General features: G+C 73.9%; 106 protein-coding genes (2 of these 106 cut by a window edge). 47 read left to right on the top strand and 59 right to left on the bottom strand.

Annotated elements, in window-relative coordinates:
• The 4 genes from ACP7CD_RS14645 to ACP7CD_RS14630 form a co-directional block, all read left to right on the top strand.
• Positions 1-968: the 3' portion of an ABC transporter substrate-binding protein gene (locus ACP7CD_RS14645; protein ID WP_426120518.1), read on the top strand. 724 nt of this gene lie to the left of the window's left edge; 968 of the gene's 1692 nt are visible here — the last part of the coding sequence; the start codon falls outside the window, past its left edge; the stop codon is at positions 966-968.
• A gap of 99 nt (positions 969-1067) precedes the next feature.
• On the top strand, positions 1068-2072 hold the full coding sequence (locus ACP7CD_RS14640; protein WP_426120517.1) for an ABC transporter permease: 1005 nt from the start codon (positions 1068-1070) through the stop codon (positions 2070-2072).
• The gene (locus ACP7CD_RS14635) at positions 2069-3031 is read left to right on the top strand and encodes an ABC transporter permease (RefSeq protein ID WP_017834715.1); all 963 of its coding nucleotides are present in this window, start codon (positions 2069-2071) and stop codon (positions 3029-3031) included. The genes ACP7CD_RS14640 and ACP7CD_RS14635 overlap by 4 nt, the downstream gene beginning before the upstream one ends.
• Before the next feature lie 13 nt (positions 3032-3044).
• Positions 3045-4808 (top strand): ABC transporter ATP-binding protein, encoded by a 1764-nt coding sequence (locus ACP7CD_RS14630; protein ID WP_426120516.1) that lies wholly within the window; start codon positions 3045-3047, stop codon positions 4806-4808.
• 20 nt (positions 4809-4828) lie between these two features.
• On the opposite strand, the gene ACP7CD_RS14625 is transcribed toward ACP7CD_RS14630, so the two are convergent.
• Complete coding sequence (locus ACP7CD_RS14625) at positions 4829-5200, bottom strand: fluoride efflux transporter FluC (protein ID WP_426120515.1); 372 nt, start codon at positions 5198-5200, stop codon at positions 4829-4831.
• Positions 5197-5607: a fluoride efflux transporter FluC gene (locus tag ACP7CD_RS14620; RefSeq protein WP_426120514.1), complete on the bottom strand. Its 411-nt coding sequence runs from the start codon at positions 5605-5607 to the stop codon at positions 5197-5199. The genes ACP7CD_RS14625 and ACP7CD_RS14620 overlap by 4 nt, the downstream gene beginning before the upstream one ends.
• A gap of 79 nt (positions 5608-5686) precedes the next feature.
• Between ACP7CD_RS14620 and ACP7CD_RS14615 the strand changes: the two genes are divergently transcribed.
• Positions 5687-6769: an FUSC family protein gene (locus tag ACP7CD_RS14615; RefSeq protein WP_336650525.1), complete on the top strand. Its 1083-nt coding sequence runs from the start codon at positions 5687-5689 to the stop codon at positions 6767-6769.
• A 49-nt stretch (positions 6770-6818) separates the two neighbouring features.
• On the opposite strand, the gene ACP7CD_RS14610 is transcribed toward ACP7CD_RS14615, so the two are convergent.
• The 5 genes from ACP7CD_RS14610 to ACP7CD_RS14590 form a co-directional block, all read right to left on the bottom strand.
• The gene (locus ACP7CD_RS14610; RefSeq protein ID WP_426120513.1) at positions 6819-7646 is read right to left on the bottom strand and encodes a hypothetical protein; all 828 of its coding nucleotides are present in this window, start codon (positions 7644-7646) and stop codon (positions 6819-6821) included.
• 416 nt (positions 7647-8062) lie between these two features.
• Complete coding sequence (locus tag ACP7CD_RS14605; RefSeq protein ID WP_426120512.1) at positions 8063-9472, bottom strand: rhodanese-like domain-containing protein; 1410 nt, start codon at positions 9470-9472, stop codon at positions 8063-8065.
• Positions 9473-9585: 113 nt separating this feature from the next.
• Positions 9586-10743: a glycosyltransferase gene (locus ACP7CD_RS14600; protein ID WP_426120511.1), complete on the bottom strand. Its 1158-nt coding sequence runs from the start codon at positions 10741-10743 to the stop codon at positions 9586-9588.
• Between the two features lie 8 nt (positions 10744-10751).
• A complete protein-coding gene (locus ACP7CD_RS14595) occupies positions 10752-11990 on the bottom strand; it encodes an NAD-dependent epimerase/dehydratase family protein (protein ID WP_017834722.1) in 1239 nt (412 codons plus the stop codon).
• A gap of 50 nt (positions 11991-12040) precedes the next feature.
• Positions 12041-12808 carry a methyltransferase domain-containing protein gene (locus ACP7CD_RS14590; protein ID WP_017834723.1) on the bottom strand — a complete coding sequence of 256 codons (768 nt, stop codon included), beginning with the start codon at positions 12806-12808 and terminating at the stop codon, positions 12041-12043.
• Between the two features lie 129 nt (positions 12809-12937).
• Between ACP7CD_RS14590 and ACP7CD_RS14585 the strand changes: the two genes are divergently transcribed.
• The 5 genes from ACP7CD_RS14585 (at position 12938) to ACP7CD_RS14565 (ending at position 16434) form a co-directional block, all read left to right on the top strand.
• A complete protein-coding gene (locus ACP7CD_RS14585; RefSeq protein ID WP_260987087.1) occupies positions 12938-13324 on the top strand; it encodes a hypothetical protein in 387 nt (128 codons plus the stop codon).
• Positions 13325-13349: 25 nt separating this feature from the next.
• Positions 13350-14141 carry a nitroreductase family protein gene (locus ACP7CD_RS14580; RefSeq protein ID WP_133411044.1) on the top strand — a complete coding sequence of 264 codons (792 nt, stop codon included), beginning with the start codon at positions 13350-13352 and terminating at the stop codon, positions 14139-14141.
• A gap of 81 nt (positions 14142-14222) precedes the next feature.
• Positions 14223-14579, top strand: a complete 357-nt coding sequence (locus tag ACP7CD_RS14575) for a PadR family transcriptional regulator (RefSeq protein WP_426120510.1) — start codon at positions 14223-14225, stop codon at positions 14577-14579.
• A 5-nt stretch (positions 14580-14584) separates the two neighbouring features.
• Positions 14585-15604, top strand: a complete 1020-nt coding sequence (locus ACP7CD_RS14570) for a permease prefix domain 1-containing protein (RefSeq protein ID WP_426120509.1) — start codon at positions 14585-14587, stop codon at positions 15602-15604.
• Positions 15605-15906: 302 nt separating this feature from the next.
• Positions 15907-16434: an Lrp/AsnC family transcriptional regulator gene (locus ACP7CD_RS14565; RefSeq protein ID WP_136341739.1), complete on the top strand. Its 528-nt coding sequence runs from the start codon at positions 15907-15909 to the stop codon at positions 16432-16434.
• Here the strand turns inward: ACP7CD_RS14565 and ACP7CD_RS14560 are convergent.
• The 5 genes from ACP7CD_RS14560 to ACP7CD_RS14540 all read right to left on the bottom strand — a co-directional run bounded on the left by ACP7CD_RS14560 (position 16409) and on the right by ACP7CD_RS14540 (position 20051).
• Positions 16409-16732 (bottom strand): hypothetical protein, encoded by a 324-nt coding sequence (locus ACP7CD_RS14560; protein ID WP_017834729.1) that lies wholly within the window; start codon positions 16730-16732, stop codon positions 16409-16411. The genes ACP7CD_RS14565 and ACP7CD_RS14560 overlap by 26 nt on opposite strands.
• Before the next feature lie 126 nt (positions 16733-16858).
• Positions 16859-17395 (bottom strand): hypothetical protein, encoded by a 537-nt coding sequence (locus ACP7CD_RS14555; RefSeq protein ID WP_426120508.1) that lies wholly within the window; start codon positions 17393-17395, stop codon positions 16859-16861.
• 178 nt (positions 17396-17573) lie between these two features.
• Positions 17574-18278: a response regulator gene (locus ACP7CD_RS14550; protein WP_017834731.1), complete on the bottom strand. Its 705-nt coding sequence runs from the start codon at positions 18276-18278 to the stop codon at positions 17574-17576.
• Positions 18275-19516 carry a sensor histidine kinase gene (locus ACP7CD_RS14545; RefSeq protein WP_426120507.1) on the bottom strand — a complete coding sequence of 414 codons (1242 nt, stop codon included), beginning with the start codon at positions 19514-19516 and terminating at the stop codon, positions 18275-18277. Before ACP7CD_RS14545 ends, ACP7CD_RS14550 begins: the two co-directional genes overlap by 4 nt.
• 10 nt (positions 19517-19526) lie before the next feature.
• The gene (locus tag ACP7CD_RS14540) at positions 19527-20051 is read right to left on the bottom strand and encodes a hypothetical protein (protein ID WP_147284824.1); all 525 of its coding nucleotides are present in this window, start codon (positions 20049-20051) and stop codon (positions 19527-19529) included.
• 234 nt (positions 20052-20285) lie between these two features.
• Here ACP7CD_RS14540 and ACP7CD_RS14535 point away from each other — a divergent pair, with 234 nt between their 5' ends.
• On the top strand, positions 20286-21122 hold the full coding sequence (locus ACP7CD_RS14535; protein ID WP_426120506.1) for an SRPBCC family protein: 837 nt from the start codon (positions 20286-20288) through the stop codon (positions 21120-21122).
• A 96-nt stretch (positions 21123-21218) separates the two neighbouring features.
• Here ACP7CD_RS14535 and ilvD read toward each other — a convergent pair whose 3' ends face one another.
• Entirely contained in the window at positions 21219-22910 is a 1692-nt protein-coding gene (ilvD, locus tag ACP7CD_RS14530) for a dihydroxy-acid dehydratase (protein WP_426120504.1), read from the bottom strand.
• A gap of 190 nt (positions 22911-23100) precedes the next feature.
• Between ilvD and ACP7CD_RS14525 the strand changes: the two genes are divergently transcribed.
• Positions 23101-24003 (top strand): SDR family oxidoreductase, encoded by a 903-nt coding sequence (locus tag ACP7CD_RS14525; protein ID WP_017834736.1) that lies wholly within the window; start codon positions 23101-23103, stop codon positions 24001-24003.
• Positions 24004-24038: 35 nt separating this feature from the next.
• Entirely contained in the window at positions 24039-24461 is a 423-nt protein-coding gene (locus ACP7CD_RS14520) for a ChaB family protein (protein ID WP_336650371.1), read from the top strand.
• Positions 24462-24474: 13 nt separating this feature from the next.
• On the opposite strand, the gene ACP7CD_RS14515 is transcribed toward ACP7CD_RS14520, so the two are convergent.
• The gene (locus ACP7CD_RS14515; RefSeq protein ID WP_426120503.1) at positions 24475-25227 is read right to left on the bottom strand and encodes a TSUP family transporter; all 753 of its coding nucleotides are present in this window, start codon (positions 25225-25227) and stop codon (positions 24475-24477) included.
• 211 nt (positions 25228-25438) lie between these two features.
• Here ACP7CD_RS14515 and ACP7CD_RS14510 point away from each other — a divergent pair, with 211 nt between their 5' ends.
• Complete coding sequence (locus ACP7CD_RS14510) at positions 25439-27136, top strand: RecQ family ATP-dependent DNA helicase (protein WP_426120502.1); 1698 nt, start codon at positions 25439-25441, stop codon at positions 27134-27136.
• A gap of 21 nt (positions 27137-27157) precedes the next feature.
• Here the strand turns inward: ACP7CD_RS14510 and ACP7CD_RS14505 are convergent, their stop codons facing one another.
• Positions 27158-27715 carry a dihydrofolate reductase family protein gene (locus tag ACP7CD_RS14505; RefSeq protein ID WP_336650373.1) on the bottom strand — a complete coding sequence of 186 codons (558 nt, stop codon included), beginning with the start codon at positions 27713-27715 and terminating at the stop codon, positions 27158-27160.
• Between the two features lie 194 nt (positions 27716-27909).
• On the opposite strand from ACP7CD_RS14505, the gene ACP7CD_RS14500 reads away from it, so the two are divergent.
• A complete protein-coding gene (locus ACP7CD_RS14500) occupies positions 27910-29136 on the top strand; it encodes an FAD-dependent oxidoreductase (protein ID WP_426120501.1) in 1227 nt (408 codons plus the stop codon).
• Between the two features lie 34 nt (positions 29137-29170).
• Here ACP7CD_RS14500 and ACP7CD_RS14495 read toward each other — a convergent pair whose 3' ends face one another.
• Positions 29171-29716 (bottom strand): TetR family transcriptional regulator, encoded by a 546-nt coding sequence (locus ACP7CD_RS14495; protein ID WP_031283706.1) that lies wholly within the window; start codon positions 29714-29716, stop codon positions 29171-29173.
• A 122-nt stretch (positions 29717-29838) separates the two neighbouring features.
• Between ACP7CD_RS14495 and ACP7CD_RS14490 the strand changes: the two genes are divergently transcribed.
• The 6 genes from ACP7CD_RS14490 (at position 29839) to fmdA (ending at position 37213) form a co-directional block, all read left to right on the top strand.
• Entirely contained in the window at positions 29839-31356 is a 1518-nt protein-coding gene (locus ACP7CD_RS14490) for an MFS transporter (protein ID WP_109221358.1), read from the top strand.
• 112 nt (positions 31357-31468) lie between these two features.
• On the top strand, positions 31469-31993 hold the full coding sequence (locus ACP7CD_RS14485; RefSeq protein WP_109221357.1) for a mycothiol transferase: 525 nt from the start codon (positions 31469-31471) through the stop codon (positions 31991-31993).
• Positions 31994-32177: 184 nt separating this feature from the next.
• Complete coding sequence (locus ACP7CD_RS14480) at positions 32178-33932, top strand: peptidoglycan DD-metalloendopeptidase family protein (RefSeq protein ID WP_426120500.1); 1755 nt, start codon at positions 32178-32180, stop codon at positions 33930-33932.
• Between the two features lie 112 nt (positions 33933-34044).
• On the top strand, positions 34045-35472 hold the full coding sequence (locus ACP7CD_RS14475; protein ID WP_426120499.1) for an FAD-binding oxidoreductase: 1428 nt from the start codon (positions 34045-34047) through the stop codon (positions 35470-35472).
• A 162-nt stretch (positions 35473-35634) separates the two neighbouring features.
• Entirely contained in the window at positions 35635-35919 is a 285-nt protein-coding gene (locus tag ACP7CD_RS14470; RefSeq protein WP_109221354.1) for an FmdB family zinc ribbon protein, read from the top strand.
• 40 nt (positions 35920-35959) lie between these two features.
• Positions 35960-37213: a formamidase gene (fmdA, locus tag ACP7CD_RS14465; RefSeq protein ID WP_035923336.1), complete on the top strand. Its 1254-nt coding sequence runs from the start codon at positions 35960-35962 to the stop codon at positions 37211-37213.
• Between the two features lie 2 nt (positions 37214-37215).
• Here fmdA and ACP7CD_RS14460 read toward each other — a convergent pair whose 3' ends face one another.
• The 3 genes from ACP7CD_RS14460 to ACP7CD_RS14450 form a co-directional block, all read right to left on the bottom strand.
• Complete coding sequence (locus tag ACP7CD_RS14460) at positions 37216-38157, bottom strand: serine hydrolase (RefSeq protein WP_138976487.1); 942 nt, start codon at positions 38155-38157, stop codon at positions 37216-37218.
• A 52-nt stretch (positions 38158-38209) separates the two neighbouring features.
• Positions 38210-38743 carry an alpha/beta fold hydrolase gene (locus tag ACP7CD_RS14455; protein WP_017834750.1) on the bottom strand — a complete coding sequence of 178 codons (534 nt, stop codon included), beginning with the start codon at positions 38741-38743 and terminating at the stop codon, positions 38210-38212.
• A 73-nt stretch (positions 38744-38816) separates the two neighbouring features.
• The gene (locus tag ACP7CD_RS14450) at positions 38817-39464 is read right to left on the bottom strand and encodes a maleylpyruvate isomerase family mycothiol-dependent enzyme (protein ID WP_017834751.1); all 648 of its coding nucleotides are present in this window, start codon (positions 39462-39464) and stop codon (positions 38817-38819) included.
• A gap of 75 nt (positions 39465-39539) precedes the next feature.
• On the opposite strand from ACP7CD_RS14450, the gene ACP7CD_RS14445 reads away from it, so the two are divergent.
• The 5 genes from ACP7CD_RS14445 (at position 39540) to ACP7CD_RS14425 (ending at position 43621) form a co-directional block, all read left to right on the top strand.
• A complete protein-coding gene (locus ACP7CD_RS14445) occupies positions 39540-40010 on the top strand; it encodes a MarR family winged helix-turn-helix transcriptional regulator (RefSeq protein WP_017834752.1) in 471 nt (156 codons plus the stop codon).
• Positions 40011-40125: 115 nt separating this feature from the next.
• The gene (locus ACP7CD_RS14440) at positions 40126-41133 is read left to right on the top strand and encodes a zinc-dependent alcohol dehydrogenase (protein WP_095650311.1); all 1008 of its coding nucleotides are present in this window, start codon (positions 40126-40128) and stop codon (positions 41131-41133) included.
• A gap of 30 nt (positions 41134-41163) precedes the next feature.
• Complete coding sequence (locus ACP7CD_RS14435; RefSeq protein WP_426120498.1) at positions 41164-41583, top strand: 6-pyruvoyl trahydropterin synthase family protein; 420 nt, start codon at positions 41164-41166, stop codon at positions 41581-41583.
• Positions 41580-42758, top strand: a complete 1179-nt coding sequence (locus ACP7CD_RS14430; RefSeq protein WP_426120497.1) for a glycosyltransferase family 4 protein — start codon at positions 41580-41582, stop codon at positions 42756-42758. The genes ACP7CD_RS14435 and ACP7CD_RS14430 overlap by 4 nt, the downstream gene beginning before the upstream one ends.
• On the top strand, positions 42755-43621 hold the full coding sequence (locus ACP7CD_RS14425; RefSeq protein WP_426120496.1) for a class I SAM-dependent methyltransferase: 867 nt from the start codon (positions 42755-42757) through the stop codon (positions 43619-43621). Before ACP7CD_RS14430 ends, ACP7CD_RS14425 begins: the two co-directional genes overlap by 4 nt.
• Here the strand turns inward: ACP7CD_RS14425 and ACP7CD_RS14420 are convergent.
• Entirely contained in the window at positions 43614-44381 is a 768-nt protein-coding gene (locus ACP7CD_RS14420) for a CDP-alcohol phosphatidyltransferase family protein (protein ID WP_426120495.1), read from the bottom strand. The two genes, ACP7CD_RS14425 and ACP7CD_RS14420, sit on opposite strands and share 8 nt — an antisense overlap.
• Before the next feature lie 93 nt (positions 44382-44474).
• On the opposite strand from ACP7CD_RS14420, the gene ACP7CD_RS14415 reads away from it, so the two are divergent.
• Positions 44475-45380, top strand: coding sequence for a lysylphosphatidylglycerol synthase domain-containing protein (locus ACP7CD_RS14415; RefSeq protein ID WP_109243109.1), 906 nt, complete (start codon positions 44475-44477; stop codon positions 45378-45380).
• Positions 45381-45419: 39 nt separating this feature from the next.
• Here the strand turns inward: ACP7CD_RS14415 and moaA are convergent, their stop codons facing one another.
• The 4 genes from moaA to ACP7CD_RS14395 are packed head-to-tail and all read right to left on the bottom strand — an operon-like array spanning position 45420 to position 51295.
• Complete coding sequence (moaA, locus tag ACP7CD_RS14410) at positions 45420-46550, bottom strand: GTP 3',8-cyclase MoaA (protein ID WP_368828448.1); 1131 nt, start codon at positions 46548-46550, stop codon at positions 45420-45422.
• A complete protein-coding gene (gene xdhC, locus ACP7CD_RS14405) occupies positions 46547-47401 on the bottom strand; it encodes a xanthine dehydrogenase accessory protein XdhC (protein ID WP_368828449.1) in 855 nt (284 codons plus the stop codon). Before xdhC ends, moaA begins: the two co-directional genes overlap by 4 nt.
• A 1-nt stretch (position 47402) precedes the next feature.
• Positions 47403-49787 (bottom strand): xanthine dehydrogenase molybdopterin binding subunit, encoded by a 2385-nt coding sequence (gene xdhB, locus ACP7CD_RS14400; protein ID WP_426120494.1) that lies wholly within the window; start codon positions 49785-49787, stop codon positions 47403-47405.
• Positions 49784-51295: a xanthine dehydrogenase small subunit gene (locus ACP7CD_RS14395; RefSeq protein ID WP_426120493.1), complete on the bottom strand. Its 1512-nt coding sequence runs from the start codon at positions 51293-51295 to the stop codon at positions 49784-49786. Before ACP7CD_RS14395 ends, xdhB begins: the two co-directional genes overlap by 4 nt.
• 397 nt (positions 51296-51692) lie before the next feature.
• Here ACP7CD_RS14395 and ACP7CD_RS14390 point away from each other — a divergent pair, with 397 nt between their 5' ends.
• A complete protein-coding gene (locus tag ACP7CD_RS14390; protein WP_017834761.1) occupies positions 51693-52190 on the top strand; it encodes a nucleoside deaminase in 498 nt (165 codons plus the stop codon).
• A gap of 156 nt (positions 52191-52346) precedes the next feature.
• Positions 52347-53978 (top strand): nucleobase:cation symporter-2 family protein, encoded by a 1632-nt coding sequence (locus ACP7CD_RS14385; protein WP_426120492.1) that lies wholly within the window; start codon positions 52347-52349, stop codon positions 53976-53978.
• A 195-nt stretch (positions 53979-54173) separates the two neighbouring features.
• On the opposite strand, the gene ACP7CD_RS14380 is transcribed toward ACP7CD_RS14385, so the two are convergent.
• The 10 genes from ACP7CD_RS14380 to ACP7CD_RS14335 form a co-directional block, all read right to left on the bottom strand.
• Positions 54174-55559, bottom strand: coding sequence for an 8-oxoguanine deaminase (locus ACP7CD_RS14380; protein ID WP_426120491.1), 1386 nt, complete (start codon positions 55557-55559; stop codon positions 54174-54176).
• A 204-nt stretch (positions 55560-55763) separates the two neighbouring features.
• Positions 55764-57167 carry an allantoinase AllB gene (allB, locus tag ACP7CD_RS14375; RefSeq protein ID WP_426120545.1) on the bottom strand — a complete coding sequence of 468 codons (1404 nt, stop codon included), beginning with the start codon at positions 57165-57167 and terminating at the stop codon, positions 55764-55766.
• 380 nt (positions 57168-57547) lie between these two features.
• Positions 57548-58714 (bottom strand): glycerate kinase, encoded by a 1167-nt coding sequence (locus tag ACP7CD_RS14370; RefSeq protein ID WP_126349779.1) that lies wholly within the window; start codon positions 58712-58714, stop codon positions 57548-57550.
• 32 nt (positions 58715-58746) lie between these two features.
• The gene (gcl, locus tag ACP7CD_RS14365) at positions 58747-60522 is read right to left on the bottom strand and encodes a glyoxylate carboligase (protein WP_031283718.1); all 1776 of its coding nucleotides are present in this window, start codon (positions 60520-60522) and stop codon (positions 58747-58749) included.
• Between the two features lie 59 nt (positions 60523-60581).
• Complete coding sequence (locus tag ACP7CD_RS14360) at positions 60582-61466, bottom strand: 2-hydroxy-3-oxopropionate reductase (protein ID WP_426120490.1); 885 nt, start codon at positions 61464-61466, stop codon at positions 60582-60584.
• 76 nt (positions 61467-61542) lie between these two features.
• Positions 61543-62349, bottom strand: a complete 807-nt coding sequence (locus ACP7CD_RS14355; protein WP_426120489.1) for a hydroxypyruvate isomerase family protein — start codon at positions 62347-62349, stop codon at positions 61543-61545.
• A gap of 232 nt (positions 62350-62581) precedes the next feature.
• Positions 62582-63403: a bifunctional allantoicase/(S)-ureidoglycine aminohydrolase gene (locus ACP7CD_RS14350; protein WP_426120488.1), complete on the bottom strand. Its 822-nt coding sequence runs from the start codon at positions 63401-63403 to the stop codon at positions 62582-62584.
• The gene (locus ACP7CD_RS14345) at positions 63400-64746 is read right to left on the bottom strand and encodes a DUF6986 family protein (RefSeq protein WP_426120487.1); all 1347 of its coding nucleotides are present in this window, start codon (positions 64744-64746) and stop codon (positions 63400-63402) included. The genes ACP7CD_RS14350 and ACP7CD_RS14345 overlap by 4 nt, the downstream gene beginning before the upstream one ends.
• A complete protein-coding gene (gene aceB / locus ACP7CD_RS14340) occupies positions 64743-66371 on the bottom strand; it encodes a malate synthase A (RefSeq protein ID WP_368828451.1) in 1629 nt (542 codons plus the stop codon). Before aceB ends, ACP7CD_RS14345 begins: the two co-directional genes overlap by 4 nt.
• Positions 66372-66462: 91 nt before the next feature.
• Positions 66463-67878 carry an NAD-dependent malic enzyme gene (locus ACP7CD_RS14335; protein ID WP_272026696.1) on the bottom strand — a complete coding sequence of 472 codons (1416 nt, stop codon included), beginning with the start codon at positions 67876-67878 and terminating at the stop codon, positions 66463-66465.
• A gap of 183 nt (positions 67879-68061) precedes the next feature.
• On the opposite strand from ACP7CD_RS14335, the gene ACP7CD_RS14330 reads away from it, so the two are divergent.
• Positions 68062-68835 carry an IclR family transcriptional regulator gene (locus tag ACP7CD_RS14330; RefSeq protein ID WP_272026697.1) on the top strand — a complete coding sequence of 258 codons (774 nt, stop codon included), beginning with the start codon at positions 68062-68064 and terminating at the stop codon, positions 68833-68835.
• Positions 68836-68909: 74 nt separating this feature from the next.
• Here the strand turns inward: ACP7CD_RS14330 and aceE are convergent, their stop codons facing one another.
• The 5 genes from aceE to uraD all read right to left on the bottom strand — a co-directional run bounded on the left by aceE (position 68910) and on the right by uraD (position 75372).
• Positions 68910-71630: a pyruvate dehydrogenase (acetyl-transferring), homodimeric type gene (gene aceE, locus ACP7CD_RS14325; RefSeq protein ID WP_426120544.1), complete on the bottom strand. Its 2721-nt coding sequence runs from the start codon at positions 71628-71630 to the stop codon at positions 68910-68912.
• A gap of 140 nt (positions 71631-71770) precedes the next feature.
• Entirely contained in the window at positions 71771-73330 is a 1560-nt protein-coding gene (locus ACP7CD_RS14320) for a nucleobase:cation symporter-2 family protein (RefSeq protein WP_115163485.1), read from the bottom strand.
• A 236-nt stretch (positions 73331-73566) separates the two neighbouring features.
• Positions 73567-74478, bottom strand: a complete 912-nt coding sequence (gene pucL, locus ACP7CD_RS14315; RefSeq protein WP_426120486.1) for a factor-independent urate hydroxylase — start codon at positions 74476-74478, stop codon at positions 73567-73569.
• Between the two features lie 73 nt (positions 74479-74551).
• Entirely contained in the window at positions 74552-74878 is a 327-nt protein-coding gene (gene uraH / locus ACP7CD_RS14310) for a hydroxyisourate hydrolase (RefSeq protein ID WP_017834776.1), read from the bottom strand.
• A complete protein-coding gene (gene uraD / locus ACP7CD_RS14305) occupies positions 74875-75372 on the bottom strand; it encodes a 2-oxo-4-hydroxy-4-carboxy-5-ureidoimidazoline decarboxylase (RefSeq protein WP_017834777.1) in 498 nt (165 codons plus the stop codon). The genes uraH and uraD overlap by 4 nt, the downstream gene beginning before the upstream one ends.
• Before the next feature lie 202 nt (positions 75373-75574).
• On the opposite strand from uraD, the gene ACP7CD_RS14300 reads away from it, so the two are divergent.
• The 3 genes from ACP7CD_RS14300 (at position 75575) to bcp (ending at position 77247) form a co-directional block, all read left to right on the top strand.
• A complete protein-coding gene (locus ACP7CD_RS14300) occupies positions 75575-76357 on the top strand; it encodes an SDR family oxidoreductase (protein WP_272026700.1) in 783 nt (260 codons plus the stop codon).
• Positions 76358-76521: 164 nt separating this feature from the next.
• Positions 76522-76707 (top strand): hypothetical protein, encoded by a 186-nt coding sequence (locus ACP7CD_RS14295; protein ID WP_095651226.1) that lies wholly within the window; start codon positions 76522-76524, stop codon positions 76705-76707.
• Positions 76708-76779: 72 nt separating this feature from the next.
• Positions 76780-77247, top strand: a complete 468-nt coding sequence (bcp, locus tag ACP7CD_RS14290) for a thioredoxin-dependent thiol peroxidase (RefSeq protein WP_426120485.1) — start codon at positions 76780-76782, stop codon at positions 77245-77247.
• Between the two features lie 29 nt (positions 77248-77276).
• Here the strand turns inward: bcp and ACP7CD_RS14285 are convergent, their stop codons facing one another.
• Positions 77277-78116, bottom strand: a complete 840-nt coding sequence (locus tag ACP7CD_RS14285) for a RibD family protein (protein WP_017834781.1) — start codon at positions 78114-78116, stop codon at positions 77277-77279.
• A 4-nt stretch (positions 78117-78120) separates the two neighbouring features.
• On the bottom strand, positions 78121-78657 hold the full coding sequence (locus ACP7CD_RS14280) for a hypothetical protein (protein ID WP_017834782.1): 537 nt from the start codon (positions 78655-78657) through the stop codon (positions 78121-78123).
• 170 nt (positions 78658-78827) lie between these two features.
• Between ACP7CD_RS14280 and ACP7CD_RS14275 the strand changes: the two genes are divergently transcribed.
• Positions 78828-79091 carry a DUF3072 domain-containing protein gene (locus tag ACP7CD_RS14275; RefSeq protein WP_426120484.1) on the top strand — a complete coding sequence of 88 codons (264 nt, stop codon included), beginning with the start codon at positions 78828-78830 and terminating at the stop codon, positions 79089-79091.
• Positions 79092-79118: 27 nt separating this feature from the next.
• Entirely contained in the window at positions 79119-80150 is a 1032-nt protein-coding gene (locus tag ACP7CD_RS14270; protein WP_426120483.1) for an NAD-dependent epimerase/dehydratase family protein, read from the top strand.
• 47 nt (positions 80151-80197) lie between these two features.
• On the opposite strand, the gene ACP7CD_RS14265 is transcribed toward ACP7CD_RS14270, so the two are convergent.
• From ACP7CD_RS14265 to ACP7CD_RS14205, 13 genes are all read right to left on the bottom strand, one after another.
• Positions 80198-81538 (bottom strand): MFS transporter, encoded by a 1341-nt coding sequence (locus tag ACP7CD_RS14265; protein ID WP_426120482.1) that lies wholly within the window; start codon positions 81536-81538, stop codon positions 80198-80200.
• A 69-nt stretch (positions 81539-81607) separates the two neighbouring features.
• Positions 81608-82510, bottom strand: a complete 903-nt coding sequence (locus ACP7CD_RS14260; protein ID WP_426120481.1) for a hypothetical protein — start codon at positions 82508-82510, stop codon at positions 81608-81610.
• Positions 82507-83211: a response regulator transcription factor gene (locus ACP7CD_RS14255; RefSeq protein WP_017834787.1), complete on the bottom strand. Its 705-nt coding sequence runs from the start codon at positions 83209-83211 to the stop codon at positions 82507-82509. Before ACP7CD_RS14255 ends, ACP7CD_RS14260 begins: the two co-directional genes overlap by 4 nt.
• On the bottom strand, positions 83211-84626 hold the full coding sequence (locus ACP7CD_RS14250) for a sensor histidine kinase (RefSeq protein WP_081615856.1): 1416 nt from the start codon (positions 84624-84626) through the stop codon (positions 83211-83213). The genes ACP7CD_RS14255 and ACP7CD_RS14250 overlap by 1 nt, the downstream gene beginning before the upstream one ends.
• A gap of 105 nt (positions 84627-84731) precedes the next feature.
• A complete protein-coding gene (locus tag ACP7CD_RS14245; RefSeq protein WP_017834789.1) occupies positions 84732-85205 on the bottom strand; it encodes a hypothetical protein in 474 nt (157 codons plus the stop codon).
• A 136-nt stretch (positions 85206-85341) separates the two neighbouring features.
• Positions 85342-86289 (bottom strand): alpha/beta hydrolase, encoded by a 948-nt coding sequence (locus ACP7CD_RS14240; protein WP_426120480.1) that lies wholly within the window; start codon positions 86287-86289, stop codon positions 85342-85344.
• A 209-nt stretch (positions 86290-86498) separates the two neighbouring features.
• A complete protein-coding gene (locus tag ACP7CD_RS14235) occupies positions 86499-87395 on the bottom strand; it encodes an urease accessory protein UreD (RefSeq protein WP_426120478.1) in 897 nt (298 codons plus the stop codon).
• The gene (ureG, locus tag ACP7CD_RS14230; protein ID WP_426120477.1) at positions 87392-88045 is read right to left on the bottom strand and encodes an urease accessory protein UreG; all 654 of its coding nucleotides are present in this window, start codon (positions 88043-88045) and stop codon (positions 87392-87394) included. The genes ACP7CD_RS14235 and ureG overlap by 4 nt, the downstream gene beginning before the upstream one ends.
• Positions 88046-88120: 75 nt before the next feature.
• Complete coding sequence (locus ACP7CD_RS14225) at positions 88121-88843, bottom strand: urease accessory protein UreF (protein WP_426120476.1); 723 nt, start codon at positions 88841-88843, stop codon at positions 88121-88123.
• Positions 88824-89312: an urease accessory protein UreE gene (ureE, locus tag ACP7CD_RS14220; protein WP_426120475.1), complete on the bottom strand. Its 489-nt coding sequence runs from the start codon at positions 89310-89312 to the stop codon at positions 88824-88826. Before ureE ends, ACP7CD_RS14225 begins: the two co-directional genes overlap by 20 nt.
• A 66-nt stretch (positions 89313-89378) precedes the next feature.
• Entirely contained in the window at positions 89379-91091 is a 1713-nt protein-coding gene (gene ureC / locus ACP7CD_RS14215; RefSeq protein ID WP_426120474.1) for an urease subunit alpha, read from the bottom strand.
• Entirely contained in the window at positions 91088-91417 is a 330-nt protein-coding gene (locus ACP7CD_RS14210) for an urease subunit beta (protein ID WP_426120473.1), read from the bottom strand. Before ACP7CD_RS14210 ends, ureC begins: the two co-directional genes overlap by 4 nt.
• 31 nt (positions 91418-91448) lie before the next feature.
• Positions 91449-91751 (bottom strand): urease subunit gamma, encoded by a 303-nt coding sequence (locus ACP7CD_RS14205; RefSeq protein ID WP_017834798.1) that lies wholly within the window; start codon positions 91749-91751, stop codon positions 91449-91451.
• A 250-nt stretch (positions 91752-92001) separates the two neighbouring features.
• Between ACP7CD_RS14205 and ACP7CD_RS14200 the strand changes: the two genes are divergently transcribed.
• Positions 92002-92481, top strand: coding sequence for a substrate-binding periplasmic protein (locus ACP7CD_RS14200; protein WP_017834804.1), 480 nt, complete (start codon positions 92002-92004; stop codon positions 92479-92481).
• On the top strand, positions 92481-93464 hold the full coding sequence (locus tag ACP7CD_RS14195) for a cation diffusion facilitator family transporter (protein WP_426120471.1): 984 nt from the start codon (positions 92481-92483) through the stop codon (positions 93462-93464). The genes ACP7CD_RS14200 and ACP7CD_RS14195 overlap by 1 nt, the downstream gene beginning before the upstream one ends.
• Positions 93465-93576: 112 nt before the next feature.
• Here ACP7CD_RS14195 and ACP7CD_RS14190 read toward each other — a convergent pair whose 3' ends face one another.
• The 5 genes from ACP7CD_RS14190 to ACP7CD_RS14170 all read right to left on the bottom strand — a co-directional run bounded on the left by ACP7CD_RS14190 (position 93577) and on the right by ACP7CD_RS14170 (position 100367).
• Positions 93577-95160, bottom strand: coding sequence for a thiamine pyrophosphate-binding protein (locus ACP7CD_RS14190; RefSeq protein WP_426120470.1), 1584 nt, complete (start codon positions 95158-95160; stop codon positions 93577-93579).
• A 90-nt stretch (positions 95161-95250) separates the two neighbouring features.
• Complete coding sequence (locus ACP7CD_RS14185; RefSeq protein WP_426120469.1) at positions 95251-96672, bottom strand: NAD-dependent succinate-semialdehyde dehydrogenase; 1422 nt, start codon at positions 96670-96672, stop codon at positions 95251-95253.
• Positions 96673-96761: 89 nt separating this feature from the next.
• On the bottom strand, positions 96762-97418 hold the full coding sequence (locus ACP7CD_RS14180; RefSeq protein WP_426120468.1) for a cyclase family protein: 657 nt from the start codon (positions 97416-97418) through the stop codon (positions 96762-96764).
• Entirely contained in the window at positions 97405-98910 is a 1506-nt protein-coding gene (locus ACP7CD_RS14175; RefSeq protein ID WP_426120467.1) for a purine-cytosine permease family protein, read from the bottom strand. Before ACP7CD_RS14175 ends, ACP7CD_RS14180 begins: the two co-directional genes overlap by 14 nt.
• A complete protein-coding gene (locus tag ACP7CD_RS14170) occupies positions 98907-100367 on the bottom strand; it encodes a sodium:solute symporter (RefSeq protein WP_109221321.1) in 1461 nt (486 codons plus the stop codon). Before ACP7CD_RS14170 ends, ACP7CD_RS14175 begins: the two co-directional genes overlap by 4 nt.
• A gap of 179 nt (positions 100368-100546) precedes the next feature.
• On the opposite strand from ACP7CD_RS14170, the gene ACP7CD_RS14165 reads away from it, so the two are divergent.
• From ACP7CD_RS14165 to ACP7CD_RS14120, 10 genes are all read left to right on the top strand, one after another.
• A complete protein-coding gene (locus tag ACP7CD_RS14165) occupies positions 100547-101113 on the top strand; it encodes a helix-turn-helix domain-containing protein (protein WP_017834812.1) in 567 nt (188 codons plus the stop codon).
• Between the two features lie 82 nt (positions 101114-101195).
• Positions 101196-102263: an agmatinase gene (gene speB, locus ACP7CD_RS14160; RefSeq protein ID WP_095651209.1), complete on the top strand. Its 1068-nt coding sequence runs from the start codon at positions 101196-101198 to the stop codon at positions 102261-102263.
• Positions 102260-103483: a PLP-dependent aminotransferase family protein gene (locus tag ACP7CD_RS14155; protein ID WP_426120465.1), complete on the top strand. Its 1224-nt coding sequence runs from the start codon at positions 102260-102262 to the stop codon at positions 103481-103483. Before speB ends, ACP7CD_RS14155 begins: the two co-directional genes overlap by 4 nt.
• Positions 103484-103565: 82 nt before the next feature.
• The gene (locus ACP7CD_RS14150) at positions 103566-104324 is read left to right on the top strand and encodes an alpha/beta fold hydrolase (protein WP_426120464.1); all 759 of its coding nucleotides are present in this window, start codon (positions 103566-103568) and stop codon (positions 104322-104324) included.
• Positions 104325-104670: 346 nt separating this feature from the next.
• A complete protein-coding gene (locus tag ACP7CD_RS14145; RefSeq protein ID WP_290467576.1) occupies positions 104671-106092 on the top strand; it encodes an ABC transporter substrate-binding protein in 1422 nt (473 codons plus the stop codon).
• Positions 106093-106135: 43 nt separating this feature from the next.
• A complete protein-coding gene (locus ACP7CD_RS14140) occupies positions 106136-107077 on the top strand; it encodes an ABC transporter permease (protein ID WP_095651207.1) in 942 nt (313 codons plus the stop codon).
• Positions 107070-107912 (top strand): ABC transporter permease, encoded by an 843-nt coding sequence (locus tag ACP7CD_RS14135; protein WP_095651206.1) that lies wholly within the window; start codon positions 107070-107072, stop codon positions 107910-107912. Before ACP7CD_RS14140 ends, ACP7CD_RS14135 begins: the two co-directional genes overlap by 8 nt.
• Positions 107905-109539 (top strand): ATP-binding cassette domain-containing protein, encoded by a 1635-nt coding sequence (locus tag ACP7CD_RS14130; RefSeq protein ID WP_426120463.1) that lies wholly within the window; start codon positions 107905-107907, stop codon positions 109537-109539. The genes ACP7CD_RS14135 and ACP7CD_RS14130 overlap by 8 nt, the downstream gene beginning before the upstream one ends.
• A complete protein-coding gene (locus ACP7CD_RS14125) occupies positions 109526-110848 on the top strand; it encodes an MFS transporter (protein ID WP_095651204.1) in 1323 nt (440 codons plus the stop codon). The genes ACP7CD_RS14130 and ACP7CD_RS14125 overlap by 14 nt, the downstream gene beginning before the upstream one ends.
• A 203-nt stretch (positions 110849-111051) precedes the next feature.
• Positions 111052-111400, top strand: partial view of a hypothetical protein gene (locus tag ACP7CD_RS14120; protein WP_426120462.1) — the 5' portion only. 743 nt of this gene lie beyond the right edge of the window; 349 of the gene's 1092 nt are visible here — the first part of the coding sequence; it begins with the start codon at positions 111052-111054; its stop codon lies beyond the right edge, outside the window.

Here is a 111400-nt window from a genome sequence, read left to right as displayed (position 1 = left end):
CGTTCCGGTTCGACTCCTGGGACGTGGGCAACCAGGTGGTCCTGGCCGCCCACGACGACTACTGGGGCGAGCAGGGCCAGGTCACCGACGTGATCTTCCGGATCATCGACGACCCCCAGGCCCGCCGCCAGGCGCTCGAGTCCGGCAGCGTGGACGGCTACGACCTGGTGGCCCCGGCCGACACCCAGGCCCTGACGGACGCCGGCTACAACGTGGTCACCCGCGACCCGTTCACGATCCTGTACCTCGGCTTCAACCAGGCGCAGGAGGAGCTCGCGGACGTCGACGTCCGCCGCGCCATCGCGCACGCCATCGACAAGGAGGCCCTGGTCTCCCAGACGCTGCCCGAGGGCACCACGGTGGCCACCCAGTTCATCCCGGAGTCCGTCAACGGTTACAACCAGGACGTCACCGAGTACGCGTACGACCCCGAGCGGGCCCGCGAGCTGCTCGCGGAGGCCGGCTACGCCGACGGCCTGGAGCTGGACTTCAGCTACCCGACCGGCGTCTCCCGCCCCTACATGCCGAACCCCGAGCAGACGTTCACCACGCTCACCGCGCAGCTGGAGGAGGTGGGCATCACCGTGAACCCGCAGCCGGACAAGTGGTCCCCGGACTACCTCGACCGCATCAACGGCACCCCGGACCACGACCTGCACCTGCTCGGCTGGACCGGCGACTACAACGACACCGACAACTTCGTGGGCGTGTTCTTCGGCCGGGAGAAGCCCGAGTTCGGCTTCGAGGACCCCGAGCTGTTCCGGGCGCTGGCCGAGGCCCGCGAGCTGACCAGCGTCGAGGAGCAGACGCCGGTCTACGAGGACATCAACGAGCAGATCATGCAGCTGCTGCCGGCGGTGCCCCTGGCCAACCCGGCGCCGTCGCTGGCCTTCGACCCCCGGGTGGAGTCCTACCCGGTGAGCCCGGTCAACGACGAGGTCTTCAACAGGATCGAGCTCAGCGAGTGAGCCCGGGTCCGGGGCGACGCAGCGCGCGCCGCCCCGGACCGCCCCCGCCGTCCTCCCGGCGGTCCTCCCCTCTGCCCCTCTCCGTCCGGAAGGACCGGAATGCTCCGCGTCATCGGCAAGCGGCTCGCCCTGCTCGTCCCCACCCTCATCGGCCTGTCGGTCCTGCTCTTCGCGTGGGTCCGCGCCCTGCCCGGCGGGCCGGCCACCGCCCTGCTGGGGGACAAGGCCACCCCCGAGGCCGTGGCCCGCATCAACGAGGTCTACGGCTTCGACCGCCCCCTGCTCGAGCAGTACGTCGTCTACACGGGTCAGCTCCTCCGGGGGGACTTCGGCGCCTCCATCGTGACCGGCCGGCCCGTGGTCGAGGAGTTCCTCACCCGCTTCCCCGCCACCCTGGAGCTCTCGCTCGTGGCGCTGGTCTTCGCCGTGGGCATCGGGGTTCCGCTCGGCTACGTGGCCGCCCGCCACCGCGGCAGGCTCCTGGACCACTCCTCGGTGGTGCTGTCCCTGCTGGGCGTCACCGTCCCCGTGTTCTTCCTGGCGTTCGTCCTCAAGTGGCTGCTCGCGATCCAGGTCCCGCTGTTCCCGGCGGACGGACGGCAGGACCCGCGCATCGACGCGACGCACCACACCAACTTCTTCGTCCTCGACGGCGTCCTCACGGGCGAGTGGGACGCGGCGTGGGACGCGCTCCTGCACCTGGTCCTGCCGGGCGTGGCCCTGGGCACGATCCCACTGGCGATCATCGTGCGCATCACCCGCGCCTCGGTGCTGGAGGTCCAGAGCGCGGACTACGTGCGCACCGCCCGCGCCAAGGGCCTGACGCGCGGTCTGATCCGCGGCCGCTACATCCTGCGCAACGCCATGCTCCCCGTGGTCACCACCATCGGCCTGCAGACCGGCCTGCTGATCTCCGGGGCCGTGCTCACCGAGACCGTCTTCGCGTTCAACGGCATCGGCCGGTTCCTGCGGGACGCGATCTTCACCCTCGACTACCCCGTGCTGCAGGGCTTCATCATCTTCATCGCCCTGGCCTACTCCCTGATCAACCTGCTGGTGGACATCTCCTACAGCCTCATCGACCCCCGGGTGCGTGTCCAGTGAGCGCCACACTTCCCCCCGCCCCCTCCGGCCCCTCGCACACCGAGGGCCCCGAGGCCGTCACGACCACCCCGGGCACCACCGCGGCGGTCGGCACGAGCCTGTGGAAGGACGCCTTCCGCCGGCTGCGCCGCAATCCCGCGGCCATCGCCGGGGCCGTGATCGTCGGCGTCTTCCTGCTCGTGGCCCTCCTGGCCCCGTGGCTCGCCCCGTTCGGCGGCGAGGAGCTGCCCGGGCGCACCGAGATCACCCCCACCACCATCCCCGGCCCCGGCGAGGTCGAGGGCTATCCGCTGGGCCTGGACCGCTTCGGCGGGGACCTGCTGTCCAAGCTGATCTGGGGGGCCCGCGCCTCCCTGGTGATCGGCGTGGTCTCCACCGCCCTGGGCCTGGTCGGCGGAATGGTCCTCGGCCTGCTGGCCGGCGGCCTCGGCGGCTGGGTGGACAGCGTGATCATGCGCTTCGTGGACATCCTGCTCTCCGTGCCCAACCTGCTGCTGGCCGTGTCCATCGCCGCGATCATGGGGCAGAGCCAGTGGGCCGTGATGATCGCGATCGGCGCCTCCCAGGTGCCCATCTTCGCCCGCCTCCTGCGTTCCTCGATGCTGTCCCAGCGGGGCGCCGACTACATCCTCGCCGCCCAGACCCTGGGCCTGTCCCGCCGCACCATCACCATGAGCCACCTGCTGCCCAACAGCACCGGGCCGGTCATCGTCCAGGGCACCCTGACGCTGGCCACCGCGGTGATCGACGCGGCCGCCCTGTCCTTCCTGGGCCTGGGCGGCGGCGTGCCGCAGACGGCGGAGTGGGGCCGCATGCTCACCTACGCCCAGGCCGAGCTGTCGATCGCCCCGCAGCTGGCGTTCCTGCCCGGCCTGTGCATCGCCGTCACCGCCCTGGGCTTCACCCTGCTGGGGGAGTCCCTGCGCGAGTCCCTCGATCCCAAGTCCCGAACCGCGTGAGGTGCACCGACCGATGAGACCGGAGAACCCCGCCCCGGGGGCGGACGCCGCCCCGCTGCTCGAGGTCGAGAACCTCGCCGTGGCCTTCAGCACGATGAACGGACCGGTCCAGGCCGTCCACGAGGCGTCCCTGGCCCTGCGCGAGGGCCGGACCCTCGCCATCGTGGGGGAGTCCGGTTCGGGCAAGTCCACCACCGCCATGTCCGTGATCGGGCTGCTGCCCGGCAACGGCCGGGTGACCGGCGGCTCCGTCCGCTTCGCGGGCCAGGAGCTCGTGGGCCTGGACGAGGCGCGGATGCGGCGGATCCGCGGCCGGCAGATCGGTCTCGTCCCGCAGGACCCCATGGCCAACCTCAACCCCGTGACCACGGTCGGCCGCCAGGTGGCCGAGACCCTGCTCGTGCACGGACTGGCCACCCGCCGGGACGTGGACGAGAAGGTCGTGGCGGCGCTCGCGGCCGCGGGGCTGCCCGAGCCCGAGCGGCGCGCCCGGCAGTACCCGCACGAGTTCTCCGGGGGCATGCGCCAGCGCGCGCTCATCGCGATCGGGCTCGCCTGCCGGCCGCGGCTGCTCATCGCCGACGAGCCGACGTCCGCCCTCGACGTCACCGTGCAGCGCACCATCCTGGACCAGATCGAGCGGATGACCGAGGAGATCGGCACGTCCGTGCTGCTCATCACCCACGACCTGGGCCTGGCCGCGGAGCGCGCCCAGGACATCGTGGTGATGCACCGCGGGCGGATCGTCGAGGCCGGCCCGTCCGCCCGGGTGCTCGAGGACCCGCAGGACGAGTACACCCGCCGCCTCGTGCAGGCGGCGCCCTCGGTGGCCGCGGCCCGGGTGGGCCGGCAGGCCGTCCCGTCGCCGGGCCGGACGGGAGCGGGGACGACGGCGGCGGCTCCGGCGGCGGCCGGTCCGTCGGCCTCGGGCCCGACGGCGGGAGGCGTCGCGGCCCCCGCCGCCCAGGAGGCGGCCGGGGCCGCCGCCCGGGAGCCGCTGGTGGTGATCGAGAACCTCACCAAGGTCTTCAAGGGGCGGCTGGGACAGGCGGACTTCACCGCGGTCCAGGACGTCTCCCTCACGGTGCCCCGCGGCAGGACCGTGGCGATCGTGGGCGAGTCCGGGTCGGGGAAGACGACGACGGCGCGGATGCTGCTGAAGCTCTACGAGTCCACCTCCGGGTCGATCCGCTTCGACGGCCAGGACGTGACGGGACTCCGGGGCAGGCAGCTGGCCGCGTTCCGGCAGCGGGTCCAGCCGATCTTCCAGGACCCGTACTCGTCCCTCAACCCGATGTTCACGATCGGGCGGATCGTCGAGGAGCCGCTGTCCACCTACGGCCGCGGCACCCGGGCGGAGCGCCAGGACCGGGTGAAGTGGCTGCTCGAGGAGGTCGCCCTGCCGCCCTCGACGGTCAGCCGCTACCCCAACGAGCTCTCCGGCGGCCAGCGCCAGCGCGTGGCGATCGCCCGGGCGCTCGCCCTGCAGCCGGAGCTGATCGTGTGCGACGAGCCGGTGTCCGCGCTCGACGTGCTCGTGCAGAAGCAGATCCTGGACCTGCTGGGGCGGCTCCAGGACGAGTTCGGGCTGTCCTACCTGTTCATCTCGCACGACCTCGCGGTGGTCCGGCTGATCTCGGACGAGGTGTGCGTGATGAAGGACGGCCGGCTGGTGGAGGCCGGCGCCAGCGAGGAGATCTTCACCGACCCGCAGCACCCGTACACCCGGCAGCTGCTGGCCTCCATCCCCGGCAACGAGCTGCGCGTAGGGGTCTGAGACCGGCCGGGCGGCCGCGCTCAGCGCAGCGGTGCGGTCGCGGCCAGCCCCGCGAGCACCGCGAGCACGGTCAGCGCGCCGGTGCCCGCGGCGTTGAGCACCGCCCGGAGCGTCCTGCCGTCCCGGACCAGCCGCACGGTGTCGGCCATCGCGGTGGAGAAGGTGGTGTAGCCGCCGCAGAAGCCGATCACGGCGACCGACGCCGCGGGCCCGCCCAGCACCCCGGCCAGTGCGGCCCCGGACAGGAGGCCGGCCAGGAACGAGCCGCTCATGTTGACGACCACGGTGCCGGCGGGGAAGGACGTCCCCCACCGCTGCCGCACGGTCCCGTCCACCGCGAACCGGGCCATCGCGCCCAGTCCGCCGAGGAGGCAGATCAGCAGGGCGGTCACGCGCGCCGCCCGCGGGCCGCGAGGACGGTGCCGGCGAGGCACGCCAGGAACCCGCAGGCCAGCGAGATCCCCACGTAGGCCAGCGCCTGTCCCGCGGCCCCGCCGGTCAGCAGCCGCTCGGTCTCGAGGGCGAGCGAGGAGAACGTCGTGAAGCCGCCCAGCGCCCCGGTGCCCGCGCCGAGGCGCAGCAGCATCCCGCGGGGGGTCTCCGCACCGCGCCGCAGGAGGACCTCCAGGAGCATCCCCAGCAGGAACGCCCCGAGCAGGTTCGCGGTCAGGGTGGCCAGGGGCCAGCCGGCCACCGTCGGCACCAGCTGGGCGAGTCCGTGGCGGGCGCCGGTGCCCAGCGCCCCGCCGGCGCCCACGGCGAGGACCAGCAGCAGGCGCCGGTGCGGCGGTCGGCTCATGGGGGTGCTCCTCGGGGCGGGCTCCCTGGGGGAGCGGTCGGCGGGCTCGATCCTACCGGCCGGTCCGTAGGATGTCCGGGTGCAGACGATACGCGGCGCCCGGATCCTCCTGGCCCTCAAGACCTCGCTCGCGGTGGCCCTGTCCTGGGTGGTGGCCCAGCGGATGCCCGGCGTGATCGACCAGTACCCCTACTACGCGCCGCTCGGCGCGATCTCCGCGATGTACCCGACCGTGCTGGGCTCGGTGCGCGCGGGGCTGCAGACGGTGGCCGGCATCGCCCTGGGCATCCTCCTGGCGGCCGGGGTCCTGCTGGTCGGCGAGCCCAACCTGGTGACGGTCGCCGTGGCGGTCGGCCTGGGCGTGCTCCTGGCGGGCATCCGCCGGCTCGGGGCGGGTGCGGAGTACGTCCCGGTCGGCGCCCTGTTCGTCCTCATCGTCGGCGGCCAGGACGCCGAGGGCTTCTCGGCGGGCTTCCTCGTGCAGATGTCGGTGGGCGTGGCGATCGGGCTCGTCGTCAACGTGACGGTCTTCCCGCCGCTGGACTTCCGCACGGCCCGCCTGCAGCTCGACCGGCTGCAGAACGTCGTCGTCGACTACCTCGAGGACGTCGCCGGGGAGCTCGCGGAGCCCGGCACCACCGGGGGACGGGACTGGCGCCGGCGCAACCACTCCCTGGTGCGGATCACCGGCGAGGTGCGCGAGGCGGTCGACGAGTCGGCGCGCAGCGCCCGCGGCAACCCCCGGATGGTGCTCCGGCGGCGGCGGCGGCCCGCCGCGGACCCGGGGGACCCGGGCTACGACTCCCTGCTGAAGCTCGAGAACGTCATCTTCCACCTCCGGGGCTTCACGGACGCGGTGCGCGAGCTCTACGACCACCGGACGCACGACTGGCTGGTGCCCGCGTCCCTGACCGCCCGGCTCGGCGAGGCGGTGCAGTCCGCCGCCGACGCGGTGCGGGCGTGGGCCGCGGATGAGGATCCGGAGGAGGCCGCCGAGCGGGTCCGCTCCCTGGGGGGCCGTCTCCACTCCGATCTCACCGACCCCTCCCGGGCGGAGGACCGGCTCGTCATGGCCGCGGCCCAGGACCTCGCCAGGCTCGTGGCGGTCCTGGACCCGCCGACCGCCCCGACGGCCGGCAGCAGCGCCGTGACCCGGGGATAGGGGTCTCCGCCGTCCCGGGGCCCGTGGGGCCACCGGGACGGCGGGCGGCTCAGGACCGGCGGCGCCGCCGCAGGCGCAGCGCGCCCGCCGCGCTCGCGGCGATCCCCGCGGCGAGCAGGCCCGCGGCCAGGCCGGGGCCGGGGCGCTGCTCCGGCTCCGCGACGGCGGTCTGCATGTTGAGGCCCGGGTTGACCTCCACCGGCGCGGTCTCGGCGGGCACCTCGACGGGTGCTGCCTCGACAGGTGCTGCCACGACGGGCGCCGCCTCGACCGGCGCCGCCACGACGGGCGCCGGGGCCGGCTCCGCCGGGGCCGGGAGCACCGGCGCCACGGGGGCCGGGGCCGCGGGCGCCTCGCAGGCCAGGACGGCCTGCTCGAGGAGCACGAGGAACTGGTCGACCGCGCTCTCGTCGAGGGCCAGCTCGGCCAGCAGCGCCTCGAACGCCACGGCGGCCTCGGCGACGGCCTGCTCCGCGACAGCGGGGTCGAGCGTGCCGAGCGCCATGGTGAGCTGCTGGTCGAGCTCCACCAGGCGGGCCTCGGCCAGGGCGACGGCCTCCGCGTCGCCGGACTCCTGGGCCACCATCAGCGCGGCCGCGGCCGCCTCCAGCTCCTGCAGGCTGGGTCCGCCGGCGCCCTCGACGAGCGCGGCGTACTGGGCCTCGGCGGCGGCCACGGCCTCGGCCGAGAGGTCGAGCGCCCCGAGCGACTCGGGGGAAAGCCCGGCGCCCGCCAGCGCCGCGTCCAGCTGTGCCGTGGCCTGCAGGCAGGCGGGGTCCCCCGGGGCCGCGACGGCCGCCGGGGCCCCGAGGAGGAGGCCTCCGGCCAGCATCGCGGCGGTGGCGCCCGTGGCCGCCCATGTCTTTCCAGCAGTCATGTCCTGTGTCTCCTGTGCTCGGTCGTCGCCCCGGGGTCGCCCCGCGGCCGGCAGCGCGCGGCAGGACCTCCCCCCGCGCCGCCGGTCCGCGCGGCGGCGGGGGCGACAGGAAATGTCGTGCTGCTGGTCGTGCGGCGTGCACCGCGGAGCTCGCGGAGATCCGGAGCGCGTCCGACGGACTGCTGTGCCGTCGAACCTACTTGCCGGTAGTCCGTGTTGACAATAGTGAACGGGTCGGGCGCGTGCGGGCCCCGGCCGCTGGGCTCCGGCGGCGTCCTGCGCGTGCTGGGTGCTCCCGGTTGCCGTCCTGCGCGCACAGGACGGGGACCGGGCACGCAGGACGCCGCGTCCCCCGGTGCGGTGGCACCGGGGGACGCGGCGTCAGGGGCGGGGCTGCCGTCCGAGCGGAGCGGGGCTCAGCGGGCGGGGGTGGCCTCCAGGGCCTCCTGCCCGGCGGACCAGGCGGCGTAGGAGCCCTCGAGCTCCACCACGTCGTAGCCGGCGTGGCGCAGGGTCGAGGCCACGACCGAGCTGCGCAGCCCGCTCTGGCAGTAGGTCACGATCGTGCCCTGCTCCGGGAGCCGGTCCAGGTTCCACAGGACCCGGCCGCCGTGCAGCTGGGTGGAGCCGGGGACATGGCCGGCGGTGTGCTCGCTCACGGCGCGCACGTCCAGCAGGAGGGCCTTGTCGAAGGTCTCGACCTCCTCGGGGGAGACCAGCCGCGGGGTGGTCTGCGGCAGGCCCTCGATCCCGGTGACGTAGCCGGCCACGGCGTCGATGCCCACGCGCACCAGGTGGTCCCAGAACTCCTGGGCGGCCTCCTGGTCGGGTGCCAGCAGCACCAGCGGCCGGTCGTCGGCCTCGGGGTTCACGGCCCAGGCGCCGAAGGTCGCGATGGACTTCCCCGCCGGGATGTTCAGCGCCCCGGACACGGTCCCGGTGTGCACCTCGTCCGCGGAGCGGGTGTCCACGAAGGTCACCTCGCCGGCCGCCAGCCGCTGCGCGACCTGCTGCGGGTCGAGCTCGGGCAGGGGCGCCCGCTCGCCCATGACGGCCGGGCCCCGGCGGTTCTGGTTCTTCATCCGGCCGAAGTAGAACGGGGCGTCCGGCTGGCCGTCGAGCAGCTCGGCGACGAAGCCGGCCTCGTCGTCGGCCGCCAGGTAGGGGCCCCACCAGGCGTAGAGGCGCTCGTAGCCCACCGTGGTCGACGGGATCGCGCCCAGGGCCTTGCCGCAGGCCGAGCCCGCGCCGTGGCCGGGAAAGACCTGGACGTGGTCGGGCAGGGTGAGGAACTTCTCCTTGAGGCTGGCGAACATCTGCTTCGCGCCGAGGAAGCGGGTGTCCACCCCACCGGCGGCCTCGTCCAGCAGGTCCGGACGGCCCGGGTCGCCGGAGAACACGAAGTCGCCGGTGAGCAGGTAGCCCGGGGCGTCGGCGAAGGCGCCGTCGGTGACCAGGAAGGACAGGTGCTCGGGGGTGTGGCCCGGGGTGTGCACCGCGGCCACCACGATGTTGCCGATGCGGATCTCGTCGCCGTCGTGCAGGCGGGCGGCCTCGAACTCGTACTGCCAGTCCTCCCCGCCCTCGCCGGAGACGTGGATGTCCGCGCCGGTGGCCGCGGCCAGCTCGCGGGTGCCGGAGAGGTAGTCGGCGTGGATGTGGGTCTCGGTGACGGCGGTGATCTCCATGCCGTTCTTCGCGGCCATGTCCCGGTAGACGTCGATGTCGCGGCGGGCGTCGACCACCAGCGCCTGGCCGGTGCGCTGGCACCCGATGAAGTAGCTGGCCTGGGCGAGGTCCTCGTCGTAGATGCGCTCGATCAGCATGGGATTCTCCTTCGTTCGATGGCTGATGACGCGTGTCCGGAAGGGGTTCCCGCGTCGTCCTGAGCACAACGATAATACCCCTGGGGGTATAGCGCAAGTACCCCCGGGGGTATCTAGTCGGAGGGGTGCCGGGGCGCCGGCCGGCGGCTCCGGTGCCGGCGGACCGCCTCGTCGTAGCAGGCCACGAGGAACTCCGTCGCGGCCCGCCAGCCCAGGCCCTCGGCCTCCGCCCGGCCGGCGGCGCCCATCCGCGCGCGCAGGGCCGCGTCGTCGAGCAGCCGGGCCAGGCCCGCGGTGAGCGCGTCCGCGTCGCCTGGCGGCACGAGCAGCCCGGTCCGCCCGTCGGCCACCGCGAACGGGATGCCGCCGGCCCGGGCGCCGACCACCGGCACCCCGCTCGCCAGGGACTCCAGGGCCACGAGACCCAGCGTCTCGGTGGTGGACGGGAACGCGAGCACGTCCGCCGAGGCGTAGGCGGCCGCCAGCTCCTCCCCGACGAGCCGGCCCGGGAAGACCGTGGGGGTGTCCGCGAAGCGCCGTTCGAGCTCGGGCCGGTGCGGGCCGTCGCCCACCACGGCGAGCCGGGTGCCCGGCAGCCGCCGGATCGGCTCGAGCAGCGCCGCCACGTTCTTCTCCCTCGACAGCCGCCCCACGGAGAGCACCAGCCGCTCCCCGGGGTGCCCGCCGGTGAGCCGGGACCGCATCGCGGCGGAGGCCCTCGCGGGGTGGAACAGGACGGTGTCCACACCCTTGGGCCACAGCGCCACGCGGCGCACGCCCAGGGCCTCGGCCCGGTGCACCATGGGCCCCGACGTGCACAGGTTGACCTCGGCGAGGTTGTGGGTCGTGCGGATCCACCGCTCCACGGGCCGGCGCAGGGCACCGAGCCCGTGCCCGAACACGCTCATGTACTGCGGCACGTCGGTGTGGAAGGACGCCAGCAGCGGCAGGTCCCGCGTCCGCGCGGAGAGCGCGCCCCACGCGCCGAACCACACCGGGTTCACGGCGTGCACCACGTCGGGGCGGAACGCCGACACGGCCCGCTCCGTGCGCGGGGACGGCAGGCCTCCCCGGACGTCCCGGTACCAGGGGAACGTCACGGACGGGGCCCTGACCACCCGGTGCGGACCCCAGCGCCCGGGCGGATCCCCCGGCGTGAGCACGAGCACCTCGTGGCCGAGGTCCCCGAGCTCGTCCAGGGTGCGCGTCAGGCGCGTCACCACCCCGTCGACGTTCGGGGCGAAGACGTCCGTCCAGAGCGCGATCCGCATCCGCCGGCTCAGGCGCCCGCGGACATGGGCGCGGGCGCGGCCGGGACCGCGGAGCGGACCGGCCGCGCCGGGATCCCCGGGCGCCGGCGGGAGTTCCACACGGACGTCGCCGGGATGCGGGAGCGGTCCACGCGGTGGGCCCAGCGCACGGCGGTCCGCTCGACCTCGAGCAGCAGCCCCTCCGACAGGGTGGTGGGCCGCAGGCCGAGGTCCAGGAATGCGTCGTTGTCCACGTGCAGGTCGTTCTCCGCGGACTCCTGCCGGGGGTTGGGGACCATCTCCACCTCGGCGCCGGTGAGTCCGGCCACGAGCTCCGCGAGGTCGCGGACCCGGTGGGTCTCCGTCATCTGGTTGAAGATCTTCACGCGGTCGCCGGCCGCCGGGGGGTGGAGCAGGGCCAGCTCCACGCACCGGACCATGTCCTGGAGGTGGATGAACGCCCGGGTCTGCCCGCCGGTGCCGTGCACGGTCAGCGGGTGGCCGACCGCCGCCTGGACGAGGAAGCGGTTGAGCACCGTGCCGTAGTCGCCGTCGTAGTCGAAGCGGGTGACGAGCCGCTCGTCGAGCGCCGTCTCCGCGGTGCCGGTGCCCCAGACGATGCCCTGGTGCAGGTCGGTGATCCGCAGGCGGTCGTTCCTGGCGTAGAACGCGAACATGGTCTGGTCCAGGACCTTGGTCATGTGGTACAGCGAGCCGGGGTGGGAGGGGTAGAGGATCTGCTGGGGGACCGTGCCGTGCGGTCCGGGGACCTCCACGTCCAGGTAGCCCTCCGGGATGCGCATCCCGGCGGTGCCGTACCCGTAGACCCCCATGGTGCCCAGGTGCACCACGTGGACGTCCAGCCCGGACTCCACGACCGCGCACAGCACGTTGTGCGTGGCGCCGACGTTGTTGTCCACCGTGTAGCGCTTCGTGGCCGGGGTGCGCATGGAGTACGGCGCCGCCCGCTGCTCCGCGAAGTGCACCACGGCGTCCGGGCGCTCGACGACCAGGAGGTCGAGGAACGCCTCGTAGTCGGCGGCGAGGTCGATCTCGGCCCCGCCGATCCGCCGGCCCGTCAGCTCCTGCCAGGCCGCGCGGCGCTCGTCGAGGCCGCGGATGGGCGTCAGCGACTCCGTCCCGAGCCGGACGTCGATGGCGCGGCGGGAGAAGTTGTCCACCACCACCACGTCGTGGCCGCGCGCGGACAGGTGCAGGGCCGCGGGCCAGCCGCAGAAGCCGTCGCCGCCGAGGATCGCGATCTTCACGGGTGCTCCGTTCCCGGGCCGCTGCCGGGCCCGTCCTGTCGGTCTCGCGCTCAGCGTGGGGCACGCGCGTGAACCGGGAGTGAACGGTCCAGGACCAGCTGCTGGTGCCCGAACGAACCGGGGAGCACCTCCCAGCCCGGACCGGTCAGCTCGCGCAGCTCGTGGGGCAGGTAGGCGCGGCGCAGGGACCGCAGCCCGTCGGTGCGCAGGAAGGAGCCCGGGGCCAGGGGCAGCACGCCCACCGAGTACAGCCGGTAGGCCGCCGGGCTGCGCACGAGGTCGTTGTGCAGCACGAGCCGGCCGGCCAGGTGCTCCGAGTCCGCCGCGAGGTCCCGCACCGGCCCCGGGTCCAAGTGGTGGAGCAGGTGGTTGGAGACCACCACGTCGAACGTCACGCCGGCCGCGACCAGTTCCCGGCTGGTGACCCGCCGGAAGACCGGGGGCACTGCCCGCGAGTGCCGGGTCGACCAGCGGCGGGTCCGCGCCGAGGCCCACTCGTGGGCGCGGGCGTCCGGGTCGATGCCGGTGACCCGCAGGTCGATCCCGTCCCGCTGCGCCCACCGGGCCAGGGCGCGTGCCACGTCCCCGCCGCCGGCGCCGACGTCCAGGAGGGTCAGCGGCCGGCCGGGCACGGCCAGGGGCCGAATCCGGCGCCGGTAGGTCGCGGCCCACCCGGCGACCAGGGAGTTGACCACGTCGAAGCGTGCGTAGGTGCGCCGCAGTGCGACGAGATCGCAGCAGGGGTCGTCCATGAGCTCGCGCAGCTCGGCGTCCCGCCGGGAGAGGTCGGGCCGGGAGCGCGGCTGGACGGAGGGCATCTGCCCATTCTCCGCGGGCCGACACGATCCGCCAAGGAGCACGGCGGGCCGGGGGCGGCGCGGGGTGCCGTCACTAGACTGGGGCTCCCGGCCGGTGCCGGGCAGGACCGGACGGCAGGAGGGGACCGCGTGGGACACACCGTGCACGCCGTGGGCTCGCGACCCGGCCCGTGGATCGGCCTCGCGAGCGCGTGCTGGGCCGCCAACGCGGCCCTGGGGGCGTCCGTCGGCGCCGGGATCGTGCGCACGGGCCGGTTCCGCTGGATCCACCACGCCCTCTACGTCACCACCACCACGACGACGGCGCTGGCCGCGGTCCTCGCCGCCGGCTCCTCCTCCGCCTCCGGGCGCGCGGCGGGCCGGGCCCTGGCGCCGGCGCTGCTGCCCCTGGCCGCCCTGCCCCACCTCGGCACGCCCGCCCAGGGGCACCCGCGCCGCCACACGCTCGCCGCGCTGTCCGCGGCGCCGTTCTACGCCACCGCCCTGTTCCGAGCCCGCGCCGCCCGCGCCGGCTGAGCCGCCCGACCTGACCGGAGAGCACATGGAGTTCCTCGACGTCGTCTTCAACCGCCGCACCACCAACGGCCCGTTCCTGCCGGACCGGGTGTCCCCGGAGCACCAGAAGCTGCTGCTGCGCACGGCCGCGGCCGCGCCCTCCCAGTTCAACAGCCAGCCGTGGCGCTTCGTGCTGATCGAGGACCGGGGGACCATCGACCGGATCGCCCGGATCAGCGCCGACTCGATGACGCAGGTGATGGCCGAGGGGAGCTTCTTCGACCGGTACAAGCGCTACTTCCGCTTCAGCAGGCAGGAGATGGAGGAGCAGCGCTTCGGGATGCTCTTCGACAAGCTGCCCGCGGTGCTGCGCCCCTTCACCAAGAAGGCGTTCACCCCGGGCGGGCAGGCGATGATGAACCGGCTGCGGGTGCCCCAGACCCTGGGCGCGGAGAACCACAAGCTCGTGGCGGGCTCCCCGCTGCTGCTCGGCGTGATGCTCGACCGCCGCGAGTACCGGCCCGGGGAGCTCTCCGGGTTCTACTCGCTGTTCTCGATGGGCGCGGCCATGGAGAACCTCTGGCTGACCACCGTGGAGCTCGGCATGGGCATCCAGTTCATCTCCTTCCCCATGGAGGCCCCCGCCCGGTGGGCCGAGGTCGTGGACCTCCTGGACGTGCCCGAGGACCTCGAACTCATGGCCGTCTACCGCCTGGGCTACGTCCCCGAGGAGCACCGCCGCCCGGCCATCGACTGGTCCAGCCGGGAGCGGCGCCGGATCTCCCAGTACGTGTTCCGGGAGTCCTGTGCCACGCCGCAGGAGGGCTGGGACGACTGAGCGCCGCCCGCCGGCGACGAGGGCCGGGGCGTCGGGTGGGCGGCTCTTCCATTAGTGTGTGGCACACACTATCGTGTGGATATGGCAGCTGAACCGAGCGACCCGATCGTGGCCTCCCACTTCCAGGAGCTGCGCCGCGGCACGGTGGTCCTGGCCTGCCTGCTCGTCCTGGACGAGCCCCGCTACGGCTACGCCCTGCTCCGGACCCTCAGTGACGCGGGGCTCGACGTCGAGGCCAACACGCTCTACCCGCTGCTGCGCCGTCTCGAGGCGCAGGGCCTGCTCGAGAGCGACTGGAACACCGACGAGTCCCGGCCCCGCAAGTTCTACCGGATCACCGGTCCCGGGGGCAGCGTCCGGGACGCCCTCGAGGCCGAGCGGCTCCGGCTGCACGCCGCCCTGTCCACCCTCGCCCGCCCCACTCGCCCCGAGGACTGATCGCCATGTCCGCCAGCACCCTCACCCCGCGCACCGAGAGCTATCTCCACGAGGTCGCCCGGCGCCTGCCGCCCAGAGCCCGCGAGGACGTGTCCCGGGAGCTGCGGGGCACCGTCGCCGACATGGTCGACGACGGCGTGGCGCACGGTCTGCCGCCGGCCGAGGCGGAGCGGCGCGCCCTCGAGGAGCTCGGCGACCCCGCCCTGCTGGCCGAGGACTACGGCCCCGGCCCGCGGCACCTGATCGGGCCCGAGCACTACCACGACTTCCTCGAGCTGCTGAAGGTCCTGGTGCCCGTCCTGGCCGGCCTCTTCGGCGGGCTCACCCTGATCGGCCGGCTGTTCGGGGAGGCGGGGCGCGAGGACCTGGTCACCTACCTCGTGCTCTCGCTCGCCCCCGCGGTCGGTGCCGCGATCCAGGGGGCGCTCATGGGGGCGGGCATCGCCGTCGTCGTCTTCGCCGTGGTGGAGCGCACGGAGGTCGCGGAGGCGGTGGAGCGCGGCGCCCGGGGGGAGGCCGGGGCGGCGGCGGAGGCGCCCCCGCGCTGGACGGTCGAGCAGCTGCCCCCGCCGCGTCCGGAGCGGGACTCGACCGTGGGGGAGCTGGTCTGGGCCACCATCGCCCTGGGCCTGGCCTTCGCCGCGCCCTTCCTGCTCTCGCGGCCGCTGCTCCGTGAGGGCCCGCTCGCCGGCGAGCCCCTGCTCGACCCCGCCGTGTGGACGCCCTGGGTGCCGCTCTACCTGGGGATCGTGCTGCTGGCCTGGGGGTGGGAGCTGCTGCGCTTCTTCCGCCGCCGCTGGTCCTGGGCGCTGTTCGGGATCAGCGCCGTCCTGGACCTCGCCATGGCCGCGCTGCTCGTCACCGTGCTGCGCACCGAGTCCGTGGTGAACCCGGTCTTCCGCGAGCGCGGCTGGGTGGGCGAGGAGTTCGCCCAGATCGGGGTCGCGCTCGTGGTGGTCATCACCGTCTGGGACCTCGTGGCGAGCTTCCTCGCCTGCCGCCGGTCGACGGTCCGGCGGCGCTGACCGGCGGAGCTGACCGGCGGCGGCGCCCGTCGCTCCTGTCCGGGGAAGCACTCGGCCCGCGGGAGCTCCGAGGAGCTCCCGCGGGCCGGAAGGGGGCCTCTGCCGCCGCGGGGTGCCGGGCAGCGCGGGACGCGGGACGCCTCGTGGGCGACCGGCGCCGGCCGGGATGCGCCGAACCGGGTCAGGTGGCGCATCGTGTGACCATCATTCGACACCCTGGTCGGCACTGTGCGCAAACGTCTACTCTGGAACCGGTCAGATCGATCAGATCGAAGCGGGGAAGTGGGGCTGCGGTGGTCAGCATGACGAACGGCGGGGCGGCAGCGGGTCCGTTGGACGCGACGGACCGGAGGATCCTGGCGGCGCTGGACGAGGACCCGCGGATGACGGTGCTCGCCCTGGCCCAGCGCACCGGCCTGGCGCGCGGGACGATCCACGCCCGGCTCGAGCGCTACCGCGCGAGCCCCGCGCTGCGCCCGCACAGCACCCGGGTGACGCCCGCGGCGCTCGGCTACGGCCTGGCCGCGAGCGTGGCCGTGGAGCTCGACCAGCACCAGCTCGACGAGGCGATCGCGGGACTGCAGGCGATCCCTCAGGTCATCGAGGTGTTCGCCCCCGCGGGGCAGACGGACCTGCTGTGCCGGGTGGTGGCGAAGGATCCCGAGGACCTCTACCGGGTCTCCGAGGAGATCCGGCTGTGCCCCGGCATCCTGCGGACCTCCACGAGCATGTTCCTGCGCACGGTCATCCCGTACCGGGTGGCGCCGCTGCTCGCGGGGGACGAGGTCCCGGGGAGGGGCGGGGTCAGTTCCGGGCGGCCGCGCCCATGACCTCGGCCCGCAGCCGGTCCAGGTCCACGGCGTCCCCCTCGTGCAGGCCGTGGGTGCGGACCCACGCGCGGGCGCTGAGCATGATGTCGTCGTAGTGCTGGTGCGTCTCGCAGTGGGCGGCGCCGATCCGGGCCTGGGCGCGGTGCTCCCGGTCGTCCTCCGTGAAGGAGATGACGGCCACCGGGCTGAGGGCGAGTCCCACCACGCCGCGGACGGCCGTGATGGTGCGCCCGTGGAACGTGTCGCCGGGAGCGAGGTCCCAGGCCCTGGCGGCGGGGTGCTGATGGGTGAGGTCCATGATCGGCTCTTGTGGTGTCGGGAGGCCGTCCCCCGCGCGCAGTGCCGGGGGACGGCCTCGGGGGCGTCGGGAGGAGGAGCGGTCCGGGGGTCGTCCGGTGTCCGGCCGGCCCCCGGTGCCGTCCGGTCAGTGGCCGAGACCGGTCCAGTGGCTGGTCTCCTGGTACCAGGGGGACCAATGCTTGCCGTCGTAGTAGCGGTACTTGACCACGTGGTAGACCTTCTTGGCGTCGTGGTGGTCCAGGTGCTTCCAGTGCTCGCCGCCCCAGGAGCCGCCCCAGTAGTAGTCGTGGTGGCCGCCGGTGTAGTAGTGGTGGTCGTGCTTGTCCACCGCGTAGTAGTACTGCTTGACCTCCACCTTGTAGCCCTTGTGGCACTTCACGTGGAACGGGTACTTGACGTACTTCTTCCCGTGGTGCCACGTCCAGGACGGCTTGTGGGCGTCGACCGAGCAGTGCTTCTGGTGGGGCTTGTGCGACGCCGTCTCGAGCACCGAGGACTGCGTCGAGGCCGTCTGGGCCGGGGCGGCCTGGGCCGGGGCGCCCAGCAGCGGCAGGGCGCCTGCGGCCAGGGTCAGGGAGGCCAGGGACAGCCCCGCCTTGCGGGCGTGGCGGCGGGCGCCGGCCGGCTGCGGGGCTGCGGTCGTGCTGGTTTCGATGGACATTTGGGGTCTCCTGCGGGAAAGAGATTTCGTGGGTGCCGGCGGTTCCAGCCCGGGGTCCGGAGGGGAACTTCTCGAACCGACAGGACCAGGGTCGCAGTGGGGGGCACCTCCCGGCGTCCACCCGGGAGGTGAACTCCGGCGTACAACCGGGGTGGTACGCGCGGGACCGGGGCAGGGATCAGAAGCGGTCGGTGGGCTTGACGAGCCCGCTCTTGAACGCCGCCGTGACCGCCTGGGCGCGCTCGCTGACGCCCAGCTTCAGGAAGATCCGGTGGACGTGGGTCTTCACCGTCGCCTCGCTGAGGAACAGGCGCCGGGCGATCTCCGAGTTCGTCAGGCCGTGGGCGACGGCGACCAGGACCTCGCGCTCCCGCCGGGTCAGCTGCTGCAGCCGCTCCGGCGGAGGGGCGGAGGGGTCGGGCCCGCGGCCGAACTCGGTCAGGAGCCTGCGGGTCACGTCCGGGTCCAGCCAGCCCCCGCCGCGGGCCAGCGAGCGGACGGCGTCCGCCAGGACCTTCGGCGCGGAGCTCTTGAGGATGAAGCCGGAGGCGCCCGCCCGCAGGGCGGCGTGGACGGCGGCGTCCTCGTCGAAGGTCGTCAGCACCAGGACGGCGGGGACGTTCGGCACCCGGTCCAGGAACGCGTCGGAGGTGAGCACCCGGGTGGCGGCCACCCCGTCCGTGCCGGGCATGCGCACGTCCATGACCACCACGTCCGGCTGCAGCCGCGCGGTCTCCTCGACGGCCTCCGCGCCGTCGGCGGCCTCCCCGACGACGATCAGGTCCGGCTCGGCCGTGAGGAGCATGGCCAGCCCGGAGCGCACCATCGCCTCGTCGTCCACCAGGAGCACCCGGACGGGTGCGGGTTCCGCGCCCCGTGTCATCCGGTGCCCTCCCCGCGGCCGGTGGCCGCCGTGGCCGCCGTGGTCGCCGCGGCGTCCTGCGCCGCGGCGTCGCCGGGACCGGGCGGCCGGACGGGCAGCCGCGCGGACACCAGGTACCCCCCGTGCGGATCGGGCCCGGCCGTCGCCTCGCCGCCCACCGCCCGGGCCCGCTCCGCCATCCCCCGCACCCCGTGCCCGGTCGACAGCCGCGCGGAGAGCCGGCCCCGGGCCCCGGCGCCGTCCGTGCGGACGGAGAGCTCGACGTCCCGGGGGCCCCAGTCGAGGGCGACCCGGACCGGGCGGTCCGGGGCGGCGTGCTTGACCGCGTTGGTCAGCGCCTCCTGCGCGATCCGGTACGCGGCCTCGTCCACCGCCGGCTCCAGGGCCCCGGGCTCGCCCGCCACGCAGAGCTCCACCTCACGGCCCGCCGTGCGCAGGTGGTCGAGCAGGCTGTCCAATCGTTGCAGCCCCACCGGCTCCGGCGCGGTCTGCGCCGCCGCGGACGGCGCCGGGGAGAGCAGGCCCAGCATGCGCCGCAGCTCCGTGACGGCCTGCTCCCCGAGCTCGTCGACCTGCCGCAGCGCCGCCCGCGCCCGCTCCGGGTCCCGGTCCATCACGCGCTCGGCCCCTCCGGCCTGCAGCACCATGAGGCTCACCGCGTGGGCCACGACGTCGTGCAGCTCGCGGGCGATGCGCTGGCGCTCCTCGGCCTCGGCCCGGGCGGCGGCCAGCCGGGCCACGAGCGCCCGCTGGGCCACGCTCCAGCGGACCCACCGGCCCACGCCGAAGACGACCACGTGGGCCACGGTGAGGAACAGCGCGGCGACGACGAACGTGGCCACCCGCATCGACGGGTCGGGAGTGTCCCGGACGGTGGCCTGCACGCTCGTGGCGACCGGCAGGAACGCGAGCGCCAGGCCGAGGAGGGCGTTCCGGTCGGAGCAGTGCGCGGCCGCCGCGAAGAGGGCCAGCCAGACGCAGAAGACGGGGTGGAACGCGAAGCCGAGCAGGGGGACGGCCACGGCGCCCAGCGACACCAGGGCCAGCACCGTCAGGGGCCGGCGCCGGCGCCAGAACAGGGGCAGGTACAGCAGCGCCGCCGTGAGGACGACCACCCAGGTGGCGGTCGCGTCCGGCTCCGCCGTGCGGTCCCACGTGATCTGGAGCTCGATGCCCCACAGCACCGGTACCGCGACGAGGTCCACGGCCAGGCGCGAGGGGTGCCTCCGGGATCTCATCGGGTCCCGCTCAGCTGCACACGGACCTGCCGAAGACGGTGCAGATCCACATCCGCTCGACGGGAGGAGCGGGCAGCCGGCAGTCCTCCACGATCGAGTGGCGCCGGATCTCCTCCCACGCCACCACGGGTCGCAGGGCCTCCTCGGTGCTGTCCGGGGCCTCCTCGGCCGGGGCCGGGCCCAGCACCGTGTCCACGGCCGAGCACAGTTCGGCGCCCGTGGCGAGCCGGCGCTCGGAGCCCGCGCCGTCCGGTGGGCCCTGGGCCGGGCACCCGGACGGGTGGTCGAGCCGGATGCCCGTCATCTCGGACGCGGGGTCGTGCAGGACGCCGTGCAGCTGGATCCGGGCGATCCTGATCCGCTCGACCTCGTCCGTCCGCCCCGACGCGACCCGGGCGATCAGCACCTCGGGGTCGACGTCCCGTCCCAGCCAGTCCGGCGGCCCGTGCACCAGCACGTAGTCGCTGTCCACCAGGCGTCCCCACGCCAGGTGTCCCTCGACGGCATCAGCTGCCCGCGCGTCCTGGACGGACACCAGTGTCCGGAATTCTGTCTCGAGATTCGCCATGTCGAGCCCCCCGCAGGTCGTGCGGCAATTCTCCCCGTCCGCCCACGTCAAGTCCATAGTCCTCCGTGGGGCGCCCCGGGCCCGTGCCGGCCGGGCCGCCGACCCCTGGTCACACCGCGCGCCCAGCGGTATCGTAAGCACACTGGCGAATCGGCGACGCTTCGCCGCCCCTGATCGTCGAGACGGATCGAAGGAGATGCCATGAGCACCAAGGTCGAGAAGAATGTCGTGGTCGACGTGCCGCTGAGCACCGTGTACAACCAGTGGACCCAGTTCGAGGACTTCCCCCACTTCATGAACGGCGTGCAGAGCGTGACCCAGCTCGGCGACGACCGCCTCCAGTGGGTCGCCGAGCTCGGCGGCGTCCGCCGGCAGTGGGAGGCGAAGATCGTGGAGCAGGTCCCCGACAGCCGGGTCTCCTGGGCCGCCACCGAGGGCGCCACCAACGCCGGCACCGTGACGTTCCGCGACGCGGGCAACGGGCGGACCGAGGTGCACCTGGTCCTCGAGTACGAGCCCGAGGGCCTCGTGGAGAAGGTCGGCGAGAAGCTCAACGTGGTCGAGAACCAGGCCGAGGGCGACCTCGAGCGGTTCAAGAAGTTCATCGAGGCCGAGGGCTACGCGACCGGAGCCTGGCGGGGATCCGTCAACGAGGGCGCCCCGGTCGGCACGCCCGGCGTGGAGCACGCCGCGGCCTCCCGCGGTGACGACGGCAAGGCCGGGGTCTCGGGCAAGGCGGTCGCCGCGGGCGTCGCCGCGGCCGGGGTCGCCGCCGCCGGGGTCGCGGCCGCGGCGAAGAAGAAGGACTCCGGCCCGGACACGGAGCCGGTGACCTTCGAGTCGACCGCGCCCCCGGCGGCGCCGGCCGCACCGGTGGCACCGGTGGCGCCGGGGGCTTCCGGGGAGACCGTGACCGGGGAGGTCCCGCCGATCCCGCCCGTGGACGAGGCGCTCGCCGACGACACCGTCGACGCGGACCCGGGCGTGGGCCCCGCCACCCGACGCATCGACGACCGCCCCGCGGGCGGCCCGCTCTGATTCGTCCCCGTGCACGCACCGGGCCCCGACCGCACACGGTCGGGGCCCGGTGCGTGCACGGGGCGTCCCGTTCGGCGGGACGGCGGAACCGGCCGGTCAGCCGGTCACGGCGCCCAGCGAGGCCGAGCGCACCAGTTTGACGTACTTGCCCAGCACGCCGCCCTCGTACTGCGGGCGCAGGGGGGCCCAGCCGCTGCGCCGCTGCGCCAGCTCCTCGGCGTCCACCAGCAGGTCCAGGGAGCGGGCCGCCAGGTCCACCCGGATCCGGTCGCCGTCGCGCAGGAACGCGACCGGTCCGGCGTCGACGGCCTCCGGCGCGATGTGGCCGATGCACAGACCCGTGGTGCCGCCCGAGAACCGGCCGTCCGTGAGCAGCAGGACGTCCTTGCCCAGGCCCGCGCCCTTGATCGCCCCGGTGATGGCCAGCATCTCGCGCATGCCGGGGCCGCCCTTGGGACCCTCGTAGCGGATCACGAGCACGTCCCCGGCCGTGATCTCCCCGGCCTCCAGGGCGTCCATCGCGGCCTGCTCCCGCTCGAAGACGCGGGCCGGGCCCTCGAAGACCTCGGCGTCGAAGCCCGCGGACTTCACCACCGCGCCCTCCGGCGCCAGGGAGCCGTGCAGGACGGTGATCCCGCCCGTGCGGTGGATCGGGTTGTCGAGGGTGCGGATCACGTCGCCGTCCAGGGGTCCGGGATCCAGGGCGGCCAGGTTCTCGGCCACCGTGCGGCCGGTCACGGTGAGGGCGTCCCCGTGCAGCAGCCCGGCGTCGAGCAGGGCCTTCATGACCACCGGGATGCCGCCGTGCCGGTCGACGTCGTTCATGACGTACCGGCCGAACGGCTTGAGGTCCGCGAGGTGCGGGACGCGGTCCCCGATCCGGTTGAAGTCCTCGAGGGTGAGCTCCACCTCCGCCTCGTGGGCGATGGCCAGCAGGTGCAGGACGGCGTTGGTGGACCCGCCGAGGGCCATGAGCACGGTGACGGCGTTCTCGAAGGCCTCCTTCGTCAGGACGTCCCGGGCCGTGATGCCCTGCCGGAGCATCTCGACGACGGCCTCCCCGGAGCGGTGGGCGAACTGGTCGCGCCGCCGGTCCGCCGAGGGCGGGGCCGCGGAGCCGGGCAGGCTCATGCCCAGGGCCTCGGCCACGGAGGCCATCGTGTTGGCCGTGTACATCCCGCCGCAGGCGCCCTCGCCCGGGCAGATGGCCCGCTCAATGCGGTCGAGGTCCGTCCTGCCCATCAGGCCCGCCTTGCACGCGCCCACGGCCTCGAACGCGTCGATGAGGGTGACGTCCTTCTCGGTCCCGTCGGTGAGCTTCACCCACCCCGGGGCGATGGTCCCCGCGTAGAGGAACACCGAGGCCAGGTCCAGGCGGGCTGCGGCCATGAGCATGCCCGGCAGGGACTTGTCGCACCCGGCCAGCAGGACGGACCCGTCGAGGCGCTCGGCCTGCATCACCGTCTCCACGGAGTCCGCGATGACCTCGCGGGAGACCAGCGAGAAGTGCATCCCCACGTGGCCCATCGAGATCCCGTCCGAGACCGAGATCGTGCCGAACTGGAGGGGGTAGCCGCCGCCGGCGTGGACGCCCTCCTTGCAGTCCTGGGCGAGCCGGTCCAGGGAGAGGTTGCAGGGGGTGATCTCGTTCCAGGAGCTCGCGATGCCGATCTGGGGCTTCTCCCAGTCGGCGTCGCCCATGCCCACGGCGCGGAGCATGCCGCGGCTGGCGGTCGCGTCGATGCCGTCGGTCACCTGACGGCTGCGGGGCTTCATGTCGGGGCTCATGCGGTCTCTCCCGGGTCGTCGGTGCGCGGTGGGGTGCGTGCCGCGAACCTATCAACGGAACTCGAGGAGCGTCGAGGGGTGTCCACGGCCGGCGCGGAAGATTGTGCACCCCCGGGGGAAGACAAGGGGGCGCCCGTCCTCCTAGGGTGGGAGAAGCAAACGATAAGCAACCTGATCGAAGGAGTCCGACATGCCCGAGGCACCCGTCTCCCAGCACGCCCGCGCGATGGCCGACGACGAGGGCGGGATGCCCGAGCAGCAGCAGACGCCTCCGGGGCTGACCGCCGCCATGGACCCCGTCCCCGACCACGGCGAGGCGTCCTGGGAGGGCAGGGGCCGGCTCGAGGGGCTCAAGGCCCTCATCACCGGCGGGGACTCCGGGATCGGCCGCGCCGTGGCCATCGCGTTCGCGCGGGAGGGGGCCGACGTCGCGATCAACTACCTGCCCGAGGAGCAGGAGGACGCCCAGGACGTGGTGGGGTGGATCGAGAAGGCCGGCCGCACCGCCGTCCTGGTCCCCGGCGACGTGCGCGAGGAGCAGAGCTGCCGGGACATCGTGGACCGGGCGGTCGAGGGTCTCGGCGGGCTCAACGTGGTCGTCAACAACGCGGGCTTCCACTGGGCCCGCGGGGAGGCGGGGCTCAAGGGCCTCGCCACGGAGGACCTCGAGCGCGCCGTGCGCACCAACCTCTACGGCACCCTCTGGATCAGCCGGGCGGCGCTGCCGCACCTCGGCCGCGGGGACAGCATCATCAACACCACGTCTGTGCAGGCCTACGACCCGTCCGTGTCGATGATCGACTACGCGGCCACGAAAGCCGCGCTGAACAACGTCACCGCCAACCTCGCCGCCGAGCTGGGGCCCGAGGGCATCCGCGTCAACGCGGTCGCCCCCGGACCGGTGTGGACCCCGCTGGGGCCCGCCACGAAGGAGCCCGGAGCGGTCGCGAACATGGGCAAGGAGACGCCCCTGGGCCGGATCGGCCAGCCCGCCGAGCTGGCCGGCGCCTACGTCTTCCTCGCGAGCCCGGCCGAGGCCAGCTACGTCAGCGGCACCGTCCTCGGCGTCACCGGCGGCATGCCCGTCTTCTGACCCGCGCCCCCACACCCCTACGGAAGGAGCACCTCGTGCCCAAGACCGGCAAGGACGACCACGCCAAGAAGAGCGAACTGCCCTCCACCCTGCAGCGCTCGGGGCAGAAGGCGCAGGACACGTTCGCCAAGACCTACGACTCCGCGCTCGAGGAGTACGGCGACGAGGAGCGTGCGGCGCGCACGGCCTACAGCACGCTCAAGCACACCCACGAGAAGGTCGGCGACCACTGGGAGGGCAAGGAGGAGTACGGGCCCTCCGACGAGCACGCCGCGGGCGGCCGCGACTCCCGCGCGGAGACCGCCGGCGGGGTCGACGCGAACTCCTCGAAGGAGCACCTCTACCAGGTGGCGAAGCGGCTCGACGTGGAGGGGCGCTCCTACATGACCAAGAAGGAGCTCGTCGACGCGATCCGGAAGGCCAACGACGCCGCGACGCGCCGGGCCCGCGAGGACTGAGGGGCGGCCGGGCTCAGAGCACGCCCAGCAGCCCGCGCACCAGCGTGATCGCCCCGCCCAGCCCCGCGAGGACCAGAGCGACCGTGCGCGCCGTGCTCAGGGACACGCGGCGGGCGACGACCCCGCCGATCCGCACGCCCAGCACCACCGTGAGGGCCACGCCGGGGGCCACCCACCACGGCGGCATCCCGCCGGTCCCCGCCGCGCCCAGCAGGGTCTTGGTGAGCACCGACAGGGCGCCCATCGTCATGAACACCGGCTGCAGGGTCGCGGCGAAGGAGCGCTGCTCCCAGCGGGCCAGCCGGGAGTGGATCACCATGACCGGTCCGGCCACCCCCGCCGTGGTGTTGAAGAACCCCCCGATCGCCCCGGCGAGCACCGTGGGCAGCCGCCCCGGCCACTCGGGCAGGCGGGGGAGCCCGAACATGGTGGTGAGGGCCAGCAGCACCACGCCGCCCACCAGCACCTGCAGCCAGGCGGCGGGCAGCTCGCGGACCACGAGCGCCGCCGGCACGGCGCCCACCGCCGCGGCCGGGGCGATGAGGGCGAACCGCCGCCAGTCCACGTGGCGCCACACCGAGAGCATGATGAGGAAGCCGGAGACGGTCGTCGTCGCGTTGGTCACGAGCACGCCCGTGGCGGGGCCCAGCAGCAGGGCGAGGGTAGGGGCCACGACCAGGCCGACCCCCGTGCCCGAGACGCGCTGCAGGACCGAGCCCACGAGGATCGCGAGGGCGGCGATGACGATGATTTCCACGGGTCCCATTCTGCGCCTCCGGCAGCCCGGCCCCGGACCGCACACGGGCCCGCCGTGGTGATTCCCGGATCCGGTGCCTACCCTGGCCGTGAGGAGAGACGGCCGCAGGGTGCGGCAGCGGACGGGAGCGGCACCATGGGCACCAGCCGGGACCTGGTCGACGACGACGAGGGCGGGCACGGGCCCGCGACCGTCCTCGCCCGGATCCCCCGCTGAGCCGGTGGGTGCCGCCACGGGCGCGGGCGGGCGCGCCGCACCGGTCACCGCGGAACGGCTCCGGGAGGTCGCCGCGTCCGGCTTCGGCATCACGGAGTTCCGCGAGGGCCAGCTCGAGGCGATGGCGGCGGCGGCGGCCGGCCGGGACGTCCTGGCGGTGATGCCCACCGGCCACGGCAAGTCCGCGATCTACCAGGTCCCGGGCGCCGCCCTGCCCGGGACCGCCGTGGTGGTGTCCCCGCTGATCGCCCTCCAGCACGACCAGGTCGAGGCGATCAACGAGGACCTCGGGGCGGAGGTCGCCTTCGCGGTGAACTCCGCGGTGGGGGCGCGGCGCGAGCGCGCCGCCTGGGACGCCGTGGCGCGCGGGGACGCGAAGTTCCTCTTCCTCGCCCCCGAGCAGCTGGCCAGGGAGGAGATCACCGAGCGGCTCGCCGCGCACCCGCCGTCCCTGTTCGTGGTGGACGAGGCGCACTGCATCTCCTCGTGGGGCCACGACTTCCGCCCCGACTACCTGGTGCTGCAGGAGGCCGTCGAGCGGATGGGGCGCCCGGCCGTCGTGGCCCTGACTGCCACCGCCTCCCCGCACACCCGGGCAGAGATCGTCGACCGGCTGGGCCTGCGCGACCCCCTGGTCCTGGTGCACAGCTTCGACCGGCCCAACATCGAGCTGCGGGTGGTGCGCCACCACCAGGCCTCCGACAAGCGCCGGGCGGTGCTCGACGAGGTCTCGGGGCTCGCGGGCCCGGGGCTGGTCTACGTCGCCACCCGCCGGGAGACGGAGGACTACGCCGCGGAGCTGGTCCGGCGCGGCGTGCGTGCCGAGGCCTACCACGCGGGACGCCGGAGGTCCGAGCGGGACGAGGTGCACGCCCGGTTCCACGGCGACGAGCTGGACGTGGTGGTGGCCACCACCGCCTTCGGGATGGGCATCGACAAGCCGGACGTGCGCTTCGTGGTGCACGCGGACGTCCCCGACTCCCTGGACAGCTACTACCAGGAGATCGGCCGGGCCGGCCGGGACGGGAGACCCGCCCTCGCCGTGCTGCACTACCGCTCCGAGGACCTGGGGCTCCAGCAGTACTTCGCCGGGGCCGCCCCCGAGCCGGCGGACCTCGAGCAGGTCCTCCGCGCGGTCCGCCGGCACGGGCCGGTCCGGGCCCGCGAGCTGCGCGAGCACACCGGCCTCGGCCCCCGCGCCCAGGCCCGTGTCCTGCACCTGCTCGAGCACAGCGGCGGCGTGCTGGCCCGGCCCGAGGGCTACCGGGCCGTGGACGGGGTCGCGCCGGAGGACGCCGTCGCCGCCGCGCTCGAGGAGGCCGAGGCCCAGCACCGGATCGACCGCTCGCGGATCGACATGATGCGGGGCTACGCCGAGACGGACGGGTGCCGGCGGGACTGGCTGCTCCACTACTTCGGCGAGGAGACCGACGGCTGGTGCGGCAACTGCGACACCTGCGCGGAGACCGGCTCCGCCGCCGAGGCCGCGGAGCGGTCCGCCGCCACCCCGCACGGCTGGGCGATCCAGAGCCCCGTCACCCACCGCGAGTGGGGCCACGGGATCGTGATGGGCGCGGAGCCGGACCGGATCACCGTCCTGTTCGACACGGTCGGGTACAAGGAGCTCTCCCTGCGCCTGATCGAGGAGCACGACGGGCTGCTGGTGCGCGGCTCCGGGGAACGGCCGGATGAGGGACCGTGAGCCCCGACGGGCGGTCGCCGGTCAGCGGACGACGTCGTAGACGGACTTGAGGACGCCGTTGGCGTAGGCCTCCTGCTCCACCAGCTCCAGGGTGCGGAACGTGTCGGTGCTGTCGTCGAAGAGACGGCGGCCCGCGCCGAGCAGCACGGGGAACACCAGCAGGTGGTACCGGTCCACGAGATCCGCGGCGGCGAGGCCCTTGGCCAGGGTGGCGCTGCCGTGCACGAGGATCGTGCCGTCGACCGTGGCCTTCAGCCGCGCGACCTCGTCGAGGGAGCGCAGCACGGAGGTGTTGTGCCAGCGCGGGTCCTCCAGGGTGGAGGAGACCACGTACTTGGGCATGGCGTTGTACTCGGCGAACTCCTCCATCGACGGCCAGACGGGGGCGAACTCGTCGTAGCTGACCCGGCCCATCAGCATCGCCGCCGCCTCCTTCTGCTCCCGGTCCTTGAGCTCGTAGGCAGCCTCGTCATAGGTCACGTGCCGGAAGCTCCAGCCCGCGTGCGGGTGCGGGCCGCCGCCGGGGGAGTCGACGACGCCGTCGAGGGTGATGAACACGGTGACGATCAGCGTGCCCATGGGGATCTCCTGTCGGTGCGGTCGGCGTCCGTCGCTGCGGTTCCCACTCTCGCGCTCCCGCGCGGCCGGGGGAAGGGGGCGGCGCGGGATGACGCGTCCGGCCGGGGCGCGGGCCGGGCCGCCTCTTGCGCGACCGCCACCCCGGTGGGATCGTCGGCAGGGACAGCGGACGAGCGAGGGCCCGGGAGGCACCCGTGGCGGCGGAGCGGACGACGGAGCAGGTGCGGACCACGTGCTGCGTGGTGGGCGGCGGCCCGGCCGGGCTGATGGCCGGGGTGCTGCTCGCGCGGCAGGGCGTGGACGTGGTGGTCCTGGAGAAGCACGGGGACTTCCTGCGCGACTTCCGCGGCGACACCCTGCACCCCTCCACCCTCGAGCTGATGGCCGAGCTCGGCTGGCTCGAGGACGTCCTGGAGCTGCCGCACACCCGCGTGGAGCGCGCCACCGTCTCCCTCGGTGGCGAGACGGTGGTGGTCGGGCGGTTCGACCGCCTGCCCGTGCGCTGCCCGTTCATCGCGTTCCTGCCGCAGTGGGACTTCCTGGACCTGCTCGCCGAGAAGGGCGAGGCGCTGCCCGGCTTCCGGCTGCTGCGCTCCACGGCCGCCGACGGCCTGCTCGTCGAGGACGGCCGGTGCACCGGCGTCACGGCGCACGACGACGACGGGGCGCCGGTGCGGATCCGGGCCGAGCTGGTGCTGGCCGCCGACGGCCGCGACTCCGTGCTGCGGGCCGCGGCCGGCCTGGTGCCCAGGGCCTCGCCGTCGCGGATGGACGTGCTGTGGTTCCGCGTGCCCCGCCGCGAGGGGCAGGAGCAGCCGCTGTTCAACGCCGGGGACGGCGCGGTGGTGGCCCTGCCGCGCACCGGCTACTGGCAGGCCGCCATGATCGTGCGGGCCGGCGAGCACGACGCCCTGCGCGCCCAGGGGCTGGACGCCTTCCGGGAACGGGTGCGCGCGCTCGCCCCCGGGCTGGGGGAGGGGGTCACCACGATCGAGGACTGGGACCAGGTGAAGCTGCTGCGTGTGCGCGTGGACCGGCTGCGCCGGTGGTGGCGGCCCGGGATCCTGTTCCTCGGCGACGCCGCGCACGCGATGTCCCCGGCCGGGGGTGTGGGCATCAACCTCGCGATCCAGGACGCGGTGGCGGCGGCGAACCTGCTCGGGCCGCGGCTGCTGCGCGGCGGGGTGCGGGCGCGGGACCTCGCGCGCGTGCAGCGCCGGCGGGCGTGGCCGGCGCGCGCCACCCAGCTGTTCCAGCTCGTGCTGGCCCGCCGGCTCGTGCCGGCCCGGACCGGGGCGCGGCCGCGGCCCCCGGTGCCGCTGGGCCTCGTCCGGGCGCTGCCGTTCCTGCCCCACCTCACGGGGCGGGCGATCGGCATCGGTCTGCGGCCCGAGCACGTGCGGCCGTTGCCCCGCGCATGACGAGGGCCGTCCCGCCCGGGCCGGCGCGGCGCGCTCAGGGGCGTGGGCTGAGCCGGTCCACCGCGGCCAGGAGGTGCTCCAGGATGGTGTGCCGCCGGGCGCTGCCGTCGGGCAGCAGGCCGATCGACGCGTTGTGGTAGAGCCCGTCGCCCATCTGCTGGACCGCGGTCGCCACCACCGGGTCGCCCACGTCCGCGAGGATCAGCTCGTACCATGCCACTTCGAGCCGCTTCAGGGCGGCCCGGGCGTTCTCGTCCCCGGCCTGGACCAGCCGGGAGGCCACGATCAGGGCCCGGTCCAGCCGGCTGTCCTCGAACAGGGACGTGACCAGGAAGTAGCGCGCGGCCCCGTCCGGCGCCGCCGCCATGGCCTCGAGGTCCAGCTGCATGAGCTCCTCGAGGCGCTGCAGCGTCGCGTCCACGAGGGCCTGGCGGTGCGGGAAGTGGTAGAGCAGGCCCCCTTTGGACACTCCGGCGGCGGCGGCGACGGCGTCGAGGGTCGCGGCGCGCTCGCCGTCGTCGAGGACGATCTGCTCGAAGGCGGCCAGGAGCTTGTCCCGGGCCACGGGTGGGCGGGGCATGTGAGGAAGACCTCCCTGGGTCGGACGTGGTGCCCATTGTGTCAGCTCGCCCATAACTGTACCGTCTAGACGGTACAGTTACTGAGACTGTCCGCTCCCGATCCGTTCCCCGGAGGTGAACCATGACCACTCTGCTGACGCCCCGCCCCACGGCCGGTGCGCGCGAATGGGCCGCGCTCGCGGTCCTGATGATGCCCGTCCTGCTCGTGTCGGTCGACAACACGGCCCTGAGCTTCGCGCTGCCCACCATCTCCCAGGCGCTGCACCCCACCGGGGCGCAGCTGCTGTGGATCGTGGACGTCTACCCCCTCGTGCTCGCGGGCCTGCTCATCCCCATGGGCTCCCTGGGGGACCGGATCGGCCGCCGGCGGCTGCTGCTGATCGGCGGCACGGGCTTCGCCGCGGTCTCCGCGGCGTCGGCCTTCGCACCCACCGCGGAGCTGCTGGTGGCGGGGCGGGCCGCCATGGGGCTCTTCGGCGCCATGCTGATGCCCGCGACGCTGTCCCTGCTGCGCAACATCTTCCTGGACCCGGGGCAGCGCCGGATCGCGATCGCGGTGTGGGCCGGCGGCTTCAGCGGCGGCGCCGCGCTGGGCCCGATCGTGGGCGGCTTCCTGCTCAACCACTTCTGGTGGGGCTCGGTGTTCCTGATGGCCGTGCCGGTGCTGCTGCCCCTGCTCGTGCTGGGCCCCCTGCTCGTGCCGGAGTCGCGGGACCCCCGGCCCGGGCCGGTGGACGTGCCGTCCGTGCTCCTCGCCATGCTCGCCATGACCCCCGTGGTCTACGGCATCAAGGCGGCGACGGCCTCCGGGGAGCTCTTCCAGGGTCTGCTCAGCGCGGCCTTCGGCGTGCTGGCCGGTGTGCTGTTCGTCCGGCGCCAGGCGGTCCTGGCGCACCCGATGCTCGACCTCGCCCTGTTCCGGCACCCCGGCTTCCGCGGCGGCGTCACCGTCAACGTCCTCGGCAACGTGGGGCTCTACGGGTTCCTGTTCATGCTGACCCAGTACCTGCAGCTCGTGGTCGGCCTGGACCCGATGACCGCGGGGCTCACCATGGTCCCAGGCCTCGTCCTCACGGTCCTCGCCGGCTTCGTGGCCGTGCGCGCCGTGCGGTGGCTGAGCCCCCGGACCGTGATCACGGCGGGGATCCTCCTGTCCTCGGCCGGCTTCCTCGTGGTCACCCTCGCGGACCTCTCCGCGACCGCCGGCGCCCTGGTGGTCCTCGTGGCCTTCTGCCTGGTGGGCACCGGCATCGGCCTCGCCGAGACGCTGTCCAACGACCTCGTCCTCACGGCGGCCCCGCCGCACAAGGCCGGAGCGGCCTCGGCGATCTCGGAGACCGGCTACGAGGTCGGTGCGGTGCTGGGCACCGCCGTGCTCGGCGGACTGCTGACCGCGTTCTACCAGCGCCACCTCGACTTGCCCGCGGCCCTGGACGCCGGCTCCTCGGCCGCGGCGCACGAAACCCTCGGGGGCGCTGTCGAGATCGCCGAGGGCGCCGGGGCGCTCGGTCCCGCGGTGCAGGAGGCGGCGGTCGCCGCGTTCACCGCGGGCATGCACTGGACGGCGCTGGTCATGACGGCCGTGGTGCTCCTGGCGGCGTTCACGGTCTCCCGCATGCTGCGGCCGGCCGTGCGCTGACCCGCCCGCCCCCGGGGCCGCCACCTCACCGGGACCCGGCGCCACGGGCCCCGGGGGACGTAGGCTCGGCGGCAGGGGCCGGCCCGGCCCCGGCGAGGAAGGAGTGGTCGCGATGACGCCGCAGGAACTGTTCGAGGACGCCGCCCGCCGCCCGTCCGAGGTGGCGGAGCACGTGCTCGAGGGCATCTCGGCGGAGGTGCTGCACACCATGCCGGGCGGGACCGCGAACTCCGTGGCCTGGCTGGTGTGGCACGCGTCCCGCCAGCAGGACGCACAGGTGGCCCAGCTCGCCGGCACGGAGGAGGTGTGGACCGCCGAGGGGTGGAGCGGGCGGTTCGCCCTCGACGTCCCGGACTCCTCCATGGGCTTCGGAGACGGGCCGGAGGACGTCGCTCGGATCCGCGTGGCGTCCCCCGACCTGCTGCGCGGCTACCTCGACGCGGTGGTCGAGCGCACCGTGGCGTACGTGCACGGGCTCACGGAGGCCCAGCTGGACGACGTGGTGGACCGGTCGTGGACCCCGCCCGTCACCCGTGGCGTCCGCCTGGTGAGCACGGTCGACGACGCCGCGCAGCACCTCGGCCAGGCCGCCTACGTCCGCGGACTGCTCGAGGACGGGTGGTCGGGGCCCTACTGATCGCCCGTCCCGAGGCGTTTGCGTTTGCATCAAGTCGTCGCATGACAAGGCGCTGATGTGGGGACGGGAGTTTCCTCGGTGGTCAGGGTCCGTTCGCTTAAGCTGATCACGCTGGGTCCCAGCACCTCGAACTCCTGCACGATCTTCACGTCGCTCGTCGCGACATCCTGGGGGAAACACCGTCATGCCCCGCGACTCCTCTCGCCGTCCCGCCCGCCCCGACCTGCGGCACCGCGCGTCCTCGCCGGTGACCGCCCTCACCGCGTTCTCGGCGCTGGTGGCCGTCAGCGTGGCGGTCAGCTCCGGCATCACCCCGGACGCCGGGCAGGGACGGGGCTCGGCCTTCGGCGCCCCGGCGGCCTCCGCGGAGCGGACGGAGCAGCGGGACAGCGGATGGAGCCTGCTCGCGGCCGGTCAGGAGCAGACAGTCCCTCCGGCCGGACCGCTGCGGGGGGACCGTGCCGCCTCGCCCGTGCGGGACGGCGGCGCGGGCCAGGGCTCCTGGCGGGCCGGGGCGGGCCGCGGTGACGGGGGCCGTGAGTCGGCCTCGACCGTGCGCCCGGGCCGGCAGGCGCCGAAGCTGTACCAGGGCGAGCTGCCCGTCAACACGATCATCGCCCCGGCCCGTCCCGGCGCCGTCCTGCCCGGCGGCCAGTTCGGCTGGCGGATCGCCCCGGATCGCGGCGGGCGCGAGTTCCACAACGGCACCGACGTCTCCGCCGCGGCGGGGCTGCCGGTCGTCGCCGCCCTGGACGGCGTGGTGACGGCCGTGTTCTGGGACGTCTGGGGCGGCAACCGGGTGGAGGTCACCCACGCGGACGGGATCAGGACCACCTACAACCACCTCGAGGACGTCCGGGTGCGCACCGGTGACCGGCTCGCCGCCTCCGAGCAGCTCGGCACGGTCGGGGCCACCGGCATCCGCGTCACGGGCCCGCACCTGCACTTCGAGACCTGGGTGGACGGGCAGGCCGTCGACCCGCAGTCCTTCGACTGGGTCGACGGCATGCGCGTCATCCCCGCCTCCCGCAGCAAGTACTCCCTCGAGGTCCCCGTCCCGGAGACGGTCGAGGACCCGGCCGCGCAGCGGGCCGAGGCGGCGCAGAAGACCGAGGCGGCGAAGAAGGCCGAGGCCGCGCAGAAGGCGGCGGCCGCCCAGAAGGCCGCGGTCAAGGCGGACGCGGCGCGGAAGCAGGCGGCGCAGCAGAAGGCAGAGGCCGTGAAGAGGGCCGAGGCGGTCCAGAAGGCGGATGCAGCGAAGAGGGCCGAGGCGGTCCAGAAGGCGGAGGCCGCGAAGCGAGCAGAGGCCGAGAAGGCCGGAACCGCCAAGCCGCCCGTGCAGCAGCCGGAGGCCGTCCCCGCCACCCCGGCCGTGCCCGCCACCCCGGCCGTGCCCGCCACCCCGGCCGTGCCGGCCGTGCCGGCCACCCCGGCCGATCCTGGCGTGCCCGATCCCGTGCCGGCCCCGCCGGCGCCCGGGCCCGTGGTGAAGCCCGCGCCTGAGCCCGAGCCCGAGCCCGAGCCGGGAGTCGCCCCGCGGATTCCGGACGCGGAGCGGGACACCGACAAGGACGGGATCCTGGACGTCGACGACGACAACCTGGACGGCGACCTCCTCGACGGCGCCCCCCTGCTGAACCACGAGGACCCGGATCTCGACGGGGACGGCGTCCTCAACGACGTCGACCCGGACCTGGACGGCGACGGCCTGCGCAACGAGGACGACCCGGACCGCGACGGCGACGGGATCCTGAACGACCAGGACGCGGAGCCGGACCGCCCGGCGCCGAAGGCCGCGGCCGAGCCGGTCACCGGCCGGACCGGGACCACCGGTCCGGCCGCTCCGGCCGACCCCGCGGAGGGCGCCGGTGCCGCCGGGGCGGCTCCGGCCGCTGAGCCCGGGCCGGCCGCCGGAGCGGACGGGACCGTCCGTCCCTGACGTCCCGCCTGGAGTTATGCAGGCGTGACGAGGTCATCTGCCGACTCGGGAACACGGACGACTAGAATTTGCCCCCGGGCTGACGAATTGATGTCGCGCAGGAGCGGGAGCCATGAGCACCACCGACCACGGTGCGCCGGACCACGGGACGACCAGGGCGCTCCAGGAACTCCAGGACCGTCTCGCCGGGGTGCTGGTCGAGCCGGGGGACGCCGACTACGACAGGGCCCGCCGCGTCTGGAACGGCCTGATCGACGCCCGTCCCCGGGCCGTCGTGCGGGCCGGGGACCTCGCCGACATCGACCTGGCGCTGGCCACGGCCCAGCGCACGCGCCTGCCGCTGGCGGTGCGGGGCGGCGGGCACGGCGTGGCGGGCCACGGCACGGTCGAGGGCGGCCTGGTGCTGGACCTCGGGCGGCTGCGGAGCGTCGTCGTCGATCCCGCGTACCAGCTCGTGAGCGTGGAGCCCGGCACCACCGTCGCCGCTCTCGACCGCGCCACGGCCCGGCACGGCCTCGCCGTTCCCGGCGGCCTCACCGGCGCGGTGGGCGTGGCGGGGCTGACCCTGTGCGGGGGCATGGGGTGGCTGACCCGCAGCAGCGGGCTGACCCTCGACAACCTGGACTCGGCCGACGTCGTGACCGCCGCCGGCGACCACCTGCACGTCAGCGAGGAGGAGAACGCCGGGCTGTTCTGGGGGCTCCGCGGCGGCGGGGGCAACCTCGGGGTGGTCTCCTCCTTCACCTTCCGGGCCCGCCGGCTGCCGTCCACCGTGCTCGCGGGGAACCTCCACTACCGAAGGCCGCGCTGGGCGGGCGCCCTGTCCGCCTTCGCCGCGTGGTCGCGCGGTCTGCCGGACGAGATGAACCCGGTCCTCACCTTCGCGATCCCGCCCCCGGCGGCCGGGATGGGCGAGGAACCGGTGCTGACCGTGGGGTTCAGCTGGGTCTCGGAGGACCACGCAGCAGGCCTGGACGTCGTCGACGGACTGCGGGAGGACGCTCCGCCCGACGCCGAGGAGATGGGCCCGACGCCCTGGCTCGCGTGGCAGGGGGCGCGGGACGGGCTCTTCCCCCGGGGCTCGCACGGCCACTGGCGCAACCTTCCCTTCTCCCGGCTGGACGACGAGGTCGTCGACGTCCTCGTCGGGCTGGCCTCCGGGATCACCTGCCGAGGCACCGGCATCGACGTCCACCACCTCGAGGGCGCCTTCGGCAGGGTGCCCGAGGAGGCCACCGCCTTCCCCAACCGGTCCGCACGGTACTGGCTGACGGTGCACGGCGTCCGGCACGACCCGGCCGAGGACGAGCACCTCGCAGCCTTCGTGCGGACCGTGCGGGACACGATGCAGCCGTTCGCCGAGCACGGCGAGTACGTCGGCCTCATGGGGCCCGACGCCGAGCTCGGGGGCGACCCGGTGGAGGCGGCCCGCCTGGCCTACGGGCGGGAGAAGCACCAGCGGCTGGCCGCCCTCAAGGACCGCTACGATCCCGGGAACCTCTTCCGGCACAACCTGAACGTGCCGCCCGGCCGGCCCTGAGCGCACGTCCGGCAGGGCCTCCTGGTGCGGGCTCGCGCCCCGAGGAACCTGCGGCCCCGCCCCGTCATGTCCGGGCGATGTCGATGGCAGCCCTTCCCCGGCCACGGACCCCGCACTAGGGTCGTCAGTCCAGAGACCCCGCGTTCCCGGGAGGCGCCCCGCATGCCGATCTACGAGTACCGGTGCCGGGAGTGCGGCGACTTCGAGGTCCTGCTGGGCATGGGCGCGGCCACGCGCGAGAGCGACTGCCCCGGCTGCGGCTCCGCGGCGCGGCGGCTGATGAGCGCGCCCGGGCTCTCCCGGGCCGGCACCCCCGCGGCCCGGCTGATCGAGCGCACCGAGCGCACCGCCGCGGAGCCCGACGTCGTCGCCGCGCCCCCGCCCGGCTCCCGGCGAGCGACCCGCACCACCGGCAACCCCCTGCACCGCAGACTTCCCCGGCCCTGAGAGGCACACCACCGCAGCACAGCCGCCAAGGAGGCACGTCATGCCGGAGCTCATCTTTCCCCTGGACTCGTCACGGCCGTTCGAGGACCAGCAGCTGGTCGGGCACAACCGGTGGCACCCGGAGATCCCCCCGGTGGCCACCGTGCGACCGGGGGACACGTTCCGGGTGCACTGCCGGGAGTGGTTCGACGGCGCGATCGTCAACGACGACTCCGCCGAGGACGTCCTCAACGCGCCGCTGACGACCGTGCACAAGCTCTCCGGCCCGTTCGCGGTGCAGGGCGCCCAGCCGGGCGACCTGCTCGTCGTCGACATCCTCGACGTCGGCCCGATCCCGCAGGAGGACTCCGGCCCCCTGGCCGGGCAGGGCTGGGGGTACACCGGCGTCTTCGCGCGGTCCAACGGTGGCGGCTTCCTCACCGACCGGTTCCCGGACGCCTACAAGGCGATCTGGGACTTCCGCGGCCAGACCGCGACCTCCCGGCACGTCCCGGAGGTCTCGTTCACCGGCATCGTCCACCCCGGCCTGATGGGCACCGCGCCCTCCGCGGAGCTCCTGGCCCGGTGGAACGCGCGCGAAGGGGCGCTCATCGCCACCGACCCGGACCGGGTCCCGCCCCTGGCGCTGCCGCCCGAGCCGGAGAACGCCCTGCTCGGCGGGGTTCCCGGCCCGGACGTCGAGCGGGTCGCCGCGGAGGCCGCGCGCACCGCGCCGCCCCGCGAGAACGGCGGCAACCAGGACATCAAGAACCTCACCAAGGGCACCCGCGTCTTCTACCCCGTCTTCGTGGACGGCGCGAACTTCTCCGTGGGCGACCTGCACTTCTCCCAGGGCGACGGCGAGATCACGTTCTGCGGCGCCATCGAGATGGGCGGGTTCATCGACTTCCACGTGGACGTCATCAAGGGCGGGATGGAGACCTACGGGGTCACGGAGAACGCGATCTTCCTGCCGGGCAGGACGGACCCGCAGTACAGCGAGTGGATCGCCTTCTCCGGCACCTCGGTGACCCTCGACGGCGAGCAGCGCTACCTCGACTCGCAGCTGTCCTACCAGCGGGCGTGCCTGCACGCCGTCGACTACCTCACGAAGTTCGGGTACTCCCCGGAGCAGGCGTACCTGCTGCTGGGCGCCGCGCCGATCGAGGGCCGGTTCTCGGGGGTGGTGGACATCCCCAACTCCTGCGCCACGGTCTATCTGCCCACCGCGATCTTCGACTTCGACGTCCGGCCGTCCGCGTCCGGACCGCACCGGGTGGATCCGGGCGCGGGGGCGCCGCACGCGGCCGCGTGAGCTCAGCCGGTCCCGAGCGCGAGGTACAGGTCGACCACGGCGGTGGCCACGTCCTGGCCGCAGGCCGCGGAGGGGTAGCCGGAGCCCAGCACCGCGATGTGGTGGGCGGTCCCGCCCGACACCGTGCGCCCCACGCTGTGGGTGTCCCACGCGCCGCCGGCGTCCGGCAGCCACCCGTTCTTGACGAGGGAGTCCGCCGCCCCGGACCCGTCCGCGCGGGCCGCGCCCACGCCCCAGGTCTGGGACGGATGGGTGGGCCGCATCTGCTCCCGCAGCCAGGCCAGGTCCTCCTCGGGCAGCCAGTCCGCCCCGTGGACGACCGTGCCCAGCACGGCCAGCTGGTCGGAGGCGGTGGTCAGGTTGTGGCCCCAGCCGCCCGAGGACCGGGTCGAGCTGACGCCCATGAGGTCGTAGGTCTCGTTGAGCTCGCCCTCCATGGCGGAGAGCGTGGGCCCGAGCGCGCCGTAGAGGGCGGTGGTGGACTCGTTGCCGCTCTCGTGGACGCTGTCGCGGATCAGGGCCCGCTGCTGCTCCGTGAGCCGGCCGTCCCGCTCGGCGGCCAGGCGCATGATGGTGAGGGCCAGCGGGACCTTGGAGAGGCTGGCCTCCATGCCGGACACCTCGGGGCGGTGGGCGAAGACCGTGCGGCCGTCCGCGTCCTGCACCAGCAGCCCGATCTCGGCGCCCACCGCCGCGCTCAGCCCGTCCAGCGCGGTGGTCAGGGCGCGCCGGTCGTCCTGCGCCGCGGGTCCCACCGCGGCGGGCAGCGGACCCGCGGCCGGACCGCAGGAGGCGGGGACGGTGACCGCCGCGGTCGTGGCGGCCGCGCCGCCCGGGGCGTCCGGGAGCGCCGCCGCGGGGGCCGGGACGGTGAGTCCCAGGAGGAGCGCGGCGGCCCCCAGGGTGCGGACGGTCCTGCGGTGCTGCGGGTGCGATCGGCTCATGGTGCCCATGCTCTCGCACGGCGGCCGTCCTGCCGAGCCGGGCGGGTCCGGCTCACGCAATGAGACCCCGGTCCGTCCAGGACGTCGGCAGGTGCCCACCGGAGGGGAGCAGCACGAGCTGGGCCGAGGGCAGCCGCTCGGTGAGGCAGCGCGCGTGGGCGGGGGGCACCACGTCGTCGTCCTCGGCGTGGACCACGACGATCTCGAGGTCGGCGAGCTTCCGGCCCACGGTGGAGGGCAGGGCGAAGCCCTGCTCCTCCACGTCCGGGTGCTCCGGGCACCAGCACGGGGCCGCCACGGTCACGACGCGCTGCAGCAGGGTGGGGATCCGGTGGCAGAGGAAGCGCAGGGCCTCGGACCCGCCGAGGGAGTGGCCCACGATCACCCAGGGCTCGTCCGGGATGGCGCGGACGGCCCGGCCGATCGCCTCCTGCCACTGGTCCGGGTCGGGGTCCTCCGGGCTCGGGAGGTCCGGGGCCACGAGGTCGGCATCGGGCCACTGCCGCCGCACGGCCTCGAGCACCGGGTTGTCGCCGGTGCGGGGCTGGGGCCCGGCACCGTGCAGGAAGAGGATGCGCTGGACCATGGGTCACCTCGGGGACGGGGGAGGTGACGGCGGACGCCGCCTCCACCAGCGTCCCCGCCGCCGCGGCGAGGTGTCAAGAGCGGCGGGAGGCTCCCGGGCCCGCTCCCACGACGTCGAGGCCGGGCCCCTCGAGCCGGTCCAGCGCCGCGGTGCGGCCGGTCAGCAGCAGCAGGAGCGCGTCGATGGCGCCTCGGACCTCGGGGCCGCTGCCGGCGCGCCAGTCGACGTCGGTTGCGGTCAGCGTCACCCCGCGCAGTCTCCGGCGCGCCCGGAACGGGAACGGCATGGACCACACCCGGTCGGCGGCCGTGCGCGCGGCCTCCGGGGGCATGGCGTGGTGCCGGCCCAGGGGCAGGACGATGTCCTGGGTGTGGACCAGGACGTCCAGCAGCGGCTCGCGGACGGTCGTGCCCGGCGGGTGGCGCCTCGAGCCGTCCAGGCGGCGGTAGTCGGCGAGGATCGACTCGACCGGCCGGCGACCGCGGGCCCGGGCGTCCAGGTACAGGGCGCGGTTGTAGTCCCCGCGGCCCCGCCACAGGGCCGGGACGAGATCGGCGAGACCGACCTGGGGCGAGGCGATGACGTGGGCCGCGACGTCCCGCACCGCCCATCCCGAGCAGAGGGTGGGGTGGTCCCACTCCTCGGGGCGGAGCGTCTCGAGCAGGTCCGCCAGCGCGGACCGCTCCCGGTGGACGGCGTCCCAGATGGCGTCGCGGTCCATGATAATCTCCTCCAAATGGTCAGGTTTCCTGACTGAATTTTCCGGCGGCGACGGCCAGGCTGTCAAGGGGTGGGCATGCACGAGGACGCGAGGACCAACACCGGGCTGCTGCTGTACTACCCGTACCGGGACATGGAGATCCGGGTGGTCGAGGCCCTGCACGCCGCCGGCTTCGCGGACCTCTCCTACGCGCAGGCCCGGATCTTCCAGCGCATCGGCCCGGGCGGCACCCGCACGGTGCAGCTGGCGGAGCAGGCCCGGGTCACCAAGCAGACGGCCAGCCTCCTCGTCCAGGCCCTGGAGGAGGAGGGGTACGTGGAGCGGCGCCCCGATCCCGCCGACGCCCGGGCGCGGCTCGTGAGCGTCGCCGAGCGCGGCCGGGCCGCCCAGGCGGTGGCGGCCGGGGTGGTCGCCGAGGTGGAGGAGCAGTGGCGGCGCCGGCTCGGGGCGCGGCGCTATGCCGCGCTGCGCCGGGCGCTCGCCGAGCTGCACGAGGAGCCCGGCGACGTCCGCTCCCCGCCGGCCGACCACGGGGCGCCCGGCTGACCCGGCAGCGCCCGGCCGACCCCGCGGCGGCGTGGTCGGCCGGGGGCACGGGGGTCACGGGGGCGCGCCGTGGTCACCCGGTGGCGCGGCGCGGCCGTCAGGACACAATGGGACCATGACCGACGCCGCTCACCCCGCCCCGCCGGAGGACCCCCGCACCGGCCGCGCCTACTGGACCGTGGAGCCCGGCCGGGGAGAGCTGCGCACCGCGGAGCTGCCCGTCCCGGGCCCCGAGGACGTCCTGGTGCGGGCGCTGCGCTCCGGGGTCAGCCGCGGCACCGAGTCGCTCGTCCACCGCGGCCTCGTCCCGGCGCGCGTGCACGGGCGGATGCGCGCCCCGTACCAGGAGGGGGACTTCCCCGGCCCCGTGAAGTACGGCTACCTCTCCGTGGGCGTCGTGGAGCAGGGGCCGGAGGACCTGGTGGGCCGGCGGGTCTTCAGCCTCCACCCCCACCAGGACCGCTACGTGCTCCCGGCCTCCGCCGTGACCCCGGTGCCCGACGACGTCCCCTCCGGGCGCGCGGTGCTCGCGGGCTCGGTGGAGACGGCCGTCAACGCGCTGTGGGAGGCCGCGCCCCGCTTCGGGGACCGCGTGGCCGTGGTCGGCGCCGGGATGATCGGCGCGTGCACGGCCGCGCTGCTGGCCCGCTTCCCGCTGGCCCGGCTGCAGCTCGTGGACCCGCAGCCGTCCCGCGGGGGGCTCGCGGCCCGGCTCGGCGTGGAGCACGTGCTGCCGGAGGACGCCGCGGGGGAGTGCGACGTCGTCCTGCACGCCTCCTCCACCGCCGCCGGCCTGGCGCGGGGGCTCGAGCTGCTCGGCGACGAGGGGGAGCTGATCGAGCTGTCCTGGTACGGCGACGAGGACCCTGCCGTCCCGCTCGGCGCCGACTTCCACGCCCGCCGGCTGCAGCTGCGCGCCAGCCAGGTGGGCGTCGTCGCCCCCGCCCGCCGGGCCCGCCGCACGACCGCCGACCGGCTCGCCACAGCGCTGGACGCCCTCCGGGACCCCCGCTTCGACGCCCTGCTCTCCGGGAGCTCCTCGTTCGAGGAGCTGCCCGCCACGATGGCGCGGCTCGCCGCAGGGGCCCCGGACGTCCTGTGCCACGTGGTGCACTACGACTGACCGCCCCCCCCCACCGACCCGAGGAGCTCCGTGTTCACCCTGACCGTCCGAGACCACATGATGATCGCCCACAGCCTGCCGGACCCGTTCTTCGGCCCCGCCCAGAACCTGCACGGGGCCACCTACGTGGTGGAGACCACCTGGTCCCGGCCGGTCCTCGACGAGCACGGGGTGGTCATGGACATCGGCGTGGCCAACGACCTGCTCGCGGGCGTCCTCGACGGGCTGCGCTACCGCAACCTCGACGAGCATCCGGACTTCACGGGCCGGCTGTCCACCACGGAGGTCCTGGCCCAGTACGTCGCCGAGCGGCTCGCGGCGGGGGCGGCGTTCGTCGAAGGGCTCGAGCGGCTGACCGTGACCCTCCGGGAGACCCCCGACGCCTGGGCCTCCTACACCCTCGAGCTGCCCGTGCTGAGCGAGCGCGGCGGGCCCGCCCCCGCCCGGTGAGCACCGCGCGCGCGGGCATCGACGTGGTGGTGCCCGACGACGGCGGGCGGCCCACCGGCGGCTCGCTCTACGACCGCCGGCTCGTGGCGGCGCTGGACGCCCTGGGGCGCCCGGCCCGGCTCGTGCCGGTGGCCGGGTGCTGGCCCGCGCCGGACGGTGCCGCCCGGGCCCGGCTGCGGCGCGCGCTGGGCGCACCGGCCCCCGGGCGGGCGGTCGTCCTCGACGGCCTCGTGGGGTGCGCCGCCCCGGAGGCGGTCGACGACGCCGTGCGCTCCGGGCTGCCCGTGCACCTGCTCGTGCACCTGCCCCTGCCCGCCGAGACCGGGCTGGAGCCCGCGGCCGCCACGGAGCTCGCCCGGCGGGAGGCGACCGCTCTCGCCGCCGCCACCGGCGTGCTGGCGCCCAGCGCCTGGGCGGCCCGCGACCTCCTGCGCCGCTACGGCACCGCGGACGCCGTCGTGGCCGAGCCGGGGGCCGAGCGCGGACCGGTGGCCGCGGGGTCGCGCCCGCCGCGGCTGACCTGTGTGGCGTCCCTGACCCCGCGCAAGAACCAGGGCCTCCTGCTGGAGGCCCTCGCGCCGCTGGCCGCCCTCGGCTGGACCCTGGACCTTGTCGGCCCCGAGGGCGACCCCGAGCACGTCCGCGCTCTGCGCGCCGCGGTCCGGGAGCTCCCCGATCCGGGGCGCGTGCGTTGGCCCGGCCCCCTCGAGGGCGCCGCGCTGGCCCGGCAGTGGGCGCGCACCGACCTGCTGCTGCTGCCCTCCACGACCGAGACCTACGGCATGGTCGTCACCGAGGCGCTCGCCCACGGCGTGCCCGCGGTGGTCGCGGCCGGCACCGGTGCGGTCGAGGCCCTCGACGGCACGCCGGGGCCCCGGGGTGCGCCCGACACCGGTGTTCCGCCCGGCGCCGGCCTCCGGGCCGGTGCCGCCCTCGACCCCGCCGACCCGTCCGCCTGGACCGCGGTGCTGCGCGACTGGCTGACCGACCCCGCCCTGCGCGCGCAGTGGCGGGCCGCCGCACTGGCCCGCCGCGACCGCCTGCGCAGCTGGACGGACACCGCCCGCGACGTCCTCGCGGCGATCGGCCCGCCCTTCGACCCGCCCCTCGACCCGTCCGATCCCCTCGGGCGCAGTCCCGACCCCGACCACGACCGCACCAGGAGACCGTCATGACGAACCACTCCGCCCCCGACCGTCCCGTCGCCGGCGACTGGCTGGCCCTGCGGGAGCCCGCCGACGCCGCGGCCCGCGAGGACTCCCTGCCGCTGATCGCCCGCATCGTGCGGCACTGGGAGCAGCTGCCGCCGGCCGCGGCCCCCGGCGCCGCGGACACCGAGCCGGTCGTGGTGGTGGACCTCGGCGCCGGGACGGGCGCGAACCGGGCCTGGCTCGCCCGGCACCTCCCCGGCCCCCAGCGCTGGATCCTGCTCGACCACGACCGCGAGCTGCTCGACCAGGCCGTGGCCGCCGCCCGGGCGGAGGGGGCCGACGTCGTGCCCGTCCTCGCCGGGGTCGAGGAGCTCGGCCGAGTGCTCGCGGAGCACCCGGCGGCCCGCCGGCTCGTGACGTGCTCCGCCCTGCTCGACCTGCTGACCCGGCAGCAGCTCCGGGACCTGGCCCGCGTGCTCTCCGCGGAGGCCGTCCCGGCGCTCCTCGCCCTGACCGTCGACGGCGAGGTCCTCCTCGACCCGCCCCATCACCTGGACCCCTCGGTGCTGGGCGCCTTCGAGGACCACCAGCACCGCGGCGAGCTCGCCGGGACCGATGCCGTGCGGCTGGCCGCGGAGGCCCTGCAGGAGCGCGGCATGGTCGTGGACGTGACGCCCACCCCCTGGTGGATCTCCGACCAGCCGTGGGCCCGGCCCCTCCTGGAGCGGTTCCTCGCCGACCGCGCGGACGCCGCCGTGGAGCACCGCCCGGACCTCACGGCCGAGGCCCACGCCTGGCTGCGGACCCGCCTGGTGGACTGCGCCCGCGGCCGGCTGCGGGCCACGGTGGGGCACGCGGACGTGCTCGGCCTGCCGCCCGTCAGCTGAGGCCGCGGGCGCACCGCTCCAGCCACAGCACGTCCCGGCCGAAGGACACCAGCAGCAGGACGAGCGCGATCACGGTGGCCGTGACGGCCAGCGGCAGCGGGATCAGGGGGACCAGCGTGCCGAGCAGGACGCCGCCCTGGATCCCCGCCACCACCCGCCGGTACGAGGAGAAGGGCAGCTCGCGGCGCCACGCCGGGCGCACCCGCAGGCCCAGCAGGAAGAGGTAGCGCAGGGCGCCGATCACCACCACCCACGACGCCTCCGGCAGCCCGATCCGGGCGGCGACCGCCACCGAGAGGAGCAGCAGCAGCACGGCGTCGACCTCCTGGTCGAACCGGGCCCCGGCGCGCGTGGCGGTCCCGGTGCGGCGCGCCACCCACCCGTCGATCCCGTCGAGCAGCCACGCGGGCAGCGCGACGGCGAACACGGTCCAGCACCAGGCGTCGGCGGGCCGGCCCCCGTCATGCCCCAGCACGGGGGCCAGCCCCAGGGGCAGGAGCGCGGCGGCCAGGGCGACGAGCACGGAGCGGCCCACGGTGACCCGGTCGGCGGGGCCGTAGGGCTCGCCGCGGCGGCGCACGGTGCTGCGCACCACCGCCCCGAGCACGGCGAGACCCAGCAGCACCGAGCACGCCAGCACGGGGAGCGCCGCGTCCGCCAGGAGGAGGAGCGCCGCGAGGGCGCCGCCCAGCACCGCGAAGGCGAGCAGACCGTCCCGGCGCGCCGAGGAGTGCGGGCCGGTGGAACGGGCCAGGGGCATGCGGTCGCCTTCCGCGTCGGGGGTCTTCATCCTGGGCGGGCCCGGCCCGCCGCGTCAATCCGGGCGGCGGCGGGCGGTGGCTAGACTGCGCCCATGCCCGCCGAGACCACGCCCGCCCCCACGCGGCGGCGGCCCGTACTCCGCGTGCTGCTCGCCGCCGGGCAAGCGGTGGCCGGGCTGGTCCTCCTCGCCATGCTGTTCCGCGTGCTCGGCACGGACGCGGTCCGCAGCGCCGTCGGGATCCTCACCCCCGCCACCGTGGCGCTCGCCCTGGGCGCCGGGCTCGTGGCCACCGCGGCCCAGGCCCAGCGCTGGCGGCTGGTGGCTCGCAACCGGGCCACACCGATCGGCTTCCGGGAGGCGCTGGGCGAGTGCTGGGCGTCCGGGCTCGTCAACCTGCTGCTGCCCGGGGGCGTGACCGGGGACGCCGTGCGGGTGCTGCGCCGCCGCCGGCGCGGCGACAGCTGGCCCGGCGCCGGCGGCTCCGTGCTGGGCGAACGGCTGGCGGGGACGTCCGTGCTCCTCGCGGCCGGGGTCGTCCCGGCCCTGGCGGTCGGCGGCTGGCTCGCCACGGTCCTCGGCCTCGGGGCGCTCGCCGTGGGTGCCGTCGCCTGGCGCTCCACGAGCGGCGCCCCGGCGCGGGACCGGGCCGGGGTGTGGGCGCTGTCCGTGCTCGCCTGGGCCTGCTACCAGGGGCTGTTCCTGCTGGCGGCCGTGCGCACCGCACCCCAGGAGACCCTGGCGAACCTGTGGGGGACCACCGTGCTGGGCCTCGCCGGGATGTCCGTGCCCGTCGGGGTGGGCGGCTGGGGTCCGCGGGAGGGGATCACCACCCTGGCCGCGATGGCCCACGGCCTGCCCGCCGGGACCGGCTTCGCGATCTCGATCGGCTACGGGCTGCTCGCCCTGATCTCGGCCCTGCCGGGAGCCGTGGTCTTGGTGGGCTGGCTGCTGCCCCGGCGCGCCGGTTCTCCCCGAGCCGGTTCTCCCCGCGGGTGACGAGCCGGTCGCCCGGCGTCGGGAGGCCCGTGGTGTGCGTCAGCCTCCGATCGCGCTCATCGAGCGCTCCGGCTGGACGTAGTCGGGGGAGTCCAGGCCGGTGTGGTCCATGCCGTGGGCGGCCGGTTTCGCCCACATCGCCGCCCGCCAGCGCTCGGCCAGCTGTCCGTCGGTGGCACCGGCCCGCAGCAGCGGCAGCAGCTCGACCTCCTCGTGGGAGAACAGGCAGGACCGGATCCTGCCCTCGGCGGTGATCCGGGTCCGCTTGCAGTCGCCGCAGAAGGGCTCGGTGACCGAGGCGATGACCCCCACCGTGCCCAGCGGTGCGCCACCGGAGCCCCCGGCGCCGGCGGCCCGGGTTTCGTCCGGGGTGGGGGTGCGGGGGTGCACGTCCCACAGTTCGGCCGGGGCGCCCTCGCGCGGGCCCGGGTGCGGGGTCAGCCGGTACCGCTCACCGAGCCGGTGGCGGATCTCGGCGGCGGTGACCATCTCCGCCCGGGTCCAGCCGTGGTCGGCGTCCAGGGGCATCTGCTCGATGAACCGCAGCGCGAAGCCGCGCGCCAGCGCCCAGGCGAGCAGGTCGGGGGCCTCGTGGTCGTTGACCCCGCGCATCAGCACCGCGTTGATCTTCACCGGGGTCAGCCCGGCCGCGGCCGCCGCCTCGGCCCCGGCCAGCACGTCGGCCAGGCGGTCCCGGCGGGCCAGGGCGCGGAAGGTCGCCGCGTCCAGGGAGTCCAGGGAGATGTTGATCCGGGTCAGCCCGGCCTCGGCCAGGCCCTGGGCGCGGGCGGCCAGACCGATGCCGTTGGTGGTGAGCGAGACCGGCAGGTCCGGGTGGGTAGCACGGATCCCGGTGATGATGTCCTCGAGGTCGGCCCGGACCAGGGGTTCCCCGCCGGTCAGGCGCAGCTCGGTGACCCCGAGCTCGGTCACCCCGACGTGGACGATCCGGGTGATCTCGGCGGGGGTCATCAGCTGGGCGGCGGGCAGCCAGGGCAGACCTCCGGCGGGCATGCAGTAGGTGCAGCGCAGATTGCACTTGTCGATCACCGACAGTCGCAGGTCGGTGGCGCGGCGGCCGTGGCGGTCCATCAGCCCGGCCCCGGCCGGGGCGCCGCTGGGGCCCGGACCGGTGCTGCGCAGCCGGGGCAGTCCCAGGGAAACGCTCATGTCACCGCCTCGATCGTCTCGGACGGGCGTCCAGGGTCCGCGGGCGCCGCAGCCGGTGCGCCGGCGAGGTCCTGGAGCAGGCGGGCGGCGACGCTGATCGCGATCACCGCGGGCGCCTTGCCGGGGATGCCCGGGAGACCTATGGGGCACGTGATGCGATCCACGGTGCTCTCCGCATGGCCCTCCGCGCGCAGCCGCTGCCGAAAGCGGGCCCACTTGGCCCGGGAGCCGATCAGGCCCACGCTGCCGAGGTCGTCCCGGCGCAGCGCGGCGTCGCACAGCACGAAGTCCTCGGCGTGGTCGTGGCTCATGATCAGCACGTGCGCCCCGGCCGGCAGCCCGGCCAGCACGTTCTCCGGGACGGGGCTGTGGTGGAGGCGGACCTGCGCGGCTCCGTCGGTGACGTCGGCCAGCCGGGCGGGGGCCAGCTGACCCTCCCGGCTGTCCACCAGGTGCAGGTTCAGGGGCAGGCGGGACAGCACCCGGGCGAGCTCGTGACCCACGTGGCCCACACCGAACACGGCGACCACGGGGCGGGCGCCCTGGGGCTCGAGCAGCACGCTGACCACGCCTCCGCAGCACTGGCGCCCGTGCTCCACGGCGGCGTGCTCGTTGAGCGAGAAGGTCATCGTCTCCGGATCCGTGGCCCCCGCTGCGAGGAGGACCCGAGCCCGCTCGACCACGGTCGCCTCGAGGTTGCCGCCGCCCACGGTGTCCCACGCGGCGGACCCGGACACGACCATCTTGGCCCCGGCCTCCCGGGGGGCGTGCCCGCGCACCTCCGTGACGGTGACGAGCACCCCCGGCGCGCCCTCCGCGCGCAGGTGCTGCAGGGCGTCCAGCCAGTCCACGTCAGCGCGCCGCCGGAGCGGCCGGAGCGGTCGACGCGGCGACGTCCGCCACGGGCAGGGCGCGGCGCGCCTCCTGGACCGCCCAGAACACGGCCTCCGGGGTGGCGGGGCTCGCGAGCTCGGTGCTCCGCCCGCCCGGCCCGAACGCGGCCGCGGCCTCCCGCAGCGCCTCGCGCACGCTGAAGGCCAGCATGAGGGGCGGCTCCCCCACGGCCTTGGAGCCGTAGACGACGCCGCTCTCGGTGGCCTCCTCGAAGAGGTGCACGTTGAACTCCTCGGGCATCTCCGAGAAGCTCGGCAGCTTGTAGGTGCTCGCCGCCTGGGTCGCCAACCGGCCCCGGTGCGGCCCGTCGGACTCGTCCCAGCGCAGCTCCTCGAGCGTGAGCCAGCCGGCGCCCTGGACGAACCCGCCCTCGATCTGCCCCACGTCGATCAGCGGGGAGAGACTGTCGCCCACGTCGTGGACGATGTCGGTGCGCAGCAGCCGGTACGCGCCCGTGAACCCGTCGACCTCCACCTCGGAGACGGAGGCGCCGTAGGAGAAGTACTTGAACGGCTCGCCCTGCATCCGGGCCGCGTCCCAGTGGAGCCCCTCGGTGCGGTAGTAGCCGGCGGCCCACAGCGAGATCCGCTGGAAGTAGGCGTCGTGGGCGAGCTCGGCAAAGGACATCTGCCGGTCATGGAAGCCGATCCCGGTGACCGTGCCGTCGACGAACCGGACGTCATCGGGGTGGATGTCGAACTTGCGGGCGGCGACCTCGGCCAGCCGGTCGCGGATCTGCTCGCAGGCGTTCTTCACGGCCCCGCCGTTGAGGTCCGCCCCGGAGCTGGCGGCCGTCGCGGAGGTGTTGGGCACCTTGTCCGTGCGGGTGGGCGCGAGCCGGACGGTCTCCATGGGCACGCCCAGGGCCGTGGCCGCGACCTGGCGCATCTTGGTGTGCAGCCCCTGTCCCATCTCGGTGCCGCCGTGGTTGATGAGCACGGACCCGTCCTTGTAGACGTGCACGAGGGCGCCGGCCTGGTTGAAGGCCGTGAGGTTGAAGGAGATGCCGAACTTCACGGGGGTGAGCGCGAGCGCCCGCTTGGTGTCGGGGTGGGCGGCGTTGAAGGCGGCGATCTCCTCGCGGCGGCGCTCGACCTCGGCCCGGTCGAGCAGCTGGGTCCAGATGGTGCGCAGCCGCTCGGCGTGCCGGACGGGCTGGCCGTAGGGCGTGGTCTGGCCGGGGACGTAGAGGTTGCGGTGGCGCAGCTCCGTGGGGTCCAGGCCGAGCAACGGGGCGCAGCGGCCCATGACCTCCTCGATCACCAGCATGCCCTGCGGGCCGCCGAAGCCGCGGAACGCGGTCTGGGAGGTCTTGTGGGTCCGTGCGATCCGGCCGTGGACCTGCACGTGCGGAATCCAGTAGGCGTTGTCGATGTGGCACAGCGTGCGCTGCAGCACGGGCTCGGAGAGGTCCAGGCTCCACCCGCCGTCGCTGGTGACGGTGGCCTCCAGGGCCTGCAGGCGGCCGCTCTCGTCGAAACCGGCCTCCCACCGGGCGTGGTACGGATGACGCTTGCCGGACAGCGTGAGGTCCTGGGTGCGGTTGAGCCGCAGCCGCACCGGCCGGCCCGTCAGCACCGAGCCGAGGGCGGCGACGGCGGCGTAGCCGTGCGGCTGCATCTCCTTGCCGCCGAACCCACCGCCCATGCGCAGGCACTGCACGGTGACCTCGTGGCTGTGCAGACCCAGGACGTGGGCGACGATCTCCTGGGTCTCCGTGGGGTGCTGGGTGCTGCAGTGCACCAGGACCTGCTCGCCCTCGTCGACGTAGGCGAAGGAGGCGTGGGTCTCCAGGTAGAAGTGCTCCTGGCCGCCGAACTCGAACTCACCGCTGAAGCGGTGGGCCGCGGTGGCCAGCGCGGTGCTGGTGTCCCCGCGGCTGACGGTGGGCTGAGCGCCCTGGAAGCTGCCGGCCTCGATCGCCTCGGCCACGGTGACCAGCGACGGCAGCGGCTCGTAGTCGACCTCGACCGCTGCGGCGCCCAGCCGGGCGGCCTCCTGGGTCTCGCCCAGCACCCAGCACACCGCGTGCCCGTAGAACATGACCTCGGCGGGGAACAGCGGCTCGTCGTGCTTGGTGCCGGCGTCGTTGACCCCGGGCACGTCCGCCGCGGTGAGGACCCGGACCACCCCGGGGACCGCCAGGGCCGGGGCGGTGCGCAGGTCCTGCACGCGGGCGTGGGCGTGCGGGGCCTGCACGGGCCAGGCGTGCAGCACGTCCTGGTGGCGCACGATGAGGTCGTCGGTGTACAGGGCCGTGCCGGTGACGTGCAGCGCGGCGCTCTCGTGCGGGACGGGCACGCCCACCACGGGGTCGACGGGGCGGTCGGCGAGGGACTTCAACGGGACACCTCCAGATCGGGGGCGGGCGCGTGCTGCGCCCAGAACTTGAGCAGGGCCTGCTCGAGCATGGCCGAGCGGTAGCGGGCGCTGGCCCGGTGGTCGTCGATCGGGGTGCCCTCCCCGGCCAGCGCGGACGCCGCGGCGACGACCGTGTCGCGGTTCCACGGCGCCCCGTCGAGGAGGCGCTCCGCGCCGTGCGCCCGGATCGGGGTGGCCGCCACGCCGCCCAGGCCGATCCGCGCGGACGAGACCGTCCCGGCGTCCACCTGCACGGCGATGCCGACGGCCACGCTGGAGATGTCGTCGAAGCGCCGCTTGGCGATCTTGTGGAACCCGCTGTGCCGGGCGAGAGGCAGCGGGATCCGCACGGCGCGGATGATCTCCCCGGGGCGGCGGACGCTGCGCCGGTACCCCGTGTAGTACTCGTCCAGGGGCACCTCGCGCTCGCCCCCGGCGGAGGCCAGCACCACGGACGCGCCCAGGGCCAGCAGGGCCGGGGCCGAGTCCCCGATGGGCGATCCGGTGCCGAGGTTGCCGCCGAACGTCGCGGCGTTGCGGATCAGGCGGGAGGCGAACTGCGGGAAGAGCTGGTCGAGCAGGGGCACCCGTCCGGCGAGGCCGCGCTCGACCTCGGACAGGCTCAGGGACGCCCCGATCTCGATCCGCTCCTGTCCCACCTCGAGCGTGCGCAGCTCCTCGAGCCGGTCCACGGCGAGGGACAGCGGCGGACGGGTGTGGCGGATGTTGACGTCCACGCCCGCGTCCGTCGAACCGGAGATCAGCTGGGCCCCCGGTTCGCGCTCCAGGTGCTCGAAGAGCTCGTCCAGGGAGCCGGGACGGACGAACCGTGCGCCGTCGGCCTCCACCTGGGTGGGCGGGGCGGGCTGCGCGGGCCGCTCCTGGCGCCGGAGCAGGGGGTCGGCGTCGGCCGGAGCCCCCAGGGCGTAGGCGGCGTCGCGGATGGGCCGGTAGCCGGTGCAGCGGCAGAGGTTGCCGCTCAGGGCGTGCAGGTCGAACCCGTTGGGCCCGCACTCGTGATCGGCCGCGTGCTCCTCGCCGGTGACCGCGGTGCCGGTCTGCGCCTCGTCGGCCGCGCCGGAGGTGCCGCGCTCGGGGCGGTAGTACTCGGCGGCCATGGCGCAGACGAACCCCGGCGTGCAGTAGCCGCACTGGGAGCCTCCCCGGAACGCCATCTCCTGCTGGACGGGGTGCAGCGCCGCGGGCGCGCCGGCCCCGGGGGCGGACCCGAGCCCCTCGGCGGTGACGACCTCCTGGCCATCGAAGGCGACGGCGGGGGGCAGGCACGCGTTCACGGCGGTCCACCGACTGCGCCCTTCCCTGTCCGGCCGGGCGACCAGCACCGCGCAGGCACCGCACTCGCCCTCGGCGCAGCCTTCCTTGGCCCCGGTCAGGCCCTCGCCGCGCAGCCAGTCCAGCAGCCGGGTGTGCGGGCCGAGCCCGTCACAGCTCCGGGTACGACCGTTGACCGTCACTCGGATGTCGCTCATGCCTGCTGCTCCTCGGTGCATGCCACTGGCCGCGACCTGGAGTCAGGTGGTTCCCCGGGGGTACCGGGAGCTCTCTGGCGGCGGACCAGCGCGATTCGTCGTTGCTCGCCCGGTAGATAGTCCGCTTCAGGACCCGCCGTAGGCTGAGTCACACCATAACCACGCCGTGACGGGGCCGCAAGAGTTCGGGCGCCACGACCGGGCCACGGCGGATCTGGAAGAATTCTTCCACAATGTGTTGTACCTCACGTCCAACTGCTCTACGTTGGCCTCAGCCACAGGCGGGTCCCGCTCGATCGGGACTATCTACCGGGCATGATCTGACAGCCGGGTGGGCCCGCCGACGGACATCAGCCGTTCCCCGGGTCCCCCCACGATCCGTGAGGACCTGAGCAGCATGTCGACCGTTCACGAAGAGACCACGCACCTCCAGACCCACCTCCAGCACGCCGTCGACCTCGCGGCGGAGAACGCCGCTGTCGACGGCGGACCCTTCGGGGCCGTCGTCGTGACCGCGGACGGGCGGGAGTTCCCCGCCGTCAACCGTGTGACGGCGGACCACGACCCCACGGCGCACGCCGAGGTCATGGCGATCCGCAGCGCCTGCCGCGCGCTGGGCACCTTCGACCTCAGCGGGGCCGTGCTCTACACCAGCTGCGAACCGTGCCCGCTGTGCCTCTCGGCCTCGCTGTGGGCCCGGTTGGACGCGGTGTACTTCGCCGCCGACCGGCACGACGCCGCGGCCGGCGGATTCGACGACGCCGAGTTCTACGAGTTCTTCGCCCGGAGCGCGCCGGAGCGTGACCGGGCCCTGCCGGTCCGCCACGTCCCGCTCGACGCACGCACCGAGCCGTTCCGGGCGTGGGCCGGCAACGCCCACCGCACCGAGTACTGAGCCGACCGCCCGCCGCCCCCGGTCGGCTTCCACCGGGACCACCAGATCTGGACACTTCACGGGAGACCCGCCGACAGGGCGGGCCCGGGAAAAACAGAGGATCGCCGGACCTTGCGCAGCAGAGCCGACGCCTGCGCGCTGAAGGAGGCACCTTCCATGTCATCGACCACACCCGGCCGTCCGACCGGCGCCCGCGCGACCGCAGACCATCCGACCGCAGCCCGCACGATCCGCCGTGGGCGCCCGTCGCGCCCGGCGCCCGCACCCGGACCGGAGGACGAGCGGCTGCCGCTGGGGCGCACCACCGCCTACGGCTTCCAGCACGTCCTCACCATGTACGGCGCCATCGTCGCCGTCCCCCTCATCATCGGGCAGGCCGCCGGGCTCTCCGGCGAGGAGATCGCCCTCCTCATCAGCTCCTGCCTGCTCATGGGCGGGGTCGCCACCGTCCTGCAGAGCTTCGGGGCGCCCTTCCTCGGCTCCAGGCTGCCGCTCGTGCAGGGGGTGTCCTTCGCCGGGGTCGCCCCCATGCTCGCGATCCTGGCCGGTGGCAACGACCTGACCACCATCTTCGGGGCCGTGCTCGTCTCCTCGGTGGTGGGCTTCCTGCTCGCGGGCGCGTTCTCCCGCGTCCTCCGGCTGTTCCCGCCGGTGGTCACCGGAACGGTGATCACGGTCATCGGCATCTCCCTGCTGCCGGTCGCGATCTCCTGGGCCGCCGGCAGCGGGGAGGGCGGCGCCGCCGACCCCCGCAGCCTCGCGCTCGCCGGGATCACCCTGCTCATCGTGCTGGTGCTGTCCAAGGTGGGCGTCGGGATGATCTCGCGCCTGTCCATCCTGCTCTCCTTCGTGCTCGGCACCGTGATCGCCCACACGATGGGGATGGTGGACTTCTCCGGTGTGGGCCAGGGCGGTATCGTCACCTTCCCGACGCCCCTGGCCTTCGGCCCCCCGACCTTCGAGCTCGCCTCGATCATCTCGATGCTCATCGTGGTGCTCGTGACGATGACCGAGACCACGGCGGACATCCTCGCGGTGGGCGAGATCACCGGGGCCGAGGTCGACTCGAAGCGTGTGGCCAACGGCCTGCGGGCGGACATGCTCTCCTCCGCGGGGGCGCCGCTGCTCAACTCGTTCACCCAGACGGCCTTCGCCGCCAACGTGGGCCTCGTGGCGGTGACCGGCGTCCGCAGCCGCTTCGTGGTCACGGCCGCCGGCGTCATCATGGTGGGGCTGGGGCTGTTCCCCGTCATCGGCGAGGTCGTCGCGGCCATCCCGACCCCGGTGCTGGGCGGTGCGTCGATCGTGCTCTTCGGCACGGTGGCCTCGTCCGGGGTCCGCACGCTGGCCAAGGTGAACTTCGGCAACTCGATGAACCTCGTCATCGTGGCGGTCGCCTTCGCCTTCGGGCTCATCCCCGTGGCCGCACCGCAGTTCTACGCCGGCTTCCCGCCCTGGACTCAGACCATCCTCGGCTCGGGGATCAGCGCCGCAGCACTCGTGGCCATCGCCCTCAACCTCCTCTTCAACGAGCTGACCGCCGGCAACTCCCGGCACCAGTCCGTCATGGCGGCGGCCCCGGTGCGGGTCGTCCGGGCGGACACCCTGGCGCACCTGCGGGAGGGCGACCGGATCCAGGACGGTGCCGTGGTGGACAGCGACGGAGCCGAGGTGGCGGTCGTGGCCGAGCACCACTTCGACGACGTCCGGAAGATGATCGACGACGGGGAGATCACGCACACGGGACAGATCCGGACGGTCCTCGCCGCCAAGGACGCGACGGCCTGAGCGCCCGGGCCCGCACCCCACCTGCGAGGCCTCGACCAGGGGCGTTCCCCGCCTCCGCCCGGCACACCGCCGGGCGGAGGCGGGGAACGCCCCTGCAACGGTGTCCGGGCGGGCCCGATCAGCTCGCTGCCACCGGGGCGCGGCGCCCCGCCCCGGCCCGGTCCGCGAGCGCCGGGCCCGGCGGGGCCGGGAGCGTCAGGCGTTCACCAGGCGGCGGGCCGCCGCGGAGTGCTCGGCGGTGAGCGCCTCCACGTCCAGACCGGCGATCGCACCGTCCTCCACGAGCCAGCGCCCGCCCACCATGACCCGGTCCGCGCGCTCCGCGCCGCACAGCAGCAGCGCGGAGAGCGGGTCGTGGGCGCCGGAGAAGCGCAGCCCGTCGAGCCGGAACATCGCGAGGTCCGCCTGGGCGCCCGGGCGCAGCACGCCGAGGTCCGGGCGCCCGAGCAGGCGCGCGGAGCCGCGCGTCGCCCAGCCGAGAGCCCGCTCCGGGGTCACGGCCTCCGCCCCGTAGCGCAGCCGCTGCACGTACAGTGCCTGCCGGACCTCCTGCACCAGGTTGGAGGCGTCGTTGGAGGCGGAACCGTCCACCCCGAGACCCACGGGGGCTCCCGCCTCTTCGAGCTCCACGGCCCGGCAGATCCCGGAGGCCAGGCGCATGTTGGACGTGGGGCAGTGGGCCACGCCCACCCCGGCCGCGCCCAGACGGGCCACCTCGGCGTCGTCGAAGTGGATGCCGTGGGCCAGCCACGTCCGGTCGGTGAGCCAGCCCGTGGACTCGAGGTAGTCGACCGTCCGCAGTCCGAAGCGCTCCCGGCAGAAGTCCTCCTCGTCGATGGTCTCGGCGAGGTGGGTGTGCAGCCGCACGTCCAGCTCGCCGGCCAGCACGGCGGTGTCCCGCATGATCTCCCGCGTCACCGAGAACGGCGAGCACGGGGCCAGGGCGATCTGGGTCCGGGCGCCGTCGCCGCGCTCGTGGTAGGCACCCACCAGGCGTGCGCTGTCGGCGAGGATCGTCTCCGCCTCCTGCACCGTCTGCTGCGGGGGCAGCCCGCCGTCGCGCTCGCCCAGGCTCATGGATCCCCGGGAGAGGACGGCCCGCATGCCGAGGCTCCGGGCGGCCTCGACCTGCACGTCGATCGAGTGCTCCATGCCGCCGGGGAACAGGTAGTGGTGGTCGGCCGCCGTGGTGCAGCCCGAGAGCAGCAGCTCCGCCATCGCCACCGTGGTCGCGAGCTGCAGGTCTTGGGGGCGCAGGCGGGCCCACACGGGGTAGAGGTCCCGCAGCCACGGGAACAGGGGGACGCTGACCACGGGCGCCCAGGCGCGCGTGAGCGTCTGGTAGAAGTGGTGGTGCGTGTTGATCAGCCCGGGCACCACCACGTGCTCCCGGGCGTCGAGGACCCCGCACGGAACGGTCGGGGCTCCGCCGGCCGGGACCAGCTCCACCACGGTGCCGGAGGCGGTGTCCACCACGACACCGCCGGCCGTGTCCGCGGAGGTGTCCTCGCCGGTGTACAGGGCCAGGGGCTCGCGCAGCCACAGCAGGTGGGAGCCGGGGTTCGAGGTGTGGGGACGCACAGGGTTCTCCGATCGGTCGCAGGTCTCGTCACCGGCGCCGTGCGCCTCGTGTGTTCCGAGGGCGGCACGCGGCGCCGCCAGCTCAGTGAGGTCCTGTCTGCTGATCCAGGAGACCGCTCCCGCGGTCCCGGTGACCGTAGCACCGGCGGATGTTGGCCTTCAACCGTCCGGGCCCTGACGACGACGGGCCCGTCCGGCGTCCGGTCAGCTCTCCCCGCGCCGGATCAGGCGGCCCGTCGGGGACCGGAAGTCCACGGCGCTGCCCCGCAGATAGGTTCTGCGCACCTTTCCGGACAGCGCCTTGCCCTGGTACGGGGTGATGGGGTTCTTGTGATGCAGCTTCCCGGCGTCCACGACGAAGGCGTCGTCGGGCGCGAAGACCACCAGGTCGGCGTCGTAGCCGATGGAGACCTTGCCCTTGGCACGCAGGCCGGCCCGCTGGGCGGGCTTCGTCGACATCCACTCCACCACGCGGCCCAGGTCCACTCCGCGGCGCCGCGCCTCCGTCCAGATCAGGGACAGCCCCAGCTGCAGCGAGGAGACCCCACCCCAGGCCACCCCGAAGTCGCCGTTGTCGAGGTCCTTGAGGTCCAGGGTCGAGGGGGAGTGGTCGGACACGATGAAGTCGATGGTCCCGTCGATCAGTCCCTTCCACAGCAGCTCGCGGTTGCCGACCTCCCGCACGGGCGGGCAGCACTTGAAGGCGGTGGCGCCGTTGGGCACCTCCTCGGCGAGCAGGGTGAGGTAGTGCGGGCAGGTCTCCACCGTGATGTCCAGGCCGTCCCGCTTCGCGGTGGCGAGCATGGGCAGAGCGTCCGAGGAGGACAGGTGCAGGATGTGGGAGCGGGCGCCGGTCCAGCGGGTGCGCTCGATGACCTCGGCGATGGCCAGGTTCTCGGCGCCGCGCGGGCGGGACTTCAGGAAGTTCTCGTACACGTCCCCCTCGGGCCGCGGGGCACGGTCGATGGCCCGGGAGTCCTCTGCGTGCACGATCATCAGCGAGTCGAACGTCTTGATCTCGGCGAGGTCCTCCTCCATCTCGTCGGCCTCCAGATGGGGGAACTCGTCAACCCCGGAGTGCAGCAGGAAGCACTTGAAGCCGAAGACGCCGTCGTCGTGCAGCTCGCGCAGGTCGGGCTTGTTGCCGGGGATCGCCCCGCCCCAGAAGCCGACGTCCACGAAGACGTTGTTCTGGGCGAAGAGGCGCTTGTACTCGAGGGCCGGCACGTTGACGGTTGCCGGGACCGAGTTGAGCGGCATGTCCAGGACCGTGGTGACGCCCCCGGCGGCGGCCGCGCGGGTGGCGGAGGCGAACCCCTCCCACTCGGTGCGGCCGGGCTCGTTGATGTGCACGTGGGTGTCCACCAGGCCGGGCAGCAGGTGCTCGTCCTCGGCCAGCTCCACGACCTCGCGGCCGACCAGGCCGGCGCCGAGGGGTTCGATGGCCACGATCCTGCCGTTGCGCACGCCGACCTCGCGGGGAGCGAAGTGGTCCCCGCAGGAGACGTTCTGCCCCCGCACCACGAGGTCGAACTCGCGGTGGCCGTGCGCATCGGTGCCGGCGTCACCCGACGCCGGGCGGGAGGCCTCCGCGGCATCGGCAGGCATCCCGTGCTCCCGCTTGTAGTCGGCGATCAGCCGGCGCACGCGCTCGGGGTCGTTGACGTCGTGGCTCACGTCCAGCTTGTGCGCCTGCTCGGTCTCGAAGGCGCTCCGGGCGGCGGCCGGCTTGGTGGCCGCGCGGGCGGAGTCCTCCCTGGCGATCGCCGCAGGGTCCGCACTCACCTGTTGCGCACGCCCTGCGGCGTCAGAAGCGTCGTCCGCGCGCTGTCCGGGCTCCGCGGACGGTTGACCCGGATCCGGTCGGTGCCCCTGCTCGTCGCTCTGCTTCCCGCCCCGGTCGGTGGTCCCCGGCCGCTGCGGCGTCTTCTTCTCCGTCATTCGGAGCTCCTCCTCGTCTTCGGCGTCCGCGCGGGCCGCCGGATCGATCAGTTGGGTCGGGTCCCCGTGAGCAAAGCGGGGAGCTCGAGGGCGAGCCGGGCGCCCACCTGCTCGAGAAGCCTGCCGGCCTCGCGCATGCTGACCCGCGGGTCCGGCTCGAGCTCGGTGAGGGCATAGGTGCGCACGAAACCGGCGGCCCTGCGGGTCTCCTCGTCGAGGGTGGTGCGGCCGCACACGGCCACCACCGGGACGCCGGCGGCGTGCGCGGTGGTGGCGACCCCCATGGGGGTCTTCCCGCCGAGCGACTGCTCGTCGAGGCTGCCCTCCCCGGTGACGACCAGGTCGGTGCCCGCCATCCGGTCGGCGAGCCCCACGAACTCCAGGACCACGTCGATGCCGGGGCGGCGCTGGGCCCCGAGCACGGCCAGGGCCGCGTAGCCCACGCCGCCGGCGGCTCCGGCGCCGGGGGCCCCGGCCGCCGTCAGGGCGGCCGGGCCGAGGGCGTCCGCCAGCCGGTCCCGGAAGACCGTCAGTGCGGCATCGAGGGATGCGACGAGATCCGGGTCGGCGCCCTTCTGCGGGCCGAACACGGCCGCCGCACCGTTGGTCCCGGTGAGGGGGTTGTCGACGTCCGCGGCCAGGACGAACTGTGCGTCCCGCACCCGGGGATCCAGCCCGGTGAGGTCCACCCGGGCCAGCCGGGCGAGCTCGGCGCCTCCGCGGCCCAGCTCGGCGCCCTCGTCGTCCAGCAGGCGAGCGCCGAGGCCCTGGAGCAGCCCCGCACCGCCGTCGGTGCAGGCGCTGCCGCCCACCCCCAGGACGATCCGGGTGGCTCCGGCATCGAGGGCGGCGCGGACCAGTTCGCCGGTGCCGCGGCTGGTGGCGCCCCCGGCGTCGAGCACGGGTGCGCCGTTCTCGTCCACGGGGAGCGCGGCCAGTCCCGAGGCCAGGGCCATCTCCACCACCGCGGTCCGGTCGAGCAGGGCGAACCCTGCCGCGACGGGGTTCCCGGCGGGACCGGTCACGGTGGTGGAGGAGGCGACGAATCCGGCGCCGACGGCGGCGTCGAGGGTGCCCTCGCCGCCGTCGGCCACCGGGACGGCCACGACCGTGGCGGACGGCTCCACGGACCGGATGCCCGCCGCGAGGTGCTCCACCACGTCGGTGGCTTCCAGCGAACCCTTGAACTTGTCCGGGGCGACGACGATGCGCACGGGGCGTGCCTCCTGTTGTGTGCGGACGGGGATCAGTCGAGCAGGGCGATCGCCGTCGGGGCGTCCACGCCGCTGACGGCGAGCTCCTCGAACTCGACCACGTTGTCGATCTCGGTCCCCATGGAGATGTTGGTGACCTTCTCCAGTATGACCTCCACCACCACGGGGACCTGGTGCTTCTCCAGGAGGACCCGCGCCTGGCCGAAGGCCTCCTGGAGCTTCTCGGGATCGGTCACGCGCAGGGCCTTGCAGCCCAGGCCCTCGACGACCTTGAGGTGGTCCACGCCGTAGCCCTGGGTCTCCGGGGAGTTGATGTTCTCGAACGCCAGGGAGACGTTCTGCTCCATCTTGAACCCGCGCTGGGACTGGCGGATGAGGCCCAGGTACGAGTTGTTCACCACCACGTGGAGATAGGGCAGGTTGAACTGCGCCCCGACGGCCAGCTCCTCGATCATGAACTGGAAGTCGTAGTCCCCGGAGAGCGCGACGACGGTGGCTTCGGGCTTGCCCCGGACGACGCCGAGGGCGGCGGGCCCGGTCCAGCCCAGCGGGCCGGCCTGGCCGGCGTTGATCCACTGGCGGGGGCCGTGCACGTGCAGGAACTGGCCGCCGGCGATCTGGGAGAGCCCGATCGTGGAGACGTAGGTGACGTCCGTGCCGAAGGCGGTGTTCATCTCCTCGTAGACGCGCTGCGGCTTGACCGGGACCTGCGTGAAGTGCGTCTTGCGCTGCATCGAGCCCTTGCGCTGGGCGCAGTCCTTGACCCACACGGACCAGTCCGGCACGGAGAACCGCTCCTTCCGCTCCCGGGCGACCTCGATGAGGATCTCCAGGGCCGCGCCGGCGTCGGAGACGATGCCGAGGTCGGGGGAGAAGACGCGTCCGATCTGGGTGGGCTCGATGTCGATGTGCACGAACGTGCGGCCCCGGGTGTAGGTGTCCAGGCCGCCGGTGTGGCGGTTGGCCCACCGGTTGCCGATGCCGAGCACGAAGTCGGACTCCAGGAACGTCGCGTTGCCGTAGCGGTGGGAGGTCTGCAGTCCGACCATCCCGGCCATCAGCGGGTGGTCGTCCGGGATGGCGCCCCAGCCCATGAGGGTCGGGATCACGGGCACGTCCAGCAGCTCGGCGAGCTCGACCAGCTGCGCCGAGGCATCGGCGTTGATGATGCCGCCGCCGGCCACGATGAGCGGACGCTGCGCGGAGGAGAGCATGTCCAGGACCTTCTCGGCCTGCGCGCGGGTCGCCGCGGGGCGGTGGACGGCCAGGGGCTCGTAGACGTCGATGTCGAACTCGATCTCGGCGAGCTGGACGTCCAGGGGGAGATCCAGCAGCACCGGACCGGGCCGGCCCGAGCGCATGAGGTAGAAGGCCTTCTGGAACGCCCCCGGCACCTGGCCGGGCTCCAGCACCGTCATGGCCATCTTGGTGACCGGCGCGGCGATCGAGGAGATGTCCACGGCCTGGAAGTCCTCCTTGTGCAGCTTGGCCACGGGGGCCTGGCCGGTGATGCACAGGATCGGGACGGAGTCCGCCCACGCGGCGTAGAGGCCGGTGATCATGTCGGTGCCCGCAGGCCCGGACGTCCCCACGCAGATCCCGATGTTGCCGGGGGCGGCCCGGGTGTAGCCGTCGGCCATGTGCGAGGCGCCTTCGACGTGCCGGGCTAGGGTGTGCCGGATGCCGCCGTGGGCGCGCATCGCCGAGTAGAACGGGTTGATGGCGGCGCCGGGCAGGCCGAAGGCCTCGGTGGCGCCCTCCTTCTCGAGGATGGCGACGACGGCGTCGACCGTGCGCATTCTGGCCATGATGAACTCCTTGGAAGCAGGACCCGGGATCGGGTCGGGAAGCGGTGAGGTGGGGAAGGTCAGCGACCCGAGCGGCCGGAGAGCTCCTCGACGAGCTTGAAGAGACCCGAGTGGTCGAGTCCGCCGTCGCCCTTGTTGACGGTGGCGGCCACGAGCTGGGCGACGATCGCGCCGAGCGGCACGGCCACGCCGGCCTCCCGGGCGGCGGAGGTCACGATGCCCATGTCCTTGTGGTGCAGCTGGAGCCGGAAGCCCGGGTCGAAGTTGCGGTCCAGCATCTTCTGGCCCTTCTGGTCCAGGACCTTGGAACCGGCCAGGCCGCCCCCGAGGACCTTCAGCGCGGCGTCCGTGTCCACGCCGTAGGCCTCGAGGAAGACGACGGCCTCCGCGAGCAGCTGGATGTTGCCGGCCACGATCAGCTGGTTGGCCGCCTTGACGGTCTGCCCGGAGCCGGCGGGGCCCACGTGCACGATCGTCTTCCCGACGGCCTCGAGCACCGGGCGGGCGGCCTCGAAGTCCGCGGCCTCGCCGCCGACCATGATCGAGAGCACGGCGTCGATGGCGCCCTGCTCCCCGCCGGAGACCGGGGCGTCCAGCGGGCGCAGTCCGTGCTCGACGGCCTCCCGGGACAGGCGCGCGGCCACGTCCGGGCGGATGGAGCTCGCATCGATCCAGACGGTGCCCTGCGCGGCGTGGGCGAAGACGCCGTCCTCGCCGGTCACGACGCCCTCGACGTCCGGGGAGTCCGGGACCATCGTGATCACGACGTCGGCGTTCGCGACGGACTCGGCCACGCTGGACGCGCCCTTGCCGCCGGCCTCGACGAGCTGGTCGATCTTGTCCTGCGAACGGTTGAAGCCGACGACGTCGTAGCCGGCCTTGACGAGGTTCTTGGCCATGGGCAGGCCCATGATGCCGAGTCCGATGACGGTGACGTTGGTCATGGTGGGATTCCTCACTGTGGGAGCCCGTGCGGTGCGTGCGACGGGCCGTGGTGGCAGGTGCGGGGGAGGAGCGGCGTCAGGCGCCGGCGCGGGCCGCGGACCACGCGGCGGTCCAGGCGAAGGGGTCCTGCTGCGACGCCTTGTACTCGAGGCCCACGTAGCCCGAGTAGCCGAGCTCCCGGCTGCGCTCGATCCACTGCTGGAGCGGGAGCTCGCCGGTGCCGGGCTCGTTGCGCCCTGGGGAGTCGGCGATCTGGATGTGGCCGAAGTCAGCGGCGTGCTTCTCGATGACCGCGGAGACGTCGTCACCGTTGACCGACAGGTGGTAGAAGTCGGCGAGCAGCCTGATGTTGTCGGCGCCGGCGGCCCGGACCTTCGCGATGACGTCGAGGGCGTCCTGGGCGGTCTTCAGGGGATAGGCCTCGGTGCCGGAGACCGGCTCCAGCAGCACGGTCCCGCCGATGCGCGCCACGCCCTCGGCGGCGGCCACGAGATTGCGCACCGCCAGCTCGTCCTGGGCCTCCGGCGTGTGCTCGGGCCGGCGGTTGCCGTAGAGCGCGTTGAAGGCCTTGCAGCCGGTGCGCTCGCCGATGGCGGCGACCACGGCGATGTTCTCCTTGAACTCCCCGCAGCGGCCCTTCCAGGACACGAGGCCCCGGTCTCCGCCCGGCATGTCGCCTGCGTTGAAGTTCAGCCCGCTCAGCTGCACCCCCGCGTCCCGGATCGCGTCCACGAAGGCGTCGACGTCGCGGTCCGCGGGCACGGACTCCGCGAAGGGCCACCAGAACTCGACCGCGTCGAAGCCGGCGGCCTTGGCGGCCGCGGGGCGCTCGAGCAGGGGCAGGTCGGTGAGAAGGATGGAGCAGTTCACGGTGTAGGACATCTGGATCCTCCTGGTTCGGACGGGACCGCCACGTATTTCGAGATGTGGAAGTCAATTTCTGTCTTGTGAAACAGCGTACGATCTCCTGTGACGCAGGTCAATCCCTGATTGGAAGAAGTATTTCAGGATGTGGAAACTGTGGGGTGTGGTCCGATGGCATGGAAGGACCCCGTGCCGCCGCGGTGGCAGGGCGGCACGGGGTCCGGTCGGTGGGGACGGGATCGCCGTCCGGTCAGCGCAGCTTCATCTGCCGGTTGACGTCCTTGTAGAGGAGGTACCGGAACCGGCCGGGGCCGCCCGCGTAGCAGGCCTGGGGGCAGAACGCCCGCAGCCACATGAAGTCGCCGGCCTCGACCTCGACCCAGTCCTGGTTGAGCCGGTAGACGGCCTTGCCCTCGAGGACGTAGAGCCCGTGCTCCATGACGTGGGTCTCGGCGAAGGGGATCACCGCCCCCGGCTCGAAGGTCACGATCGTCACGTGCATGTCGTACCGGACGTCGTCCGGGTCCACGAAGCGCGTGGTCGCCCACTTGCCGTCGGTCCCCGGCATGGCCGTGGGCTCGACCTCCTGCTCGTTGGTGACGAACGGCTCCGGCACCTCGATGCCCTGCACGTACTCGTAGGCCTTGCGGATCCAGTGCAGGCGGGCGGGCTCGCCGCCGCGGTTGCGCACGGTCCACTCGCACTCCGGCGGGAGGAAGGCGTAGCCGCCGGGAACGAGTTCGTGCTCCTCCCCGTCGACGGTCAGGACGAGCGCCCCCTCCATGAGGAAGAGCACGCCCTCCACGCCGGCCTCCGTCTCGGGCCGGTCGCTGCCGCCGCCGGGGCCGACCTCCACGATGTACTGCGAGAAGGTCTCCGCGAAGCCGGACAGGGGCCGGGCGAGCACCCAGACCCGGGTGTCCTCCCAGAACGGGAGCCGGCTGGTCACGATGTCCCGCATGGTCCCGCGCGGGATCACCGCGTAGGCCTCCGTGAACATCGCCCGGTCCGTGAGCAGCTGGGTCTGGTCGGGCTGGCCGCCGTGCGGCGCGTGGTAGGTGGTCTCGGTCATCTGAAGTCGCCTCCGGTGGTCGATGCGGCCGGTGCCGCGGCCTTGGGGTGGGCCAGGGAGAAGAGCTCGTGCTCGCCGATGCCGGCGCTCTCCTCGAGCTCCTCCCCGGAGATCGCGCCGCACAGCACGCCGCGGTGGACGAAGCGGGCCAGGGCACGGGCGGTGGCCGGTTCGTCCATGATCTCCGACTCGATGCCGTGCACGTAGTTCTTCAGCCGCAGCGCCGCCGCGGGGAAGCCCTCGCGGTAGAAGAAGTACGTGGCCAGGTAGCGGGTGGGCAGCTGGTGCGCGTGCAGGTCCCATCCCTGGTAGTAGCCCCGCTCCAGGGAGCGGCGCACCAGACGGGCGTGCAGCCGCCAGGCGGCCAGCTTCTGCCGGTCGCTCCCGGTGGGCAGGATGTTCGTGGAGCCGTCGGACAGCCGCACCCCGGTGCCGGCCACGGCGACCTGCATGACGGCCTTGGCGTGGTCGGCGGCCGGGTGCTCCATGGACTGGTACTGGGCGGCGATCTGCAGGGAGTCGGAATAGTCGTAGGTCCCGTAGTGCAGGGCCTCGACCCGTCCGTCCGTTCGGTGGAGCATCACCGGGATGGGGCAGGTGCCGTCGGTCCCCAGGATCATCGGGGCCGTCTCCATCTGCACCTCGAACCGCAGCCGCCCGGCCGGCAGCCCGAGGCCCGCCTCGAGCTGTTCGCAGGCCTCGACCATGACGTCGACCTGCTCCGTGGTGCTCACCTTGGGCAGGGTGAGGACGAGGCCGCGGGGGAGGCCGTCCTCACTGTGCCCGGCCTCCCGCAGCCCGCCCTCGCGCACCAGGGTGGTGACGAACAGGTCGAGCGTGCGCAGGCCGCGGTCCCGGGTGGCGGCCTCGAAGCACTTGAAGCGGATCCCGATGTACGGCGGCGCGGTGCCCTCCCGGACGGCCAGGGCCACGGTGCGCGCCGCGCGCACGGCCCACTCATCCTCCTCCTGGTCCCCGCGGTCGCCGAAACCGTCCTCGAAGTCCAGGCGGACGTCCTCGATGGGCTCGGTGGCGAGCTTGTGCTCGACCGCTCGCGCCACCCGGTCGACCAGACCGGGGTCGGCGCCCTCGGGGGCCACCTGTCCCGCGAGGGAGGCCGCCCCGAGCCCGGCCACGGACCGGGCGGCGCGCTCTCCCCACTGCCGGGCGGTCTCCGGGGTGAAGCTGTCGGCGGGGAGGTAGACGGTGTGCACGGGCTGGCGTGTACCCGGGTCTCCCGGGTAGGACCGCTGGAGCAGCGCGTCGGTGCCGGCGAGCCGCTCCGCAGCGCGTTGCCGGAAGGCTGTGCCCAGCGTCCCGGTGTCCAGGTCGCCGGCGCTCACTTCGTGGCCACCCGGTCGCGGTCGGACTGCTCGAGCAGCTCGTAGGCGGGCAGGGTGAGGAAGTCGACGTAGTCCTCGCCCAGCACCAGATCGGCGATCAGGGCGGCCGCCGGCTCGAAGTGCGCCTCGTAGGACTGCGGGTCGACCTCCTCGCGCAGGACCTCCTTCTGCCGCTGGAGCTCCTCGGCCACGAGCTCGCGGGTCGCGGTGTTCCCGGTGTCCTCGTAGACCACGCCGTTGCGGATCTGCTGCCAGATCTGCGAGCGGGAGATCTCGGCGGTCGCGGCGTCCTCCATGAGGTTGTGGATGGCCACGGCCCCGTTGCCGGAGAGCCACACGGCGGTGTAGCGGATCGCCACGTAGAGGTTGGCCGCGAGCTCCTTCTGGGTGCTCACCCGCCCGGCGCTGGCGACGTCGAGCAGCTGCTCGGCGCTCACCCGCACGTCCTCGCGCAGCCGGTCCACCTGGTTGGGCCTCTCGCCGAGGACCCCGTCGAAGACCTCGCGGCAGGTGGGCACCAGGTCCGGGTGGGCCACCCAGGAGCCGTCGAAGCCGTCGTCGGCCTCGCGGGTCTTGTCCGCGCGCACCTTGGCGAACGCGGCCTCGGTGGCCTCCTGGTCCCGGCGGTTGGGGATCACCGCGGCCATGCCGCCCATCGCGAAGGCCCCGCGGCGGTGACAGGTCCGCACGAGCAGCTCGGTGTAGGCCCGCATCAGCGGGGCCGTCATGGTGATGGTGGAGCGGTCCGCCAGGACGAACTTCTCGCCGGCGTCCCGGAAGTACTTGATGATGCTGAACAGGTAGTCCCAGCGTCCCGCGTTGAGCCCCGAGGCGTGCTCGCGCAGCTCCCAGAGGATCTCGTCCATCTGGAACGCCGCGGGGATCGTCTCGATGAGCACGGTCGCCCGGACGGTGCCGTGCTCGATGCCCAGGTGCTCCTCGGCGAACGTGAACACGTCGTTCCACAGCCGGGCCTCGAGGTGGGACTCCAGCTTCGGCAGGTAGTAGTACGGTCCGTGCCCGTTTGCCAGCAGGAGCTTCGCGGTGTGGAAGAAGTGCAGGCCGAAGTCCACGAGCGCCCCGGAGGCCGGCTGCCCGTCCACCGTGACGTTGTGCTCGGGCAGGTGCCAGCCGCGGGGCCGGGTGACCACCACGGCGAGCGGGGCGTCCTGGCGCAGGGCGTACTGCTTGCCCTCCGGGGACGTGTGGCTCAGGGTGCCCCGGGCGGCGTCGCGCAGGTTGAGGACGCCGTCCACCTGGTTGTGCCAGGTGGGACTCGAGGCGTCCTCGAGATCGGCCAGCCACACCTTGGCCCCGGAGTTCAGCGCGTTGATCGCCATCTTGGCCGGCGAGGCGGGCCCGGTCATCTCGACCCGGCGGTCCTGCAGGGCCGGCGGCGCCGGGGCGACCGTCCAGTCCCCCTCGCGGATCTCCCGGGTCTCCGGGAGGAAGTCCAGGGTGCCGGTCTCGGCGGCCCGGCGGCGGTTCTGCTCCCGGGCGCCGAGCAGCTCGGCGCGGCGGTCGGCGAAGTGGTGGTGCAGGGCCTCCACGAAGGAGAGGGCCTCGGCGGTGAGGATCTCGCTCGCGCGGTCCAGGCCGGCGGGGGTGGTGAACTCGATGGCCATGGTGGTCTCCGTTCGGTGCTGGGTTCGGTGGGCGTCGCCGCCCGTGGTGCCGGGCGGCGACGCCCGGTGGTGCGGACTCGGTGCCGCGCTGCTAGCGGGCGGCCACCGGTGCGAGCTGACGGGTGTCCTGCTGGGCCGCCTGCTGCACGGCCTCGGCCACGGCCGGTGCCACGTGCTGGTCGAAGACACTGGGGACGATGTAGCTCGCGTTGAGCTCGTCCTCGGCCACGCAGTCGGCGATGGCCTGTGCGGCGGCGACCAGCATGTCGGTGGTGATGTCGGATGCCCCGGCGTCGAGCAGGCCGCGGAACAGGCCCGGGAAGGCCAGGACGTTGTTGATCTGGTTCGGGAAGTCCGAGCGGCCGGTCGCGACCACCGCGGCGTGCTCCGCGGCGACGCCCGGATCGATCTCGGGGTCGGGGTTGGCCATGGCGAAGACGATCGCGCGGTCGTTCATGGCGGCCACGTCGGCCCCGTCGAGCAGGTCGGGGGCGGAGACGCCGATGAAGACGTCGCTGCCCACCACGGCCTCCTTGAGCGAGCCGGAGAACCCGGTCTCGTTGGTGTTCTCGGCGATCCACTGCCGGTGCGGGTCGTCGTAGCTCTCCCCGCGGCGGATGGCGCCCTTGCGGGAGCAGGCGATGATGTCCTGCACCCCCTGGGCCTTGAGGAGCTGGATGATGGCGTGCCCTGCGGCGCCCACCCCGGAGACCACGACCTTGATGTCGCCGATCTGCTTGTCCACCACGCGCAGGGCGTTGAACAGCGCGGCCAGGGCCACGATCGCGGTGCCGTGCTGGTCGTCGTGGAAGACCGGGATGTCGAGCTCCTCGCGGAGCCGGGCCTCGATCTCGAAGCAGCGCGGGGCCGCGATGTCCTCGAGGTTGATCCCGCCGTAGACGGGTGCCATGGCCTTGACGATGCGCACGATCTCGTCGGTGTCCGTCGTGTCGAGGCAGACCGGCCACGCGTCCACGCCGGCGAACGCCTTGAACAGGGCGGCCTTGCCCTCCATGACCGGCAGGGCGGCGGCGGGGCCGATGTCGCCCAGGCCGAGCACCGCGGTGCCGTCGGTGACCACGGCCACCGTGTTGCGCTTGATCGTCAGCCGCCGGGCGTCCTCGGGGTTGTCGTGGATGGCCATGCAGACCCGGGCCACGCCGGGGGTGTAGGCGCGGGAGAGGTCGTCACGGTTGCGCAGCGAGACACGGGGGGTGACCTCGATCTTGCCGCCGAGGTGGATCAGGAACGTGCGGTCGCTGATCTTGCGCACCTGGACGCCGTCGAGCGCCTCGAGGGAGTCGCGCACCTCGTCGCGGTGGGAGGCGTCGGAGACGTTGCAGCTGACGTCGACGACGACGTGGTCTGCGTGGGACTCCACGATGTCGAGGGCGGTCACGGCCGCGCCGGCCCGAGCGGCGGCGGTGGCGAGCTCGCTGGTGACGGTGAGGCCTGCCGGGGCCTCCACACGCAGGATCATCGAGTATCCGGGACTGGGCGTGGCCATGGTTCCTCCAAGGGCTGTGGTGCGACCATTTCAGTCGCATCGTGGAATGAAACTTTCGTATTATGGATATTATGGGAGCCAGCCGAGGTTGGCAAGGATCTTTCGTGACACCTGTCACGGATCCGGCCGCCGAGATCTCGCCCGGCGCACGAGGCGGCCGGGCTATACCGACGGGAGATGGCCATGACCACGACGACCACACGAGCCGGTTCGGGCGGGGTGCAATCGGTGGAACGCGTTTTCGAGCTCCTCGAGGTGATCACCGCGGCCGGTGGGGAGATGTCGCTCAGCGAGCTCTCCGCCGCCGTGAAGCTTCCGCTGCCCACCATCCACCGGCTGCTGCGCACGCTGGTGCCCTCCGGCTACGTCCGTCAGCTCCCCAACCGCAACTACGCGCTGGGGCCGCGGCTGATCCTGCTGGGGGAGGCCGCCGGGCGGCAGTTCGGTTCGGCGGCCCGTTCGCGTCTGGACGAGCTGGTGGCCGAGCTCGGCGAGTCGGCGAACATGGCCGTGCTCGACGGCCAGGAGGTCGTCTACATCGCCCAGGCCCAGTCCAACCGGTCCATGCGCATGTTCACGGAGGTGGGCCGCCGGGCCGACACCCACGACACCGGTGTGGGCAAGGCCATGCTCGCCACCCTGCCGGACGAACGGGTCCGTGCCATCGTGGGCGCGGCGGGCATGGCCACGCCCACGCCCAAGAGCATCGGGACCCTCGAGGAGCTCTTCGCGGACCTCGACCGGATCCGGGAGCGCGGCTACGCGATCGACGACGAGGAGACCGAGCTCGGCGTGCGCTGCTACGCGATGGCCGTGCCCGGGGCGCCGACCCCCACGGCGATCTCCGTCTCCGGACCGGTGTCCCGGGTGGACGAGGAGTTCGGCCGCCGGGCCGTGCCCGTGCTGCGCCGGGCGGCCGAGGCGATCGCCGCCGAGCTGATGCCCGTCAAGGCCTGACTTCGGGGCGCGACGACGACGCCCGCCGGCCCCCGAGGGGCCGGCGGGCTTCGCTGTCGGAGGCGGGTGCGGGATCAGGCGTCGCCGCCCGCGTTGCCGGTGGTGCCGGCGGTGACGTCGTCCAGGCGGTAGCGCTCGACGGCCTGGGTCGGGGCCGCGGTGTCCACCTCGCCGCGGTCGGCGAGCATCTGCAGCGCCCGCACCACGATGGAGTGCACGTCGATCCCGAACCAGCGCCGGGCCGCGGCGCGGGTGTCCGAGAAGCCGAAGTCGTCGGCGCCCAGGGTGGCGAAGTCGTTCGGCAGGTACTGCCGGATCCGGTCCGGCAGCTCCGAGACGAAGTCCGTGGAGGCGATGACGGGCCCTTCCGCCCCGGCGAGCTGCTGGGTCACGAAGGGCACGCGGCGCGGTGCTGCCGGGTTGCGGAACGCCTCCTGCTCGGCGGCCAGGCCGTCGCGGCGCAGCTCGTTCCAGGAGGTCACCGACCACACGTCCGCGGAGACCCCCCACTCCTCGGCCAGGACCTGCTGGGCCTGGAGCGCCCACGGCACCGACACGCCCGAGCCGAGCAGCTGGACCTTGGGACCGGGGTGCGCGGAGCGGGCGATGCGGTGGATGCCGCCCAGGATGCCCTCGACGTCGACGTCCTCCGGCTCGGCCGGCTGCTGGTACGGCTCGTTGTAGACCGTCAGGTAGTACATGACGTTCGGGTCCGCCGAGTCCGGGCCGTACATCTGCTCGATGCCGTGCCGGACGATGTGGGCGATCTCGTAGCCGTAGGCGGGGTCGTAGCTGCGGACCGCCGGGTTCGTGCCGGCGAGCACGGGGGAGTGGCCGTCGGCGTGCTGGAGGCCCTCGCCGGTCAGGGTCGTGCGCCCGGCGGTGGCCCCGATGATGAACCCGCGGGTCATCTGGTCGGCGGCGGCCCAGAAGGAGTCGCCGGTGCGCTGGAAGCCGAACATCGAGTAGAAGATGTAGAACGGCACCATGGGCTCGCCGTGGGTGGCGTAGGAGGTGCCGGCGGCGGTGAACGCCGCCACGGCGCCGGCCTCGTTGATCCCCGGGTGGAGCAGGACGCCCTGCGGGGACTCCTTGTAGGCCAGCATGAGCTCGCGGTCCACGGAGAGGTAGTTCTGCCCGTTGGGGTTGTAGATCTTCGCCGTGGGGAAGAACGAGTCCATGCCGAAGGTGCGGGCCTCGTCGGGGACGATGGGCACGATCCGGTGGCCGAAGTCCTTGCTCCGCATGAGATCCCGCAGGACGCGCACGAAGGCCATGGTGGTGGCCGCCATCTGCTTGCCCGAGCCCTTCTTGCCGGACCGGTAGGCGTCGTCGCCGGGCAGCACCACGGGTGCGTGCCGGGCTCGGCGCACGGGCAGGCCTCCGCCCAGCTCCTTGCGCCGCTCGAGAAGGTACCGGATCTCCGGGGCGTCGGGGCCGGGGTGGTAGTACGGGGCGCCGTAGAGGTCGTCGTCGATCTGCTCGTCGGTGACCGGGATGCGCAAGAGATCGCGGAAGGCCTTGAGGTCCTCCAGGGTCAGCTTCTTCATCTGGTGGGTCGCGTTGCGCGCCTCGAAGGAGGCGCCCAGGCCGTAGCCCTTCACCGTCATCGCGAGCACCACCGTGGGCTTGCCCCGGAACTCGGTGGCTGCCCGGTAGGCGGCGTAGACCTTCCGATAGTCGTGGCCGCCCCGCTTGAGGGCCCAGATCTCGTCGTCGGTCATGTCCGCGACGAGCTCCTTGGTGGTGGTGGACCGGCCGAAGAAGTGGTCGCGGACGAACCCGCCGGACTCCGCCTTGAAGGTCTGGTAGTCCCCGTCGAGGGTCTCGTTCATGACCCGGACCAGCTCGCCGTTCGTGTCGGCCGCCAGCAGGGGGTCCCACTCCCGTCCCCACAGCACCTTGACCACGTTCCAGCCCGCCCCGCGGAAGAAGGCCTCCAGCTCCTGGACGATCTTGCCGTTGCCGCGCACCGGCCCGTCCAGGCGCTGCAGGTTGCAGTTGATCACGAAGTTGAGGTTGTCCAGCTTCTCGTTGGCGGCCAGCTGCAGCAGCCCGCGCGACTCCGGCTCGTCCATCTCGCCGTCGCCCAGGAACGCCCAGACCTGCTGCTCGGAGGTGTCCTTGATCCCGCGGTGGTGCAGGTAGTGGTTGAACTGCGCCTGGTAGATCGCGTTCATCGGCCCGATGCCCATCGAGACCGTGGGGAACTGCCAGAAGTCCGGCATGGACCGGGGGTGCGGATAGGACGGGATGCCGTTGCTGCCCTTGGACTTCTCCTGCCGGAACCCGTCCAGCTGCTCCTCGGTGAGCCGCCCCTCCAGGAACGCCCGGGCGTACATGCCCGGGGAGGCGTGGCCCTGGAAGAAGACCTGGTCCCCGCCGCCGGGATGGTCGGGGCCGCGGAAGAAGTGGTTGAAGCCCACCTCGTAGAGGGTGGCCGCGCCGGCGTAGGTGGAGATGTGTCCGCCCACGCCGATCTCGGGGCGCTGGGCCCGGTGCACCATCACGGCGGCGTTCCAGCGCAGCCAGCGGCGGTAGGTGCGCTCGATCTCCTCGTCGCCGGGGAACTCCGGCTCCTGGTCCACGGGGATCGTGTTCACGTAGTCCGTGGTGACCGTCGGCGCGGCCGGGCCCGCGGACCCGGGTCGTGGTGCCGACGACTGCAGGAGGTACTGCGTCCGCTCCCGCACCTGCTTCTCGACGAGGTCCTCGAAGGAACCCAGCCACTGCGCGGCCGCGGCCGATGTGCTGTCCGGGGCCTCGGGGGTCGGCCGGTTGCGGTGTTCAACCATGTGCTCAGGGGTCACGTCAACTCTTTCTCAGGGGTCATGGGTGGAGAAAGTCAGGGGTGGGGGAGAGGCACGTCCGACCGGCCTCCTGCGGCGCCGGGATCCCCGGCGCCGCAGAAGACCGGTGGAGGTTCGCGGGCGGGTCAGTGTGCGGACGAGCCGCCGGAGCCGTCCTGGGGCTTGCAGACCCTGGTGTCGATGATCTCGCCGGCGGCGGTGATGACGGGCACCTCGTTGCCGTCGCAGTCCACGAGCTTGCCGTTCCTGACCGTGTCGCCCTCCTGGAGGTGGTCCTGCAGGTGCTCGATGCTCTCGTAGCGCACCGCGCGCACCGGGGCGTTGGCGAAGACGGAGCCGGTGCCGCGCGGTGGATTGCCGGCGCGGAACTCGTTGAACAGGATGTTGAGCAGGATCGCCATCACGGCCGCCGAGCTGATGCCGGAGTGGAAGATCGTCTCGAACCAGGCCGGGAAGTTCGCGTAGATCTCGGGCACGGCGATGGGCAGCATGCCGAACCCGAGGGAGGTGGCCACGATGATCAGGTTGGCGCCGTTGCCGAAGTCCACCTTCGCCAGGGTGCGGATGCCGGAGGCGGCCACGCTGCCGAAGAGCACGATGCCGGCCCCGCCGAGCACGGGCGGCGGGACCGCCGCGACGACCCGCCCGAGCACGGGCAGCAGGCCGAGGGTCACGAGGATGAGGCCGCCGGCCGTGACCACGAAGCGGCTCTTGACGCCGGTGATGGCCACGAGCCCCACGTTCTGGGCGAAGGCGCTCTGGGTGAAGCCGTTGAAGAGGGGGGCCAGGGCGGAGGAGGCCATGTCCGCGCGCAGGCCGTCGGCGATGCGCTTCTTGTCGACCTTCGTGTCGACGATCTCGCCGACCGCGATGATGTCGGCGGTGGTCTCGGTGAGGGTCACGAGGATGACGATGAACATCGAGAGGATGGCCGCCACCTCGAACACGGGGGGACCGAAGGCCAGCGGCTGCGGGACGGCGAAGATGTCGCCGCTGAGCACCTGGCTGAAGTCCGCCATGCCCAGCGCCGCGGCCGCGGCCGTGCCGAGCACCAGGCCGATGAGGATGGAGAGCCGGGAGATGGCGGCGCTGCCCAGCTTGGAGAGCAGCATGATGATCAGCAGGGTCAGGCCGGCCAGGGCGATGTTGCCGACCGAGCCGTACTCGGGGGACTGCGCGTTGCCGCCCATGGCCCACCGGGCCGCCACCGGGAACAGCGTGAGGCCGATGGACGTGATCACCACGCCGGTGACGACCGGCGGGAAGAAGCGGATGATGCTCACGAAGAACGGTGTGATGAGGAAGCCGACGACCGAGGCGACGATGACGGCGCCGAAGACGGCCTGGATGCCGCCGCCGCTCTGGACGATCGCGGTCATGGTGGCCACGCCGGCGAAGGAGGTGCCCTGCACGAGCGGCAGCTGCGAGCCGAAGAACTTGAGGCCCCAGGACTGCAGGACCGTGGCGAGTCCGCCCACGAACAGCGAGGCCGCGATGAGCAGACCCTGCTCCTGCGGGGTCATGCCGGCGACCCCGCCGATGATGAGCGGCGGGGCGATGATGCCGCCGTACATGGTGAGCACGTGCTGCAGCCCGTAGCCGAGGCTGGCGCCCGCGCCGAGGTACTCGTCCTCGGGGCGGGCGCGGGTGGTGGTGGGCGGCTCGGCGGTGCGTGACCTGGCCATGGTGTTCTCCTAAGGATCCTGGTGACGGGAGAGACCCGGTGCCGGCGAAGGGGCGGGACCGGGGCGGAGCGAGGAGGTGGAGAGGTGCGCGATGCGCGGTGGGCGCCGCGGGGCGCCGGGTGAGCCGGCAGCGTGGGCGCCGCCCGCAGGAGGGTGCGGGGGTCCGCCGTCGTCGCGCACGGACGACGACGGACCCCGGCCGGTGCCGCCGTGGGCGGCACCGGGGAGTGCGGTGCTCAGCAGAAGCCTGCGATGCCCATCCAGGCGGACTCGTTCTCCGCGGCTCCCTTGCGCTGGATCGTGGCCTCGATGAGTCCGTAGGGGCGGTCGGCCGCCCAGTGGGTCTCCTTGTCGTTCTCGAGGCCGCAGAAGCCGAGGTCGTACACGAAGTGGTGCTTGTTCGGGCACGAGAACTTGATCTCGTCGATCTCCGGGTGGGCCTCGATGACAGCCTTGCCCATCAGGTAGAGGGTCTCCTGCAGGGCCTTGGAGTAGTGGTCGGTGAACTTGGTCAGGATGATCTTCTTGACGTTCTCGTAGACGGCGTCGTAGTCCACGTCGGTGGTGTTGTAGCGCCACCGGGTGGCCACGTCCGTGGACATGATCCGGTCCTCGGTCTCGGGCAGGACCGTGTACTTGTCCTTCGGGTAGCCCGTGAAGCCGGACTGCGTGGACTTCAGGACCGTGAGGTCCTTGAACCCGGAGATCACCGTGCGCTCCTCGCCGTCGGCGACGACCACCGCGGTGCGCACCTCGTCCTTGTGCTGCACGAAGCAGTGGTCGTGGTCGTTGATGCGGTTCCACGCGTACTCCTGGGCCGCCCAGCGACCACCGGTGATCCACTCGAACTCGCCGGTGAAGTGGTCGGCGAGCTTGAGCAGGAACTGCTCGGGGGACTCGATCCCGTACTGCTGGGCGAAGGCGAACACGGTCTGCTTCTGCGTGTCCGTGGGCACGCAGTGGGCGTTGTCGCCGAGGGTGTGCACCTCCTCCAGGTCGCCGCGCAGCTGCGAGGTGACCACGAGGTCGCGGATCTCGTGGCGGTCGGTGTCGCGGTTGATGCGCACCACGTGGTTCTCGGCCTGGCCGTACTGGTTCTTGCCCAGGACGACGGTGTCCGTGGTCTTCTCGGTGATGACGTCGGTCATGACGTTTCTCCTTGCACTCGAGGTTTCTGCTGATCGGGGCGGTCGAAGACGGGCTGACCCGTCGACTCCTGGGTCAACTGCCCCGGTAGGTGGAAAAGGCGAACGGGCTCAGCAGGAGCGGCACGTGGTAGTGCCTCTCCTCGGCCTGCACCGTGAAGTTCACCGTCACGAACGGGTAGAACGTCGGCTGGTTCCGGCCGGCGAAGTACTGTCCCGTGGCGAAGGTGATCCGGTAGTCGCCGGATTCCAGGGTCTCTGGGCCCAGTTCGGGCACGCGTCCGTCGGCGTTGGTCTCGGCGGTCGCGATGGAGGTGCCGTCGGCGGCCTCGAGGGCCACGGCGATCCCCTGGGCGGGGGTGCCGGTGACGGAGTCGAGGACGTGGGCGGTGACGTAGCTCATGGGGTGACGAGTCCTTCGAGTCGGAGGAGGGCGATCTGGCGCAGCTGGTCGGCGACCACGGCCTGCTCCGTCCCGGGGTCGTTGTCCATGCGGGTGGAGAGCTGGTCGAGGATCTCCTCGGGTGTGCGCCCGGCGGCGCGGATGAGGAACACCTGGCCGAACCGCTCCTCGTAGGCGAGGTTGCCCTCGCGCAGGCGCTGCTGGACGTCGGTGTCCGTGGGGTCGACCGCGGACTGCTCCGCTCGCGACAGCCCGGCCTCCGCGTGGTCGCCCTCGGCCCGTTCGCCGATGCGAGGGTGGTGGGACAGGGCTCTCTCGATCTCCTCGGCGCCGAACGGTTTCGCGGCCGTCCGGGCCGTGCTGAGCAGGGCATCATGGTGGGCGTAGGGCCGGGCGTCGACCACGGCCTCCACCCAGCGCGGGATGTCGAGCGCCGGACGGACGACCTCGGCCGCCTGGGTCCTGTTGAGGGAGTTGAACGCGGTGAGCTTCATGGAGTGTGCCTGTCACCTCTCTGTATTCCGTAATGTGGAAGAAAACTTTCACTACGTATAGTGAACTGGCTCACAAGCTGGAAGTCAATGGTCGCATCCTTGTGTTACTGATTTTTTGCAGAGAGATGCCGGGAGTGAAACTTCGGTTTCACCGCGGGGCAGGAGGATTGCGGCCATGCCGAGGGAGTGCGGAAGGAACGTCATGGATGGAGCAGGGGATCGGCACGGCGGTCCGGGTGCGGAGGACAAGGTGCTCGTGGTGACGGGAGCCGGTTCGGGGATCGGCCGCGCGGTGGCGCGCGCCTTCCTGGCGGCCGGGTGGGTGGTGGTGCTGGCCGGCCGGCGGCGTGCCGCCCTGGAGGAGGCCGCCGCCGGGGCGCCGGGCGCCCGGATCGTCCCGGTGGATGTGGCCGACGCCGAGAGCGTGGCCTCGGCCTTCCGGGAGATCGAGGAGCTGACCGGGCGGATCGACGTCCTGTTCAACAACGCGGGCACGTTCGGGCCCCGCGGCGGGGCGGACGAGATCGATCCCGCGGAGTGGCAGCGCACCCTGGAGGTCAACCTCACCGGCACGTTCCTGTGCTCGGCGCAGGCCGTCCGGATCATGAAGCGGCAGCAGCCCCGGGGTGGGCGGATCATCAACAACGGCTCGATCTCCGCGCACGCGCCCCGGCCCCTGTCCGCGGCCTACACCGCGAGCAAGCACGCCGTCACCGGCCTCACCCGGTCCCTGGACCTGGACGGGCGCCCCTACGGCATCACCTGCGGGCAGATCGACATCGGCAACGCGGCCACGGAGCTGCTGGCGGGCCTGGGCACGGACGGTGGCGCCCTGCAGGCCGACGGCACGCTGCGACCGGAACCGAGCTTCCCCGTCGAAGAGGTGGGGCGGGCGGTGCTGATGATGGCCGAGCTGCCCGCCTCCGCCACGGTGAACTCGCTCGTGCTGACCGCCTCGGGGATGCCATTCGCCGGCCGCGGCTGACGGATCGGTGCCGCACTCCGCGCCGGGGACCTCCGCGACGCTGTCTCCGCGACACTGTCTCCGGGGGGCGCCCGTTCTCGCGATCCCTCTTGACGAGCGCCCCAGGAGGCACTAATTTCATATTGTGGAAACTTGATTCCATAGTACGAATCCTGGAGGAACCCGTGAACCACACCGCGCCGTCGCCCGCACCCGCGATCTTCTTCGACTACACCGCCATCGACTGCGACCCGGACCTCAGCCGCCCGCTGCACCGGCACCGGCGGACCGCACCGCTGTGGGCGCTCGCGGTGTCCTCGGCCTGCGTGGGCGCGATGGTGGGCCGCGCGGCCGCTCGACGCCTCCCGTAACCACGTCCTCCAGGAGCCGGTGCAGACCAGCGCGCCGGCTCGCTCCACCGATCCACCCCTCGAGGAGAACCCATGACCCAGCAGATCCGGACCGGCCGGCAGGCCCCCGACCTCGCACTGACCGACCACGAAGGACAGCAGGTCCGGCTCTCCGAGCTGCGCGACCACAAGGTGATCGTCTACTTCTATCCCAAGGCCTTCACCCCCGGCTGCACCTCCGAGGCGTGCGACTTCCGGGACAGCCTCGCCTCGCTCCAGCACCTGGGCTACACCGTGCTCGGGGTCTCCGGGGACGACCCCGAGACCCTGTCCCGATTCGCCGAGGAGTACCGCCTTCCCTACCGGCTGCTCTCCGACCCCGACGGTCAGGCCGCCCGGGCATGGGGTGCCTGGGGGGAGAAGACGGTCAACGGGGAGACCCGGACCGGCCCGCTCCGCTCGACCTTCGTCATCGAGCAGGACGGCACCGTGAGCTCCGCGGAGTACAACGTCCAGGCCGAGGGCCACGTCAAGAGCCTGCGGGAGCGGCTGGGCGCCTGAGCCGCACCGGTCGTCGGACCCGGATGGGCTCAGGCCCGGAAGGTCAGCTCGGTGCAGAGGTCGTCGCCGAGCACGAAGCGGCGCACCGGGGCGCGCAGCGCCCCGGAGAGGTGGTCCGCGCCGGGGAACCGGATGCCGGGCACCCCGTCCCCGATGAGCATGGGCGCGGTGGTGAGGTAGAGACGGTGCAGCGTCCCGGCCGCGAGGAACCCCGAGACGGTGCGCCCGCCGCCCTCCACGAGCACCCGCCGCAGGCCCCGCCGGGCCAGCGCCTCGAGCACGGCCCGGGGTGCCAGCCCGTGCTCGCCCACGGGCACCCGCAGCACCGCGACGTGCGGCGCCGGCGCCGTGGGCGCGTCCGCGTCCTCGCCCACGACCCACAGCGTGGGCGCGGCTCCGTCCGTGAGCACGGCCGAGGTCAGAGGGGCGCGCGCCGAGGGGTCCAGGACCACCCGGGTGGGATGGGGGCCGGGCACGGCGCGGACGGTCAGCCGGCAGTCGTCGGCGACCACGGTGCCGACGCCCACGACCACGGCCTCCACGAGTGCGCGCAACCGGTGCAGGTGCTCCCGGTCCTCCGGGCCGGTCACGAACTCGGCGTGCCCGGTGCGCGAGGCGATGAACCCGTCCAGGCTCTGTCCCAGCTGGGCGAGGACGAGGGGGCCCCGGTGCGCCACGAGCGGTCCGTAGCGTTCGACGAGCTCCGCCCCCGGCGGCGGAACGGGGCCGGTCCGGCCGGCGAGCAGCGCCTCCCAGGCGGCGGCGGGGGAGGCGTCCGGGGCGGCCGGGCCGGAGGCGTCGTCGTCCGCGGGCGGTGGGGCGGCCCCGGTGCCGCGGGGCGCGGAGCTGTCGGTCACGGCTTCGGTCACGGGGTCAGTCCCGGGCGAGGAACCGGTCCCGTGCCGTCTCCGCGGCGATGGCCCGCAGGCGGTCGTACTGGTCGGCGGCCCCGGCCTCGAGGGTCCTCAGCTCCTCGGCGTCGAGGCGCGGCTCGGCGGGGGCGAGCTCCAGGAGCGTGACCCACATGCTGCGCTTGGCGACCACCAGGGACTGCAGCATCTCGAGCTCACCGTGGGCGGCGATGCCGGTCCGCTCCCGGATCCGGCTCAGCGGATTGAGCCGGGAGGCAATGCCGGTGACGGTTCCGAGCCCCTTGGCCACCGTGCGCCGGCCGGAGCCCAGACGGTCGATCATCGCCTCGAGGCGGCCGATGTCGTCCTTGATCTCGTCGACGAACGCCGCGAACCGGCCCTCGTAGGGGGTGCCGGCCCACGTGGTGGCCGCCTCGTCGAAGAGCCGCACCCCGGAGAGGGCCCCCATGTAGTGCCCGAGCATGTAGGCCTCGAGCTTGTCGGATCGGACTCCGGCGCCCGCGGCGCCGTTCGGGCCGGTGGGCGGCTGCTCGCTCATCTGCTACTCCTCGCTCGTGGGAAGGGCGTCGCCGGGGCCCAGTACGGATCTCCCCGGGGCCACCAGCCTACTGACTCCGTCCCCCTCGCGGCAGGAGGGGTGCGGCGGGACGGGGTGCGGGGCCGCCGGGCCGGGCGGAAACCATAAGGGATGTGACTATCATGGGGCGCATGACTGAGAACGCGAGCGGATCCCCGGACCCCGACGAGCAGCAGACCATCGGCGCCTCCAGCCCCGAACCGGGCAGCGGGCTCGACCGCGACCCGGACGAGTGGGCCACCGGCGAGGAGCCGATGACCAGCGCGCAGCGCAGCTACCTCGACACCCTGGCCCGCGAGGCCGGCGAGGAGCTGCCGACGGACCTCACCAAGGCCGAGGCGTCCAAGCACATCGACCGCCTGCAGGGCGAGAGCGGCAGGGTCCAGGACCAGTAGGTCCTGCACCGGCGGAGGGGGAGCACCGTGAAGATCGTCGTCCTGGGAGCCACGGGCAACGTGGGCACCGCGGTGCTCCGCCGGCTGCACGCCGCGCCGGAGGTCACCCACATCGTCGGGGTCTCCCGCGAGGGGCCCGAGCGGGGCGGGGAGCCCTACGACGGCGTGGAGTGGCACACCGTCGACGTCGCCGCGAAGGAGTCCACCGCGGCGCTGGCGGAGATCATGGCCGGCGCGGACGCCGTGATCCACCTCGTGTGGCTCATCCGCCCGAACCGGGACTTCGCGCTGATGCACGAGACGAACGTGGACGGCCTCGTCCACGTGCTCGACGCCGTGGTGCTCGCCGGCGTGCCCCAGATCGTCTACCCCTCCTCGCTCGGCGCCTACAGCCCCGGCCCCAAGGACCGGGCCGTGGACGAGTCCTGGCCGGTCGGCGGGGTCGAGACCTCGCACTACAACGTGCAGAAGGCCGAGGCGGAGGCGCTGCTCAACCGGTTCGAGGAGGCCCACCCCGGGATCGTGGTGACCCGGCTGCGGCCCGGCTTCCTGTTCCAGGCGGACGCCGCCCCCGAGATCGGGGACTACTTCTTCGGCGCCCTCGTGCCCAGGAAGCTCATCGCCCGGCTGCGCCTGCCCGTGCTGCCGTTCCCCGAGAAGTTCCGCTTCCAGACGCTGCACACCGACGACGTCGCGGACGCGTTCTGGCGGGTCGTCCAGCACCGGGCCGGCGGGGCGTTCAACGTCGCCGCCGAGCCGGTGCTCGGCGCCGACGGCGTGGCGCAGGTGCTCGGCGCCCGGCGCGTGCTGCCCGTGCCGCCGGCCCTGGTGCGCGCGCTCGTGGCGATCACCTACCGGCTGCGGCTGCAGCCCACCGACCCCGGCTGGATCGACCTCGCCGGCGCCGTGCCGATCATGGACACCACGCGCATCCGCGAGGTCACCGGCTGGTCGGAGACCGTGAGCTCGCTCGAGGCGCTGCGGGAGCTCGTCGACCATCTGGCCGGCCGGGAGGGCCTGGGCAACAGGGAGCACCGGCCACGGTCGCCGCTGGTCTGACCGCGCCGGCCCCGCCGGGCGGGTCCGTGAACCGGACGTCCCGCGGGTCAGCGGTCCCGGCGCCGGAGCACGGCCAGCACCGCGCTGATCAGCACCATGGCGCAGGCCGCGCCGACCGCGGCGGCGAACGCGCCCCGGTGCCCGGCGGTCTCGGCCAGGAGCCCGGCCGACGCCGCGCCCACGGCGGAGCCGAGGACCACGCCGCTCGCGAGCATCGTCATGACCGTGCCCAGCCGCTCCGGCCGGGCGACGTCCCCGCCGATGGTGTAGATCGTGACCATGGCGGGTCCCAGCGGCAGACCGGCGAGCAGCAGCACCACGAGCATCGCCCCGATCCCGCTCGGCAGCAGGAACAGCAGGCTCAGGGCGGCCATGGCGCCGGAGCTGACCAGCCAGCGGGAGGCGGGCGGGAAGCGCTGCGGCCACCACGCCACCGACAGGGCCGCGGCTGCCGAGCTGATGCCGAGCACGGCGTAGAGCAGACCGGTCGCGCTCTGGATGCCGAACTCGCCGCCGAAGGCGTTGAGACCGTTCTGCACGGCGCCGAAGAACGCGCCCATGGCCACCATCCCCAGGACGGGGAGCAGCACGAGGACCCGCTCCCGGACGGGAACGGGACGGGCCGCCGCACGGCGCCGGTCCTCGCGCGAGACGGCCGGGACCGCCAGGCGCGTGGGGTGCACGGCGAAGGTCGTGACCATGGTGAGGGTCAGGACGGCCGCGAGGACGAAGGGGGACCAGGGGGAGACCAGGGAGGCCAGGACACCGACCAGGGCGGGGCCGAGCACGAAGGTCAGCTCGTCGGCGGTGGACTCGTAGGACAGGGCGGTGTCCAGCTCGCGCCGGTTCCTGCCGACCATGCCGCGCCACCGCACCCGGGCCAGCGGGCCGACCTGGGGACAGGTGGCGCCCACGAGCAGGGACGCGCCGACGAGCAGCGGCACGGCCGGCGCGTCCGGGCCCGCGGGAGCGTAGGCGGTGACCAGCAGCAGCGCGATGGCCACGGCGTGGGCGAGGGCGGAGACCAGCAGCACGGCCCGCTGGCCCAGGCGGTCGGCGAGGTGGCCCATCAGGGGCCCGCCCAGTGCCGAGCCCACCCCGACGGCGCCGGCGGCCAGCCCTCCGACGACGTAGGAGCCGCTGACGGCGGTGGCGAGGGTGAGCGCCCCGACGGTGAGCATGGCCAGGGGCAGGCGGGCCGCGAAGGCGATCGGCAGGAAGTCGCGCCCGGCGAGCTGCACGAGCCGGGCGTACCGGCCGCCGGACGAGGGCGTCGTCCGGCGGCCGGTGTCGTGCGGGGCGGCCGCGGGGTGCTCCGCGGCGGGGGCCGGGGCGGCGGGCACGCGGGCCGCGCGCTCGGCCGTGGAAGGGGTGGTCAGGGGGTTCACAGGGGTCCTCGGAGGATGTGCGCACCGTCCCCCCTCCCGGTGCGCCCGACCCGGACAACAGGGTCCAGTCTACCGCCCGGACGCCCCGCTGCCAGGGGCGGCGGACCGGCCGCCGTAGGTGATCTCCGCCGCGCCCACGGCCGAGGCCACGTACAGGCAGGGGCGGTCGTCGGGGACGGCGGCGCAGACGGTGGCCGCCGTCAGGTCCTCGGGGTCGCGGTCGTCCGCGCCGGCCACCGCGGGGGTCCACCAGTCGGCGTCCGGGACCGCGGCCTCGACGGCCCCCGCCCGGGTCGTGACGGCCACGCGCCGCGGGGCCTCGCCCACGAGCCGGACCTCGGTGGCCCCGACCTCGGTGTGCACGTCCAGGTCCTCGCGGACCCGGATCCCGTCGAGGTCCACGGCGCCGACCTCCGAGGACGCCCACAGGGTGCGGGCGCTGCCGCTCGCCTCGATCACGCCGGCCTCCGTGTCGAGCCGGACGTCGCCGAAGTCGCCCTCGACGCTCAGGGCGCCGGCGTCCCCGGAGAGCCGCAGGTCCACGGGTTCGTCCCCGGCCGGGACGGTGATCCGCACGTGCATCCCGCTGCCGGCGCCCGGCCAGGAGCGGGACGGGAGGGCGTCGATGCTCAGCCGGCCGTCCTCGACCCGGGGCTCGGGGGCGCTCTCGAGCCGGAACCCGGCGTACACGGACTCCACCCGCAGATCGGGGACGTCGGCCGTCACGACCTCGACGACCGCCGACCGGCCGTCGACCACGACCGTGTCCACGGACTCGGTCACGGTGGTGTCCACCCGGTGCTCCTGGACGGACAGGGACGCGGCGGCGGTCGCGCCGCCGGCGCCCAGCAGGAGGAGGGCGCCGATGCCGCCGAGCACGGCGGTGGGGACGAGCCAGGCCGTGCGCTCGTTGTCGCTGACGACGTCGTGGGAGGAGTCGTGGGCGGCGGGGTGCTCGGGGTGGGTGCTCATGGCCGGTGCTCCTGGTGGGACGGGTTTGCGGACGGGGTGTGGCCGGGCCCGGGGTCCGGGTAGCCGAGGTAGCGCAGGACCGCACGGACGCGGCGGTTGCCGCCGTCCTCGTGGGCGAGGCCCAGCTTGGTGAACACGGAGCGGATGTGCTTCTCCACCGAGGACTCGGTGAGGAAGAGATTCGCGGCGACCGAGGCGTTGGAGAGCCCCTGGGCCATGAGCCCGAGCACCTCGTGCTCCCGCGGGGAGAGGAGCTCCAGGTCCTGGCGGTGCCGCGAGCGCACGAGCAGCTGGGAGACGACCTCCGGGTCCAGGACGGTACCGCCCGCGCCCACGGTCTCCACGGACTCGAGGAACTGGTCGACGTCCGCGACCCGGTCCTTGAGCAGGTACCCCAGCCCGTCCCGGCGGGACGCGATGAGCTCCGAGGCGTAGCGCTCCTCGACGTACTGCGAGAGCACGAGCACCGCGATCCGCGGGTGCTGGGAGCGGACGAGGACGGCGGCGCGGATGCCCTCGTCCGTGAACGTCGGCGGCAGCCGCACGTCCACGAGGGCGAAGTCCGGCTCGTGCTCCTCGACGGCCCGGAGCAGGTCCTCCGCGGTGTCGACGTCGGCGACCACCTCGTGGCCGGCCTCGGTGAGCAGGCGGACGAGGCCCGCGCGCAGGAGGACGGCGTCCTCGGCGATGACGATGCGCATCAGGATCCCGCCCCCCGGTCGACCGGCAGCTCGACGGTCAGCTCGGTCGGCCCGCCCGCGGGGGAGTCGAGGAAGAAGTGCCCGCCCGCGGAGCGGATCCGGTCGGCGATCCCGGACAGGCCGCCGCCGGGGACCACCACGGCGCCGCCCCGGCCGTCGTCGGCGATCCGGGCGACCACGCGGGTGCCTCCCGCGGGATCGGTCTCGAGGCCCACCCGCACCGACGCGGCGCCGGCCTGGGCGTGCTTGACGATGTTGGCGATGCCCTCGGAGACCGCGAAGTACACGGCGGCCTCGGTCTCCGGCGCCAGCCGCGGCACCCGCACGTCCACGGCGACCGGGACGGGGGACTGGGCGGCCACGGCGGAGAGGGCGGCATCGAGGCCCCGGTCCTCCAGGACCGCCGGGTGGAAGCCCCGGGCCAGGCGGCGCAGCTCGGCGATCGCGGCCTTGGTGGTGGCGTGCGCCTCCCCGATGAGGTCCTTGGCCCCGGCGGGGTCGTGGTCGATCCGGCGCTGGGCCATCGACAGGTTCATGGCCACGGACACGAGCTGGGGCTGCACGCCGTCGTGCAGATCCCGTTCGATCCGGGACCGCTCGGTGCGGGCGCCGCGGACGGCGGTCTCGCGGGCGGCCGCGGCCTCGGCGGCCCGGCGGCGCAGCTCCGCCGCCTCGTCCACCCGGAGCAGCAGCCGGGACAGGCCCCGGTGCGCGGCCACGGCGAGGACCACGACGAGCAGCCCGAGGAGGGCCAGGGTGATCCCGGTCAGGACCACGGCCCAGTCCGGCCACGTCCCGACCACCTCGGAGGGCCAGAGCGGGTTGTTCGGCGCCGCGTAGAGCGGCGCGAAGGCCAGGGCGACGGCGGCGCCGGTGCCGGCCAGGGCCGCCACGGCGACCCAGCCCAGGACCGTGGTGAGGAGCAGGTGCAGCAGTCCCGTCCAGAACGCGGCGTCGGAGACGTCCAGCCACCACTGGTGGACGATCCGCCAGCCGTCGGTGCGGGGCGAGCGGCGCCGGCGCGGGCCAGGCAGGTGCAGCCCGAACGCCGCCTGCGTGCGGCGGCGCTCGACCCACTCGATCCCGCGGACCGCGTAGATCGCGGCCACGAGCAGGACCACGCCCACCAGGGCGGCGAGCGAGGCGAAGCCGGCGGAGACCAGGGAGACGAGGGCCGTCAGCCACAGCGTGCCGAGCGCGGCGTCCACCACGAGGTCGGTGGTGCCGAAGAACAGGGTCCTGGGGGACCACGGTCCCCACTCCCGGGACCGGGCCCCGGCGGCGGGGCCCGCGGGCCGGGAACCGCCTGCGGGGCGGGGGGCGTCGTCCGGGGTCCCACGACCGCTGCCGGGATCGGTGCCGGGGCTGCCCCACGGTACGGGTGGAAGGGGCCGGGTCTCGTGCGGTGTGCTCATGCCTTCACGCTACGGTCGCGGGGGTCGTCGCCGCAGCGACGTTCTCCACCTGGTACGCCTGCGGTTTTCCGCACCCCGGCCCGGCGCTCCGGGCGCCGGCGCGGCTCAGCCGGCGTCCAGCAGGCCGACTCCCATGGCCGCGAGGGTGCCGAAGGCGACGCCCCACAGGACGATGGAGACGATCTGCCACCGGATGACGGCGTTGCGGTCCGCGCCGAAGGAGACCATGGCGGTGGCCGTGATCTGGCTGGGCAGGATCGTTTGGCCGAGCAGGCTCACGCCGGCCACACCGTACTTGTCGAAGGCCCGGCGCAGTCTCTGCTGCCGGGGCGAGGGCTCCCGGGGGTCGCCGGCGAACCTGCGGCGGAGGCCGTGCGCGCCCAGGACCAGCGCCAGCATGGAGGCGACGTTGCCGACGACGGCGGCCCCGACGGCGATCGCCGGGTCGAGGCCAGCCAGGACGCCGACGACGGACCCGAAGTAGGACTCGACGAACGGGATCGCTCCTGCCACCACCACCCCCAGCCACTGGAGCAGCGGCGGCAGGGACGAGGTGAATTCCTGCAGGGCGTCGATCATCGGGGTCCTTCCGGGGGAGGTCGGCGCGGCCGGCCCGCGTCCGTCGCCGGGGCCGCTCCCAGCACGCTATCGGCGCGGCCCGCCCCGGGGCCTCCCCCGGCAGACGGAGCCTCGGCCGCTCCGGGCGAGGGAACCGTCAGCGGCCGCCGGCCGGCTCCGCCCCGGGGCGGAGGTGGCGGACCAGGAACCGGGCCTGGTCCTCGAGCACGCGCGAGCGCACGGGGTCCTCGTAGACCGCGAAGTGCCCCACCGGGTACGTCACGACCTCGCCCCGCGGCGCCGCCCGGGCGATCCGCGCGGCCCGCCGCGGATCCGTCTCGGTGTCCTGCTCCGCGACGCACACGAGCAGCGGCGCCCGCACCCGTTCGGCGGTGCCCGGCAGGTACACGGGAGGGTGTAGGAGCAGCCGGGGCGCGAACTCGTTGCGCCAGGACGGACCCGTCCTCACGGCGTGCTCCAGGTACCGGTCGCTGTCCGGGTCGATGATCGCGCCCACGTCCCCGGGGAGCGCGAACACCGGGATGCAGCGCGGGGGGAGCCCGCGCCGTCCCCGCAGCTCGTCGCGGACCGCGGCGGCCAGCAACCGGACGGTGGTCCGCAGGAGCAGCCCGAGCGGGATGTGCTCCTGCTGCTTCTTGACCCGGATCTCGCCGGCCGTGCCCTCGGAGCCCTTGCCGAACTCCGGCACCTGGGCGACCACGGCCCGGACCCGCCGGTCCTCGGAGGCCAGCCGCAGGACGTGCCCGCCGGACAGCGAGCTGCCCCACAGCGCGGTGCGGGCCGGGTCGAGGCCGGGCTGGGAGCGGGCCAGGCGTACGGCCGCGCGCCAGTCCTCGAGCTGCTCCGCGGCGTCCACGACCTGCCGGGGTGCGCCGCCGCTGCGGCCGAACCGCCGGTAGTCGAAGGTCAGCACGGCCAGGCCGTGCTCCACGAGGCCGGCGGCGTGCTCGGCCAGCTGGTCCTGGGTGCCGGTGAAGCCGTGGCCCATGACCACGCAGGGCGCCGCGGCGCCGGCCGGCGCCGGGCGGTACAGCGCGGCGGCGCACGGGACGCCGCCCGAGTCGAACGTGAGAGCCTCCGGCATCGTGTCCTCCACCGGCCGCGGCGGGCCCTGGTGCCCGCCCGTGGGGTCCATCGTGCGCGCGTTCCGGCGCCGGTGCCAGGGTCCCGGGCGGTCAGGCCGCGGTCGCCGGCTCGGACCGGCGCCGCCGGTGGCCGCGGATCGGGACCGGCCGCCGGAGTCCCGTGCGTCCTCTCCGCGACGGCAGGACGGGGTCGCCGGCCCGGGCCCGGTCAGTACTTCCGCAGGGCGACGCGCGGCTGTCCCGTCCACCGCGCGCGCAGCAGCGCCGAGACGTCCAGGAGCAGGTCCGTGAGCTCCGCGGAGCCGGGGCCCAGGGCGCGGACCACGAGGCCGGGCACCGGCAGCTCGGAGACCCCGCACCGCAGCCCCGGCACCCGGGCCTCGGCCGCGGCGAGCAGGTCGTGGACCTCCTCCACCAGCTCCCGGTCCGCCCGGGGGTCCACGACCAGCAGGGAGCCGAGGTGCGTGCGTCCCTCCAGGAAGCCGAGCCCGGCCACGGCGTCCTCCCCCGGGCGCAGGCGGAGGTTGTCGAGGACCACCGTGCGCCCGCCCATCAGCACCTCGGTGCGCAGCACCACGCCGCGGTAGCGGAAGACGGTGCCGTCCGGCGCCCACCCGGGGGTGACCACCTCGCCCGCCACGAGGCAGGCCGAGGGGTCCATCGTCACGGTCGTGGACTGCACGTAGTCGGCGTCCTCGTAGGCGATGAGCTGGTCCGGCAGGTACTCGAGGACCGCGCCGGGGCCGAGCTCGAGGCGCACGTCCTGGCGGGCGGGGGCGGCCGGGGTGCGGTAGACCTTGGTCGCGGACTGGGTGGTGACCAGAGCGGTGCCGGCGGCCCCGACCGTGACATCCAGCTCGTAGCGGTCCCCGCCGAGGTACCCGCCGCCGGGATTGACGACGACGAAGCACGGCTGCCCCGACCCGTCCAGGTGGTGCGGGCGCAGCACGCGCAGGGCGCCGGAGTGGAACTGGTGGGCCGCCACGGTCCGGTCCCCGCGGGGCACCAGCACCAGCTCGAGCCGGCCCGTCGGCGCGGAGGCCGGCGCGGAGGCCTCCGCGGCGCGCCGGCCGGGCGCCGCGGAGGCGGGCGCGGCGGCGGTCACGGGACCATGTCCAGCATCAGCACGTCGTGCCGGATCCACGCGAGGATCCGCTCGAGGCCCTCGTCGGTCCGGAGGTTGGTGAAGCAGAACGGCCGGTCCTTGCGGAACACGGCGGAGTCCGCGGCCATGACGTCGAGATCGGCGCCGACGTGCGGGGCGAGGTCGGTCTTGTTGATGACGAACAGGTCGGACTTGATCATGCCCTGCCCGGCCTTGCGGGGGATCTTCTCGCCCTGGGCCACGTCGATGACGTAGATGGAGAAGTCGACCAGCTCCGGGCTGAACGTGGCGGAGAGGTTGTCCCCGCCGGACTCGACGAACACGACCTGCAGGTCCGGGTGCTGGGCGCACAGCTTCTCGATCGCGGCCTCGTTCATCGAGGTGTCCTCGCGGATCGCGGTGTGCGGGCAGCCGCCGGTCTCGATGCCCACGATCCGGTCCAGCGGCAGCACGCCGTTGCGGGCCAGGATCCTGGCGTCCTCGATCGTGTAGATGTCGTTGGTGATCGCGGCCATCGAGACCTCGTGGATCAGCGCCCGGGTGACCCGCTCCACGAGCTGGGTCTTGCCGGCGCCCACGGGCCCGCCCACGCCGATGCGCACGGGGCCGCGGCCGGTCGGCGCGGAGGGGGCGGGGGAGACGGTGGTCATGGTGAGCTCCTGGGTCGGTGCGGTCGGTGCGGTCGGTGCGGTCGGTGCGGTCGGTGCGGTCGGTGCGGTGGTAGGTCAGGACATGAACATGCGGGCCCGCTGCCAGGCGTGGCGCATCTGGGCGATCTCCAGGCCGGGACTGGTCGCCCCGGCCTCGTGGTCGGCCATGGACCCGATCCGCTCGACGCCGCGGGCGACGTCCTCGTGCAGGGCGCGCAGCACGCGCTGGCCCGCGTTCTGGCCGATGGGGATGCCGCGCACGGCGTTCTGGGTCAAGGAGGTCACGGTCGAGAAGAGGTACGCGCCGGCCAGCTGCTCCCAGGCCACGCCCAGGCCGGCGCCCACGAGCGCGAAGGCCACCGCGGGATTGCCGCGGCTCGTCCCGGCGCGCTGGCGCTGCGCGTAGGCCAGCAGCCGGGGGGAGGGGAAGTTCTCGGCGCCGATGCCGGTCATCCGCCGGCTCATCGCGGTCGCGGCGTCCCGCACCTGGACGGGCAGGGCCTGGGCGGCCAGCAGGTCGTCGGCGCGCCACACGGCGTCGTCGTCGGCCGCCGTGGCGACCGCGCGCACCGCCCAGCCCTCCGCCGGCACCACCTGGTGGTGCAGGCAGTGCCGGACCCAGGCCAGGAAGCTCGGCTCGTCGTGGACCGTGCCGTCGTCCACGTAGGTCTCGAGCCCCAGGGAGTGGGCGAACGCGCCGGTGGGCAGGGCGGAGTCGGCCAGCTGCAGCACGGCGAGCGTCCCGGCGAGCGATCCGGCGGCGCCCGCGGGGGAGTGCTCAGTGGGTGTGCTCGGCATGGCGGAAGGGGACCTCCATCTGCCGCTCGACGCGCGCGAAGCGCACCCCGGCGCCCCGCAGGAAGGCCTCGGCCGTGTGGTCGTACTGGAGCACCATGACCCCGTCGTGGTCGGGCAGCTCGGGGACCTCGGCCGCGGGGCCGAGGAACTGGGCGGGCAGGTGCCGGTTGCCCAGGGAGTGGGCCACGAAGCCCATCTGCTCGATCGTGGCGGGCGCGACCACCAGGACGTCGGTGGGCAGGGTCGAGACGACGACGGCGTTGTGGCCGTCCCGGTGCAGGATGTCGCCGTCCCTGAGCTCCCGCCGCGAGCTCAGCCGGATCCCCACCTCGGTCCCGTGGTCGGTCACGACCCGCTGGACGCGCTTGCGCAGCTCGGGCCCGGAGAGCGCGACCCGCTCCAGGTGCAGGCCGGCGCGCTCCGGCTCGGTGAGCTCGGCCAGGTTGCCGAGGACGGCTTCGACGATCACGGGTGCGGGTCCTCTCGTGGGGCTTCGGGGTGTCTCAGGGCGTGCGGGGCCCGGGCGGCGGACCGGTCAGAACAGGAAGTAGCGCTGGGCCATGGCCAGCTCCTCGGCGGGCTCGCACGTGGCGATCTCGCCGTCCACACGGACCTCGTAGGTCTGCGGGTCCACCTCGATCTCCGGGGTGGCGTGGTTGTGCCGCATGTCCTGCTTGGTCAGGCCGCGGATCCCGCCCACGGGCAGCACTCGCTTGCGCAGGCCCAGGCGCTCGCCGACGCCCGCCTCGATGGCGGCGCGGGACATGAAGGTGATGGAGTTGGCGTGCGGGGCGGTGCCCTTCGCGCCGAACGCGTCCCGCATCAGCTGCGGCTGCGGGGTGGGGATCGAGGCGTTGGGGTCGCCCATGAGCGAGTGCACGATCTGCCCGCCCTTGAGCACGGCGTGCGGTTTGACCCCGAAGAACACCGGGTCCCACAGCACGAGGTCCGCGAACTTGCCCGGCTCGACCGAGCCCACGACGTCGGCGATCCCGTGCGCGACCGCCGGGTTGATCGTGTACTTGGCCACGTAGCGCTTCAGCCGGGCGTTGTCCCCGCGGCCCGTCTCCTCGGGCAGGGGCCCGGTTCGCCGCTTCATCTGGTCGGCCAGCTGCCAGGTGCGCAGCACCACCTCGCCCACGCGGCCCATGGCCTGGGAGTCGGAGGAGGTCATGGAGAACACTCCCAGGTCGTGCAGCACGTCCTCGGCGGCGATCGTCTCGGGCCGGATCCGGGAGTCCGCGAACGCCACGTCCTCCGGGATGTCCGGGTTGAGGTGGTGGCAGACCATGAGCATGTCCAGGTGCTCCTCCGCCGTGTTCCGGGTGAAGGGCAGCGTGGGGTTCGTCGAGGACGGCAGCACGTGGGGCAGGGCCGCGATGCGGATGATGTCCGGGGCGTGGCCGCCGCCGGCGCCCTCGGTGTGGAACGTGTGGATGACCCGCCCGCCGATCGCGGCCACCGTGTCCTCGAGGAACCCGCACTCGTTGAGGGTGTCGGTGTGGATGGCCACCTGCACGTCGAACTCGTCGGCCACGGTCAGGGCCGTGTCGATCGCGGCCGTGGTGGCGCCCCAGTCCTCGTGGATCTTGAGCCCCACGGCGCCGGCGCGGATCTGCTCCGCGAGGGGCTCGGCGGCGCTCGCGTGGCCCTTCCCGAGCAGCCCGAAGTTCATCGGGTAGCCGTCGAGGGCCCGGAACATGCGGGCGAGGTGCCACGCGCCGGGGGTGATCGTGGTGGCGTTGGAGCCCTCGGCGGGGCCCGTGCCGCCGCCGAACATCGTGGTGATCCCGGAGGACAGGGCCGTGCCGATCTGGTCGGCGCCGATGAAGTGGATGTGGGAGTCGATCCCGCCCGCGGTGAGGATCCGGCCCTCACCGGCGATCACCTCGGTGGAGGCGCCGATCAGGATGTCGACGCCGTCCATGATGTCCGGGTTGCCGGCCTTGCCGATCCCGCTGATGTGCCCGTCCCGGATGCCGACGTCCGCCTTGTAGATCCCGGAGGCGTCGAGCACCACGGCGTTGGTGACCACGGTGTCCACCACGCCGTCGTCCCGGGTCAGCCGCCCGTTGTGGCCCATGCCGTCCCGGATCACCTTGCCCCCGCCGAAGACCACCTCGTCCCCGGGGACCGTGCGGTCGTGCTCCACCTCGAGGAACAGCTCGGTGTCCGCCAGGCGCACCAGGTCCCCGGTGGTGGGCCCGTAGAGGCTCGTGTACTGGGCGCGGGACATCTCGTGGCTCATGCCTGCTCCTTCCCGGGGGCGTCGAGGGGCCCGTTCACCCGGTTCGCGAGGCCGTGGACCTCGCGGCGCCCCGCCAGGGCGACGAGCCGGACGCGCTTGCGGTCGCCGGGCTCGAAGCGCACCGCGGTGCCGGCGGGGACGTCCAGGCGGAAGCCGCGGGCCGCCGTCCGGTCGAACTCGAGGCCGGGGTTGGCCTCGGCGAAGTGGAAGTGCGAGCCCACCTGCACGGGGCGGTCGCCGCGGTTGACCACGTCCAGCTCCGTGGTGGGCCGGCCGGCGTTGATCACGACGGGTTCGGGCCGCAGGACGTACTCTCCGGGGATCACGGGCGCTCCTTCGGTGCCGGGGGCGGGCGGGTCAGCGGATGGGGTCGTGGACGGTGACGAGCTTGGTGCCGTCCGGGAAGGTCGCCTCGACCTGGACGGAGTGGACCATCTCCGGCACGCCCTCCATGACGTCCGCCCGGGCCAGGATCGTGGAGCCCCAGGACATGAGCTCGGCCACGGTCCGGCCGTCCCGGGCGCCCTCCAGCAGCTCGGCGGTGATCAGGGCGACGGCCTCCGGGTGGTTGAGCCGCAGCCCCCGGTCCCGGCGCCGCCGGGCGAGGTCGCCGGCCACGACGACCAGCAGCTTCTCCTGCTCACGGGGTGTCAGGTGCACGGCTCTCCTCGGGACGGCGGGCGCTCAGGGACAGTCGTCACCGTAGGGGCTCCGTGTTTCGGCGAGGTTCACCGGGTGTTTCCGGCACGTGCCCTGGTCACGGTCGCGGACCTGCCCTGCTGCGCGGAGACGACGGTGCCCGGTCCGGCCCCCGTCCGTGCCACGGCGCGGACGGAACTCCGTATGCTCGGGACCGATGGAGAGCGCGGTCCGCCGGGACCGCCCCGGTGCTGGGAAAGGTCGTGCGGCGATGTCCCCCTCGGTGCGCCCGCTCGCGGTGGCGGTGCTGACCGCGGCCCTGGTCACGGGGTGCGGCTCCGGGTTCCCGAAGGACCCGGAGGGAACCCTCGACCGGGTGCGCGGCGGTGAGCTGCGGGCCGGGGTCTCGGAGAGCCCGCCCTGGACGGAGGTCGCCGACAGCGGCCGTCCCTCGGGGGTGGAGGTCGAGCTGGTCGAGGAGTTCGCCGAGCGGATCGACGCCGAGGTCGTCTGGACCTCCGGCGCCGAGAGCCACCTGATCCGCTCGCTCGAGGGCGGCGACCTCGACGTCGTCGTCGCAGGCCTCACCGAGACGTCCCCCTGGGAGAAGCACGCCGCGCTGACCCGCCCGCACACGGAGATCGAGACGGGGGACGGCCGCACCGAGAAGATCGTGCTGGCCACCCGGCTGGGGGAGAACGGCTTCCTCACCGAGCTCGAGACGTTCCTGGTGGAACGGGAGGAGGGGTGATGTCGCAGTCCGGGGCGACGGCCCGGTTCGGGTCCACCGAGCTCACCGGCGCCCAGGCGCGCACCCTGGCGCGTGCGGTGCGCCTGGAGAAGATCACCCTCGGGGTGCTCGCCGTGACCGTGGCCGTCGTGGCGCTCGTGGCCGGGCAGTCCCAGGCCATGAAGGTCGCCTGGATCGAGGACTCGCTCTCGTTCCTGCCGCCCCTCGCCTTCCTCGTGGCGGTCCGCGTCGCCGGCCGGCGCCCCACGCCGCGCCACCCCTACGGCTACCACCGCTCCGTGGGCGTGGGCCACCTCGTGGCGGCGGTCGCGCTCCTGTCGATGGGCGCGTTCCTCGTGGTCGACTCCGGCTCCGGGCTCCTGCGGGGCGAGCGGCCCCCGATCGGGGTCACGAACCTGTTCGGCACGCCGGTGTGGTCCGGGTGGCTGATGGTGGCGGCGATGACGCTCACCAGCATCCCGCCCGTGGTCCTGGGCCGGATGAAGATGAGGCTCGCGGAGGAGCTCCACGACAAGGTGCTCTACGCCGACGCCGACATGAACAAGGCGGACTGGATGACCGGCCTGGCCACCTCGGTCGGTGTGCTGGGCATCGGGATGGGCCTGTGGTGGGCGGACGCGGTCGCGGCGCTCGTGGTCTCCACCTCGATCCTCAAGGACGGGGCCACGAACCTCAAGGGCGCCGTCGCCGACCTCGTGGACTCCCGCCCGACCACCTACGACGACGCCGCGCCGCACCCTCTCCTCCAGGAGATGGAGACCGTGCTGCGCCAGCAGCCCTGGGTGCAGGACGTGGGCGTCCGGGTCCGTGACGAGGGCCACGTCTTCCACGTGGAGGCCTTCATGGTCCCGGCCGAAGGGGTCGTCCCGACGCTCGAGCAGCTCGCGGCCGCCCGGAAGCGCTGCGCGGACCTGGACTGGAAGATCGAGGACGTCGTGCTCGCCCCCGTGACGGAGCTGCCGGAGGACCAGGTCCCGCGCTGACCCGACCCCCGCCCCTGCGCGAGGGGTCTCGTCCCGAGTCCATCCGGGCTGTGTTCCGACAGGCGGCGACCCCTCGGCAGGGATGTGGGTGGAACCGGACCCCTCGGCGGGGTCAGATCTTCAGGTGCACCAGGCTCGGCCCCTCGACCGCGAGCGCCTCGACGACCTTCTCGGCCAGATTCTCCGGGGTGGCCTCGAACCCGACCGCGCCGAAGGCCTCCGCGAGCGCGGGCCAGTCCGGCTGCCGCAGGTCCACGGCGAGTGGGTCGATGTCCCGGTCGGTCATGTTCTGCCGGATCTCGCCGTAGCCGCCGTTGTCCACGCACACGATCGGCAGGTCCACGCCGAGTTCCACGGCGGTCATCAGCTCCTGGATCGAGAACATCAGGGCGCCGTCGCCCACGAGGCACAGCACGGGCCGGTGCGGGGCGGCGAGCTTCGCCCCGATCGAGGCGGGCAGGCCGTAGCCCAGGGTCGCGTAGGTCCCCATGTAGAGCAGGGAGTGCGGGAGCTGGGCGCGGAAGAACGTGGTGGAGCCCAGGTAGGTGACCTGGGAGGAGTCGCCGCCGATGATCGTGTCCTCGGGCACCACCGCCATGATCGTCTCGTTGAGGGCCGCGAGCTCGGGTGCGGTGCGGCGGCCCTCGTCGTCGAGCCGGGCGAAGACCTCGGTGAGGTCGCGCGGGGGGCGCGGGGCGAGCGGGCCGATCGCCTCGAGGAGCTGCGGGACCACGGCCGCGGAGTGTCCGGGCAGCTCGATGTCCGGGTCCAGGTTGCACAGCATCTGGTCCCGCATGATGTCCACGCGCACGACCGGGCCCCGCGGCGTGATGTCCCCGCCCCACAGCTCGGCCTCGCCCACCTTCGAGCCGATCACCAGCAGGGCGTCGGCGCAGCGCAGGAACTCGTGCGCGGTGGACAGGCGCAGGTCGGCGCCCAGCGAGAGGCGGTGCCGCTCGGGGATCGCGCCCTTGCCGTTGGTCGTGGTGATGACCGGCGCCTCGAGCAGCTCGGCGAGCTCGAGCAGCCGCGCGCCGGCGGCCAGCGAGCCGCCGCCCGCGAGGATGACAGGGTGCTCGGCGTCCCGCAGCACCTCGGCGGCGCGGCGCACGTCGTCGACCGGTGCCGGCTGCGGGGCGCCGAGCCGGCGCGGGGCCACCTGCCGGTCGGTGTAGTCGAGCTCCGCCTCCAGGACGTCCAGCGGGATCTCGATGTGCACCGGCCGAGGGCGGGAGTGGGCGAAGTCCCGGAAGGCGTCGTGGACCATGGTCACGGCCTCGGCCCCGCTGGTGACCCGGCGGCTGCGGCCGACGATCGCGTCCACGGCCGCGGACGGGTTCTTCGTCTCGTGCAGCGAGCCGATGTCCCGGAAGTCGTGGCCCACCGGACGGCCGGGGGACAGGATGATCATCGGGCGGGACTCGGCGTAGGCCGTGGCCGCCCCGGACAGCGAGTTGAGCAGGCCCGGCCCGGACGTGGTGATGACGACGCCCGGCAGCCCGGAGACCTGGCTCCACCCGTCGGCGCCGTACGCGGCGCCCTGCTCGTGGCGGGTGGTGACCGCCCGGATGCCCAGCTCGCGCAGCGGGCGGTAGAACTCGAGCGAGTGGGTCCCGGGGATGCCGAAGACGGTGTCGACGCCGTAGCCCCGGAGGGTCTCCAGCACGGCACGGGCGGTGGTCCTGCGGGCGGTCATGAGCGGTCCTCCAAGGGGTGGGGCGGGTGGTGCGGGGCAGGTGGAGCAGATCGGGCCGGGCGGAGTGGGCCGTGCGGCGGACGCCGGCGGTCAGCCCTCCCCGGCGGGCCGGTCCTTGACGTAGAGCAGGCGCTTGTTGACGAACTCGTCCATGCCCAGCGGGCCCAGCTCCCGGCCGTAGCCGGAGCGCTTGACCCCGCCGAAGGGCATCTCGGCGCCCTCGGCCTCGGCGGCGTTGACGGCGGCCATGCCCGCGTCCAGGCCCTCGGCGAGTCGGCGCGCCCGGTCGGGGTCCGTGCTGAAGACCGCCCCGCCCAGGCCGTAGGGGGTGTCGTTGGCCAGGGCGAGCGCCTCCGCGTCGTCGGCCACCCGGTAGACCACGGCCACGGGGCCGAAGAGCTCCTCGTGGTGGGCGGCCATGTCCGGGGTGATCCCGGTGAGCACGGTGGGCTCCAGGTACGCGCCCGGGCCCTCGAGCAGCCGCCCGCCGGCGTGCAGGGTGGCGCCGGCGTCCACGGCGGCCCGGATCTGACGGGCCAGTCCCTCGGCCGCGGCCCGGGAGGACAGGGGGGCGAAGGTCCCGGGGGCGGCCTCGGCTGGGTCGCCCGGGGTCAGCGCCTCGGCCTGGCGGGTCAGCTCGGCCACGAACTCGTCGTAGAGGTCCGCCATGACGATCATCCGCTTGTTGGAGTTGCACGCCTGGCCCGTGTTGCCCATGCGGGTGGCGAAGGCCGCGCGGGCTGACTCGCGCACGTCGTCGCTGTCCAGCACCACGTAGGGGTCGGAGCCGCCGAGCTCGAGGACGACCTTCTTCAGGTTCCGCCCGGCGATCTCGGCGACCTTCGCCCCGGCCCGCTCGGAGCCGGTCAGGGACACCCCCTGGACCCGCGGGTCGGCGATGATGTCCGCGACCTGGTCGTGGCTCGCGAAGACGTTGGCGTAGGCGCCGGCCGGCACCCCGGCGTCGTCCATGAGCTGCTGGAGGGCCAGGGCCGCCCGGGGGCAGGACTCGGCGTGCTTGAGCACGATCGTGTTGCCCAGCACCAGGTTGGGGGCCGCGAAGCGGGCCACCTGGTAGTAGGGGTAGTTCCACGGCATGATCCCGAGCAGCACCCCCACAGGTCGCTTCTGGACCACCGCCCGGCCGCCGCCGGAGGCCGTGATGGGCTGGTCGGCGGCCAGGGCCGGGCCCTGCTCGGCGAAGTAGGCGAAGATCTCGGCGCAGAACGCGACCTCGTCCCGGGCCTCGGCGAGCGGCTTGCCCATCTCCTCGGTGATGACGGCGGCCAGCTCCTCGACCCGTTCGGCGAACAGCGTCCCGACGCGGGCCGCGACGGCCGCCCGCTCCTCGATCGGCAGGGTCCGCCAGGCGCGGAACGCGGCGTCGGCGCCGGCCAGGGCCTCCTGGACCTGGGCGTCGGTGGCGGTCGGGTGCTCGGCCAGGACCCGACCCGTCGCCGGGTTGACGGACCGGTAGGCGGACGGGGCGGTGGATCGGGCGTCGGCGGTCATGGCGGGGTCTCCTCGGGAGTGGTCGGGTGTCGTCGTCGTCGGTGACGTCGTGGTCCCGGGGCGGGGGCCGGGCAGGGGCGGTGCGGGGCTCACGGCTGCATCGCCACCGCCCGCACCGGGGAGCCGTCCAGTCCGCGCAGCCGCAGCGGCAGGACGCTCACCAGCGGGTCCCGCCAGTCGACGGCGTGCAGGTTCGTCAGGTTCTCGACGATCGCCCCGCCCGCTCCCAGGACCGCCGCGTGCACCGCCGGCTCGAGCGGGCCGGTCGAGCCGGCGTCCGGGGTGCGGTCCGGGTTGAGGGTGTCCGTGCCGAGCACGTGCACGCCCGCGGACAGCAGGCGCTCGGCGATCTCCACGTCCAGCACCGGGTGCGCCAGGTAGCGCGGGGTGCCGAAGTGCCGGGACCAGTCGGTGCGGAACAGCACGATCATGCCGGCCCGCACGTCCTCCAGCTGTGCGCGGACGTGCGCCCAGCGGATCACCTCGTGCTCCCGGAGGTCCGGCACGTGCACGATGCGCGCCGGTCCCACCAGGCGGGTGAGGTCGAGCTCGTCCACGGGCGAGCCGCCGTCCACGGTATGCAGCGGGGCGTCCACGTGCGTGCCGCTGTGCGTGCCCAGGTGCAGCTCGGCCACCTGGAAGCCGTCCCGCGGGACGGACGCCGCGAGCCGGGAGTCCACGGCCGGGTCCCCCGGGAAGACCTGCATGCCGGCCTCCACGGGGTGGCTCAGGTCAACGAGGCGCATCGGCGGCCTCCTCCGGCCCGCCGGCCGCGCCGACAGTGCCGACAGCGCCGACCGTGCAGGGTCCGCCGGTCCGCTCGGTCGCGGCGGCCCCGTCCCGCGCCCCGGTCCCGTCCGTCCCGGTCCTCCCCGCCTCGGCGAGGTGGCGCTGGGCCGGCCGGCCCGGCACGATCCGCTTCGCGGCCAGGGCCCAGAGCAGGTAGAGCGCCGCGGAGAGGACGAACGTGGGAATGGTCGCGCCCACGGGACTCGGCAGCACGTAGGTGAGCACCAGAGAGCAGACCGCACCGAGGACCCACACCGCCACGGCGGCGGGGTTGACCCCGCCCCGGTACCAGTACCGGCCGCCGCGCCCGCGCAGGATGTCCGCCGCGTAGGCGCCGCGCTGGACCACGTAGTAGTCCACCAGCATGATCGCGAAGACGGGGATGAACAGCGAGCCGATCAGCACCAGGAACTCGGTGAACTGGTCCAGCAGGCCCAGCCGGGTGGACCCGAGGACCGACACGGCCCCCAGCACGAGCGCCGTGGGCAGGAACCGCAGCCTCCGCGAGGGCGTGAGGTTCACCACCGAGGAGACCATGCCGTAGACGACCATGGTGTTGGTGGCCATCACCGACAGGAAGACCACCACCGCCAGGGGCGCGCCGAAGGCGGCGACGAGCACCGTCGGGTCGAACCCGACCGCCTCCCCGCCGTCGAGCACCACGTAGGCGACGGCGGTGGCCCCGAGGCTCATGGCCGCGACCGTGGACAGGACGTACCCCGCACCGGAGCCGATCATGCCCGCGGACTGCCGGCGGGCGAGCCGGTTGAACTCCGCGGAGAGCACGGTCCAGGAGATGGCCGTGGCGATGACGACGTCGAGGACCGCGATGGGGGACCAGCCCGCCCCGGGGTCCACGGGCAGGGCGGCGAAGTCGGCCACGGGGTAGGACGTGAACGCCACCGTGAACACCCAGGCCATGATGCCCAGGATCACCACCGCCAGCCACGGCTCCACCCGGGCGATGCCCTCGTGGCCGAGGACGGCCAGCGCCACGACCAGCGCCTGGCAGAGCACCGAGAACAGCACCGGGTTCGAGTAGCCGGTCGCCTGCGCCACGAGGAAGTTCACGGTGACGCCGGCGAGCATCGCCTGCACCCAGCTCCAGCCCATGAGGATGACAACGTTCGCGGCCACCGGCAGGAAGGACCCGCGCAGGCCGAAGGAGCCCTTGGTCAGGGACATGGTGGCGAGACCGGTGCGGGTGCCCATGTTCCCCACGAGCACCAGCACCGCCCCGCCGATCAGCGTGCCCAGGACGATCATGGCCAGGGCCGTGGGCCAGGACACCCCGGGCACGAACAGCGTCCCCGTCAGCAGGGTGGTCACCACCAGGTTCGCCGCGAGCCAGATCATCCCGATCCGGCCCGCGCCCAGCGTGCCGCGCAGCGGGCCGTAGCCCTCGGAGTTCTCGTCCAGGTGGTCCGAGAGCCGGGACCAGGCGCTCACGGGCGGGCCTCCGCGCGGTCGGCGCCGGAGCCCGCGAGGCGCTCGTTCCACTGCCGCAGCACCCCGGCGTGCGTGGGGCGGGACAGCAGCGAGACCACCACGTAGACCAGTGCGGAGCTCGCCAGTCCCAGGTAGATGGGGGCGTTGGCCAGCACGCCGAAGACTGCCATGGACGCCACGGTCACCACGGACCCGACGAGCATGGACAGGGCCGCACCGAGGCTCGTGCCGCGCCGCCACAGGAGCCCGCCGAGGATGGCGACGAGCAGGCCGCCCACCAGGATGTCGTAGGCGATGGTCAGGGCGGTGACGGTGTCCGAGACGAAGATCGAGATCACCGTGATCACCACGCCGAAGACGAGCACGTAGATCTGGTCCCCGCGCAGCGCCTCGGCGGTGCCCTCCGGGGCGGGGGCCGCGTGCCGGGTGAGCAGGGACCTCAGGGTCGGCACGACGTCGACGCGGGCCACCGTGGCCGCGGCGATGAGCGCGCCCGAGGCCGTGGACATCATGGCGGCGACCCCGGCCGCGAGCACGATCCCGCCGAGCCCGGCCGGGACGTACTGCTGCGCCATCGTGGCGAACGCGTCGTCCGGGGAGGAGAGGTCCGGGGCCACGGCGGCGGCCGTCATCCCGATGACGGCCCCGGCCACGCCGTAGAGCGCCACGTAGGCCGCGGAGGCGAGCCCGCCCCAGCGGGCGACCTGCGGGGAGCGGGCGGTGAAGACGCGCTGCCAGATGTCCTGGCCGATCAGCATGCCGAAGCCGTAGACCACGAACTGGGTGACGATCGCCTGCGTGCCCATGCCGTCCCAGGTGAAGAACGTGGCGTCCAGCCGGTCCTCGAGCCCGGTCCAGCCGCCCGCCGCGGAGAGGGAGAACGGCAGCAGGACCAGGAAGATGCCGACCGTCATGAACACGAACTGCATCATGTCCGTGAGCGTGATCGACCACATCCCGCCGAGCACGGAGTACGCCACGACCACCACGCCGCCGAGCAGGATCGCCCACGACCGGTCGAGCGGGAAGAGGACCGAGAAGATCGCGGCGTACGCGGAGGTGGAGGTCACCGAGAGCATCACGGTGTAGGCCAGCATCACGAACGAGGACGCCTTGGCCCCGCCGCGCTCGCCGTAGCGCAGCTGCAGCATCTGGGAGACGGTGAACACCTTGAGGGACTGGATGCGGCCGGCGAAGAACAGGCTCAGCGCGGCCAGGCCGGTGGCGATCGCCACCACCAGCCACATCCCGGAGATGCCGTAGGTGTAGCCGAGGCCCACCCCGCCCACGGTGGACGCGCCGCCGAGGACCACCGCGGCCATCGTCCCGGTGTAGAAGCCGGGGCCCAGGCGGCGGCCGGCCACCCGGTAGTCCTCGGCGTCGTGGGCCCGGCGGCTGGCCCAGAGCCCGACCGCCACCATGGCGACCAGGTACAGCACGATGATCAGCACGTTCATGGGTGTCGCTGCTTCCTCGGGGCGCGGGCGCCCACGGGGTCGATCGGGAGCCTCCCCGGAACGGGGTTGCTCTACAAGAAACAAAAGTTGTCCCACATAGTATGATGCAGATCATGTTTTGGGAACGGGTCCGGGTCGTGACGGGCGGGTAAAACCGTCCGGGAGGAGGCGTCGTCGTCGTGAAAGCACTGCCCATCGAGAGCTCCGGGCACACTGCCGCCGTGGGGTCGCGGCTGCGCAACCACCGGCGGCGCAGCCACATGACCATCGACCAGCTCGCCTCCGCCGCGGGCCTCACCAAGGGCTTCGTCAGCCGGGTGGAGCGGGACATCACCTCCCCGTCCGTGGACTCCCTGGTGCGGATGTGCCAGGTGCTGCGGATCGACGTGGGCGCGCTCTTCGCCGGGCCCGCCGACGTGGAGCTGGTCCGGCTCGAGGACGCCCCGCACATCGACCTCGGCGGCGAGGGCATCGAGGAGCAGCTCGTCACGCCGTCGGCCCAGCGCCAGGTCCAGGTCATCCGGGCCCGCGTGGCCGCCGGGGGCCGGGGCGAGGACGCGATGTACAGCATGGACTGCGAGACCGAGGTGCTGCACCTGATCAGCGGCCGGTTCCGGCTGCACGTCCCGGACCGCACCTTCGACCTGGCGGCCGGGGACACCGTCACCTTCCCCGGCTCCGAACCGCACACCTGGGAGAACCCCGGCACCGAGGACGCCGTGCTGCTGTGGATCCTCGGCTCGTGAGCCCCCCGCCCGGCCCGTCCGCCGCCCCCGCCGGCACCCCCGTCAGCACCCCCGTCAGCATCCACCGAGAGGACCGCACACCATGAACCCCGAGCGCATCACCGGCACCACCCCGGACGGCGCCCCCGTCGTCGGACCCGTCAACGCCGCCCTGACCCCGCGCTGGGCGGGGCTGGGCACGTTCGCCCGCCTGCCGCGCACGGACGAGGTCGAGCACACGGACATCGCGGTGGTGGGCGTGCCGTTCGACGCCGGCGTCTCCTACCGGCCCGGCGCCCGGTTCGGGGCCAACCACGTCCGGGAGTCCTCGCGCCTGCTGCGCCCCTACAACCCCGCGCAGAACGTCTCGCCGTTCGCCGGGGCGCAGGTCGCCGACGCCGGGGACATCGTGGCCAACCCCTTCGACATCCCCGAGGCGATCGCCTCCATCGAGGCCCAGGCCAAGGAGCTCATGGGCGAGGACACCCGGCTCGTGGCGATCGGCGGCGACCACACCATCGCCCTGCCGCTGCTGCGCGCCGCCCACGCGCGCCACGGCGAGGTCGCGCTGCTGCACTTCGACGCCCACCTGGACACCTGGGACACCTACTTCGGCGCCGAGTACACCCACGGCACCCCCTTCCGCCGGGCGTTCGAGGAGGGCCTGCTCGACACGGACGCCGTGTGCCACGTCGGCACCCGCGGGCCGCTCTACGGCACCGAGGACCTCGACGACGACGCCCGCTTCGGCTTCGGCATCGTCTCCTCCGCCGACGTCATGCGGCTGGGGGTGGACGCCGTCGTCGCGCACCTGCGCGAGCGCGTCGGCGACCGCCCGCTCTACGTCTCGCTGGACATCGACGTGCTGGACCCGGCCCACGCCCCCGGCACCGGGACCCCCGAGGCCGGCGGCATGACCAGCCGGGAGGTGCTCGAGATCCTGCGCGGGCTGCGCGGGACGAACGTGGTCGGCTGCGACGTCGTCGAGGTCGCCCCGGCCTACGACCACGCCGAGATCACCGGGGTGGCGGCCGCCCACGTGGCCTACGAGCTCATCAGCCTCCTCGCGCTGGGACCCGGCGCGGCGCCGGGCGGACCCGCCTACGGGCTGGCCGGGCACGTCTACGGGGACGCCGTCCCGGCGCAGGCCCCGGCGGGGGAGGGCCGGTGACCGGGGGCGCGGCCGTGGCCCCCCGGCCCGACCACACCTCGCTGTTCGCCCACCGCTCCGAGGGGTTCCGCCCCTCCCCGGTCCGGGCCGTGTTCGAGATCGCGATGCGCCCCGGGATCATCTCCCTGGCCGGCGGCAACCCGGACATGAGCGTGCTCCCGCACGACGTGGTGGCCGCGATGTCGGCGCGGATCCTCGCCGAGCGCGGCCCCGAGGTGCTCCAGTACGGCTCCGGGGCCGGGATCGGGCGCCTGCCCGGGCTGGTCGTGGAGCTCATGCGCCTGCAGGGCGCGGAGACCACGCCGGACACGATCCAGATCACCGCCGGGTCCCAGGCGGGTCTCGACCTCGTGACCAAGCTGTTCTGCGACCCGGGGGACGTGGTCGTGGCCGAGGGCCCCACCTACGTGGGGGCCCTCGGCGTGTTCGGCAGCTACGAGGTCGAGGTCGCCCACGTGGACGTCGACGACGACGGACTGGACCCCGAGGCGGTCGCCGGGCGGATCGACGGGCTGCGGGCCGCCGGCCGGAGCGTGAAGTTCGTCTACACCATCCCGAACTTCCACAACCCCACCGGGGTGACCCTCACCGAGGAGCGGCGCCGGCGGCTCGTGGAGGTCTGCGCCGACCGCGGGGTGCTCATCCTCGAGGACGACCCGTACGCGCTGCTCGGCTTCGACCGCGCCCACCGGCTCCCGTCCCTGTACTCGCTGGACCCGGGCACCGTGATCCACCTGGGCAGCTTCTCCAAGATCTTCTCGCCCGGGCTGCGGGTCGGCTGGATCGCGGCGGCGCCGGCGGTGCGGGCCCGGCTGCAGATCGCGGCCGAGGCCGTGACCATCCACCCGTCCGTGCTCGGCCAGGAGCTCGCCGCCGAGTACGTGGCCAGCGAGCACTGGCGGCCCGCCCTGGACCGAGCGGTGGACCTGTACCGCGCGCGCTGCGCCGCCATGATGACCGCCCTCGAGCGGTTCATGCCCGAAAGGGTGCGCTGGACGCGTCCCGCCGGCGGCTTCTTCACGTGGCTGGACCTGGACCCGGCCCTCGACCACGGGGACCTCCTGGGCCGGGCCATCGGGCACGGCGTGGTGCTGGTGCCCGGCGGCGCCTGCTACGCGGACGGGCGCGCCTCCACGAGCCTGCGCCTCGCCTACTCCGCGGCCTCGCCGGAGGACATCACCGAAGGGGTCCGGCGGGTGGGGGAGATGCTGCGCGACTGACCTGCTGGGCCGCGGCGCCGCCCCGGCCCTGCGCCTCCCCCGGAGCTGGTGCGGTGTCCCCGGGAGGGGCGATACTGACCGCATGAGCGAGGAGCGGGCCGGGGGACTGTGGTCCCGCGCCCAGGGGAGCGGGCCGGGGTTCGTCCTGCTGCACCCCGGGGGCACGGACTCCCGGGCCCTGGACCCGCTGGTCGCGGAACTGGCCGGCCGGTACCGGGTGATCACCCCCGATCAGCGCGCGCACGGCCGCACCCCCGACCGGGAGGGCCCGCTCTCCTACGCGGCGATGGCCGAGGACACGATCGCCTTCCTCGAGGAGGAGGCCGGCGCCCCGGTGCACCTGCTGGGGTACAGCGACGGCGCCGTCGTCGCCCTGACCGTGGCGCTGCGCCGTCCCGACCTGGTCCGGGACCTGGTGCTGGCGGCGGGGGTGCACCACCGCGACGGGTGGGAGCCCGGCGTCCTGGCGGGCGAGGCGGAGGTGCCGGCCTTCATGGTCGACGCCTACGCGGAGGTCTCCCCCGACGGGCGCGAGCACTACGGCGAGGTCGCGGCGAAGCTGCGGCGGATGCACGAGGAGGGGCCGGTCTTCACGGACGCGGACCTGGCGGGCCTCGACCTCCCCGTCCTGGTGCTCGTCGGCGACGACGACGAGGTGCGGCTCGAGCACGCCGTGGCCGCGTACCGCGCTCTGCCCCACGGGGAGCTGGCCGTGGTCCCGCACGCCTCCCACGGCGTACTGGTCGAGAAGCCGCAGCTGTGCGCGCGCCTGATCACCGACTTCCACGCCGCCGACAAGCCGGCCACGTTCGCCCCGAGACGGCGCCGGCCGGGATCCTGACGGAACGGGCCCGACGGGGCGTCGCCGTCGGGCGGACGGCCCCGACGGAGCACCGGCACCTCCGCGGCGGACGCCGGATCCGGTCCCGTTCGTGACGATCCCGGTCCGCCGAGTGGACCGGGGACTGAGGGTAGCCTAACCTCTCCTCCGGGGGATTCCCCGATCATTCACATGTCCTCGGCGGGCGCTCTGTCCAGGGACGTCGACCTGAGGTGGTTCTGTGCGCGCAGTTTTCCGGGTAGCGGCATCGACGGGTGCCGTCGCCGTTCTCACGTTGTCCGGGTGCGGTTTCAGCGGCGGGGACGGAGGGAGCGAGCAGGCGGCGGATACCGGCCAGCGGATCGTGGTGGACAACTTCCGTGCACCGGTGGCCGACTGGGCCCTCGAGAGCGACGCCGCCTACATCCTGTCCCTGTCCGGTTGCCTGGAGACCCTGACCCGCTACGACGAGGTCCAGGGGGAGATCGTCCCGGCCCTGGCCGCGGAGTGGGACCAGGTCTCCCCCACGGAGTGGGACTTCACCCTGCGGGACGGCGTGCAGTTCCAGGACGGCACCCCGCTCACCGCCGACGCGGTGGTGACCTCGCTCCAGAACGTCCTGGACGCGGAGGTCCCGGCCCGGGCCTTCAGCCCGGCCGTCGTCAGCGGCGTCGAGGCCGTCGACGAGCGCACGGTGCGGGTCACCACTCCGGAGGAGAGCCCCCTGGTTCCCTACCGGCTGGCCGGTGTCAACACCGGCGTGCTGGCCCCCGCCGCCTTCGAGGGCGGGGCGGTGGACCCGTTCGGGCACTGCACCGGGCCGTTCACCCCGGTCTCGGAGCAGCCCAAGCAGTCACTGACCCTGGACCGGAACGAGGACTACTGGGGCGGACCGGTGCAGCTCGCCGGGGCCGAGGTCCGGTTCATCACGGACGGGGCGACGCGGGCGACGCAGGTGCAGACCGGCGAGGCCGACGTCTCCCTGTCCATCCCCGTCGCCAACCTGTCCGCGCTGGAGGCCGATCCCGGCGTCGAGGTCCTCAAGGCCGAGTCCCCGCGGACCGCGACGCTGTACATGAACAACGGCAGGGCGCCGTTCGACGACGTCGACTTCCGCAGGGCCGTCCGCTCCGCACTGGATCTCGACGCCCTGGCCGGCAGCGTCTACGAGGGCGCGGCCCTGCCGAGCACCGGGCCCTTCGCTTCGTCCGAGCCCTGGGCGGGCGAGGAGGCCGAGACGCCGCAGCAGGACGTGGCGGCGGCGAAGGAGCTCCTGGACGCCGCCGGCTACACCGCCGAGCGGCCGCTGGAGATCATCGCGATCGTGGAGCGGGCCGAGTTCGCCGACGTGGCCACCGTCATCCAGGAGAACCTGGAGAGCGTCGGCGTCCCCGTCACCATCACGACCAAGGAGTACGCCGCGGTGGAGCCGGACCTGCTGTCCGGGGACTACGACATGGTGCTCAGCCAGCGCAACCGCCTGATCGACATCGCCGACCCGATCGGGTTCCTCACCGCCGACTACACGTGCGAGGGCAGCTACAACCTCAGCCACTTCTGCGACGAGGACTACGACGCGCTCATCGCCCGGGCCGCCGGGACCGCCGACGCCGAGCAGCGCTACGAGCTGTACGCCCAGGCCGGGAAGATCCTCGAGGACCAGGCCGTGAACGTCTGGCTGGTCAACGAGCAGGCCATCGACGCGGTCCGCACCGACCTGCAGAACTACGTCCAGGACCCGCTGTCCCGGTACGTGCTGCGCGCGGAGACGACGAAGTCCGGCTCGTGAGCACGACCGGCAGCCGCAGAGCCCCGCGAGCGCGGGGGCGTCGATGACGGCGTTCCTCGCCAGGAGGACGGCGACCCTGGGGGTCACCGTCCTGCTGGCGTCCTTCGTGGTGTTCCTCATCCCCTACGTCACCCCGGGGGACCCGGTGCGCAAGATCATCCGGTCGCGGGTGGCGGGGGAGGTGGTCGACGACGCCGCCGCCCAGGGGCTGGCGCTCGAGCTGGGACTCCAGGACCCCCTCGCGGTGCAGTACCTGCGCTGGCTCGGCCGGCTCGCCGGCGGTGACCTGGGCCTGTCCTACGCCAGCCGGACACCGGTGATCGAGCAGGTGCTGCCCGCCCTGTGGATCACCGTGAGCCTGGTGGTCGTGAGCCTCGGGGTGGCGGCCGCGGTGTCCGTGGTGCTGGGGGCCGTGGCCGCCCTGCAGGAGGGGCGCCCGGCCGACCGGGTGATCACCACGGTCACCCAGGCCTTCATCGCGATGCCCGAGTACTGGCTGGCCCCGATGCTCGTGCTGGTCTTCGCGCTGCAGCTGTCCCTGCTGCCCTCCGCCGGGTGGGAGGGCCCCGCGTCCGCGGTCCTTCCGGTGGCGGTCCTGGCCCTGCGCCCCATCAGCTACTTCACCTCGGCGGTGCGCGAGGGGATGCTCGAGGCGCTGGGCGCCGAGCACGTCGTCGCCGCCCGGGCCCGGGGACTCAGCCACCCGCAGGCGGTCTGGCGCCACGTGCTCCCCAACGGTCTGCTGCCCCTCACCACGCTGGTGGCCGTGTGGTTCGCCGGTCTGCTGGGCGGGTCCGTCATCGTGGAGGTCGTCTTCGCGATCCCCGGCATGGGGAGGCTGCTGTTCGACGCCGTCCGCAACAGCGACATCCCCCTCGCCCAGGGCGGCGTGGTGGTGGTCGTGGGACTGGCGGTCGTCCTGACGACCGCGGCGGATCTGGTGCACGGCATCCTCAACCCCCGGATCAGGGGGCGTCATGCGTGACCGGCCCGTCCTGGTCCGGGCGGCGGCGGCGCTCCTGGCCCTGATCGTGCTGTCCGTGGTGTTCTCGCCCTGGATCGCACCGTACCCGCCGGCAGCCCAGGACCTCACGGCACGGCTCGCCCCGCCCGGCCCGGCGCACTGGCTGGGGACGGACCACCTGGGCCGGGACACCCTGAGCCGGCTGCTCGACGGCGGCCGGTTCTCCCTGGTGACCGCAGCTGTGGCCACCGTGCTGACCGCTGCGATCGGCACGGGGATCGGGGTGCTGAGCGCCCGCCGCCGGGGGTGGGTGGACGAGCTGCTCACCCGGACCAACGACGTCCTGCTGGCGCTGCCGGAGATGGTGGTGGCCCTGTTCCTGGTCGCCGTGCTGGGTCCCGGCCCCCTGTCCCTGCTCCTGGCCCTGACCGTGACCGGCTGGACGCCCTTCGCCCGGCTGGCCCGGGCACTGGCCTACGACGTCTCGGCCCGCGGCTTCGTCGAGGCCGCGCGTGTCCTGGGGTGCTCGCCGTCCTTCGTCGTCCTCCGGCACATCCTGCCGCACCTGTCCGGGCCCCTGCTCGGGCAGGCCGCCCTGCGGTTCGGCCAGTTCCTGATCACCGTCGGCGCCCTGTCCTACCTGGGGCTGGGGGTGCAGCCGCCGCAGTCGGACTGGGGGGCGATGCTGGCCGCGGCCCAGCCGTACGCCGTCCGGGCGCCGGTGACGGTCCTCGCCCCGGGCCTGGTGGTCTTCACCGTTGCGCTGTGCGTGACCCTGATCGGCCAACGGCTGGCGCACATGAGCAGCACCCGCATGCTGCTGCCGGCATCGTCGCGGACGGAACACGATGTCTGAGCGCCTCGTCGTCGAGGGCCTGCACCTCAGCCACCGGCCGGGCGCGGACGGCGCCGCTGGCCGCCCCCTCCTGTCCGGCGTCGACCTCACCGTGGCTCCGGGGGAGTTCGTGGCGCTGGTGGGCGCCTCCGGGTCGGGCAAGACCCTGACGGCCATGTCCGTCCTGGGCCTGCTGCCCCCGCAGGTGCACCGGGACGCCGGGACGATCCGGCTGGGTGACACCGACCTCGCCCGGGCCGGCGAAGCGGAGCTGAACCGTGTGCGCGGCGGCCGGATCGGCATGCTCTACCAGCAGCCCCAGCGCATGTTCAACCCCCGCCGGACCGTCGGCGAGCACCTGCGGGAACCGCTGACGCTCCATGCCGGCCTCCGCGGCACGCAGGCTCGTGCACGGACGCTGGAACTGCTGGCCGAAGTGGGGTTCGAGGACCCTCGGTGGTGCGCCCGGGCACGTCCCCACCAGCTCTCGGGCGGCATGGCCCAACGGGCCATGGTGGCCCTGGCCCTGGCCGGTCGCCCCGGACTGCTGCTGGCCGACGAGCCGACGTCGGCCCTGGACACGGTGCTCGAGCGGCAGATCCTGGAGCTGATCGACCGCGAACGGCGCGACCGAGGGCTGGGGGTCCTCTACATCACCCACAACCTGGCCACCGTGTCCGCCTACGCCGACCGGGTCGTGGTGCTGGACGCCGGGCGCGTGCAGGAGTCCGGGCCGGCCGGCACCGTGCTCAACGATCCGCGCAGCACGTGCACGAAGGCCCTCCTGGAGGCATCTGCCCTCACCCCCACCGGGACTCCGCCCGCCACCGGCGGGGCGCGCCCCCTCGTGGTGCTGGACGACCTCACCAAGCGCTTCGGGCCGAGGCGGCGGGAGGCCCGTCCCGCGGTGGACCGGGTGTCCCTCGACCTGCGGGAGGGCGAGATCCTCGGGGTGCTGGGCCAGTCTGGCTCCGGCAAGAGCACGCTCGCCCGGTTGGTCGTCGGACTCGAGGCACCGGACAGCGGACGGGTCACCAGCACCCCGGGCGCCGACCGCGCCGGCTCCGGCGCGGCGGCCTCGCACGTGCAGCTCGTCTTCCAGGACCCGCACGACTCCTTCGATCCCCGCATGCCGCTGGGCACCAGCCTCGAGGCCCCCCTCCTGCGGCACCGGAACGGAACGCCGGAGCAACGGCGTGCGAGCATCCACGAGGTGGTGCGGGAGGTGGGACTGGAGCCGGAGCTGCTGGACAGGCGTCCCGGCCAGTGCTCCGGAGGCCAGCTGCAGCGGCTCACCATCGCCAGAGCACTGCTGCTGGAACCGGCGGTGCTCATCTGCGACGAGGCCACCTCGGCCCTGGACGCGGTGACCCAGCGCACCGTTCTGGACCTGCTGCTGCGCCTGCACCGGGACCGGCGCCTGTCGCTGGTGATGATCTCCCACGACCTGAGCGTCGTCCGCTACATGAGCCACCGGGTCGCGGTGCTCTTCCGGGGCCGCCTGGTCGAGCTCGCGGAGACCTCCGAGCTCTTCGCCCGACCGCGCCACGAGCACAGCAGGCAGCTGGTGGCGGCGGCACTGCCCCAGGTGTGCGCGATCCTGGACACCCACCGCCTGTCCGAGGAGCAGCTCGATGCCCTTCCGTGACCACCGGGCCGAGACGCGCACCCTGCTGGGCGCGCAGCTGGTGTTCAACCTCGGCTTCTACGCCGTGGTGCCCTTCCTGGCCGGAGCCATGGGCACCGAGTACGGCCTGGGCGCCGCGGCCATCGGACTGGTGCTGGGAGCCCGGACCTTCAGTCAACAGGGCATGTTCCTCATCGGCGGCATGCTGGCCGACCGGTGGGGTGCCCGCCGGGCCGTCCTCACCGGCTGCCTGGTGCGCATCGTCGGCTACGCCACGCTGGCGGCGGCGTCCGACTTCGCCCTGTTCCTCCTGGGCGCGGTGCTCACCGGTGCCGGGGGCGCCCTGTTCTCACCCGCCCTGGAGTCCCGGCTCTCCCACGCCGACCAGCCGGCGGGGACGGAGGGCCCGGGCCGCCGGACCGGCCGCCGGCGGTCGGTGTTCGTGTGGCTGGCGATCACCGGAGAGATCGGCGCCGTCCTGGGCCCGGTGCTGGGGTCGTTCCTCCTGGGCTGGGGATTCGACGCGGCCCTGTTCCTGGGGATCGGGGTGTTCACCGCGGTGACGGTCCTGCTCTGGTACCTGCTCCCGGCCGAACCGGCCCACCATCAGCCGGACCGAGACGCCGCGTTGCCCGCCGCGGCGCCCTCCGCGGCCGGCCCCCGGTGGGCCTGCCTGCGGGATCGGCGCTTCGTGACGTTCTGCGCACTGGCCGGGATGAAGATGCTGGCCTACCACCAGCTCTACTTCGCCGTGCCCGTCGAGCTGGGCCGGCGAGGCCTCGACGGTGCCTGGCTCGGCGCGCTGTTCCTGCTCGCCTCGGTCCTGACCCTGCTGCTGCAGCTGCCGGTCTCCGCCGCCGGTCTGCGCATGGGCCCCGGCGCCGCCCTGGCGGTCGGCTTCGTGCTCGAAGCCGGCGCGTTCACCCTGGTCGCCGCGACCTCGATGCACCCCGGGACCGCCTCCGGCTCGATGGCGCCGCTGATGGGCGCCGTCGCCGTCCTGATCCTGGGCCACATGCTCCTGACCCCCACGATCCTGTCCCTGATCCCGTCGTTCGTCCCGGCGCACGGACCCACCTCGGGGCGGGGCGCCTACTACGGGCTGGCCGCCACCTGCGGCGGCATCACCGTGCTGGCCGGCAACGCCGTGCTCGGGCAGCTGCTCGATCTCACCGACCGGCACCACTGGTGGCCCGGCACCCCCTGGGCGCCTCTGGTCGTGCTCGCGCTCCTGGCCGCCGCGGGCCTGCCGACCGTGCTCCGCGGCCACCGCACCGCCCGGCCCGCCGACGCGCCCTCCACCACGGCACCGGCTCGACGAACCCGCTGACGACCGGCGGCCGCGGGGCCTGCTCCTCGGCAGGGGACGGGGCTCCGCAACGGCGGCGGGAACCTCGCGCACCGGCGCCCCACTGGTTCCGTCCGGTCGCCGGTCTGCCGATGGCTAAGCTCGGGGGACGACGTCGAGCTGCTCCGCGGGGCAGCCTCCGAGGCCGCGGCGCCACGTGCCGTGGGCTCGGGGGAGGAGGCCATGTGCAGTCACTGACCGTAGGGGTTCTCGCTGATCCGGGGTTGCCGGAGAAGGTGGCCCGCCGGGTGGCCGAGGACCTGCCGCGGGCGCTCGCGGAACGCTCCGGCCGGGAACGCTCCGGCCCGGAGATCTCCTGGACGGTGGAGGTCAGCCGCGAGACCCTGCCCCTGACGGCCGAGGGGAACATCCCGCTGCTGGACAAGGCCGGCCGGCTGCGCGAGGAGCACGGGTGGGACTTCGTGGTGTACCTGACGGACCTGCCGCGCGTCCACGACGGGGAACCGCTGCTCTGCGAGGTCGGCGCGGCCGACGCCGCGGCGCTGGTCTCGCTGCCGGGCCTGGGCGCTGACC

The organism is Kocuria sp. LHG3120, assembly GCF_049897445.1.
In the GTDB taxonomy this organism is placed as follows: Bacteria; Actinomycetota; Actinomycetes; order Actinomycetales; family Micrococcaceae; genus Kocuria; species Kocuria rosea.
The sequence above is the reverse complement of the archived record's forward strand: the minus strand, read 5'-3'. Positions and strand labels throughout refer to the sequence as shown.

Bases quoted from the DNA above. Each gene is read 5' to 3' on its own strand.
- ACP7CD_RS14640 (WP_426120517.1), top strand. From the start codon at position 1,068: ATGCTCCGCGTCATCGGCAAGCGGCTCGCCCTGCTCGTCCCCACCCTC.
- ACP7CD_RS14630 (WP_426120516.1), top strand. From the start codon at position 3,045: ATGAGACCGGAGAACCCCGCCCCGGGGGCGGACGCCGCCCCGCTGCTC.
- ACP7CD_RS14620 (WP_426120514.1), bottom strand. From the start codon at position 5,607: ATGAGCCGACCGCCGCACCGGCGCCTGCTGCTGGTCCTCGCCGTGGGC.
- ACP7CD_RS14610 (WP_426120513.1), bottom strand. From the start codon at position 7,646: ATGACTGCTGGAAAGACATGGGCGGCCACGGGCGCCACCGCCGCGATG.
- ACP7CD_RS14605 (WP_426120512.1), bottom strand. From the start codon at position 9,472: ATGCTGATCGAGCGCATCTACGACGAGGACCTCGCCCAGGCCAGCTAC.
- ACP7CD_RS14600 (WP_426120511.1), bottom strand. From the start codon at position 10,743: ATGCGGATCGCGCTCTGGACGGACGTCTTCGCCCCGAACGTCGACGGG.
- ACP7CD_RS14590 (WP_017834723.1), bottom strand. From the start codon at position 12,808: ATGCCCTCCGTCCAGCCGCGCTCCCGGCCCGACCTCTCCCGGCGGGAC.
- ACP7CD_RS14580 (WP_133411044.1), top strand. From the start codon at position 13,350: ATGGAGTTCCTCGACGTCGTCTTCAACCGCCGCACCACCAACGGCCCG.
- ACP7CD_RS14575 (WP_426120510.1), top strand. From the start codon at position 14,223: ATGGCAGCTGAACCGAGCGACCCGATCGTGGCCTCCCACTTCCAGGAG.
- ACP7CD_RS14570 (WP_426120509.1), top strand. From the start codon at position 14,585: ATGTCCGCCAGCACCCTCACCCCGCGCACCGAGAGCTATCTCCACGAG.
- ACP7CD_RS14565 (WP_136341739.1), top strand. From the start codon at position 15,907: ATGACGAACGGCGGGGCGGCAGCGGGTCCGTTGGACGCGACGGACCGG.
- ACP7CD_RS14560 (WP_017834729.1), bottom strand. From the start codon at position 16,732: ATGGACCTCACCCATCAGCACCCCGCCGCCAGGGCCTGGGACCTCGCT.
- ACP7CD_RS14555 (WP_426120508.1), bottom strand. From the start codon at position 17,395: ATGTCCATCGAAACCAGCACGACCGCAGCCCCGCAGCCGGCCGGCGCC.
- ACP7CD_RS14550 (WP_017834731.1), bottom strand. From the start codon at position 18,278: ATGACACGGGGCGCGGAACCCGCACCCGTCCGGGTGCTCCTGGTGGAC.
- ACP7CD_RS14545 (WP_426120507.1), bottom strand. From the start codon at position 19,516: ATGAGATCCCGGAGGCACCCCTCGCGCCTGGCCGTGGACCTCGTCGCG.
- ACP7CD_RS14535 (WP_426120506.1), top strand. From the start codon at position 20,286: ATGAGCACCAAGGTCGAGAAGAATGTCGTGGTCGACGTGCCGCTGAGC.
- ilvD (WP_426120504.1), bottom strand. From the start codon at position 22,910: ATGAGCCCCGACATGAAGCCCCGCAGCCGTCAGGTGACCGACGGCATC.
- ACP7CD_RS14525 (WP_017834736.1), top strand. From the start codon at position 23,101: ATGCCCGAGGCACCCGTCTCCCAGCACGCCCGCGCGATGGCCGACGAC.
- ACP7CD_RS14515 (WP_426120503.1), bottom strand. From the start codon at position 25,227: ATGGGACCCGTGGAAATCATCGTCATCGCCGCCCTCGCGATCCTCGTG.
- ACP7CD_RS14505 (WP_336650373.1), bottom strand. From the start codon at position 27,715: ATGGGCACGCTGATCGTCACCGTGTTCATCACCCTCGACGGCGTCGTC.
- ACP7CD_RS14495 (WP_031283706.1), bottom strand. From the start codon at position 29,716: ATGCCCCGCCCACCCGTGGCCCGGGACAAGCTCCTGGCCGCCTTCGAG.
- ACP7CD_RS14490 (WP_109221358.1), top strand. From the start codon at position 29,839: ATGACCACTCTGCTGACGCCCCGCCCCACGGCCGGTGCGCGCGAATGG.
- ACP7CD_RS14485 (WP_109221357.1), top strand. From the start codon at position 31,469: ATGACGCCGCAGGAACTGTTCGAGGACGCCGCCCGCCGCCCGTCCGAG.
- ACP7CD_RS14480 (WP_426120500.1), top strand. From the start codon at position 32,178: ATGCCCCGCGACTCCTCTCGCCGTCCCGCCCGCCCCGACCTGCGGCAC.
- ACP7CD_RS14475 (WP_426120499.1), top strand. From the start codon at position 34,045: ATGAGCACCACCGACCACGGTGCGCCGGACCACGGGACGACCAGGGCG.
- ACP7CD_RS14470 (WP_109221354.1), top strand. From the start codon at position 35,635: ATGCCGATCTACGAGTACCGGTGCCGGGAGTGCGGCGACTTCGAGGTC.
- fmdA (WP_035923336.1), top strand. From the start codon at position 35,960: ATGCCGGAGCTCATCTTTCCCCTGGACTCGTCACGGCCGTTCGAGGAC.
- ACP7CD_RS14460 (WP_138976487.1), bottom strand. From the start codon at position 38,157: ATGAGCCGATCGCACCCGCAGCACCGCAGGACCGTCCGCACCCTGGGG.
- ACP7CD_RS14455 (WP_017834750.1), bottom strand. From the start codon at position 38,743: ATGGTCCAGCGCATCCTCTTCCTGCACGGTGCCGGGCCCCAGCCCCGC.
- ACP7CD_RS14450 (WP_017834751.1), bottom strand. From the start codon at position 39,464: ATGGACCGCGACGCCATCTGGGACGCCGTCCACCGGGAGCGGTCCGCG.
- ACP7CD_RS14445 (WP_017834752.1), top strand. From the start codon at position 39,540: ATGCACGAGGACGCGAGGACCAACACCGGGCTGCTGCTGTACTACCCG.
- ACP7CD_RS14440 (WP_095650311.1), top strand. From the start codon at position 40,126: ATGACCGACGCCGCTCACCCCGCCCCGCCGGAGGACCCCCGCACCGGC.
- ACP7CD_RS14425 (WP_426120496.1), top strand. From the start codon at position 42,755: ATGACGAACCACTCCGCCCCCGACCGTCCCGTCGCCGGCGACTGGCTG.
- ACP7CD_RS14420 (WP_426120495.1), bottom strand. From the start codon at position 44,381: ATGCCCCTGGCCCGTTCCACCGGCCCGCACTCCTCGGCGCGCCGGGAC.
- ACP7CD_RS14415 (WP_109243109.1), top strand. From the start codon at position 44,475: ATGCCCGCCGAGACCACGCCCGCCCCCACGCGGCGGCGGCCCGTACTC.
- moaA (WP_368828448.1), bottom strand. From the start codon at position 46,550: ATGAGCGTTTCCCTGGGACTGCCCCGGCTGCGCAGCACCGGTCCGGGC.
- ACP7CD_RS14395 (WP_426120493.1), bottom strand. From the start codon at position 51,295: ATGAGCGACATCCGAGTGACGGTCAACGGTCGTACCCGGAGCTGTGAC.
- ACP7CD_RS14390 (WP_017834761.1), top strand. From the start codon at position 51,693: ATGTCGACCGTTCACGAAGAGACCACGCACCTCCAGACCCACCTCCAG.
- ACP7CD_RS14385 (WP_426120492.1), top strand. From the start codon at position 52,347: ATGTCATCGACCACACCCGGCCGTCCGACCGGCGCCCGCGCGACCGCA.
- allB (WP_426120545.1), bottom strand. From the start codon at position 57,167: ATGCCTGCCGATGCCGCGGAGGCCTCCCGCCCGGCGTCGGGTGACGCC.
- gcl (WP_031283718.1), bottom strand. From the start codon at position 60,522: ATGGCCAGAATGCGCACGGTCGACGCCGTCGTCGCCATCCTCGAGAAG.
- ACP7CD_RS14360 (WP_426120490.1), bottom strand. From the start codon at position 61,466: ATGACCAACGTCACCGTCATCGGACTCGGCATCATGGGCCTGCCCATG.
- ACP7CD_RS14355 (WP_426120489.1), bottom strand. From the start codon at position 62,349: ATGTCCTACACCGTGAACTGCTCCATCCTTCTCACCGACCTGCCCCTG.
- ACP7CD_RS14350 (WP_426120488.1), bottom strand. From the start codon at position 63,403: ATGACCGAGACCACCTACCACGCGCCGCACGGCGGCCAGCCCGACCAG.
- aceB (WP_368828451.1), bottom strand. From the start codon at position 66,371: ATGGCCATCGAGTTCACCACCCCCGCCGGCCTGGACCGCGCGAGCGAG.
- ACP7CD_RS14335 (WP_272026696.1), bottom strand. From the start codon at position 67,878: ATGGCCACGCCCAGTCCCGGATACTCGATGATCCTGCGTGTGGAGGCC.
- ACP7CD_RS14330 (WP_272026697.1), top strand. From the start codon at position 68,062: ATGACCACGACGACCACACGAGCCGGTTCGGGCGGGGTGCAATCGGTG.
- aceE (WP_426120544.1), bottom strand. From the start codon at position 71,630: ATGGTTGAACACCGCAACCGGCCGACCCCCGAGGCCCCGGACAGCACA.
- ACP7CD_RS14320 (WP_115163485.1), bottom strand. From the start codon at position 73,330: ATGGCCAGGTCACGCACCGCCGAGCCGCCCACCACCACCCGCGCCCGC.
- pucL (WP_426120486.1), bottom strand. From the start codon at position 74,478: ATGACCGACGTCATCACCGAGAAGACCACGGACACCGTCGTCCTGGGC.
- uraH (WP_017834776.1), bottom strand. From the start codon at position 74,878: ATGAGCTACGTCACCGCCCACGTCCTCGACTCCGTCACCGGCACCCCC.
- uraD (WP_017834777.1), bottom strand. From the start codon at position 75,372: ATGAAGCTCACCGCGTTCAACTCCCTCAACAGGACCCAGGCGGCCGAG.
- ACP7CD_RS14300 (WP_272026700.1), top strand. From the start codon at position 75,575: ATGGATGGAGCAGGGGATCGGCACGGCGGTCCGGGTGCGGAGGACAAG.
- bcp (WP_426120485.1), top strand. From the start codon at position 76,780: ATGACCCAGCAGATCCGGACCGGCCGGCAGGCCCCCGACCTCGCACTG.
- ACP7CD_RS14280 (WP_017834782.1), bottom strand. From the start codon at position 78,657: ATGAGCGAGCAGCCGCCCACCGGCCCGAACGGCGCCGCGGGCGCCGGA.
- ACP7CD_RS14275 (WP_426120484.1), top strand. From the start codon at position 78,828: ATGACTGAGAACGCGAGCGGATCCCCGGACCCCGACGAGCAGCAGACC.
- ACP7CD_RS14260 (WP_426120481.1), bottom strand. From the start codon at position 82,510: ATGAGCACCCACCCCGAGCACCCCGCCGCCCACGACTCCTCCCACGAC.
- ACP7CD_RS14255 (WP_017834787.1), bottom strand. From the start codon at position 83,211: ATGCGCATCGTCATCGCCGAGGACGCCGTCCTCCTGCGCGCGGGCCTC.
- ACP7CD_RS14250 (WP_081615856.1), bottom strand. From the start codon at position 84,626: ATGAGCACACCGCACGAGACCCGGCCCCTTCCACCCGTACCGTGGGGC.
- ACP7CD_RS14245 (WP_017834789.1), bottom strand. From the start codon at position 85,205: ATGATCGACGCCCTGCAGGAATTCACCTCGTCCCTGCCGCCGCTGCTC.
- ACP7CD_RS14240 (WP_426120480.1), bottom strand. From the start codon at position 86,289: ATGCCGGAGGCTCTCACGTTCGACTCGGGCGGCGTCCCGTGCGCCGCC.
- ureG (WP_426120477.1), bottom strand. From the start codon at position 88,045: ATGACCACCGTCTCCCCCGCCCCCTCCGCGCCGACCGGCCGCGGCCCC.
- ACP7CD_RS14225 (WP_426120476.1), bottom strand. From the start codon at position 88,843: ATGCCGAGCACACCCACTGAGCACTCCCCCGCGGGCGCCGCCGGATCG.
- ureC (WP_426120474.1), bottom strand. From the start codon at position 91,091: ATGAGCCACGAGATGTCCCGCGCCCAGTACACGAGCCTCTACGGGCCC.
- ACP7CD_RS14200 (WP_017834804.1), top strand. From the start codon at position 92,002: ATGTCCCCCTCGGTGCGCCCGCTCGCGGTGGCGGTGCTGACCGCGGCC.
- ACP7CD_RS14195 (WP_426120471.1), top strand. From the start codon at position 92,481: ATGTCGCAGTCCGGGGCGACGGCCCGGTTCGGGTCCACCGAGCTCACC.
- ACP7CD_RS14190 (WP_426120470.1), bottom strand. From the start codon at position 95,160: ATGACCGCCCGCAGGACCACCGCCCGTGCCGTGCTGGAGACCCTCCGG.
- ACP7CD_RS14185 (WP_426120469.1), bottom strand. From the start codon at position 96,672: ATGACCGCCGACGCCCGATCCACCGCCCCGTCCGCCTACCGGTCCGTC.
- ACP7CD_RS14180 (WP_426120468.1), bottom strand. From the start codon at position 97,418: ATGCGCCTCGTTGACCTGAGCCACCCCGTGGAGGCCGGCATGCAGGTC.
- ACP7CD_RS14170 (WP_109221321.1), bottom strand. From the start codon at position 100,367: ATGAACGTGCTGATCATCGTGCTGTACCTGGTCGCCATGGTGGCGGTC.
- speB (WP_095651209.1), top strand. From the start codon at position 101,196: ATGAACCCCGAGCGCATCACCGGCACCACCCCGGACGGCGCCCCCGTC.
- ACP7CD_RS14150 (WP_426120464.1), top strand. From the start codon at position 103,566: ATGAGCGAGGAGCGGGCCGGGGGACTGTGGTCCCGCGCCCAGGGGAGC.
- ACP7CD_RS14140 (WP_095651207.1), top strand. From the start codon at position 106,136: ATGACGGCGTTCCTCGCCAGGAGGACGGCGACCCTGGGGGTCACCGTC.
- ACP7CD_RS14135 (WP_095651206.1), top strand. From the start codon at position 107,070: ATGCGTGACCGGCCCGTCCTGGTCCGGGCGGCGGCGGCGCTCCTGGCC.
- ACP7CD_RS14130 (WP_426120463.1), top strand. From the start codon at position 107,905: ATGTCTGAGCGCCTCGTCGTCGAGGGCCTGCACCTCAGCCACCGGCCG.
- ACP7CD_RS14125 (WP_095651204.1), top strand. From the start codon at position 109,526: ATGCCCTTCCGTGACCACCGGGCCGAGACGCGCACCCTGCTGGGCGCG.